Consider the following 98,596-nt stretch of genomic DNA (forward strand, 5'->3'; position numbering starts at 1 on the left):
TGTACTGACGTTTTTGCTTGACTACACGGGACGGCGTACGTCGCCTGACGCGAGCACGATGATCGATCAGACCTGCGAGGCGATGGCCCGGGGCGGCATGTACGACCAGCTCGCCGGTGGGTTTGCCCGCTACAGCGTCGACGCGACCTGGACCGTGCCGCATTTCGAGAAGATGCTCTATGACAATGCGCTTCTCACGCGGATCTACACGCATTGGTACCGCGCCACCGGTAGCGCGTTGGGTCGGCGGATCGCGATGGAGTCGGCGGACTTCATGCTGCGTGACCTGGGTACGGCGCAAGGAGGGCTGGCTTCGGCGCTCGATGCTGACACCGAGGGCGAAGAGGGCCTGACCTATGTCTGGACACCGCAGCAGATCGTCGACGTACTTGGCGACCCGGCCGCGTGCGCGACGTTTGGTGTCACTGAGGAGGGCACGTTCGAGCGCGGGATGTCGGTGCTTCAGCTGCCTCACGATCCCGCCGACCTCGACCAGTACGCCGAGGCGAAGCAAGCTCTTCTTGCGGCGCGAAACAAACGACCGCAACCGACGAGGGACGACAAGGTTGTCGCGGCGTGGAATGGCATGGCCATTACCGCGCTGTGCGAGCTCGGCCGGCAGATCGGTGAGGACAGGTACGTCGACGCGGCGCAGCGAATCGGTGATCTGTTGCTTGAGGTGCATATCGTCGATGGGCGGGTACGCCGGGTCTCCCGCGACGGCAAGGCGGGCGAAGCGACCGGCGTACTGGAGGACTATGCCTGGATCAGTACGGCGTTTCTGCAGCTGCATACGGCGACCGGCGAGCGCCGTTGGCTGGACGCCGCGACCGAGCTGATCGACGTCACGATGGAGCACTTCGCGGGCGCCGGTCCGGCCGAGTTCTTTGACACCGCAGACGATGCGCCTGCGCTGATCGTCCGCCCGGCAGAGGCCGTTGACGGGCCGACACCGTCCGGTATCGCTACGTTTGCCGGCACGCTCGTCCTCGCGGCCGCTCTCACCGGCAACGATGCATACCGCAGCACGGCCGAGCTGATATGTGCCCGACTCACGCCGTTGGTGCAGGGTGCGCCGCGCGCCGCGGGCTGGATCGCGAGTGTCAATGAGGCGCTGCTTGCCGGACCCGTGCAGATCGCGGTTACGGGCCCCGCGGGCGCCGATCGCGATCGACTCGCCGACCTGGCGCTCGGCTATCGGGGCGCCGGGGCCGTCGTGATGGTCGGTACGCCGAACGCCAACTCACCGCTGCTGGATGAGCGAGCGAGCGGTACGCCAACCGCCTATGTGTGCCGCGGGTTCGTCTGCGAGCTGCCGGCGACGTCAGAGGAGCAACTGCGCGGTCAGCTCGCCGCACTGACCCACTAGGCTGGCAATATGCGAGCCGCGAGATATGAAGGTCCAGGCAATATCCGAGTCGCGGACGTTGTGCCGCCGAAGATCGAAGACGACACCGACGTGCTGGTGCGTGTGACGAACGCCGCGGTCGGCGTGCCCGACATGTGGGCCTATCGCGGTTTCGGCGGTTACGAGCCGGGCGCGGGCATCGGGCAGGAGTTCGTCGGCGTCGTACACGAGGTCGGCAAGGACGTGCGCCGAGTACGGGTGGGCGACTTGGTTGTCTCGCCGAGCACGTGGTCGTGCGGACGGTGCGACTATTGCCGCGCCGGATTGCAAACTTCCTGCGGCGAGGGCGGTTACTACGGCGAGCCGGGCAGTTACGGCGCGCAAGGAGAGTTTGTCCGGGTGCCGTTGGCCGACGGCACGCTGGTGGTGGCGCCCAACTCGATGCTCGGTGACGAGATGAGGCTGCTGCCGCTCGCTGCGGCCCTGCCGGCAGGACATCATGCTGCACTCGCCGCGAAGGTTGCCCACGCGCGCACCGTCACGATCGTCGGAGACGGTGCCTATGGGCTCAGCGCCGTACTCATGGCACGTCGACTCGGCGCCACCGATGTCCTCGTGGTGGGGCACCACGAGGATCGCCTGGAGGTCGCGTCGGAGTTCGGCGCGTCGGCGGTTGTGCTGTCGCGTGATATCGGCGAGGCGTCCGAAAAGGTCATGTCGCTCACGGGCGGCGTTGACAGCGTGATCGAGGCGGTCGGGGAGCAAAGTGCGCTCGATCTTGCGCTCGCGGTGGTTAAGGACGGCGGAGCGATCGGCTACGTCGGCGTACCGCATGCCGTAGACGGTCTTGACCTCGGTGTTCTGTATGGCCATAACGTCAGTCTTGCCGGCGGCATCGCTCCGGCCCGCGCGTATCTGCCGATGCTGCTGCAGGAAGTAGTCGACGGCAAGCTCGACGCCGACGCGATCCTAGATCTGACGGTCGGTATCGAGGAGGTCGCGGACGGCTACGCGATGATGGACGACCGACTCGCGATCAAGGCACACGTTCAGTTCTAGCCGGCGAACCGTCCTGTCGGGCACGGCTCGTCTGAGAATTTCGCGCATCGATCGTACATATGTGTCATTTGGCAGCAAGATTTCGCCCGCCGTGCTGCGGAACGACACATGTGTGGGCGGCTGCGGCATCGTAGGGAACAACGAAGCGGGACTCGCCTCTCGTTCACTTCCCGCGGATCACGGGCTTACTTCCCGCGGATCACGGGCCCAGTTCCCGCGGATCGTCTAGCCGGCAAACGGCGAGTTATAGACCACGAAGAAGATCGCGATGTAATGGCTGATCGCGGCCAGGATCGTGAACGCGTGGAAGACCTCGTGGTAGCCGAAGTAACCGGCTTTGATGTTGGGCCAGTGGGTGGCGTAGAAGACCGCGCCCACGCTGTACAGCAGACCACCGAAGAGCATCAGGACGAGCGCGGCAACACCACCGTTGACCGATATCGGCTGTACGACGAAGATCGCGGTCCAGCCCACCGCGATGTAGATGGGTACGCCGACCCACCGCGGCGAGGTCGGCCAGGCCAACTTCAGTGCTATTCCGGCGAAACACCCGCTCCACGCGACGCCGAGAACCCACCACCGGGTTGCACCGCTTAGCGCAAGCAGGCCGAACGGAGTGTAGGTACCGGCGATGAAGAGGAAGATCATGCAGTGATCCATCCGCTTCATGACCTTCCAGCCACGTGTCGTCCATCGGCGCCGGTGATAGAGGGCAGACGTACCGAACATCGCGCACATGAACAGGCAGTAGACCGAGGTTGCGAGTGCCGCGCGTCCGCTTTCGACAGCCGCCAGAGGGATCAATACCGCAGCCTGTAGGACCGCCGAGATGAATGCGGCCAAATGTAGGTAGCCGCGCAGCCGTGGCCGGGTGTCAAGTGGCTCGTAGTCCGGATCGTCGGCGGCGAGACTGAGCTCGGCGTCGATGATCTGTGCGAAGCGTGCTTCTTCCGTGAGCGCGTCAACCGTGCCCTGGTGGCCCGGGACTTCTGCTGTGTCGGTCATCGCATCCCCCTCTCGCGGTTAGTGCCGGTCTGTCTCGAGTCGGCCCACTGCGGTGGCTCTTGCCAGGTGCGGATTGCGGTCAAGTGTCGCTCATTTCAGTGAGAGCATGCTGAGAACAGTCTGTGGACGGGATGCTGGACCGCACGTTGGTATGGGCACTGCGTTAACGAGCGCGGGTTGCCACTCGTTCCATGGGCGCCTTGCTAAAGTCCGGGACGTGGGTAAAGCAAGCGCGACCGGGCGGCGGCTGATGACTAAGGGCCGCAAGCAACTCAAGCGCATGCTGACACCGGCCCTGTATACGGCGTACGAGAGCCGCGTGCTGGCCGACCTCGCGGAGGCGAGCAAACCGCGACACGTCGGAGTCATCATCGACGGGAATCGACGCTGGGCTCGTGAGATGGGCTTCGAAACCGTGCGCGGACATCGCGCGGGCGGCGAGAAGCTTGACGACCTGATCCGCTGGAGCGACGAGCTCGGCGTAGAGGTCGTCACGATCTGGCTGCTGTCAACGGACAACCTCACGTCGCGCGCGCCAGAGGAGCTCACCCCGCTGCTCGACATCATCGTCGGGGTCGCGCGCAGCCTGAGCGCCCCGGACCGCGATTGGCAGGTGCACCTCATGGGCGCGCTGGACCTACTTCCGGTGGACATTGCGTCGGCATTACGGCGTTCCCAGGAGCAGACCGTCGACAAGACCGGCATCACCGTCAACATCGCGGTCGGGTACGGCGGACGCCACGAGATCGTCGAGGCCGTCCGGTCCGCGCTGCGCGAGGCCGATCAGCTGGGCCGGTCGCTGACCGAAGTCGCCGCGCAGATCAACCTCGAGGACATCGCCAATCACCTCTATACCAAGGGCCAGCCCGATCCGGACCTGATCATCCGCACCTCGGGCGAACAGCGGCTCGGCGGATTCCTACTGTGGCAGACCGCCAACGCCGAGTTCTACTTTTCAGACGTCTACTGGCCGGACTTTCGTCGCGTCGACTTCTTACGCGCGATTCGCGAATACGCGCAACGTAACCGGCGGTTCGGCGCCTAGCGCGATATATCCTGCCCGCATGAGCCAGCCGCCGGACATGACCGCCAACAGCGAAGAAGTGCTGCCTACCCACTGGCCGTCGGCATGGTCGAGTCTTCGCGGGCGGATCGCTGTCTCGGCGGTGTTTCCGGTGGTGACGTGTGCGGTTGCCGTGGTCATCATGGTGTTCACCGGCGTACTCGTGGAGGTCTGGTGGATCGCCGCGCTGCCGCTGCTGCTGCTGATCGGTCCACTGACCTTGCCCGCCCGCACTCGGGCGGCAATGCAGTCGGCGTACGAAAAGCACGAGCTTCAGGTCACGACGGCCCAGGTCGGTCTCGTCGTGCGCACTCCCCGCAAACGTCGCGGAGTGCGCCCGGACGCAACAGTGGTGCCGGGTCGCGACGGGGGATACGCGGTCACTTATTACCTGAACTGAGTGTCATGCGCGTTGTACTATTTGGGTACGCCGGGCACCCGGTGTACGACGTAGCGACCCGGATCACTTGATTGAGTGACCCCTGGCTTTGACGTCACATGCGCACGACCGGTAGAGTTGACGATTGTGCTTACGCCGAACGGCGCATGTACGCAGACCTAATGCGCTCGCCGTCCTTCGGTGCGCCCACGGCCTCCGCCCACTACCCCAGTAGTAAGCGAGTCCGTCGGCCGCAACTCTCACCTTTCGTGAAACGCGGTTGTACGGTCTGCGACACGCCCGGGTGCGGGGGTCGACCGACGCGTCGGCCGCTCACCACGCGCGGCCAGGTGCAGCCAGAGTTTCACACATCAGCAAATAAACAGAGCAACTGCGCAGGACAACAATGCCGGCGTGATGCGAGTTTGAGGGAGACGAAGAGGTCGTATGCCTACGATCCAGCAGCTGGTCCGCAAGGGCCGCCAGGACAAGATCGAGAAGTCAAATACGCCAGCGCTAAAGGCAAGCCCGCAGCGCCGTGGCGTGTGCACTCGCGTGTACACCACGACCCCTAAGAAGCCCAACTCCGCGCTGCGCAAGGTCGCCCGCGTAAAGCTCTCTAGTGGCATTGAGGTCACTGCGTACATCCCCGGCGTCGGCCACAACCTGCAGGAGCACTCGATCGTGCTCGTGCGCGGTGGTCGAGTGAAGGACCTTCCGGGCGTGCGTTACAAGATCATTCGCGGTTCGCTCGACACGCAGGGTGTCCGCGGCCGCAAGCAGGCTCGTTCGAAGTACGGCGCCAAGAAGGAGAAGAGCTAATGCCTCGTAAAGGCCCAGCACCTCGCCGCCCGGTCATCAATGATCCGGTCTACGGCTCACCGGTTGTCACCTCGTTGATCAACAAGGTGCTTATGTCCGGTAAGCGCTCTACTGCCGAGCGCATCGTGTACGGCGCCCTCGAAGGTGCGCGTGAGAAGAGCGATGGCAACGATCCAGTCATCACCCTGAAGCGCGCGCTGGACAACGTCAAGCCGGCCCTTGAGGTCAAGAGCCGCCGCGTCGGCGGTGCGACGTACCAGGTGCCGATCGAGGTTAAGCCCGGCCGTGCGAGCACGTTGGCACTTCGCTGGCTGATCATGTACAGCCGTCAGCGTCGCGAGAAGACGATGACCGAGCGCCTGACCAACGAGATCCTGGACGCGTCCAATGGCCTTGGTGCCAGCGTGAAGCGTCGCGAAGACATGCACAAGATGGCCGAGAGCAACAAGGCGTTCGCGCACTACCGCTGGTAGTCCGCACGACGCCTGGGTGAGTGCGCCCGGCTTGTTTACGAACCAGAGACGATTGAGAGAGAAGACGCCAAGTGGCCAGCAATGACCTATCGAAGGTCCGCAACATCGGCATCATGGCCCACATCGACGCCGGCAAGACCACGACGACCGAGCGCATCCTTTTCTACACCGGTATCACTTACAAGATCGGTGAGGTCCATGAGGGTGCTGCCACCATGGACTGGATGGAGCAGGAGCAAGAGCGTGGAATTACCATCACGTCGGCTGCTACCAAATGCCACTGGCACGATCACACCATCCAGATCATCGACACGCCCGGCCACGTCGACTTCACCGTTGAGGTAGAGCGCTCACTGCGCGTCCTCGACGGCGCGATCGCCGTGTACGACGGTGTCGCCGGTGTCGAGTCGCAGACCGAAAACGTCTGGCGGCAGGCGGACAAGTACCACGTGCCGCGGATGTGTTTCGTCAACAAGCTCGATCGCACGGGTGCGGACTTCTTCCGCTGCGTCCAGATGATGATCGACCGGCTCGGTGCGACACCCCTCGTGCTGCAGTTGCCGATCGGCGCCGAAGCCGACTTCATCGGCGTTGTCGACCTCATTCAGATGAAGGCCCTCACCTGGCGTGGCGAGACCACGATCGGCGAGGACTACACGATCGAGGACATCCCCGCGGACATGGTCGACCAGGCCAACGAATACCGCGAGAAGCTCATCGAGACGCTGGGCGAAAATGACGACCTCGTCATGGAGAAGTACATCGGCGGCGAAGAGATCAGCAACGACGAGCTCAAGGCCGGCATCCGCCGCGCGACGCTCGCCAGCAAGCTCAACCCCGTGCAGTGTGGGACGGCGTTCAAGAACAAGGGCATCCAGCCGTTGCTCGACAACGTCATCGCCTACCTGCCGAGCCCGCTCGACGTCGGCGCCGTACACGGCACCCTCACCGATGGTGAGACTCCGGCGACGCGTGAACCCGCGGAAAGCGAGCCGTTCGCCGGCCTCGCGTTCAAGGTGCAGACCGATACACACCTGGGCAAGCTGACTTACGTGCGCATCTACTCGGGCGTCGTCAACGCCGGCTCCCAGGTCGTCAACTCGACCAAGGACCGCAAAGAGCGCATCGGCAAGATCTACCAGATGCACGCCAACAAGCGCGAAGAGCGCGCGTCGGCGGGTGCTGGCGAGATCATCGCGGTCGCGGGTCTGAAGCAGACAACGACTGGCGAGACGCTGTGCGATCCGGCCAACCCGATCGTGCTCGAAGCGATGACCTTCCCGGACACCGTTATCTCGGTTGCGATCGAGCCCAAGACGAAGTCCGACCAGGAGAAGCTGGGCGTGGCGATCCAGAAGCTCGCCGAGGAAGACCCGACATTCAAGGTCGAGCTCGACGAAGAGTCCGGCCAGACGATCATCTCCGGCATGGGCGAGCTGCACCTCGAGGTGCTAGTCGACCGGATGCGTCGGGAGTTCAACGTCGAGGCCAACGTCGGCAAGCCACAGGTCGCCTACCGTGAAGCGATCAAGAAGGTCGTCGAGCGACTGGACTACACGCACAAGAAGCAGACCGGTGGTTCGGGTCAGTTCGCGAAGATCCAGCTGCGTGTCGAGCCGTTGCCCCGCAGCGACGACGCCGCGACCTACGAATTCGCCAACGAGGTCACCGGTGGCCGCGTGCCGAAGGAATACATTCCCTCGGTCGATGCCGGTGCTCAGGCGGCGGTGCAGTACGGCGTACTGGCCGGCTTCCCGGTTGTCGGTGTCAAGGTGACGCTGGTCGATGGTCAGTACCACGACGTCGACTCATCCGAAATGGCGTTCAAGATCGCCGGCACCATGGCGATGCGCGAAGCGCTGCGCCAGGCCGGTGCGGTTATCCTTGAGCCGATCATGGCCGTCGAAGTCGTCACGCCTGAAGACTTCATGGGTGATGTCATCGGTGACATCAACTCGCGTCGCGGTGTCATCCAGGCTATGGACGAGCGCAGTGGTTCGCGCGTCGTGCGCGGCCAGGTTCCGCTGTCGGAGATGTTCGGATACGTCGGGGACTTGCGTTCCCGCACGCAGGGCCGAGCAAGTTACAGCATGGTTTTCGACTCGTACGCCGAAGTTCCGGCGAACGTGGCGAAGGAAATTATCGCGAAGGCGACAGGCGAGTAGTTTCCACACGGTCCGGTGCGCCAGAAGCGCACCAGATCAGCAATACTTAGCAAGTTCCAAAGAAATCGGCACGTCAGAACGGCGTACCTTACGTCCTGAGGAGGACACCAGTGGCGAAGGCCAAGTTCGAGCGGACTAAGCCGCACGTAAACATCGGCACCATCGGTCACGTCGACCATGGCAAGACGACGCTCACCGCAGCTATTACGCGGGTTCTGGCGGAAAAGTACCCCGACCTCAACTCGGCAGCGGCGTTCGACGAGATCGACAATGCTCCTGAAGAGAAGCAGCGCGGTATCACGATCAACGTGTCGCACCAGGAGTACCAGACCGAGAAGCGTCACTACGCACACGTCGATGCTCCCGGCCACGCCGACTACATCAAGAACATGATCACTGGCGCGGCTCAGATGGACGGCGCGATCCTCGTGGTCTCCGGCACCGATGGCCCGATGCCGCAGACCAAGGAGCACGTCCTCCTCGCGCGTCAGGTTGGTGTTCCGTACATCGTTGTCGCTCTCAACAAGTGCGACTCGCCCGACGTTGACGACGAGATCCTTGAGCTTGTCGAGCTCGAGGTCCGCGAACTGCTGTCGCAGTACGAGTTCCCGGGCGACGACGCGCCGGTCATCAAGGTCTCGGGTCTCAAGGCACTCGAGGGCGATCCCGAGTGGAGCGCCAAGGTGCTCGAGCTCATGGACGCCGTCGACGAGTTCGTTCCGGACCCGGTCCGCGACACCGACAAGCCGTTCCTGATGCCGATCGAGGACGTCTTCACGATCACCGGTCGTGGCACCGTCGTCACCGGTCGTATCGAGCGCGGCAAGATCAACGTCAACGAGGAAATCGAGCTCGTTGGTATCCGCGAGAAGTCGCAGAAGACCACCGTCACCGGTGTCGAGATGTTCCGCAAGCTTCTTGACTACGGCGAGGCTGGCGACAACGTCGGCCTGCTTCTTCGTGGCACCAAGCGCGAAGATGTAGAGCGCGGCATGGTTGTCTGCAAGCCGGGTTCGATCACCCCGCACACGGACTTCGAAGCCAATGTCTACATCCTGTCGAAGGACGAGGGTGGCCGTCACACGCCGTTCTTCAACAACTACCGCCCGCAGTTCTACTTCCGCACCACGGACGTGACCGGCGTCGTTACCCTTCCTGAGGGCACCGAAATGGTCATGCCTGGCGACAACACTGAGATGAGCGTCAAGCTCATCCAGCCGATCGCTATGGAAGAGGGCCTGCGCATGGCTATCCGCGAGGGTGGCCGCACGGTTGGCGCTGGCCGCGTCACCAAGATCATCGCCTAGTCTTTCGCTAGGTCTGACAGAAGGCCCCGTTCCCGTTCACCGGGAGCGGGGCCTTCTGCTTGTCATTTCAACGCCGCAGGTACGCCGCGGTGTCTTCGTCTGCGGGGAAGAACGACTCGATCGCGAGCTCGGACAGCGTGATGTCCACCGCCGTACCGAACGTCGCGATAATTGCTAGGAACGACAGCTGTCGATCGTCGACGCGCAGGATGAACGGTACGTGGATGCCGCCCGGCACGCCGGGTCCGTCGCACGGGTCGTCGCACGGGTAGTCGCGCAGTTCGTCGTACAGTGCCAGCATCTCAAGGTCCGCTCGTGCCTCGGCGCTGCGACGCAGCCCGCCCAGCACGTGCGCCCGCCATTGACCGTGGTTGACGATATGCGGCGCCAAGCCGTCCGGATGCAATGTCAGTCGCAGCGCGTTGATCTGTCCTTCGAGCAGATGCGGCGACGCGACCCGTGTCAGTAAATCGACGCTGGCGTTGACGTCGACGACGTTCCACATCCGATCGACCGCAAGAGCAGGGTACGGCTCATGTGCCTGGAGCACTTCACGGACCGCACCGCGGGCAGCAGCCATCTCCGGAGCGTCGAGGGCGTGTTCGGCGTACGCCGGGGCGTAGCCGCCAGCCAGCAGCAGATGGTTGCGGTCGCGTAGCGGCACGCCCAGGAACTCGGACAGCTTCAAGATCATCTCGCTACTCGGTTTCGATCGGCCGGTCTCGACGAAGCTCAGGTGTCGGGTCGAGATGCCGGACTCGATGGATAGGTCGAGCTGGCTGATCCGCCGACGTTGCCGCCATTCCTTGATCAGCGCCCCGACGGGCTTGGGGCCATCCAGGAGGTCTGTCGTCACACTGTGCTCGATTGATTGGGGTTCCATTGATTGGGCACTTCCGTCCGATCGTGCGGCAGCAGCTGAACCAGTACGACGAGCGCTGCGTTGACCGCAACTAGAAAGTACAGCGCCGCACCGAAACCGTCACCGATCCGCGCTGAATGTCCGGCGCCGGCCGGCACGCCGTAGAAGAGAATGCCGACGATCGCGACACCTACCGCGCCACCGACCTGCATGACGGTGGTGAGCATCCCCGACGCGGCGCCGGCGTGCGCCGGGGACACGCGCGCGAGTACGACGGTGGCTAATGGCGAGATGACGAGCCCCATCCCCGCGCCAACTGCCGCTAGCGCTGGCGAAAGTGCCCACAGCGACCGCACATCGCCGTACGTCATCAGCAGCGTCAGATGCCCAACGACGAGGAGCGCGCCTCCGAGTGCCACGGTCTGCCGCCCGAGAACCCCGGCGATACGGCCGGCCAGCGACGAGGTGAGGAGATAACCGATACCGATCGCGCTGAACAGCATGCCGGACTCGAGCGCGGTGAAACCATGCCCGTCCTGCACGAACAGCGCAAAAACGAAGAAGAACGAGGCGAGGCCGCAGTTGAACGCGAGCTGTGCGCTCAGTCCCACGCTGAGGGAACGGACCCGAAACATCGCCGGATCGAGTAGTGGGTGACCGCCGCGGCGCGCAAGACGTCTTTCGTACCAGACGAACTCGGCGATCAACGCTACCGCCGCCGCGAAGCTTAACCACGTCCACGTCGGCCAGGCCTGCGATTGGCCCTGGACCAGCGGGAGGACGATCGCAAACAGCGCCGCACTGGACAGTACGACGCCGACAATGTCGAGCCGGGACTGACCGGTGCGCGGTGCGTCAGGTACGTGCCGGCGGAGCTGGACAAGGGCCATCGCGCCGATCGGCACGTTGATCAGGAAGCATGCCCGCCAACCGAGTCCGACCAGATCGGCCTGAATAAGCAGGCCGCCGATCAGTTGGCCGAAGACGGCGGCGATGCCCATCGTGAGCCCGTACGCGGTGAACCCGCGGACCCGGGCATTTCCCGTGAACGAGGCTTGGATGATGACGAGCACCTGCGGCATCATCAGCGCTGCTCCCGCGCCCTGTACGACGCGTCCAGCGACCAGGAGGCCGGCCGTGGGCGCCAGTCCGCAGGCCGCAGAGGCAAGAGTGAAGACTGCCAGCCCGATCCCGTACGCACGCCGACGACCGACCAGGTCACCAAGCCGGCCGCCGGTGATGACCAGCGAGGCAATCGCCAGCGCAAATCCGGCTACAATCCATTGGATTGTAGCCGCGTTGGTGTGCAGATCCCGCTGCACAGAAGGGATCGCCACGTTGATGATGAAGAAGTCAAGGATGCTCATGAACGTTCCCGCGAGCACGACAAGCAGAGTGCCCCATCGCGCGCGCCCGGAAGGGAGCTGTTCTACGGGGTCGTTAGCGGTCTGACTCAGTCCCGAGATGGGAGTAGCGGTAGTCACGGCGGTCTCCTTCTGGCCTTGCGTGTGTCACAAGACTTTCCGTTAGGAATTGAGCCGTGTCGATTACGTCAGAGGTAATCGACAGGCCGCTAACGGCAGGGGAGTCTCGTTGCTACGCCCCGCCGTACGGTCGGCGGGATCGCCGCTAAAGGAGCAGCAACATGAGCAATATCCAGGATCTCGTCGACGACTACATCGCGATGTGGAACGAGACCGACCCGACTGCCCGGGCGCGTCTGGCCGAGCAGGTGTGGGAGCCAGAAGCGTCGTACGTCGACCCGATGGCCGAGGCGAATGGCCGCGAGACGATCGACGCGACAATCGGCGCTGTGCAGGGACAGTTCCCTGGAATGTCCTTCGCACTGGCCGGTGAGGTCGACGCGCATCACAACCTCGCCCGGTTTAACTGGCAACTGGGTACCGCGCAAGTGCCCGACATGGTCGTCGGTTTTGACGTCGCGGTCATTTCGGACGGCGGCAAGCTACAGGCAGTGCACGGGTTCTTGGACAAGGTGCCCGCCGAGCTTGGCTAGTCACGTGCCGTGCGTCTGCATCATCACCCGGGGTTCTCCTTGTGCCACCTGCACGGAGGCACAAGGAGAAACCGTTGTTGACTAGAACCGCGCGCGGTCGTTCGCGACGCGACGAAGGAAAATCCCGAGCACTATCAGCAGGATCCCTTCGATAATCGTGAAGGTGGCCAGCAGCCACAGAAGGCTGAGGAGTCCGGCCCCCGGCACGAACACCATGATGAGCCCGAAGACTACGGTGATGATTCCGCAAATGAGCCAGAGATACCAGTGCTTCATGGTCTTCTTGGCCCGCATGGCGAGAGCGATCTGGGAGGCTCCGAGCAAGATCGCCCAGAAGCCGATCAAAAACACCATCGCAAGGGCAGTCGGGCCGGGCCAGATGATCGCGACGAGGCCCGCGAGGATGGATATCACCGCGCTGACGATTCCCCAGGTCGAACGCTCGACCCTGTCGGTGAACCAGTGCGCCACACCGATGATGCCGTCGATCAACGCGAAGATGCCGAACAGCCACACGATCACGAGAACCGTCGACTTGGGCCAAACCGCGACCATGACGCCGAAGATGATGGCGAGGACGCCGCGGATGATCATCATCCATGACACGCGGCTGGTCGCCTTCGCGATGAGTGTTTCGGACATCCGGAGCCCCCCGTGTGATTAAGTGTTCTTGCAGCCTATCGGGTCTTTTCGGATTGGGATACTAGAGAAGCTCCGCGCGCAGTTGCGCGGCCGACCGCGGTGACAATAAGCCCGGCGGTACGTCGAAGACGGTCTTGGCGCCATACTGACCCTGCGCGCCCATCCGATGCACCGCTCGCGCGTAGGCCACCAGGACGCTGGCGGTGAACTCAGGGTTGCTGCCGAGCTGTAAGCCGAACTCGATCGTCTGGCGTTTGCCGTGCGAGGTCGATCCGCTCCGAATGACGGTTCCGCCGTGCGGCATATCGGCGTGATCGCGGCGTAGCTCGTCGTCGGAAATGAAGCTAACGGTCGTGTTGTAGTCGGCGAAATAGTGCGGCATCGTTACGATCGCGGCGCGCACCGCATCGGCGTCGGCACCATCTTGCAGTACGACGTAGCACTCACGAGTGTGCTTCTGCTGGGTGGTGAGGGGCGGGCGCAGCCCGCTGCGCACGCTGTCGATCGCCTCGTCGGAAGGGATTGTGTATTGCACTCCGCCGGCGACACCGGGCACTCGCCGGATCGCGTCGGAGTGACCTTGGCTCAGGCCGCGGCCCCAGAATGTATAGGTGTCTCCTTCGGGCAGGAGGGATTCGCCCATCACGCGGTTAATCGAGAACAACCCGGGATCCCATCCGGTGGAGATCAGCGCGGTCGTGCTGGCCTCGTGCGCGGCGCCATCCACGGCCGCGAAGTACTCCGGGATGCGCGCGTGGGTATCGAAGCTGTCGACGATATTGAACCGGGCCGCGAGTTCCGGACCCTGCTGGGGAAGGTCTTCTTTCGAGCCGCCGCACAACACAAGTACGTCGATTGAATCGTGATGCTCAGTTAGTGCGTCGTATGCGAACACGGTCGTGTCGGCTCGCGCGGGGTTGAGTTCGGCGGGGTTACGCCGAGTAAATACGCCCATGAGCGCCATATCGGCGTTGTGGGAGACGGCGGCCTCCACTCCACGCCCGAGATTTCCGTAGCCGACGATGCCGATCCTGATTGGCGTACCCATGAGGTGCGATCCATTCTTCGTTGTGTAGGAATCGCCCATCCTAGGCGGTGCGCAAGTCAGTTGACCGGTCGCGGCCCGTCCGCGTACGTTGCGACGTAGGGCAACTTCGCCCTCGCGGCGGGCGATACCGGGGTCCATCGTCGTACTGTCGCTAGACGGAGGATTAACTTATGGATTACGCAGGTAAGTATGAGCACATGTTGTTCGAGCTGCATGACGACGGCGTCCTTCTGATCACGCTGAACCGGCCCGAGCGCTACAACGCAACAAACGAGGCGTTGCATCGAGATCTCGGGCTGATCTGGCGTGACATCGACGACGACCCGGACGTGCGAGTCGCGGTGGTCACCGGCGCCGGCAAGGCGTTCTCGGCCGGCGGCGACATGGAAATGCTTGAGCGGATGACCGTGGACCCCGAGAAACTCGCGATACAACTCGACGAGGCGTCCGCGATCGTCTACAACATGATCAACTGCAACAAGCCGATCATCTCGGCGATCAACGGGGTCGCTGTGGGCGCCGGGCTCACCGTCGCTCTCATGGCTGACATCAGCATTATTGCCGAGGAAGCCCGCCTTACCGATGGACATCTTCGGCTCGGTGTCGGTGCAGGCGACCACGCGGTCATTATCTGGCCGCTGCTGTGCGGGATGGCGAAGGCGAAGTACTACCTGCTGACGGCCGATTTCATCGACGGCCCGGAAGCTGAGCGGATCGGGTTGGTCAGTCGCTGCGTTCCGGGTGCAGTGCTCATGGATACCGCGATGGAAGTCGCGCAAAAACTCGCCAAGGGCCCGCAGCACGCGACGCGTTGGACGAAGCGCACGCTCAACAACTGGTTACGCACGGCCGGCCCGGCGTTCGATGCCTCGGTGGCACTGGAGATGCTTGCGTTCCTAGGGGAGGATGCAAAGGAAGGCGTCAATGCCCTACAGGAGAAGCGCTCGCCGACCTTTCCCAGCGCCGCAGGCTGAGTCAGCGGCCGCCGGCGACTCGTAGCACGGCTCCGGTCGTGTACGACGCTTCGTCGGACATCAGCCAGGCCACGGCATTGGCGATTTCTTCGGGCTGCCCGGCGCGGCCGAGGGGTGTACCGGACCCGACCCGCTCCGCCTTGTCCGGCTGCCCGCCGGCGGCGTGAATATCTGTATAGACCGCGCCAGGGGCGACCGCGTTGACCCGGATGCCTTCCTGGCCGAGCTCTTTGGACAGGCCCACTGTGGCGGCATCAACGGCCGCCTTGGAGGCAGCGTAGTGCACATACTCGTTCGGACCGCCGATCGTCGCGGCACCGGAGGAGATATTGACGATGTTGCCACCGTTGCCGCCAAGCGAGATCGACATCTCGCGGGCGGCGTACTTGCAGCAGAGAAACAGACCGACGCAGTTCACATCGAATACCGCTTGGATGTCCTCGGACTTCTGGTCGGTGATCTTGCCGAGCCAGCCGGTGATCCCCGCATTGTTGACCAGCCCGGTTACCCTGCCGAACTGCTTCTTAGCGGCTTCGAAGGCGGCGACGATGTCTGCCTCGACCGCCATGTCGGCCTGGAGGGCGAGGCATTCCTGCCCTGCCTTTCGCACGTCATTACTGACCTCGGCGGCCGCGACGGTATTGCTTTGGTATGTGATCACGATGTTGTGTCCGGCTTTCGCTAGCTTACGAGCGATCGCGGCACCGATGCCGCGGCTCCCGCCCGTGATGATCGTGACTGGGACAGATTCTACGGAGTTCATACCGCAAGCATTTCACAGTCTTGCTGGCAGACATCGCGGCACTCATCGCCTTTCTATTACATCGAATATATACATGCGATATGGGTGTTAAGAGCGGACCGAATACAATGTTGTGTCCGGCCGTCACGAGGATTAACGTGGGAGTAGCCCGTCGGTTTTTGCGGCACGAAGAGACAGAACTCTAAGGATTTAGCCGCCGCAGGGCCGACTACCTGGGTGAAGAGCGTATTTGGCCCATAGGAGTTGCCCGTGATCGGTCTTGAGCGATTGTATTGACCTTGTGTAGCAATTCGATTCTATGGCGAGTAGTAATAGAAGTACGTCGTATTCGCCGGGCTGCCATTCTTGAGCCCGACTTAAAGAATACGTAAATTCAATTCCATAAGATATCGAAGCGGCACATGCCGCTGGATGTAGCGGGGAGGGCGCATGGAGTCGGACGTCTACCCGCCAGTATCTGCACCAGATAACCTGCGCCGATCGGCGATCGTGAGTGCCGTGCTCGGCGTTGTTGGCGTGGTGCTGTTGTCATTCGCTGGGCATCCGGTTATGGGGGTATTCGGAGTTCTTGGATTGGCGCTGGGTGCTGCCAACAACTGGCTACTTCAGCGCTCCGTGGCCGCCTACGCGGCCGAGGGGGTTAGCAAGAAGCGGTTTCGTGGTGGGGTGATGGTCCGTCTCGGTGGCATCACGCTCGTCGCGTTTGCGATCGGTCTACTCATCCGGCCAGATGGCCTGAGTATCTTTGTCGGCCTTGCGGTCTTCCAACTCGTCATGCTCATCGGTGCCGCCGTGCCGGTCTTTCGCAGTCTGCGCCCCCCGCCATGAATGGCGCCGGTATTGCGCACGTAGAGGCGATCAACGTCGAGGTTGGTCAGCACATCGTCTGGCATGTCTTCGGCGTGGCGCTCAACGTCGACACCATCCTGGGCACTTTGGTTGCCGGACTCGTTATCGTCTTGTTCGGTGTGCTTCTGCGGCTCAGGTTAAGCGTCCGGAAGCCGTCCGGGGTCCAACTGTTCTTCGAGACGGTCACGAGTCAGATCGAGAACCAGGTCGAGAGCACTCTGGGCATCCGTACGGCGCCCTTTGTGGTGCCGCTCGCCGCGGCGTTGTTCCTGTTCATCCTCATCGCCAACTGGCTGGCGATCATCCCGACGGGACATCATCCCGAGTACATGCCACCGCCGGCGTCCGACGTCAACCTCACCTACGCTTTAGCGCTGCTTGTGATTGTCTGGATGCATATCACCGGCGTACGAAGGCAAGGGTTCAAAGGCTACTACGGCCATTTGTTCAAGCCGTCCGTGGCGATGTTCCCGATTAACCTGGTCGAAGAGCTCGCCAAGCCGCTCACGTTGTCACTTCGATTGTTCGGCAACATCTTTTCCGGCGTAATCATGGTCTCCCTGATTGCCCTTTTCCCGGCGTATATTCTCTGGGCGCCGGAGCTCATCTGGAAGCTGTTCGACATGTTCATCGGCCTCATCCAGGCGTTCATCTTTGCATTGCTGACGATTATCTACTTCAGTTCGGTGCGGCCGGACCAGGAGAGTGCGCATTGATGACATCACACATCCGTTCACGCTCACGCATTCGTAGTTCGGACCTTCCGGAAAAGGGGAGACATGGCAATAGAAATCACCACTAAGTCGATTGAGCTGGCAGGTGGTCTCATCGGCGGGGGGCTCGCGCTTGGTGGCGGCGCGATCGGCGCCGCGATCGGTGACGGCCTTGCTGGTAGCGCGCTGGTATCGGGCGTGGCTCGGCAGCCCGAAGCGCAGAGCCGGCTGCAGACCCTCTTCTTCCTTACCGTCGGTTTGGTCGAGGCGATGTATTTCATCAATCTCGCCTTCGCGGTGCTGTTCGTCTTCGTCTTGGCGAAGTAGGGGTCTGTACTGCTATGCATCAGCATGTACTGGCCTCGAGCAACTTTCTGCTTCCCAACTGGACGTTCGTCGTCGAGCTTCTCGCCTTCCTGCTCATACTCCTGGTGCTGCATCGATACATCGTCCCGCCGGTCCAGAAGGCGATGCGTGAACGCCAGGAAATCATCCGCCAGCAGATGGAGGACAGCGACAAAGCGAAGGAGCTGCTGCAGTCTGCCGAAGACCAGTTCAAAAGTGCGCTCACCGATGCGCGCGCACAGGCCGAACGGATCAAGGTCGACGCGCGCGCTGAGGCCCTGCGTATCGCCGCCGATGTACGCGCTGAAGCGGAGGCGCAGTCCGACCGGATCATCGCACGCGGCGAGGAGTTCCTCGCTCGGCAGCGTGACATCGTCGAGCGCGAGCTACGGGACAAGATCGGTGCTCTCGCTGTGGAGCTTGCCGGGAAGATCATGGAGCAGCGTCTGACCGAAGACTCCCAGGTACGCGGGACGGTCGACACGTTCCTGGCCGATCTCGAACACAGCAACGCCTCGGTGCCGAGCTCGTGATGGATGGCGCGGCGGCATGAGTGTTTAGCCCAGATCGAGGAGCCGGGCCCGCTCGTCAACGGAGAGCGTCGTCCATGGTTGGTCGCCGAGCCGGGCATCGAGCCCGAGTGCAGCGTTGATAAGCGCCAGATGGCTGAAGGCCTGTGGGAAATTGCCGAGTTGCTCGCCGGTAAGACCGACTTCTTCGCCGTACAGGCCAAGGTGATTGGCGTATGTGAACATCTTCTCGAAGATCAGTCGTGCCTGCTCCAGCCTGCCGGAGCGAGTCAGCGCATCGACGTACCAGAACGTGCAGATGGAGAATGTCCCTTCGCTGCCGCGAAGGCCATCTGGTGACGCGGACGGGTCGTAGCGGTAGACGAGGCTATCGGAAACCAGCTCGGCACCGATCGCGTCCAAGGTGCTCAGCCAGGAGGGGTCGTGTGGGGAGATGAATCCTGACGACGGCATGAGCAGAAGCGATGCATCCAGAACTGTTGTGTTGTAATGCTGCACGAACGCGCAGCGGTCGGGACTCCAACCCCGGTCCATGATCTGGTGATAGACCGCGTCCCGTTCCCGGGTCCATCGGGTCACGTCGCCTGGCCAGCCGTGCCTGACTGCTATTCGAATGGCACGGTCGAACGCGACCCAGCACATGAGACGACTGTAGGTATGGTCTTGTGCGCCACCGCGAGTCTCCCAAATGCCCTCGTCGGGCTGATCCCAGTGATCGGCTAACCAATCGGCGATGCCCGTGATTCCGCTCCAGTCGGCGTTGGTGAGAGCGCCGCCAGCACGATCGGCGAGGGCGAGGCAGTCCAGTACTTCGCCGTAGATGTCCAGTTGCAACTGGTGCGCGGCGCCGTTGCCGAGACGGACGGGCCGAGAGTCTCGATAGCCCGCCAGGTGGTCGAGCTCCTCTTCGACGAGATCGGACGAGCCGTCCACGCGGTACATGATCTTCAGCGGCACCGGCCCGTCCTGTCCGCTGCGGACGCGGTCTGCGACCCAGCTGGCGAATGTCTGTGCTTCCTCCATATATCCAAGCCCGAGCAGCGCCCGCACGGAAAGCGAGGCGTCTCGGATCCAGGTGTAGCGGTAGTCCCAATTGCGCTCGCCACCAAGCTGCTCGGGAAGTCCCGCGGTTGGCGCGGCGACCAGGCCACCTGTCGGCGCGTAGGTCATTAGCTTGAGCGTTATCGCGGATCTGCTGACCTGTTCTCGCCATCGGCCCCGATAGCTGGACTTGTTTACCCAGGAACGCCAGAACGCTCCGGTGGTCTCCAGCGACTCGGCGACATAGCGTGGGTCGAGTGGGCGTGGACGTCCGCCCGAGGCTGACTCGAGGATCATGCCGCGTGGCTCGCCGACGTCCATGTCGCACTCGCACCGCACCCCGCCCCCGTGGCGGTTCAGCGGGAGGCCGGTGTGCAGGGTCAGCGATAGCTCGCCGGAGCGGAAAACGGCGCCCGTCGCACCGAGTTCGACGTCGTGACTAAGTCGGTCGAAGTCGAAGCGGGGCTGGCAGTCGAAGACGAAGCGCATGTGCCCGCGGACGACTCGAACGACCCGCACCAGTTGGTGGTTGGCGCTGACGCGATTCGGGTTCGAGATTGGCATGAAGTCGATGACCTCGCCGACGCCGTCCGCAGACATGAACCGGGTGAGCAGAATTGCGGTATCGGGCAGGTACAGCTGCTTGGCGACGTAGTTGTCGTTCGCGGGGGCTATGCGGAAGTAGCCACCGCGATCGCGATCAAGGAGGGAAGCGAAAACGCTCGGCGAGTCAAAGCGCGGACAGCAGTACCAGTCGATCTCGCCGTTGGTCGAGACGAGAGCCGCCGTCTGGAGATCACCGATCAACCCGTGATCGGCTATTGGTGGAAAATGGGACATCAGCCGACGCTTGTCACCGGCGCGGGTGGCTCCTTCTCTGGCGAGGGTGCCGGGTTTTGCGGAAGGGTCTCGGTACCGCTTCCTTCGATATCGATGTGTGGCGTTATCCGGTCCAGCCAACGCGGCATCCACCAGGCCCACTTACCGAGCAGCGCCATGACCGCCGGAACGAGGATCATCCGGATGATGCTGGCATCGATTAGGACCGCCGCGGCCATACCGACCGCGAGCATCTTCACCGTCGGGTCGGTGCTGAGCACGAAGCTGAGGAATACCACAACCATGATGGCGGCGGCGGTGGTGATGACACGCGCCGTGCTGCCGATTCCGATAGCCACGCTTCGGTGTGCATCTTTGCTTTGCATCCACGCCTCATGCACCCGCGACATGAGAAAGACTTCGTAGTCCATGGACAAGCCGAACACGATTGCGAACATCAGCATCGGCACGAATGCGGGTATCGGCAGACTCTCGTGGATACCGATCAGCTCGGATCCCCACTGCCACTGGAAAATGGCGACTACAACGCCGTACGCGGCGCCAACTGAGATCAGGTTTAGTAGTCCGGCCTTGGTCGCGATCACCACAGAGCGGAACGCGACTGTGAGTAGGACGAAGGCAAGTAGTACGACGGCGAGGATCAGCCACACCATGCGTTTCGAGGTTTGCTCGGTGAAGTCCACGTAGCCGGCGGTGGTACCAACCACGTAGGTCCTGGCATGAAATGAGGGTAATACCGAGTCGCGCAGATTATCGACCAGCGCCGAAGTCGCGGCATCCTGCGGGGAGGTGGTTGGGACGACGTTCAGCACCGCCGTCGTACCGGCGTCGTTGACCGACGGCGGGGTGACTGATGCGACACCGGATGTTTTGGCGAGCGAGGACTGGACATTCGTAAGCAGCGTCTGATTGTCCTGCTGGGACTGCGAGGGTAGTGAGACGACCACGGTGAGCGGTCCGTTAGCGCCTGGCCCGAACCCCTCGGAGACTAGGTCGTAGGCCCGCCGGGAGCTCTGTGTAGTCGGGTTTGTGCCTGCGTCGAGTTGCCCCAGTCGCATCGCGAATAAGGGGATCGCGAGGATGCAGAGCACAATCGCGGCAGCGATCGCCCAGGGCCACGGCCGTCCACTGACCATCTTGCCCCATCGCGCGAAGGCGCTGTGCTCGTGCGCGGCCTCGTCGGCCGACCGGGCGCGTCGGCGCTTGCCGAGGGCGCGGACGTTTCCTTTGGTCACGCCCATGAAGGCGGGGGTGAGGGTCAACGCGGCGAGGATGGTGACGGCGACGACGATGGCTGCGGCGAGTCCCATCGCGCCGATGAACGGCACGCCGGAGACGTACAACCCCAGGATCGCGACGACAACGGTTCCGCCGGCAACGACGACGGCCCCACCGGAGGTACTGGTTGCGTTGCCGGCCGAGTCGTTCACGTCCATGCCGTGGTCGACATTCTCCCGGTGCCGCGCGACCAGGAATAGGCCGTAGTCGATCGCGACCCCCAAGCCGAGCAGCGTCGCGACTGTAGGTGCGGTGGTGGGAAAGTTGGTGGCCGCCGCGAGAAGGCCGACCAGCGACAACCCGGCCAGGACGCTGAAGACTGCGGAGATCAGCGGGATGAGCGCCGCGGCGATGGACCAGAACATGAAGAACAGCAACAACAGAGCGCAGACCAATCCGATGATCTCGGACTTTGTGTCGTCCGTCTGTTGCCCGATCTGTCCGGCGCCGGCGCCGTATTCCACCTGGAGCCCGGCAGCACGCGCGGGGGCGATTGCTGTGTCGAGCTTTTTGAGGTAGTCCTTTTCGAGCGACGCGGGCGCGACGTTCCAGGACACCGCGCCGCTGGCGATCGTGCCGTCTTGAGACACCCGGGGCGGGCTACTGGTGAGTGGGTTGGTCGCGGCGATCACGTCTGGCAACTTGGCCACGTTAGCCATCGCCGTGTCGATCGAGGCGGCCTGGTCCGCCAGAGAACCTGTCTTTGCATGGAACACGATTTGCCCGGCGTATCCGCCCTGCGTGGGGAAGTCTTTCTGAAGTAGGTCGAGACCTTGTGACGACTCGCTGCCTGGCACGGTGTAGTTGTTGTAAAACTCTCCGCCATAAGCGCTCCGCAACCCGACTAGCGCGCCCAGAATGATGAGCCAGGCGACGAACACGACCCAGTGGCGGCGGGCCGAGAAACGCCCCACTCGCTCCAGAAAATCGTGCATCGTGGACCCCCGTCCGTGAGCGTGCTCCCGCGGCTCAGCATGGTCGCTGGCCGAGAGAGTTGTCCCTAGGGGAAATCCCTAGTCCTCGCATGACGCGTCACGGATTCGGTTGCGATCGATTGTCGACGACGGATCGCAGCTGCCGGCGAGAAGTGATGCCGAGCTTAGGGAAGATGTTGCCGAGGTGGTACTCGACGCCTTTGACGCTGAGGTACAAGTCGGCGGCCACCTCCCGGTTTGTCGCGCCGTTGGCGACCAGGCGGGCCACGACCTGCTCGCGTGGAGTCAGCGCATCCAGCCGCGGCGCCGCATGCGGTACCCCGTCCGAGTCTGCTCCGCAGGTCCGGAGAGCGACGTCGCAGGCGTCTTGGAGTCGGGTCGCGCCCAGCAGATGCAGCTTCTCGCGGGCGGCCCGGAGAGGGGTGGCGGCTGCTGCGAACTGGCCAGTCTCGATGAGGAGTCGGCCGAAGTCCAGCGCAAGCAGCGCTTCAGCGAAGGTCGCGGGAGTGTCTTGCATATGCGCCATTTCCGCGGCGAACGCATCACGTGCCGCCGTCCTGTCGCCCCGGCGCTGCAAGGCGAGGGCGTACAGCCGCACGCGGTCGGCCCTATGAGCCCCGCCCCACGGTGCGCGCGGTGCCTGGTCGAGTAGCCCCAGCGCCTCGCCGACCTTGTCCTGGCCGATCCACGCTTCGGCGAGTCGATATCGCCAGAGCACGAGATTGGGATAGTCAGCGGCAGATTTGCCGATCGCCTCGTGCAACGGCCGCAGCGCCACGCTCACGGCCGGCCAGTCCCGCAGCGCCCACGCTCGGTGCGCCTCTGCTAGCGCGGCGTAGGCCAGGCCTTCCGCGACCGGCCCTGCACCGGCGGTTCGTCGCGCGGCGTCGGCGTGGACGGTGGCGTATCCGTCGGCGCCGCGTGCCGCGTACAAGTGCGCAGCGACCGAATGCGTGTACGACAGGTACCACCCGTAGTCGAGATCCTCGGCCAAGGACAGAGCGAGCTCGATGTGGGTTGCGGCCGCGTCCCAGGCCCCGGATCGAAACTCTGCCTCGGCGAGTGATGCGTAGACCAGCGAAATGTCGGTGACTGGATGACCGTTGCGGACCCACCCCTCGACCGCGTGAAGGTCCGCGAGCGCGCCCGGCAGGTCACCTGACCAGTTTCGGACCACGCCGCGTACGGCGCGCAACTCAGTCTCGAACGCCATCGGCCGCGCGTTCTCGGGCGCTAGATTCACCAGCATGGCCAGCGACTGACTGAATCGGCCGAGCCGCGCGTAGCTCCACGCAAGTGCCTGACGGGTCAGACTGTCCGCGATCATCGCGCGGTCGGGCACCGTCCGCGCACGCCGTGCCCATGCGATGGTCTGCTCGTCGTCGCCGAGCGTCGCGTAGAGATACGCGAGCGCCGATGCGGCGCGGGCGTAGAGGTCCGGATCCGCGTCCGGCGATGTTTGTTCGATCACCGCGCGCAGTTCGGTCACAGCCCAGTCAAGTCCGCCGTTTGGGGTGTTCAGCAGAGCGGTGACGTAGCGGCGGTACGCACTAGCCGGGCGGGCACGCACCTGTTCGGCGTACGCGTCCGCAGCGTGCACCTCGCCTGCGACTAGCAGTATTTCGACTGCTCGATACAGACACAGGTCCGCTGCCGTGGGATCCGGTTCGACCCGACAGGCGAGGGCGAGATATTTGGCGGCGCTCGACAGTGCGCCGTCCGCGAGTTCGTGCGCCGCCGCAGCGCGCAGTTGTGCGGCCAGTCGCGCATCCACACCGCCCGTCGCGGCGACTCGATGCCGAAACGAGGATGGGCTCTCGAATAGCCCGGCCGCCGCGCGATGCAGCGCTCGGCGCTGCGGCCCGGATAGGTTGTCGTAGGTCGCCACCCGCATCAGCGGGTGCACAAAGCCAATCTCGGTGCCGCTCGGCCCATCAGTGATGAGCAGCAAACCGGCCCCGGCCGCTTCCTCCGCCGCAGCGAGCGGATTATCGGCAGCGCAGATTAGCGCGGCTACGCGCAGCGGTGGCCGACCGCCGAGCACCGCGGCGGCGGCGACCAGTGACTGTGCTGACGGAGATAGCCGACCCACCCGGGTGAGCACGCTGGACGCGTACGAGCGCGGCGCCGGCAGTTCGAGGGCACCACTTTGCAACGCGCCGGCCGGCAACTCCGCTAGCAGCTCCGAGATATACAGGGGATTTCCGGCAGTATGGGCGCGCAGCCGTTCGCCGTCGTGTGGAACCAGCGCCTGTCCGTGGGCGGCGGCGAGCTCACCCACCTCGACGCTGTCGAGCCCGCCGACCTGGATCAACCGGGTAAGCTCGCCATCTGCCAGGGTCCGCCGCCAGCCATCGCCAAAGCGGCCAAGTGCGTCTGGACGTGCAGCCAGTACTACCAAAATCTCGTCGCGCCGCAGGCGCCGTACGGCAAACAGCAATGCCCGCGCCGAGGCCGCATCCGCCCAGTGCAGATCGTCGACCACGAGAACCACCGGTGCCTGCTGTTCGAGCATGCCAATCGTGGCGAGAAGGTCGGCACCGACGGCAAGGCTGTCAACTCCCGAGGCAGCGGTCCGTGTTTCGGTGACGGAGGGTGGCAGCGCCGCCCATAACTGCTCGATCACCCCGAACTCGAGCCCGATTTCGCCCTCGTCGCCACTGGCCCAGAGCGAGCGCACGTTGGTTGAGCCGCTGAGGAATCGTCGCACCAGAGCCGTCTTGCCGACCCCGGCGCTGCCCTCCACTAGGACGATGGCCGGCTGGCCGCGCCGTGCACGGTTCAGCGCGTCGTCTAGGACCCGCAACTCGCCCTGGCGACCGACGAAATCCGCTGTGCCAGTATCCCCCACTCGCCACCCCGCGTCGGCGTTAGTAATCGGAGCGTAACGGTCAACGCGTCAATGAGCCAGGTTCAAATACCGGTCGATCAGCCTGACAGTTGACGGGCGAGACGGTGCGCGATCAGGGCCGTCGAGAAATGCGTGGGCGCGCGGGGGATCGTCGGCATGCTCGAGGCGTCCATGACATAGACGCCGTCCACGCCGATCACCTGGCCACGCTGGTCAGTGACCGCCAGCGGGTCGCCAGGTGTTCCCATCCGAGCCGTGCCACAGGCATGGAAGAACCCGTCGAGATGTCGAGCGACCCATGCCTGGCGCGCACTTGGATCGCGCAACGCGGCGATCTGCTCGGCGTCGGTTGGCCGAGCGGCCGAGGCAAAACCCGGATCATCAAGGACCTGAAGCGCTAGGTCGACCGCATCGTTGAAGCCAGCGGCGTCTGCGGGGTCGCTCAGCAGGTTGGCATCGGCGTGGATCGCGGACGGCTCGGCTGCCGAGCCAAACGTCAGCCGACCGATCGACTCGCAGGTCATCAGCGCGACCATGAGGAAGGTCGTGGCCGCTCCCGGGCCGCGGGCCGGACGGTGGAACGGAATCAGCCCGATATCGGCGTACCCGCCTGCCGACGATGCGCGCCACGCCGACGCCATCCAGTACGCCGAGTCGCCGGGCGCGGTGAGCTTGAGCGGTACAGAGATCGCCGCGTGGTCGCGGAGGTTCATGCCGAGTCCCGCTCGGCGGACTCCGGACCGGAGCAGGATCGCCGGGGTCTCAAAGGTTCCGGCGCACAGCACGACCCGGCGCGCCGTGAGGGTTTCACCGTCTGCGAGCAGGACCTCTACTCCCGCGCGGCGGCCGGTGTCGATGCGCACGACCGACGCGCGGGTCCGAAGCCGGAGATTGTCGCGGTCGAGTGCAGGTTGTAGAAATCGTTCGATGCTCGATCGACGGACGCCATGCCGGGCCGCGAGCGGAAGCCGCCCGGCGCCCTCGGCATACTTCGCGAGATCGACCGGCTGGGCGAATCCGAATCGTCCGGCCGCCGACATCAATGCGCGATCGAGCGGGCCGGTCATCTCTGGAGGTACGACGGGAAATGCCATCCGTAACTCATCCACGTCCGCGCCGATGACGTCGGCGGCCCAGTCCGTGCAGCCGAACTCGGCGTTCCACCGCTCGTAGTCCGCGGGCAGCCCGGCCAGCGCGAGCATGCCGTTGACGCGGGCAGATCCGCCGACGCCGTTGCCGGAGAGGTACGACGTGATCGGCGCCTGCGGGGTGCGCCGTACCGTCCGGTGCGGGATGAAGTTAGTTGAGTCGCCAAGCCCGGAAAACCAGTCAGGGCTGCGATCTGCGGTATCCGGCCCTGCTTCGAGCAGCAGCACTCGGCGTCGACGATCTGCACTGAGCTCGTTAGCGACAACACATCCCGCCGTACCCGAGCCGACCACGATGACGTCGTACGGCGGGGTCATCGGCGTACCTTCGCGATCCATCCGCGCACCCGGCTGGGGAGGACTATCCGTGGCAGTATGACGGACGGCCGGCGGTGTCTGCGTGCGCCCGCGATCACGCCGGCGCCGTACGCCGCTCGGTCGAGGGCCTGCATCGCGAGGTACGTCGGCGCGTTCACGACCCCCGTGCCTCGCCGCCGCAGGTCGAGGTACGCCGGAAGCATCCATGCGGCGACTGCGGCATATCGGCCACCGCGTTGCCGCCACCCGAATCCCATCAGTATCGGGATGGCGGCCGGCGCGAACTGCTGCAGCCAACGCGTCACGCCGGACACGCTTTGTACGACGCCGCGGCCGCTGTCGCGCAACGCATCATTGGTCGGTAGATCCCGCGCGACGAGCTGCCGTCGGTAGAGCGCAAAGCTCAACACCGCCGCGACGCCAGCCGGAATCGGACGTGCGATCAGTGCGAGTGTCGCCGCGGCGAGCGGGAGCGGCCGGAAGATCGCGGGGGACAACATCCCAGGATGCCGTACGTCGAGCGCCGCGGCAGAGGTCCCGTAGTCGAAACGGCGACGTAGCCAGGCGGTGGTCGTGGTTGGTTCACGGTGTGACACTTGCACCGCAGGCTCGTAGCGTACTGACCATCCGGCTGCCCGTAGTCGCCAGACCAGATCGACATCCTCGCCGTACCTCATCGACTCATCAAACCTGAAATCGACCGCACGTAGGAGAAGTACGGCGCTCGGCACGTATGAGACACGCCCTTGGGCGGTCACGTTGGCCGGCTCGGAGCCGAGGTCGAGCGGAGTGGCCTCGCGAGTGAACGATCCGACCGTGCCGTCGTTGGTGCCAGCGGCCGACCCGACTATGCGCGGCGCCACGGCAGCCACCAATGGGTCGTCAAAATGTGGCACAAGTGTGTCGAGCCAGCGCGCGCCGACCAGGCAGTCGCTGTCGACGAACGCCGCGATTGGTGTGGAAATCGCTTGCAGGCCGGCGTTGCGCGCGCCTGCCGGGCCACGATTGCGCTCGAGCCTGACTACGTCGGCGTCGTAACGGCCCGCGATCTGCGCGGTTCCCGTGGCATCGCTAGACGCATCGTCGACGACTACAATTGCCACATTGCTGCTGTATAAGCGAAGTGCCGCTAGGCATGCCGCTAGATCTTGCGGGCGATCGCGAACCGGTACGACGATCGTCACGACCTCGCGCGAAACTGAAATGGGCTGCACGACCGGATGCACCATTCCGGTCTCGAGAAGCTGACGGGCCAGGGTCCGCGCGCCCGCAGAGGAAGCGGGGCCTGACATGAGCTCGGACCAGGCATGCATAGCGGCGGGGTTTAGGCGCAGGGCGCGACGCGGGCTCCCGCCGATGAGGACGCCGTCGTAGGTGCGGGTGTCGTTGTCGCGGCGTACGACGAAGCCCTTAGGCACCATCGTCATTGCGGCCGGCCCGCCCGCCAGCGGTCGAAGTCGGCGACCAGCGATTCGTTCAGCTCGCGAAGCAGTCGCGCGCCGTCCTCGGCCGAAGCGGTGGTCGGGTCGCCAAGTACACCGTTGGGTGCCACGGCTCGAGTCCCGCCACGACGCATGTCGGAGATCAATTCCCGCAACGGCTTGGTGTTGCCGACTTCTGCGCGCGACATATCTACACCCTGCGGATGCAGCCGCAGCATCATCGAGGTCTCAGCGTGTCCGGCGTGCGCATCGCCGACGTACGACGTGGACCACGCGCGTACCCGCCGAGACTCGAGTCTCATCAACTCGCAGGCGCGCTCCAGCGGTTGCTGGTTGCCGCCGTGCCCGTTGACGATGAACACCCCGGAGAACGTCTCGGTCGCCGACCTGCAGAACTCGACCAGCACATGCTCCAACGCGCCTTGTCCGATGGACACGGTGCCGGCGAACCCGGCGTGTTCGCCGCTGGACCCATACGGCATCAATGGGGCGAGTACGACGTCGTCGCGGCGTTGTGCCGCCAACTCGCGAGCCAGATACTCGGCGATCAGCGCGTCAACCGACACCGGGAGGTGTGGACCGTGTTGTTCGGTAGAGCCGAGCGGCAGGACCAGGGTGGCGTCACGGTCGAGGTCGCCCGAGCCCAGCCAGCGCAGCTCGTTGGCTTTAACGTCCGGCGAAGTGGTCGCCATAACGACCGCTTCACCGGACGCAACAGCTTCGCTAGCGGTCACAGCGACGCACCCACTTCCGCGCCTTCAAAGATCGCCGCGTCGGCGCGCCGAGGTGCGACACAGTCACCGATTCGTCGTACCTCAAAGTCGGCCTCCGCAAGACTTTGCCACAGCTCGTCGGCTGGGCGTTGTTGTATGGCGCAGACTATCCAGTCGCACTGGAGGCGTTCGATAGTGTCCGTCGGATGGTGATGCAGCGTCAGTTCGAGTCCGCGCTCACGCGCGCTGACCGCGCTCGCGACGACATCGGTCCGCGTCGTGATTCCGAGGGCGTGCGCGCGGGCGTGCCACCGCGGAAGGTCAAGCGTCAGGCCGAGATCTTGACCGATCACCATCGCCGGTGTGACTACCTCGACCTGGCAACCGCGCTCGGCGAGTAGCTCAGCAACGGACGTTCCTTGGTGAAATCCCAGCTCGTCGACGACGACGACCCGTCCGCGCGGCTCGGCCGAGCGGTCAAGCACGTCGCGCACATCGACGACCCGCGCATTGCCGGCAGCCCAGGTGGGGGCTGCCGGACGCGCACCGGTCGCGACTACGACGACGTCCGGGTTGGCTCGTTGGATTGCGTCCGCATCGAGTCGGGTGCCGAGATCCAGTGAGATGCCGCGGCGGCGCACCTCGGACAGCAAGTTGTCCACGAGGGTGCCAAACTCGGCGCGGTGCGGCGCCTGTGCGGCAAGCCTGACCTGACCACCGGGTGAGAATGCGGCCTCGACGATGCGGACCCGATGACCGGCCGCCGATGCGCTTATCGCTGCCTGCAACCCGGCCGGACCGGCCCCGACGACCAGGACGTCTCGCGCTGCACGGGTTGGCCGCAGGGTGAGCGACTCCCGCCCGGCAGCGGGATTGACAACGCAACCGAGCGCCCGGTTCATGCCGACATTGCCGACACACTCCTGGTTGCAGGACAAACAGGTGCTTATGGTCGGGCCGGCACCATCGGTAGCGGCCGACTTGACGGCGAAGTCCGGATCGGCGATTTGACCGCGCACCACGCCGATCAGGTCGGCCTGCCCGGCGGCAAGCGCCTCTTCGGCATCCTTGGGGTCCTTGAATCGGCCCACACCGATGACCGGGATATCAACGGCAGCGCGGATGGCGGCCGGAATGTGTCGCGCATAGTCCGGTGGTACCCGCATGCTCGGGATGACCAGGTCGAGGGTCGACGTGGCGACGCCGACCGTCGTATTGATGACGTCGACCTGCCTGGTATCGGCCAGAATCTCGGCAAGCGCGACCGCCTCGTCGAGGGTCGTACCGTTATCGACCCGCTCTTCTCCGCTGATACGTACGCCGAGTGCCAGGCCCTCGCCGACCTCGCGGCGTACCGCGTCGATGATCTGCAACAGCAGTCTGGCGCGACCCCGCAGCGTCCCGCCGTACTCGTCGGTGCGCGTGTTGGTGGCCCGCGAAAGGAAGCACCGAAGGATGGAGGACTGGCTGCATTGCAGCTCAACGCCGTCGAACCCGCCGTCGGCGCAGTGCCGCGCTACCCTCGCGAACCCGTCGACAAGCTGCCGGATCTCGCGCGCCCCGACGGCGACGGGCACCTCGCGGAACATCGGGTCGGGTATCGCCGACGGGCCCCACACCGGCAGTCGTGAGTACATCCCCGATGCCTGTGGCCCGTTGTGATTGAGCTGCGCCATGATCTTCGCGTCGTACTCGTGCACGGCGCCGGTGATCTGTCGATAGCCGTCCACAACCTCCGGTCGGTAACCGCGGATCATCTTCTCGTAGGGCCAGTCGTTGGGATGAGTGGAGTGTTCTTCGGTGATGATCAGGCCGGCCCCGCCCCGCGCTCGCCGCGCGTAGTAGTCGACGTGCCGCGCGGTGGGCCGTCCGTCGACCGCGAAGTTGGTCAGGTGCGCGGCGAACACGATTCGATTGCGCAACGTGAGGGGACCAACCCGTAGCGGTGAGTGCAGGTTTGGGTAGCGGGGCGTTCCTTGTCGACCGAAACTCCTTGTCACGCCTGATGTGCCGTCCCAAGGGGGAGCTTGCCGTGACAAGGGACGAGCGGCCGGCGGCGGCGCCGGGGAGGCGGGCGCGATTGGGGAGGCGGGCGTGAGTGGGGAGGTGAGCGCGAGCGCCCAGCGCCGGCCGTCCAGGATCGCTTCATGCACGGTGCGTGGCGCGACACAGTCGCCGATCCGGTCGATGCCGGCCGCGCCACCCAGCGGGTCGGCGTAAAGCCGATCCTTCGGCAATCGGTGCCCGGCATCGACGAACGCCTGGCACGCAAGCATTTCGTGCGCCCCGGTGTAGATGTCCTCGACGAGTACGCCGCCCGCGGTCACGTCACGAATTGTGCTGCACAGGCGTCGTACGACGCCGGCCCGTTGAAGGCGCGCGTTGGCGTCGGGTAGGTCGCCGGTCGCGGCCAGCATGGTGCCAGCGACCGGATCGGGGCTGACGAGGGTGACGGCGTACCCCCGCGCCGCGAGCACCTCACCGAGCCGTACGCCGATGGGCCCACCGATCGGATCACCGACGACGATTGGGCCGTCGCCGCCGGACAACGCGTCGCCGGCCAGTACGGCGACCGGATCCAGCGCCCCGGACCAACGCGACGCGAACCGGCTTCCAGTTGCCAGTACGACGATGTCCCCGGCAGCGCGGCTTTCGCGGAGGCACTCCGCGTCGGCGACCGTGTTGAGCCGCAGGTCCACGCCCAGTCGTAGGCATTCGGTCATCAGCCAGTCGACAAGTGGAGCGAAAGTCGCGCCATTGCCGCTGGCATCCAACGACGTGCCGCCAAGAACTCCGCCGACGTGCGCGTCGCGTTCAAGCACGGTCACGGCGTACCCGCGCCGCGCGCAGACTCGTGCCGCCTCCAGACCCGCGACCCCGGCACCCACCACGACCACCCGACCCTTGGTAGGCGTGGCGACATGCACGTCGAGGTCGGTGCTCTCGTGGCCGCTTCGTGGATCGCCGACGCAGCTGGCGATCGGGTTACGCGAGTCCCGCACCTGGCACTTTTGGTTGCACAGCACGCACGGCCGCGGCGTACCCAGCTCGGGTGTCCGAAGTTTCGCGACCAGCTCGGCGTCCGCGATCTGCGCCCGGGTCATTTCGATCAAGTCGGCGGCGCCAGAGCACAGCAGATCCTCGGCCAACTCGGCCGTCGTGATGCTGCCTTGCGCGGCGACGGGGATGTCGACCGCCGCACGGATCTGGGCAGTGAGCTCCCGGTTGAACCCTGCCGGAGTGTGCGCGTCGGGCCGGTAGTGGCCGGTGGAGTAGACGCCTCCGCGTACGACGGTGAGCAGGTCGGCGTACGCCGCGACCTCGATAGCCTGGGCGGTGGCGACCGCGGGGGTGATGCCGGCCCACGGGGTCCGTTCGTCGCAGCACAGGCGTACGGCGAGCACGCGGTCTGGCCCGAGTTCGCGCCGTACGGCGGTTAACACCGAACGGGTGAGCAGCATCGGGTCGGCGCCGTACTCGTCATCGCGGGTATTGGTGAGGCTGGACTGGAACTGCCGCAGCAGTGAGCGTGGACCGATGTCGACCTCGACGCCGGCCAATCCTGACCGCCGGGCAAGCGCCGCAGCATCGGCGAATCCGCTCACCAGCTTGGCGATCTGTGCGGTGCCTATCCGCAGGGGCTGTTCGCGGGTCACCGGGTCGGCGAACCGGGACGGTCCCCACAGCACGCCGCGGGAGTACGCCGTGGAGCCTTGCAGCCCGGTGTGTCCGAGGCTCGCCAGCACCCGAGTGTCGTACGGCGTGCACGCGGCCGCTATGTCCTGCCAGCCCGGACCGCAGTCGGTCGCCAGCGGCGCACGTTCGTAGGGCCAGTCGCCCGGGTGCACCGACGCGGTCTCGATGATGATCGCGCCGACCCCGGCTGCGGCGCGGCGTTGGTAGTACGCGACATGGCGCGCGGACAGCGCGCGATTGTCACCGAGGTTGGTAACGTGCGGACCGAATATGACGCGGTTGCTGAAGCGGGTCTCGCCTAGGGAAACCGGTTGCAGCAGGCGCATCGCCTACTGCTGATCGGGGGTGAATCCCGCCAGCGGGCTCTCTGCGCAGGCCCGGTCGGGCACGCTGACGCCGGGCGCCGCCACGGCATCCGGTGGCCGGCGGGTCAGCGTGATCGGCACCGGACCCGACGTGCGCGGACGCGGGGACGTGCGGTGCGAGTGGTCCAGCGACGACTTCGGTGCGTCGCCGCGTGAGGCGTTCGCGAGCGCTTCCTCGCCGTACCCCTTGACGCACTCGGGGTCCGGGCCATCGAGCGGCAGGCCGGTGAAGAACTTCGCGGCCATGCAGCCACCGCGGCAGGCGTCGTACGCCGAACAGCTGGTGCACGCGCCGCCGGTCTGCGGGCTGCGCAGCTCGGTGAACAGCTCCGACTCGCGCCACACGGTGGCGAATCCACCCTCGGAGCGGACGTTGCCGGCCAGGAAGTTGTCGTGGATTGCGAACGGGCATGCGTAGACGTCGCCGACCGGATCGATCAGGCAGACCACCCGTCCCGCGCCGCAGAGGTTGAGGCCAGGCAGCGACTCGCCGTACGCCGCGAGGTGGAAGAAGGAGTCGCCGGTCAGCACGTTTTCACCGTGCAGGACGAGCCAGTCGTAGAGCTGGCGCTGTTGTGGCTGGGTCATGTGCAACTCGTCCCAGACGTCGGCGCCGCGACCGGACGGACGAAGCCGGGTGAGGCGCAGCTGGGCGCCGTACTTGTCGGCGATGGCCTTGAAGTCGTCGAGCTGGTCGACGTTCTGGCGGGTCATCACGACCGAGATCTTGAAGTCCTTGAACCCCGCCTCGCTGAGGTTGGACAGCGCCCGGATCGCGGTGTCGTAGGAGCCCGGGCCACGCACATGGTCGTTGATCTCGGCGGTCGCGCCGTCGAGCGAGATCTGGACGTCGACGTAGTCGCTCGCCGCGAGTCGCTGGGCGACCTCGGGAGTGATCTTGATGCCGTTGGTGGAGAACTTGACGCCGACCTGGTGATCGGTGGCGTAGTCGAGCAACTCCCAGAAGTCCGGCCGCACGGTCGGCTCGCCGCCGCCAATATTGACGTAGAAGACCTGCATGCGCTGCAGCTCGTCGATGACTCGCTTGCACTCATCGGTAGTCAGCTCATTGGGGTCACGCCGTCCGGAGCTGGACAGGCAGTGCACGCAAGAAAGGTTGCACGCGTAGGTGAGCTCCCAGGTCAGACAGATGGGAGAGTTGAGCCCGTACTGGAACTGGTCGACGAGTGGAAGTGTGCTGGGCGGGGAGGTGTCGAGAGCGGTCACGGGTCTACTTTCCGGTCTGGACGATCATGTCGGAGGTTGCAAGGGTGTTCAGCGCCGCGCGGTAGGTGTCGTACTGCGCCGCGGGTACGTCGGCGGCGACGAGCGCCGCGCGGGCGGTGGGCTGCTCGCCGAGGGACTGGACGATCTTCAGCAGCGTGGGGTTCTTGAGGAACGACAGCTTGCGAGTGTTGAAGTGGTAGAGCAGCGCGCCAAACCGTTCGGGACGCAGCGCGACCCGGGGATGGACCTGCCACTGCTGGTCAAGGTCGAACACGATGGTTACGAGGTGCTTAGCGGTGTGCGATGTCTAGTAGACGCCGCACATGCCGTCGATCGAGACCTCTTCGACGAGTACGTCGTCGGCCTGTACCGCCTCGGCCGGGGTGGTCGCGTCGTCGGCAACTTCCACATCGGTGGTTTCGGTGATGCTCATGAGAATTCCCTTCGCATATGCAGATCGCGATCGCCGGCCACTGCGGCCGACTGTACTGACGCTATCCGCGCGTGATCACGCTAACAAGCCCCCACGCCCGAATGAACTGCGGTCACCGTATGAGCTCGCGGACAACTGACGGAATGGTCGCGAATGACTCGGGCGCGGCCCACTTGGCGTTGCAGCGCGCCGCGAATGCCGCGGCCTCGTCGTGATCGTCGTACGGCGCGATGATGCGCAGATTCTCGATCTGCCCCGCGACCCGGTCGGCGTCGTTGTCGTCGGTCGCGCGGCAGTCGGACATCAGCAGCACGACTTTGCGGGTCGCGCGTGCCCGGCTCAACTCGGCGTGTGCCGCTGCCAGTGCGTCACGCAGTCCGGTGATGCCGTGGCCGCGCAAGGACAGCACCCGGTCGATCACCGTTTCGTTAGACGACGACGAGGTGATCCGACGCAGGAACGCCGGGTTCTTCGCGAACGCGATCACTGCGTGTTCTTGCGGTGCCCGCAGGCAGACGGCCGAGGCCAGCAACGACGCCGCGGCCAGCCGGGCACCGTTCATCGAACCCGACGCGTCGATGACCAGACAGACCGCGAGCGGCGGCTTGGCCCATGCCCTCGAGCGTAGATCTTCGATGTTGGGCGAATGCCCTTGTGCCTTTGCCTCGATGATTGCCTCGAGGCTGTCGTCCACATCGATATCGAACTCTGCTTTGGACGGCAGTAGCCGCGCGACGCCGGTGCCGTCGGCCTTGTTTTCGCGGCTCAACTGCAGCAACAGCGACGCAGCGAGCCGCTTCGCCTGCTCACGCAGGCGCTCGTCGGTCGCGTGCACCATGTTGGCCACGAGTTCCAGAGTGCCTTCGGTGTCCGAGTCCAGCGCCTGACTCAGTGCATCCAGGTCCAGAGTGCCGACTTCGGGGGAGATCTCCGCGAATGACGGGTTCTTCGACAGCTGGCTGCGCCCGACTGTGGAAGGGCGCGGTCCGGTCTTCGACGGCGGCTTCTTCTGACCGCCCTCATTGCTGGGCTTCGGGTCGCCCGCTACTGGCGGGCTAGGGTTTCCCCCGAGGCATCACCGGCACTCGAGTTCTGGTTGTCCTCGTCCTTGCGGCCGAAGATTTCGGTGTAGATCTCGGTAATTACCTGCTCGGCGGACCGGGCCGATGACTCGTAGAGGCGGATCCGGCCGGACAGCGAGACCAGGGCAGCGTCGAGTCCGACGTTCCAGTCGTCAACGGTGCCGCCACGGATGTCGGCCAGCGACATCGCCATCCGGGTGAAGTCGATCGCGCCGCGCACCGACGAGCCGACCATGATGTCACCGTGGTTGCGCGTGCGTCGTACCATCTCGACGGCTTTAGCCCGCCACGGTTTGGGCGCATTCGGAGCGTGCAGCCCGACGATGTCCGTCTCGACCTCGCCGCTCTGGTAGTTCACCACAATCCGGCACGTGCGGTCATAGAGCGCGGATGAAAGCCGCGCAACACCGACACCGTCGAACGGGTTCATTGCCGCAACGATCGCGAAGCCTGGTTCGGCAAGAATCCGGCCGTAGCGTGGCACGGTGATCTCGCCTTCGCTCATGACGGTGAGCATGACGTTGAGCGTTTCCTCAGGGATCCGGTTGATTTCCTCGAGGTAGAGCAGCCCGCCGCTGGTGAGCGCGTCGATCAGGGGACCGGGGATGAAGATTTCTGGGATATAGCCGCGTTCGAGGATCTGGGAAGGGTCAAAGTGCCCGATCAGCCGGGCCGGGGTCAGCTCGGCGTTGCCTTCCACGAAAGTGAACGGCACCTTTTGTACGGCCGCGACCGACCGCAGCAGGGTGCTTTTGCCGGTGCCGGGAGGTCCTTCGAGGAGCGTGTGGGTGCCGCTGCGCAGCGCGGCCTGGATGAGCTCCAACTCGCGGTCGCGTCCCAGGATCTTCACGGTCCGTTGCATCTGTTTCGTGCTCCTCACGATCGGCGCAACGTCATACGTTCTGGCCGCGGCTGGCGACCAGAACGTATGACGTTGCGCAAGCGACTCTAGTGTTCGTGGACGAGGACGCCGCGGATGTTCTTGCCCGCCTGCAGGTCGTCGTACCCTTCGTTGATCTCTTCGAGCTTGTAAGTCTTAGTGATCAGCTCGTCGAGCTTGAGGTCGCCGCTTTGGTAGAGACCCAGAATCTTCGGAATGTCGGTGGTGGGGTTGCAGTCACCGAACAGGCTGCCCTTGATGTTCTTGCGGAACAGCGTGAGCACCGAACCAGACAGCTGAATCGTCTTCTCCTCGATACTGTTCAACCCGGTGATCACCACCGAGCCGCCCTTGCCGATCAGGTTGAAACCTTCCTCTACGACTTCGGCCTCCATCTTGCCGACGGTCAGGATCGCCGAGTCGGCCATCTGCCCGCGGGTCATGTCGGTGACCGCGTCCATCGCCTCGGCAGCGGTCGCGAACGCGTGAGTGGCGCCGAGCTCGAGCGCCTTCTCGCGCTTGTTCTCTAGCGGGTCGATGGCGATGACGTTTTTAGCGCCGGCGTACCGGGCGCCCTGTACGGCGTTGATCCCGATCCCGCCGACGCCGATCACGACCGCGGTGTCGCCGGGTTTGACGTCGGCGGTGTTGACCGCTGAGCCCCATCCGGTGGGTACGCCGCAGCCGACGAGGACGGCCTTGTCGAGTGGCAGGTCGTCGTCGACCTTGACGACGGAGTTCTGGTGGATGGTGCCGTACTGGCTGAATGTGCCCAGCATGCACATGGCGCCATAGTCACCACGCGAGCCCGTGATCGGGAAGCGCGGCCCGGGCAGGTAGCCCTCGAGGATGGTCGCGCCCATGTCGCAGATCGACTGCTGACCGTTGGCGCAATAGCGGCAGACGCCGCAGTTGGGGATGAAGGAGCAGACCACGTGGTCTCCGGCCGCGACGCGGGTGACTCCGGGCCCGACCTCCTCGATGATCCCGGCGCCTTCGTGCCCGATGACCATCGGCAGTCGCGCCTCTAGGTCTCCGTGCATGATGTGCAGGTCCGAGTGGCACAGTCCGGCGTACGTGTATCGGATGAGAACCTCGCCGGCCTTCGGTCCATCCAGATCCAGCTCTTCGATCTCGATCGGTTTGCCTGGCTCGTAGACGACTGCCGCTTTCGTTTTCATGAGCGCTCCTTTGACGATGCTCGAACTGAGGCGAATGCCTCCAACCTAACGCGCTGTGATCGAGACCACCAGGCGCAATCTAGTGTTCGTGTACGACGACGCCGCGGATGTTCTTGCCCGCCTGCAAATCGTCGTACCCCTGGTTGATCTCTTCGAGCTTGTAGGTCTTGGTGATCAGCTCGTCGAGTTTGAGGTCGCCACTTTGGTAGAGGCTCAGGATCTTCGGGATGTCGGTGGTGGGGTTGCAGTCACCGAACAGGCTGCCCTTGATGTTCTTGCGGAACAGTGTCAGCAACGAACCCGACAGCTGAATCGTCTTCTCCTCGACGCTGTTGATGCCCGTGACCACGACCGAGCCGCCCTTGCCGATCAGGTCGAAGCCCTGCTCCACGACCTCGGCGTTCATCAACCCGACGGTCAGGATCGCCGAGTCGGCCATCTGCCCGCGGGTCATGTCGGTGACCGCGTCCATCGCCTCAGCAGCGGTGGCAAATGCGTGGGTGGCGCCGAGTTCGAGTGCTTTTTCGCGTTTGTTTTCCAGCGGGTCGATGGCGATGACGTTTTTGGCGCCGGCGTACCGCGCACCTTGTACGGCGTTGATCCCGATGCCGCCGACGCCGATGACGACGGCGGTGTCGCCGGGTTTGATGTCGGCGGTGTTGACCGCTGAGCCCCAGCCGGTGGGTACGCCGCAGCCGACGAGGACGGCCTTGTCGAGTGGCAGGTCGTCGTCGACCTTGACGACGGAGTTCTGATGGACCGTGCCGTACTGGCTGAATGTGCCCAATATGCACATTGCGCCGTACTCGCCCTTCGGCCCGGTGATCGGGAAGCGCGGCCCGGGCAGGTTGCCCTGGAGTGTCTTGGCGCCCATGTCGCAGATCGACTGCTGACCGTTGGCGCAATAGCGGCAGACGCCGCAGTTGGGGATGAATGAGCAGACCACGTGGTCTCCGGCCGCAACCCGGGTAACGCCAGGGCCTACCTCCTCGATGATCCCGGCGCCTTCGTGGCCGAGGACCATCGGCATGCGTACGGCGAGGTCGCCGAGCATGACGTGCAGGTCCGAGTGACACAGCCCGGCGTACGTGTAGCGGATGAGGACCTCGCCGTCCTTGGGTCCGTCAAGATCGAGCTCCTCGATCTCTAACGGCGCGCCGGGCTGATAGATCACTGCGGCTTTGGTCTTCATGGACGCTCCTTCGCGATACCTGAAATGTGGCGGGTCTAGGTCAACCTAACGCGCGACACCCGAGACCACCAGGAGCATTGACGTCGGCGAACCACCGATAGGGTGTTCCTATGGCCGGCGAATTCCGTACCTTCACTGTGTCAGGCGGTGACCTTTGCGTACCCGAGTCGTGGCTCTACATCTGGGCCTCGCAGGAGTCCGGACAGGTTGTGTACGTCGGCGCGACCCGGCTTGACCCGGAGGTGCGCACCTGGATGCACCTCAACGACGAGTCTTCTCAGGGCGGCAAGATCCGAGACCGCTACCCGCAGGTTGCGACCGAGCCGATGGAAGTCATGGCCTTCGCGGTCCCCGATGACGTGGACCGCGCCGCCGCCAAAGAACTGTTGGTACGGCGTTTTCTCAGCGCCGGTGTGCTGGCCGGTAACCACATTTGTGACGACCCGATCGACGCGATCGTCACGCCGCAGGTAGAGAAGTTCGTGCGCTCGGTGCTGGCCGAACTGCGCGCCAACTAACGCGGTCCGTCACAAAATCCCTGCCGATCCGTCACAAAATCCCTGCCGATCCGTCACAAAGTCTGGCGCATCCGTCACCAACCGAGCTCACGCAGCCGGTGATCGCCGATGCCGAAGTGGTGTCCGACCTCGTGCACGACGGTCCGGCGTACCTGCTCGATCACTTGCTCTTCGGTGTGGCAGATCGCGCAAATCGCGAGCCTGTAGATCGTGATGCGGTCCGGCATCGCCCACGCGTAGTTGTTGGTGCGCCGAGTGAGTGGCACGCCTTCGTAGAGCCCGAGGAGACCGGGCCGGCCACCGTCGAGATCGACCGTGACGGCGACGTTGCGCATGATCTTGCCGAGTTCGGGCGGCAACCCGTCGAGCGCCGTCGTCACCATCTGTTCGAACCGTTCGGGTTCCACCTCGATCATGAAGCCAGTATCCGTGGCTTGCCTTCGCTGGCGGCGTACGGTCTGAGCGATGAACGACGACGAGCGACGCAGGCGGTTTGCCGACGCGCGGGTCGCCCGGTTGGCGACGGTTACCGCTGATGGCCGGCCGCGGATCGTCCCAGTCGTGTTTGCGCTCGTCGGCGATGCGGCGTACTCCGCCGTCGACCACAAGCCGAAGTCAACGCGGAAGCTCGGGCGGCTGGCGAATGTTCGTGCCACGGGTGTTGCGAGCATCCTCGTCGATCGGTACGACGAGGACTGGACCTCGCTCTGGTGGGTCCGCGTCGACGGTGTTGCTCGGGTACTCGACGCCGATTCCGTCGACGGTAGCCGGGGGATCGACGCCCTGGTGGGGAAGTACCCGCAGTACGCCGATGCCCGCCCGCTCGGACCGGTGATCAGGGTCGACGTACGACGTTGGTCTGCCTGGGACGGCTCAATACCCGAATAAGTCATACGTCCCGGTCGCGACTGCGGCCGGGACATATGACGTCCGAGGGTCCTACTTGACTTCGCGACGGAGGGCGCGGACGGTGCCGATCACCGCTGGAATGACCACCCAGACAAGGACGGCGGTCAGCGTCTGGTCGAGGTGCGCCGTCGGGTCGCCGCCCGAGAGTCGTTCGACCGCCGAGAACACGTTGAACCACGGATCGGCAGACTTCAGTACTGCCATCCCCAGCAGGCTGAATGCTGTCGGCGCGATGAAGTAGACGGCGATCGCGATGGCGGTTTGCGGGATCAGCGTACCGATAGCTGCGGCCAGCACGGACATCATCGCTGCGGTCAGGACGAAGCCGCGGATCGTGTCACCCACGCCGGCGTACGACACCGCCTCACCGGAGAATGCGCCGGCTAACGCGGCGCCTGCAAGCGAGATCAGGATCGCTGCGGCGATGGTCGCGATGGTGAGCGCGATCGCCGACAACGGTTTTGCCAGCAGTACGGAGAGGCGTCGTGGCGCGAGCGTGAAAGTTGTCAGCGCCGTGCGTTGAGTGAATTCCGAGGTCATCGCCATCAGTCCGATGACGGGGGCGAGCATGGCCGCGATCTGTACCGGACCCATCATGAAGTTCGATGCCGTGAAACTGCCGTCGCCGACGGTGAATATCTGCCAGACGGCGACAACCAACGCGAGCGCGACAATTGCGGCGAGCACACCGCGGCCTCCGCGGGTGTCGGTCATCTTGCGAGTTTCGACGCGTAGCAGCGTGCCAAAACCGATGGGTTTGACCGGTGGCAGCGAGGCCGCGAGGGTGGGGCTGGTCATAACTTCTCCTTGGAGTTCAGATACTGCGAGTTAGTTGGTACGACGGGATTCAGCGAGCTGTGCGACTGATGTCGCGGCCCCGCGGTCGGACGCGCTGGTCAGCTCGAAGAAAAGGTCCTCGAGTCCGGCGCCGTCGCTATCGCGCAGTTCGGTGAGTACCTCACCGGCGAGCGCTGCGGCGCGACCGACCTGTTCGGCTGTTCCGTCGACTCGGTAACCGCCGTCCGGCTGTACGTCGACCGCCAAACCGGCACCCTCAAGCGCGCGCCGCAGTCCGCTCGGGTCAAGACCGCGTACGACGACGCCCTGTCGCTGTAGTAGTTCGGCGAGGCTGCCTTGTGCGACGACCTGGCCGCCGCCGATGACGACCAGTCGATCGACCGTGGCCTGGACCTCGCCCAGCAGGTGACTCGATAACAGCACCGTGCCGCCGCGATGCGCGAAGTCGCGCAGCAGGCCGCGCATCCACCGGATGCCCTCCGGGTCCATCCCGTTGGCCGGCTCGTCGAGGATGAGCAGCTGCGGATCGCCCATAAGGGTCGCGCCGATGCCGAGTCGTTGCCGCATTCCGAGGGAGTAGTTGCCGACTCGTCGCTTGGCCGCGTCCGCGATGCCGACCCGTTCGAGCATCTCGTCGGCGCGGCGCCCCGGGAGGCCCATCAACGCGGCGGACAAGCGCAGTGTCTCCAACCCGGTGCGGCCGGGATGTTGTGCTGCGGCGTCGAGCATCACGCCGACGACGCGCCCGGGGTTGGGTAGCTCGGCGTACCCGATTCCGCCGATCGTGGTTCGACCCGCGGTTGGCGAGGTGAGGCCGGTGATCATCCGAAGTGTGGTGGACTTGCCGGCGCCATTGGGACCGAGGAAGCCTGTGATCGTGCCCGGTTCACAGGTAAAGGTGACGTCGTCAACGGCGGTGAATGCGCTATAGCGCTTGGTGAGGTTCTCGACTGAAATCATGCCGTTAACTCTGTCGAGTACGGCGCTGCAGCACATCTGCCAGATGGCTGGAACTAGACCCTACGAAAGTAGCGGTTTCACCTGATCTGCCAGCGACGATCGTCCTGTGTCGGGGCGCGCGCGTACGCCGTACGGTAGTGAAGTGCAGATCCGCGAACGGCTGAACGAGCAGCGGGCGGCGGCGGCATCCCTGTGGGGGCGTGTCGGCCCCCGGACTAGAGACGTCATCTTCATCCTTGTCGCGCTGGTGACCAGTATCAACCAGATCGTCATGCCTCAGCTCGATGAGGGTCTCATCCACAACACGCTGGCATTGGTGTTCGCCGTCGTCATCGGGACAGCAAGCCTGTGGTGGCGTCGTGCTCACCCGGTCGCCCTCGTGGTGATCGGGATCGTGATCATCGGCCTCACGGCCATCTATATGTTCGCCTTGATCGGGTTGTTCAGCCTGGCGATACGTCGACGAGACCGGACCCTCGTTATCTTGGCGATGATCGGAATCGTCGTCTCAATTCTCGGTTCTACTCGGCCTGACAGGTTCTCCGCCGGCAACACCGTCGCCACGATCGCCGTCATTCTGATGTCCGTTCTTGCTGGCGCATATATCGGCGTACGGCGCGACCTGTTGGTGTCGCTGCGAGATCAAGTGACTCAGGCCGAGGCCGAACGCGACCTCCGCGCGGCGCAGGCCCGAATCGCGGAGCGTTCGCGGATCGCCCGGGAGATGCACGACGTGCTCGCGCACAAGGTCTCACTCATCGCACTGCACGCCGGCGGGCTCGAGGTCAACTCCTACGCCGAACCGCGCGCGATCGAACAGGCTGCTCACCTCATCGGACTGACAGCGCGGCAGGCGCTTGCTGACCTGCGTGGGGTCCTCGGCGTCCTGCGTGCCGACGAGTCGCCGGAAGGCTCCGACCTGGCCCCGCAGCCGTCGATCGGTGACCTGCCTGCCCTCATCGAATCGTCGAGCCAGGCGGGCGTACGCGTCGAGTTGTCGATCTCTGACGGCCTCGATGTGCCGGAGGTCGTGGGGCGTACGGCGTACCGCATCGTGCAGGAGGCGCTCACGAACGTGCACAAACACGCCAGGCGGGCGGCCACCCAGGTGAGCGTCTCCGGCGTTCAAGGTACGGCGGTTACCGTCGAGGTCCGCAATGCCTTGCCGGTCAGTGTCGACACGTTGTTGCCCGGCGCCGGGGCAGGCTTGATCGGCCTGCGCGAGCGGGTGGAGTTGCTCGGTGGCCAGTTCGTGTCCGGGGAAACACCCGAAGGGGGATGGCTGGTGAAGGCTTCTATTCCATGGCCAAAGGGTTCATTGTCGGTCGATGGACGGGTCGTGTCGTGATCCGGGTGCTGATCGTCGACGATGAGTCGCTCGTGCGGGCTGGGTTGCGGATGATTTTGCAGTCCGCCGACGACATCGAGGTTGTCGGCGAGGCCGAGGACGGCAGCGCCGTGCCGGAGGCAGTCGCGAGGCACCGGCCCGACGTCGTACTCATGGACATCCGAATGCCGCGTCTTGACGGGCTGGCGGCGACTCGAGCGCTGGCCTCGACCGACGATTCACCACGGGTGGTCGTGCTGACGACGTTCGACCTCGATGACTACGTGTTTCGGGCGCTCGAGGCCGGCGCGGCCGGGTTTCTTCTGAAGGACACGCCGCCGCGCGACCTGCTGCACGCGGTCCGGGTGGTGGCCGCCGGTGAAGCGATGCTGTCGCCGAAGGTCACCCGCACGCTGATCGGGCATTTCGCCTCCGACTCGCGCAGGCAACGCGAGCGGGCGGCACGCGAACGGATCGGCGTACTGACTGACCGCGAGACGGAAGTGTTTCGGGCGGTCGGTGCGGGCCTGTCCAACGCGGAAATCGGCCGGTCGCTGTTCATGAGCGAGGCGACGGTCAAGGCGCATGTGTCACGGCTTCTCACTAAGCTCGGCGTCGGCAACCGGGTGCAGGTCGCCATCCTCGCGCACGACAGCGGTCACCTCGACTAGAACATCTGATCCACTTTGATCTAGCACAATTGTTCGACTGAATGCTAGTTTCAGGGGTATGAGCGCTGCACTTCAAGAATCGTTACTCGACGTCATTGACGACACGGCCGTGCTTCCGTTGGCTGGGGCGGTACGGCGCACCGAACTGTCGCGCGGAGCTTGGATCGACATTCGACGGGGCTGGGTGAGTGGCTCTGGGCCGCTATTTGAGCGGCTCGAAGCCGAGGTTCCGTGGTACGCCGAAAAGCGCGCGATGTGGGACAAGATTCTCGACGTACCCCGGTTGCTGGCGTTCTATGGCGAGCACGCTCCGCTGCCCGATCCGGCGCTCGAGGAGGCAAAAGAGTGCCTGGACCGCTACTACGGCACCGAGTTGGGGGAGCAGTTTGCAACCGCGGGGCTGTGTCTCTACCGCGACGGGCGAGACAGCGTGGCGTGGCATGGCGACACGGTCGGCCGTGGCAAGACCGAAGACACGATGGTCGCGATTCTGTCGTTGGGTGCCCCGCGCACGCTGATGCTGCGCCCCCGCGGCGGCGGGACGGCGCTGAAGCACTCACTTGGTCACGGGGACCTGATCGTGATGGGTGGTTCGTGTCAGCGGACCTGGGAGCACGCGGTGCCGAAAACGTCCAGGCCGGTGGGCCCGCGGATCAGCGTGCAGTTTCGACCTCGGGGAGTGCGCTAGTCGCCCGGGCCGGCCCACGCGATGGCGCGGGTGCCGTCCGCGTCGCACTCGAGTTCTGCCATGATTCCCGCGTCCGCGGCGGGTGTCCGGACGCCAGCGACCGATGTGAGAGACGGTACGGCGGACCCTACCGCGGCCGGAGTGCTCATGATGAGCACCGTTTCGCCGCGGTAGCGGTCGCCGATCTCATCGACGACATCGCTCCATCGACGAGACACATCGGCGGCATTCTCTGCGGCGTCCTTTGCCTCGAGCTCGGTTTCAGTGCGCATTGCGCAGCCGAGTGATGAGGCGAGCACGGCGGCGCTCTGCTCCGGTTCGCCGCCCGGCGGCGCGAAGACCATCGCAATCCGGCGCCCGGTAAGAGCGTCGATGAGTCGTGAACGTGTCGTGGCCCCGGCCGCGGCGATGACGATGGTGGCGGGGCAGTGCAAATCGCCCATACTTGGACTCTAGCCCGAAACTAGATCGTGACGGGGAGTTGTTCTAGGCCGCGGATGACGAACTCCGGGTTGTGCTGCGGCACGTCGACGAGCGCGATGTGCGGAAATCTATCGATAAGTGTCGATAAAGACGTCTGGATCTCGACCCGGGCAAGCGGTGCGCCGAGGCAGAAATGGATGCCCACGCCGAATCCCAAGTGCGGGTTCGGGTCGCGCAGTACGTTCATGACCTCGGGTTTATCGAAAACGTCCGGATCGTGATTGGCGGCCCCGAGTAGTGCCGCAACCTTCTGACCGGCGCCGATCTCTACCCCGTGGATTGTCGTATCGACCGTGGCGGTCCGCTCGAACAACTGCAACGGTCCATCGAAGCGCACCAATTCTTCCGAGGCGAGCGCGATGACGGCTGGGTCGGAGATCCCGTTCTGCACTGCGGCTAGCTGCTCTGGGCGTTGTAGGAGCGCCGAGAGGCCATTGCCCGTGACGTTGACGGTCGCCTCGTGTCCGGCGTTGAGCAGCAGGATGCCCGTTGCCACGAGTTCGTCGTCGGTGATCTTGCTGCCGTCTTCGTCCTGTACGCGAAGCAGGTCGGAGATCAGGTCGTCGCCGCGGTTACGCCGCCGCGCGGTCGCGAGCTCTCGCAGGTACGCCGCGAACTCGCTCGCCGCGGACTCGGCGGCTTGCTCGGTAGCCGGGCTCCGTCCGTACTCATACATCTTCACGATCGCGTTGGACCATGGCCGTAGCAAATGCCAGTCAGAGACCGGCACCCCGAGTAGCGAGCCGATCACCGCAATCGGCAGCGGTTCGGCATAGATCGGAAGGAGGTCTACCGGCGAGCCATCTGAGCCGGCGTCCGCTACGGCGTTCGCCAGCTCAGCGGCGAAGGCGACCACCCTCGGCCGCAGCCGCTCGACGTGACCGCGCGCAAAGGCCGACGCCACCAGGCGTCGCAGCCGAGTGTGTTCGGGCGGCTCCATCTCGAGCAGCGCGTGTCGGTGGATGAGGTTGAGTGCCGGATACGCAGCGGCCGGCAGGAAATCCTCCCAGATCCGGCCAAGAGATCGGTGCCGCAGAACCGCCCCCGCAGACGCGTGGGAGAGTGCGATGAACATCTGCAGGTCGTCGTCCCACTGGAGCGGGGCCTGTGCGCGCATGGTGGCGAACGTCGGGTACGGGTGGGCGATGAACTCGGGGTCGTCGAGACGCATCTGACCAGTATGAGCGAGCAATACGCAAACGTCCGGCATCACTCTCGTGATGGGCTTCACCAAATGAGTCTCGTACCCCGTTTGTGTTCGACGGACGGGGTAGGGCATACTTGACGGGTTGCCTTTCGCGCGGCTGCACCATCCCGTGGACACAAATTACGTGGACATTTGGAAACATGGACAGCGTGGGCCGAGGGCGACAGCACGACCCGAGCACCGTGCTCCACGCGAGCGCATCTGGTTCACCACCATCCGGTACGACGAATCCTGTCGCGCTGGCATGTGCGGAAGCGGCGACACGCCCGACCGCGTGGACCGGAGGACCCGGACACCTGAACAGTGGCAGCGGAACCTACCGCACGCAACGCACGCGCCCAGTCTGGCGCAGCCATGCATGCTGCTGACTCCTGGCCGAGTGGCTCACCGCACGAAGCTCGATAGAACGAACAGCACGAACCACCAGCACGAACAGCAACACGAAGACAGACAGCACCCGAGACAGCGCGCGACGAACTCACGCGTCGCAGCTATGAAAAGGACGGCAAAGCGTGGCCGGACAGAAGATCCGCATCAGGCTCAAGGCCTACGACCACGAAGCGATTGACGCTTCGGCGCGCAAGATCGTTGAGACGGTCACCCGCACCGGCGCTCGCGTCGTCGGGCCAGTGCCGCTGCCCACTGAAAAGAACGTGTACTGCGTCATCCGTTCGCCGCACAAGTACAAAGACTCGCGCGAACATTTCGAGATGCGCACGCACAAGCGTCTCATCGACATTCTTGAGCCGACACCAAAGACTGTCGATGCCCTCATGCGCATCGACCTTCCCGCGAGCGTCGACGTAAACATCCAGTAGCAGCTCGGGCCGTACGCCGCGCACGAGAGTGCGCGCCGCGCCGGCCCGGCACCGCGAACTAAGCAATAGCAACCTGAAGTCAGTAGGGACAGCAGCAGATGACCAGCAAGTTCAGCCGCACGCAGCGCGGCGTCTTGGGTACGAAACTGGGGATGACCCAGGTCTTCGACGAGAACAACCGGATCATCCCGGTCACCGTCGTCAAGGCCGGCCCCTGTGTCGTCACTCAGGTACGCAAGCCTGACATCGACGGTTACTCGGCAATTCAGATCGGCTACGGCGAGATTGACCCGCGCAAGGTCAACCAGCCGGACAAGGGCCACTTCGCGAAAGCGGGAGTCACGCCTCGTCGGCACATCGCCGAGATCCGCACCGAAGACGCAGAGTCCTACGAGATCGGCCAGGAAATCACCTTGGAGATCTTCGAAGAGGGCCAGATCGTCGACGTCACCGGCACGAGCAAGGGCAAGGGCTACGCCGGCGTCATGAAGCGTCACGGCTTCCACGGCGTGGGTGCCTCGCACGGTGCGCACCGCAACCACCGCAAGCCCGGTTCGATCGGTGGCTGTGCCACTCCAGGTCGTGTCTTCAAGGGCATGCGGATGGCTGGTCGGATGGGTAGCGACCGCGTCACGACGATGGGTCTTAAGGTCCACCGCGTCGACACCGAGAAGGGCCTGCTGCTGATCAAGGGCGCGATTCCAGGCAACGCCAAGGGCGTTGTATATGTACGCAACTCGGTCAAGACCGAGATGTCGCCGAAGGCCAGTGGCGCGGCAACGAAGGGTGGTGCGGGCAAGTGAGTAACTTGACCGTCGACGTCCTCGACACCGAGGGCAAGAAGGCAAAGTCCATCGATTTGCCTGCGGAGATTTTCGACGCGCAGGCCAACGTTTCGCTGTTGCACCAGGTCGTCGTCGCGCAGCTTGCGGCGAAGCGCCAGGGTACGGCGAAGGCGAAGACTCGCGGCGAGGTCTCCGGCGGCGGCGCGAAGCCATACCGCCAGAAGGGCACCGGCCGCGCCCGTCAGGGTTCGACCCGTGCGCCGCAGTTCGCAGGTGGCGGCATCGTCCACGGTCCGCAGCCGCGCAACTACGCGCAGAAGACCCCCAAGAAGATGAAGGCTGCCGCCCTGCGCGGCGCGCTCTCGGACCGCGCCCGCGCGGACCTGCTCTTCGTGGTTTCCCAGATCGCCACCGGCGACACGGTCAAGACCAAGGACGCGCTTGCGGTACTGCGCGCCGCGGTTCCGTTCGTGGACACGCTCAAGAAGCGCATCCTCGTCGTGCTCGGTCGCGATGACCTGGCCGGCTGGGTGTCGCTGCGCAACGTGCCCAACGTGCACTTGCTCGTTGCCGACCAGCTCAACACTCACGACGTACTCGTCTCCGACGCGGTGGTCTTCACCGAGACGGCGCTCGAAGAGTTCCTCAGCGGCTCGCGCGAGCGCGGCGTCGAGGTCGAGGTTCTCGTCGACGAGGTAGCCCAAGAAGAGGGTGACAAGTAATGAAGTCCAACCCACGCGACGTCGTGCTCGCTCCGGTCATCTCGGAGAAGAGCTATGGCCTGCTTGAGGAAAACAAGTACACCTTCCTCATTCGGCCGGACGCCAACAAGACCCAGATCAAGATCGCTGTGCAAGAGATCTTCGGCGTGAAGGTTCTCGCCGTCAACACAGCAAACCGCCAGGGCAAGACGAAACGCACTCGCTACGGAATCGGTAAGCGCAAGGACACCAAGCGCGCAATCGTGACCGTCGCCGAGGGCGATCGCATCGAAATCTTTGGCGGACCGGTCAGCTAAGGCTGAGCGGAACTAACGAACTAAGAAGCGAGATAGGTAACCACAATGGCAATCCGCAAGTACAAGCCGACGACACCGGGTCGTCGCGGGTCGAGCGTCTCTGATTTTGCAGAGGTCACCCGCAGCACCCCGGAGAAGTCGCTGGTGCGTCCCCTGCACAACAAGGGTGGACGTAACGCTCACGGACGTGTCACCACTCGGCACCAGGGTGGCGGACACAAGCGCGCTTACCGACTGATCGACTTCCGCCGCGCGGATAAAGACGGCGTACCAGCCAAGGTCGCACACATCGAGTACGACCCCAACCGCACCGCTCGTATCGCGCTGCTGCACTACGCAGACGGCGAGAAGCGCTACATCATTGCGCCGGTCAAGCTGGGTCAGGGAGCCAAGGTCGAGTCGGGTCCGGGCGCGGACATCAAGCCGGGCAATAACCTGCCCCTGCGCAACATCCCGACCGGTACGGTCGTGCACGCGATCGAGCTTCGCCCCGGCGGCGGCGCGAAGATCGCCCGTTCCGCGGGCGCGTCGGTCCAGCTGGTTGCTAAGGACGGCCCATACGCCCAGCTGCGCATGCCGTCCGGCGAGATCCGCAACGTCGACGCGCGCTGCCGCGCGACCGTCGGCGAGGTCGGCAACGCCGAGCAGTCCAACATCAACTGGGGCAAGGCCGGCCGCATGCGCTGGAAGGGCAAGCGCCCCAGCGTCCGCGGTGTCGCCATGAACCCGGTCGACCACCCGCACGGTGGTGGCGAGGGCAAGACCTCCGGTGGTCGTCACCCGGTCAACCCCGCAGGTAAGCCAGAGGGCCGCACGCGCAAGCGCAAGCCCAGTGACCAGCTCATTGTTCGTCGGCGCCGTACCGGCAAGAAGCGTTAAGGATAGATAGACATGCCACGCAGCGTTAAAAAGGGCTACTTCGTCGATGATCATCTTCTGAAGAAGGTCGATGACCAGAACGAGAAGAACACCAAGACGGTCATCAAGACCTGGTCGCGTCGTTCGACGATCATCCCGGACATGCTCGGACACACCTTCGCCGTCCACGACGGTCGCAAGCACGTTCCGGTCTTCGTCTCGGAATCGATGGTCGGGCACAAGCTCGGCGAGTTCGCACCGACCCGCACCTTCCGGGGTCACATCAAGGACGACCGCAAGTCGCGTCGCGGCTAGTACGTCGACCACCGTCAGTAACAAGCAGAGTTTGATCAGAAATTAAGCAAGGGGAAAGCGAATGAACGCAGGGCCTGCCACCGCGGCCGACGACCTTCAGGTCGTGCGTGCCCGGGCTAAGCACGTCCGCGTCACGCCGATGAAGGCGCGTCGTGTCATCGACCTGATCCGGGATCTGCCGACCGCAGAGGCACTCATCGTGCTGCAGTTTGCTCCTCAGTCGGCCAGTGAACCGGTCGCGAAGGTACTCGCAAGCGCGGTTGCCAACGCCGAGGAAAACCATCGTCTCGACGCCGACACGCTCGTCGTGCACCGTGCGTACGTCGACGAAGGTCCGACCATGAAGCGGTTCCGGCCGCGTGCGCAAGGACGGGCCTACCGCATCCGCAAGCGCACCAGCCACATCACGATCGAGGTCGCCAGCGTCGCACCCTCGAAGTCCGCTAAGAAATCCAAGAAGTCCAGCGCGAAGGGGAGTGCCCGCTAGTGGGTCAGAAAGTCAACCCGCACGGTTTCCGGCTCGGTATCACCACCGAGTGGAAGTCCCGTTGGTTCGCAGATAAGCAGTACGCCGACTATGTCAAGGAAGACGTTGCCATTCGTCGCCTGATGACGACGGGCATGGAGCGCGCAGGCATCTCCAGTGTCGAGATCGAACGCACCCGGGATCGGGTCCGCGTCGACATCCACACCGCGCGCCCTGGCATCGTCATCGGTCGCCGCGGCGCCGAAGCCGAGCGTTTGCGCGGCGAGCTCGAGAAGCTCACCAGCAAGCAAGTCCAGCTCAACATCCTCGAGGTCAAGAACCCCGAGGCGGACGCTCAGCTGGTCGCGCAGGGCATCGCCGAGCAGCTGTCCAGCCGCGTGGCGTTCCGTCGCGCAATGAAGAAGGCTCAGCAGTCGGCCATGCGCGCTCAGGGTGTCAAGGGCATCCGGATCCAGTGTGGCGGACGTCTGGGCGGCGCGGAAATGTCGCGCTCAGAGTTCTACCGCGAAGGTCGGGTGCCGCTGCACACGCTGCGCGCGAACATCGACTACGGCACCTATGAGGCCCGCACGACCTTCGGTCGGATCGGCGTCAAGGTGTGGATCTACAAGGGCGATGTCACCCAGAGCAAGGCCGAGCGCGAGGCCGCTGAGACCGCGTTGCGCGAGCATCGTCGTCAGCGTCCCGAGCGTCGTCCGCGCCGTTCCGGTTCGTCCGGTACGACGGGCACCAGCACCGAAGCCGGGCGCGCAGCAGCGCAGGCCAGCGTGGCGCCGGCTCCCGAGGAAGCGGACACGACCTCGACCGAAGCAATCGCAACCGAAGTAGCCGAGGCGATCGTAGAAGCTCCTGCCGCCGCCCCGGCCGAGACGACCGAAGCCGGCAGCGGCACCGAGTCGGAGAAGGACGCCTAACCATGCTTATCCCACGCAGGGTCAAGCACCGCAAGCAGCACCACCCGTCCCGGACCGGTGCTGCCAAAGGTGGAACCCGAGTAACTTTCGGCGACTACGGCATCCAGGCGCTCGAGCCGGCGTACGTCACCAACCGTCAGATTGAGTCCGCGCGTATCGCTATCAACCGGCACATCCGTCGTGGCGGCAAGGTCTGGATCAACATCTTCCCGGACCGCCCCCTGACGAAGAAGCCGGCCGAAACCCGCATGGGTTCCGGTAAGGGTTCGCCCGAGTGGTGGATCGCCAATATCAAGCCGGGTCGTGTCCTGTTCGAAATGACCTACCCCAATGACCAGATCGCTCGCGAGGCACTTCGCCGTGCGATCCACAAGCTCCCGATGAAGTGCCGCATCGTGACCCGGGATAGTGAGTTCTAATGGCAGTCGGTACCTCCCCGTCGGACCTGCGCGAGCTCGAGAACGATGAACTCGAGACGCGCCTGCACGAATCGAAGGAAGAACTTTTCAACCTTCGGTTCCAGGTCGCTACCGGGCAACTAGAAAACAACATGCGGCTCAAGGCCGTCCGCAGTGACATCGCGCGGATCTACACGATCCTGCGCGAGCGCGAGCTGGGCCTTGCCGTTGCACCGAGCGAAAGCAGTGAAGGCTGATTATGGCTGAGGAAATCAAAGATTCGGACGTCGGTCACGGCGGCGGCCGCAACTACCGCAAGGTACGCAGCGGCATCGTCGTGAGTGACAAGATGGACAAGACCGTCGTTGTTCAGATCGAAGAGCGTTTCAAGCACGCTCTTTATGGCAAGGTGCTGCGTCGCAGCAGCAAGCTCAAGGTCCACGACGAGAACAACGAAGCCGGTATCGGCGACCGCGTCCGTCTGATGGAGACCCGCCCGGTCAGCGCGACGAAGCGCTGGCGTCTGGTCGAGGTCATTGAAAAGGCTCGTTAGTTCCTCGCGGAATCGGCGAACAGCAATATCCAATACGTTCGGCCAGGCTCTTGGTAACACGAGAGAACCGGCAGACAACTGGGAGAAACCACAGTGATTCAGCAGGAGTCGCGACTTAGAGTCGCCGACAACACCGGGGCTAAAGAAGTCCTGTGCATCCGGGTGCTCGGTGGCTCAGGTCGGCGTTATGCCGGCATCGGCGACCTCATCGTTTGCACCGTCAAGGACGCCATTCCCGGCGCCGGTGTGAAGAAGGGTGACGTCGTTAAGGCTGTCATCGTTCGCACCGTCAAGGAGCGCCGCCGCCCCGACGGCTCATACATCAAGTTCGACGAAAACGCCGCCGTACTGATCAAGACCGACGGCGAACCTCGTGGGACGCGCATCTTCGGCCCAGTTGGCCGTGAGCTGCGGGACAAGAAGTTCATGAAGATTATCTCGCTCGCGCCGGAGGTGCTGTAGCCAATGAAGGTCAAAAAGGGCGACACGGTACTGGTGATCTCGGGCAAGGACAAGGGCGCGAAGGGCAAGGTCATCGAGGCCTACCCAGAGCGTGACCGTGTTCTCGTCGAGGGCGTTAACCGCATCAAGCGGCACACCAAGATCCAGGCCTCGGGCCGCGGCTCGCAAGAGGGCGGCATCATTACCAAGGAAGCCGCGATCCACGTAAGCAACGTCATGGTCGTTGACAAAGACGGCAAGGCGACCCGCGTGGGCTACCGCAAGGACGAGGACGGCCGCAACGTGCGCGTCTCCAAGCGGTCGACCGGCAAGGACAAGGATCTCTAAATCATGTCTGCAACTACTGTTTCAGCGCCGCGGCTGAAGACTCGGTACGCCGAGGAAATCGCCCCCGCGCTCAACGAGAAGTTCTCGTACGCCAATGTCATGCAGATCCCGCGCGTGGTCAAGGTCGTCGTCAACATGGGTGTTGGCGAAGCGGCTCGCGACGCGAAGATCATCGATGGGGCACTGCGTGACCTGACCGCGATCACCGGCCAGAAGCCGTTGGTACGCCGGGCGACCAAATCCGTCGCGCAGTTCAAGTTGCGTGAGGGCCAGCCGATTGGCGCGAAGGTCACGCTGCGCGGCACCCGGATGTGGGAGTTCTTGGACCGCACGCTGACCCTGGCGCTGCCGCGTATCCGCGACTTCCGTGGTCTGTCGGATCGTCAGTTCGATGGCAACGGCAACTACACGTTCGGTCTCAACGAGCAGTCGATGTTCCACGAGATCAACATCGACAACGTCGACCGTGTCCGCGGTATGGACATCACGGTCGTGACGACAGCCAAGACCGACGATGAGGGACGGGCACTGCTTCGCGCGCTCGGCTTCCCGTTCAAGGAGAACTAAGCGCATGGCAAAGAAAGCTCTCGTCAACAAGGCGGCCGGCAAGCAGAAGTTCGCCGTCCGCGCCTACACCCGCTGCAACAGGTGTGGTCGTCCGCATTCGGTCTACCGCAAGTTCGGCCTCTGCCGCATCTGCTTCCGCGAGATGGCGCATGCAGGCGAACTTCCGGGTGTCACGAAATCCAGCTGGTAACACTAACTTTCATCTTCGCCGAAGGCCCACCCGTCAAGGGAGTCCGGGAACCGCGGTGAGAAGGGTAAGACAAACGTCATGACAATGACAGATCCAATCGCGGACATGCTCACGCGTGTGCGTAACGCCAACTCGGCGTTCCACGACTCCGTGTCCATGCCGCACTCGAAACTCAAGGCGCACATCGCACAGATCCTCAAGGAGCAGGGCTACATCGCGTCGTACGACGTCGCCGACGGTGAGAAGGGCAAGGTGCTCAACGTCGAGTTGAAGTACGGCCCCAACCGTGAGCGGTCGATCGCCGGCGTACGCCGCATCTCCAAGCCCGGCCTGCGCGTGTACGCCCGTTCCACGGGCCTGCCGCGAGTGCTCGGTGGGCTCGGGATCGCCATCATCTCTACCTCGTCCGGATTGCTCACCGACCGACAGGCCACCCAGCGTGGCGTCGGCGGCGAAGTACTCGCGTACGTCTGGTAAGGGGAAGACAACATGTCACGAATTGGAAGACTTCCCGTCACTGTCCCGAGCGGAGTCGAGGTAGACATCGCCGGTCAGGACGTCACCGTCAAAGGCCCCAAGGGCACGCTGAGCCACACCGTCGTCTCGCCGATCACGATCGCCAAGGACGCCGATGGCGCGCTTGTCGTCACCCGTCCGAACGACGAACGCGAAAGCCGTTCGCGGCACGGGCTGTCTCGCACCCTGGTCAACAACATGGTCTTGGGCGTCACCGAGGGTTACAGCAAGGGCCTGGAGATCGTTGGTGTCGGTTACCGCGTCACGGCCAAGGGTTCGAGCCTTGAGTTCGCGCTTGGTTTCTCGCACCCGGTCATCATCGATCCGCCCGAGGGCATCACATTCAAGGTCGAGTCGCCTACCAAGTTCTCCGTCGAGGGAATCGACAAGCAGCTGGTCGGCGAGGTCGCAGCAAATATCCGCAAGATCCGTAAGCCTGAGCCTTACAAGGGCAAGGGTGTGCGGTACGCCGGCGAGGTCGTTCGCCGCAAGGTCGGAAAGCAAGGTAAGTAAGTCATGGCAGGTTTCGCGAATGTGCGCACCGGTGGCAAAGATGCCGCCAGCAAGCGACGTAACTCCAAAGCGCGCCGCCATTTCCGGCTGCGCAAGAAGATCACCGGTACGCCGAGCCGTCCGCGGCTCGTCGTGACCCGGTCGACCCGGCACATCAGCGTGCAGGTCGTCGACGACACGGTCGGCAAGACCCTCGTGTTCGCCTCGACCACCGAGGCCGAGCTGCGTGCGACCGACGGCGACAAGACCGCGCTGTCGAAGAAGGTCGGCGAGCTGGTCGCCAAGCGCGCGAAGGAGGCCGGCATCGAGTCGGTTGTCTTCGACCGTGGCGGCAACAAGTATCACGGCCGCATCGCGGCGCTGGCCGACGCCGCCCGCGAAGGGGGCCTCGACTTCTAATGAATATTGAGACGCACGTGTTCGCAATTGAGGAGAGCATCTAATGCCAGGACAACAGCGCCGTGGCGGCGGAGCAGGTGGCGAGCGCCGGGACCGTCGTGACGGCGGCCGCGGTGGCAACCAGGCCGAAAAGTCGAACCATCTCGAAAAAGTCATCAAGGTCAACCGGGTAGCCAAGGTCGTCAAGGGTGGTCGTCGCTTCAGCTTCACCGCTCTGGTCGTCGTCGGTGACGGTGACGGCACCGTGGGCGTCGGCTACGGCAAGGCCAAAGAGGTCCCCGCCGCGATCGCCAAGGGTGTCGAGGAAGCTAAGAAGAACTTCTTCAAGGTTCCGCGGATCGCCACCACGATCCCGCACCAGATCCAGGGCGAGAAGGCTGCCGGCGTTGTCATGCTGAAGCCGGCCAGCCCCGGTACCGGTGTTATCGCCGGCGGCCCGGTGCGCGCCGTACTCGAGTGCGCCGGAATCGGCGACATCCTGTCCAAGAGCCTCGGCTCAGACAACCCGATCAACATCGTGCACGCGACTGTTGCTGCCCTCAAGGGCCTCGTCCGGCCGGAAGAAGTGGCTGCGCGCCGCGGACTTCCGCTCGAAGACGTCGCACCGGCCGGCATGCTGCGGGCGCGGGCCGGTCAAGGAGCGTAGCTGCGATGTCGAACTTGAAGGTCACGCAGATCCGCTCTGCTATCGGCACCAAGCCGAACCAGCGTCAGACGTTGCGTTCGCTGGGCCTAAAGCGGCTGCACGACGTTGTCGTCAAAGAAGACCGCCCGGAGATCCGCGGCATGGTTGCGACGGTTCCGCACCTGGTATCCGTCGAGGAAGTTGAGTAACTGATGGCTACCGAAAAATCGGCAACCCCGATCAAGCTGCATCACCTGCGCCCCGCACCCGGCGCGCACAAGGCCAAGACGCGCGTCGGTCGCGGCGAGGGCTCCAAGGGTAAGACCGCAGGTCGCGGCACCAAGGGCACCCACGCCCGCAACACCGTGCGGCTGGGCTTCGAGGGTGGCCAGACGCCGCTCCAGCAGCGCCTGCCCAAGTTGAAGGGGTTCAAGAACCGCTTCGGCACCACGTTCCAGGTCGTCAACCTTGATCGCCTTGCGGCACTGTTCCCGGACGGCGGCTCGATCGGTGTCGATGACATCGTGGCCGCCGGCGGCGTACGCAAGAACCAGCTCGTGAAGGTCCTCGGGACCGGTGAGCTCGGAGGCGTCAAGCTCGACGTCACCGCGCATGCCTTCTCAGACTCGGCGAAGGAAAAGATCGCCGCAGCCGGTGGGTCGACCTCGGTTCTGTGAACTATCGGCAGTAAACATGCTGTGCCCGCCATGCCGTGACCGGCTGGCGGGCACCATGCGTTAAAGTCGAGTGCTGCAGGTTGGCTTGCGACGTGGCGGACGCTCCGTTGTACGTCGGCCCCTCGGCACTTAATAAACAGCTCGAGAGACGCCACGATGGTCTCGAGTAACTGATTTGAACTCATAGGTGCGCCCGCGTAGGCGGGCAGCCGCCTACAGCGCAGGAGGAACCTTAGTGCTCAAGGCGTTCGGGACAGCGTTTAAGACGCCCGATCTCCGCAAGAAGATCCTCTTCTCGCTGGCGATCATCGCCCTCTACCGGCTAGGTGCCCACATCCCGGCGCCCGGCGTACTGCTGAAAAACATCAACGAGTGCCTCGACCCGAGTCGGCTCTCGCAGAGTCAGGCGGACGTCTACTCACTGGTCAACCTCTTCTCCGGCGGCGCGCTGCTTCAGCTGTCCGTCTTCGCGCTCGGCATCATGCCGTACATCACCGCGAGCATCATCATCCAGCTGCTGGTCGTGGTGATCCCGCGGTTTGAGATGCTCAAAAAAGAGGGGCAGAGCGGGCAGAACAAGCTCACGCAGTACACCCGTTACCTGACGATCGGCCTCGCCGTACTGCAGGCCACCGGCATCATTGCGCTGGCCCGGTCCGGTCAGCTGTTCCCGGGCTGCGATCCCGCCAAGTTCCCGATCCTGGCGAACAAGGACTCGATCTTCTCGTACGTCATCCTGGTGCTGACGATGACGGCCGGTGCCACGGTGATCATGTGGTTTGGCGAGTTGCTCACCGAAAAGGGCATCGGCAACGGCATGTCCCTGCTCATGGCCGCCTCGATCGCGGCCCGTATCCCGACCGAAGGCGCCTCGATCGCCAGCCGCGGTTCGACCATCCTGATCATGATGATTCTGCTGGCGTTGGTGGTCATCGTCGTGGTCGTCTATATCGAGCAAGCGCAGCGGCGTATCCCCGTGCAGTACGCCAAACGAATGATCGGCCGGAAGATGTACGGCGGGACGTCGACGTACCTGCCGCTCAAGGTCAACCAGTCCGGCGTTATCCCGGTCATCTTCGCTTCGTCGCTCTTGTATATCCCGCAGCTGATCACCCAGCTTCAGGACCAGTCCAAGGCGCCCGGCACGATACGCCGGTTCTTCGAGAACTACGTGATCAACCAGGGCAGCTGGGTGCACATCCTGCTCTATCTGCTCCTGATCGTGTTCTTCGCCTACTTCTACGTGGCGATCACCTTCAACCCTGAAGAGCGCGCCGACGACATGAAGCGGTACGGCGGGTTCATCCCAGGCATCCGCCCTGGACGACCGACGGCCGAATACCTCAACTACGTCCTTAACCGGATCACGCTGCCTGGCTCGCTGTACCTGGGCGTCGTGGCCATCCTGCCTAACCTTCTGCTGACCCTGACCGGACCGAGCGGCGCACAGAACTTCCCGTTCGGCGGCACCGCGGTGCTCATTCTCGTTGGTGTGGCCCTGGAGACGGTGAAGCAGATCGAAAGCCAGCTACAGCAACGCAGTTATGAAGGGTTCTTACGCTAATGAGAGTCGTGCTGTTGGGCCCGCCGGGAGCGGGCAAGGGAACCCAGGCCAAACTGTTAGCCGAACGCCTCGGCGTACCCCAGATCTCAACCGGCGACATCTTCCGCGCCAACGTCGGGCAGGGTACCGAACTCGGCGTACTGGCCAAGAAATACATGGACTCAGGGGACCTGGTGCCCGACGAAGTCACCGTGGCGATGGTGAAGGATCGGCTTGGTCAAGACGACGTCTCGCACGGCTACCTGCTCGACGGGTTCCCGCGGACCGTCGTACAAGCCGAGGGCCTAGATCAGTTCTTGACCGAAGTTGGTAAGCCGCTGGACGGCGTACTGGAGATCCAGGTTCCCAACGATGAGATCGTTCATCGGCTGTCGGGCCGGCGTACCTGTGCCGACTGCGGTCACATCTTCGCGCTCGGTGGCGAGATCACCGAGGACAGTGCGTGCCCCGACTGCGGCGGCAAGCTGCAGCAGCGTGACGACGACAAGCCAGAGACGGTACGCCGCAGGCTGGACGTCTACGCCAAGGAGACCGCGCCGCTGGTCGAGTTCTACACGCCGCGTGGCCTGGTGCACCCCATCAACGGCACCGGCGAGGTCAGTGACGTAACCCAGCGTGCACTCGACGCCCTGGCGGGCGTACCGCCGCGCGACTGACGGCCTACCGTCCGTTGAACGACCATGTGGCAACCCTCATTTGTGAAGAAGGCTCGCAGGCAGATGATCCAGCTTAAGTCTGACGAGCAGATTTTCAAGATGCGTGAAGCCGGTCTTGTCGTGGCCGCAGCTCTGGCCGCTACCCGTGATGCCGTACGTCCGGGAGTGTCGACACTTGAGCTCGATACGATCGCCGAGGATGTGATCCGGTCGTCCGGTGCCATCCCATCATTCCTCGGCTACCTGGGTTTCACCGGCTCAATCTGCGCGTCGATCAACGACGAAGTAGTGCACGGGATCCCGCGGCCGGACAAGGTCCTCGCCGAGGGCGACCTGATATCGATCGACTGCGGTGCGATCGTCGATGGCTGGCATGGCGACTCCGCGATCACCATCGGCGTCGGCGAGATCACCACCGAGCAGCAGCGGCTGTTGGAGGTCACCGAAGCCTCGATGTGGGCCGGGTTCGCCGCAGCCCGGATCGGTGGCCGGCTCACCGACATTTCGCACGCCGTCGAGCGCTGCATTATGGACTTCGAGGCCGCCCACGATCATGAGTACGGCATCGTGGAGATGTACGGCGGCCATGGCATCGGTACCGAGATGCATCAGGATCCGCACGTGCTCAACTATGGCAAACCTGGCCGCGGACCGAAGCTGGTCAAGGGGATGGCGCTCGCGATTGAGCCTATGGTGACTCTGGGCTCTGCGGACACCCGTGAACTTGCCGACGGCTGGACAGTGGAAACGGTCGACGGTTCGTGGGCGGCGCACTTCGAGCATTCTTTCGCGCTCACCGATACCGGCCCGTGGGTGCTGACCGCCGAAGACGGAGGGGCAGCCAAGCTCGGTGCCCTCGGCATTCAGCTGTCCGACCTCGGACGCTAAGTCTTCGCGACGTTACGCAGACTACGTAGCGGAAGTTCCGGGTTTTCCCTGATGCACCGACGGTTGCCTGCGCCCACGATTGGTTGACGCGGGCGTACACAAACCGGTCAAGCGCCCGGGACAGATCCGGAAAGGATCAGCCATGTCTCAGCTTCCGTCGCAGTACCCGTCCCCGAACGCGATGCCACCGGCCTTTCCCACGCCGCCGCAGCAACCCCCGAATCAGGGCGGCTGGCAGGGCGGCCCGACCACGATTCCTCCACGGCCCAACGGATCAAAGAAGTTTCTGATCGGCGCGGTGGTGGGGGCGCTTGTGCTGGTTGGTGGCGGTGTAGGCCTGTATTTCGCGGTATCGGGCGGTAGCAGTCACCCGGCCACGCCCAAGCCAACGGTCGCGTCGGGCTCCGTTGCTCCGAAGTCCCAGGTGGCTGCCGCGCCACCGGCCGCCGCAACCGCGCCACCGGCCGATGCGCAATCTGGCAGTTCGCAAGATGCAAATATTGCCTCGACCGATAGCTACTCGGTTGCCCTCCCGTCCGGCTACTCGGCCAAGACCTCCGGCACCGAGATGGACTTGACGGCGGCGGACCCTTCGGTCGGCATTACGATTTCTGCAGCGGGCACGCCGACCTCGACCGCTGGTGAGCCTCTCCAAACGGTTGCCGGTCAGGTCGCAAGCAACCTGGTGAACAAACTAAACCTTCAAGTAGTCGCCGGCAGCGAGTCGGACCTCAAGGCCGGGACCGCCCAGGATCCAGGCAAACTGTTCAAGCTCGCCAACGCTGCCGAATCCGATATCGTCGTTGTTTTCCAGCATGGACAGCAGTTCTGGTCGATTGTGCTCTACGGGCCGCCGACGAGCATTGATGTCGCGAACGGGGATCCGGTGGCCGCGTTGTCGCTGGTGACGACATCGATGTCGCTTACGTCCTGACGCGATACCGCACCTGGTCCGGGTCCCTATCGGTACGAAAGGATCGGCATGCTCGAAATCCCATGTGGCGATGAGGTGATCCGCGGCATGTATCGCTCGCTGGAGCTGCGAGACATGTCGCGGGTCGGGCTGGCGCTTGCGGAGGATGTCCGCTGGCTCAACCCCAAGGCGACCCTGGCGCCGGATTTCGTCATCGCGTGCCCGGACCGGCTAGAGGGCCGAAATCATGTGTTGCTCTTCTTGACAGGTCTCATCGAACAGACGGGCGGCAGTTACTCGGTGAGGTTACAGAGTCTATTTGTCCATTCAAATGACCGGAGCATCGCATTTCATGAAGTAACGACAGGCGAAAAATGGTGTGCGACTGGATGCGTACTTTACGAGCTTGGCGGCGGTGTCATCCAACGAGTCGTCGCGATGTCACCCGCTCGTAGCACCAGCGTCGTTGGCGAGTCGCGCGTGCGGTGAGGCCACTGCGCCTGTGATGTCCTCGACCAGACGGCTCACGCGGGTCAGCCCAAGTCTTTTGCCGTCGACCCGGGACTTCTCCAGCAATGTCGCGGCGTCGGCCCTGTCAGTCGGGGAACCGCGACCAAGCAGATGGCGGGCGTGCTCGATGTGGGTGTGGGCCGCGAGTGCACGGCCGCCCACCCTGTCCGCGAGGTCGGTCGCCGCCGCAAACGCATCCGCGGCCCTCTGCCAATGCATCGGGCCCGCGGCCGAAAGTAGCAATCCGCGGAAGTGATCTGCTGCACCGAGTACCAGTGCACCCGCGCCGGCAACGAGCAACTGCCCAGAGTACGGCGCTAGCAGTCCGGCCAACGACTGGCAGGCCATCGGTCCGAAGCAGTCGCGCACGACGGGTGCGAGATATCCGAGCGTCGCCGGACGCAACCAGTCTTCGCCCACGGCATCAAATCCGTCCGCGACTATCGACGCGACGAGTGCTCGGCCACCTTCGAGGTCGCCCGCTTCGGTGTGTAGGCCGGCGCACAGAGCCCGCACCACGAGTAGGTGCGGATGCTCGGCAAGAGTCCCATCGGCCAGGGGGACGAACTCGCCCGCGCGGTCCTGTTCGACGCGGATAGCGGCGAGCTGTGCTAACCAACCCAGAAGAAAATTGGGGTCATCGGCAGCAAGGGCGACCGTCGCATTCGCCAGACTCTCGGCCCGGTCCAGGTCGCCATCGAGCAGCGCCCCGAGCGTGCTCCATTCGGCTGAAAGACTCCGAATGAACACCGAGCCACGGGCGTTGCCAACTTGGGACAGGCTGACGCCGTCTGCCTCGAAACCGCCGCGGTCGCCGCCCGCGAGCGCCAAGACCGCGCGGAATCGGCGGCCGTCGCGCTCCGGGGCGAGGTCCATTTTGGGTAGTCCTAGCGTCGTCAGTTCCTCGGCCACCTCCATCTGGGCGCCAAGGTCGGGACCGCCGAGTCGCGCGGCCGCGAGGGCATAGAGACCGGCGATAACGCCGTCCGGATCGCGCAACGTGCGGGCATCGCGTACGGCCTGCCGCGCTTGGTCGGCCGCGCGCCAGCCGTGGCCTCCGATCGTGCGTTGATAGGAAGCGCTCGCCAGCAACCGGGTGCGCAGCGGGCTCGGATGCTCCCCAAGTGCGTCTATCGCTTCTAGCTTGACCGCGAGCAACTCCTCGTCGATCGATCCCATCGCGGGCAGCACCGTGTGCCGGTCGAGCGTGCGGGCCAGCGCGACCGGGTCGCCGATACGGCGGGCAACCTCGATCGCGTCGAACATCGCACGCTGGTGCGCTACTAGGTCCATTCGCGTAGCGCTCGCGTCGACCTCGATCAGAAGTAGATCGAGCCGGAGGCGGTCTTGCCCCGAGTCTTTAGGCAAGTCGGCTAGTCCCAGCGCCGCGAGTCTCAGCGCATCTTCGGGCGCGAGGGACTCGATTGCCTGACGTGCCGCGGCCGCTGCATACTCGGCGGCGAGCAGACCGTCACCAAGCGGTACGGCGGCGTGGAAATGTGCGGCCAACGCGATCAAATGCTCGGATATGTCGGTCGAGTGCAGCTTCAATACAGCGTGTCCGGCCAACTGGTGGAGTCTCGCATTACTGAGCGCGCTGAGCTGCTCGATGAATGCCTCGCGCACGAGCTCATGGACGAACCGGAACCGCCCAGGCGCCTCGGGCAGCTCGGTGATGAACCGTGCGGTGCCGGCGTTTTCGAGGTCCTCGATCGTTAGCGTCACCGCCGCGCGTTCTTCCGCCGCGCTCATGATTTCAAGCAGCAGGTGAATATCAAACTCGCTACCGAGCACCGCAGCGGTTTCCAACAGGTGTAGCGCAGAAGGCCCGAGCCGGGTCGCGCGATCGATGACGACTTCCTTTACGCTGGCGGGAACGCCCGTCGGCGCGGCACCGGTCGACCCCTGACGCAGAAGCTGCCGGATAAAGAACGGGTTGCCTCCGGTGCGACTATGAAGCTGGGTGAGACCGGACGGCGATGCGGCGCTCGTCGCACGACCGACTAGCTCGGCGGTCTCCTCGGCCGAAAGACCATTGAGGTCAATTCGCCGTACGGAGGGCTGGCGCCACATATTGGCGAGCAGCCCGGGCAGCGGATGTTCCCGGGCCAGCTCGGTGTTGCGAAATGTGCCAACCAGCGCGAGCGTGCCGACTGCCGCGCTTTCGACGATGTGCCTAACTACCCCTAATGTCGCGTGGTCCGCGCAGTGCATGTCCTCAATGATCAACAACACCGGTCCGGCATCGCACGCCGAGGCGATAGTGGCGACGATCGCATCGACCAGCTGCCGGCGAGCGGTCGCCGGATCCTCGACGGTGTACGGCTCCGGAAGACGATCGGCCAGATCCGGGAGAATTGATGCGAGCGAGCCAGCGGTCGGCCCGGCGATCTCGCGTAGGTCAAGGCGAGGGTCCGACAGGTAGTGCCGTAGGGCGTCCGTGACCGGGCGGAACGGCGCTCGAAAGTCGGACTCGCAGCGCCCGGCGAGCACCCGAACCGCTTGGCTCGAGGCTTCGGCCGCGACTTGAGCAACGAGGGCGGATTTGCCGACACCAGGTTCCCCGCCGATCATCAACGTCGACGGGTGCCCGCCGCGGGCACGGCGAATCGCGTCACGGCACAACTCGAGCTCTGGCTGACGGCCGACGAAGTCCGAGGGAGCAACCAGCTCGGCCGGCATACGATATGTTGCCGCCGCCGGTCCCGGTTGGTTTTCGGACGGCGTCAGAGCGTGAAGAAGTGCGACCAGCTCTGCACGGTTGCGCAACCCGAGCTTGCGATAGATCGTGCCGAGATGCGTCTCCACCGTGCGGACACTGACCACGAGTCGCTCGGCGATAATGCGCGTCGACGCGCCGGAACGCGCGATCTCGGCCACCGCACGTTCGCGCGGCGTCAGCTGTTCTAACGACATGGTTGTTGCCCCCGCACACAAGATAGCGGATCCAGATGTGATTGCGGTTACAAATGGCTCACCCGGTAGACTTCCGGCCGATGGATGCGAATACCGAAGCGATTGTCTGTCTGGCCTGGGCCCGGATGCTAGGTCTCAAGGACGACGCGCTCGCCGGCGCGACCGACCGCCGGGTTGAGCATGTCGTGCCCGATAGCGATTCGCTGTCGTTGGTCTCGCTGTTCGGTCGATCGGTGCTCGTTGGGCCCGAGTGGGCTCTCGAAGGAGCCGAGAAGTATCCCGACGAGGAGCTTGCGGCCGCCCGCACCCTGATGCAGATCGCTCGTGACCATCGACCGCGGCTGATTGGCGCGGCAACGCTGGCATTTACCGACACCTATATCAAGGACGCGGCGCTGGAGAGCGCCGTCGTCACCGACGATCCGGCCGCGGTCGAGCGGTTGGAGAAGGGCTGCCCACCGGACGACGTCGCCGAGGTCGGGCTTAGGGACCTAGCGGCGAAGTTCGTCCTGCTTGGAGAGCAAGACGAGGTCGTTGCGGCAGCCGGATACCAACCATGGCAGGGGATCTTGGCGCACGTCGGCGTTCTGACCTCGCTCAGTCACCGGCGCCGGGGCCATGCGCGGGTCGTGTCGGCCGTCACCTTGAACGATGCGCTAGACGAGGGCATGATCCCGCTGTGGCGTGCTCGTTCAGATAACGACCGAGCGCGGCGCCTGGCCGATGCCCTCGGGTTCATCGAGGCAGGTACCGAGACCATCGTCGGATTTGGCTAACCGGCCGGAGTGCATTTTTCCGCGTAACCAGCGTCCTTGAGGGCGGCGTACGTCGAGCCATCGGGCTGTACCGCGCGCGAGGCGATGTCGGTGCCCGCATACGTGCTCTTCTGATGCGGCAGCTCGGTGGGGTTGCCGCTGGCTGATGACAACCTGGTCAGGTCGAACAAACCCGTGCCGGAGTCTGTTGTCAGCGCCCCGGTGAGCGTCCACAGCAGGCCTTGCAGGACGAGGGGGTTCTTGGCCTTCGACGTTGCCTTGGCGACAACCTTCGACATCACGACGCCGCCCCACTTCGCGCGCTGGTCGGGACCATCGCTGGTCGGGACCCACGCGCCGTTAATGAGCTCTTCGGCAGTCCTCGAGCGCACCAGTGCTAGCGCGGTCTGTCCGTCGAGATGGACCTCGCCCGCCTTCGGCACGTCGAGCCCGGTTATCGGATCACGGATCGGGTGCGGGAGGTTGACGTCGATCCCGCCGAGATCGTCCACGACCGCTACGAATCCGCCGAAGTCGATCTGCACGAAATGATCGGCTGGAATCCTGAGCGTCGTACAGAGGCCGTCAATGAGTCCCTGAGGACCCTTCTGCATAGCCAACGTCGCGCGCACCGGTGCCTTGTCGACTATGAGGACGAGGTCCCGGGGGATGGATACGACCCTGGTCGTCCCGTCGTCATAACGGCTCACCATCAGGATGATGTCGGCGCGGGCCCCTGGTACGTCACCCGTGGTGCCGAACTGTTCGCTGCTTGCGCCCGCTGGCAGGTCGGCCCGACTGTCCGAACCGACAACGATCCACGTGTCGATCGAGTCGGTGGCTTTGGGGAAGGCCACTGTTACCTCGCGGATTCGAGATGACAGGACGATGAGGTCGACCGCGACGGCAAGCAACAGTACGGCGACAACGCTGAGCGCGATGATCACGCCACGGCGCCGCAACAGCGGGGTGCCGGTGGTCATTCAGGCTGCCGATGCACAGGTGAGCAGATACCAATCATGGGACAACAGAAAGGGTGGTGTGGCACAAACTGTGCCACACCACCCTTCTCGAGCGGTTTGTGCCGGGCCTACTAGTCGTCGTGCTTGCGACGGCCGGCAAACAGCGCGACCCCGCCAAGCGCGAGCATGCCCGCCGCGGCCGGCAGCAGCGCGGTTGCGTCGGTACCGGTCGCCGCGAGTTCCTTGGTCGGCGTCGTTGGCGTTCCGGCGTTCACCGTGCTGCCGTTGCCTGTGTTGGCGGCCGGTGTCGTCGTGCCACCGGCGGCGGCGACGGTGATCTTCGCATTCGGATAGGAGGTCTGCGCCGAGTAGGTGTCGCAACGTGCGGTGATCGTGTAAACGCCCGCCGCATCGGTGGCCGTCAGTGTGGTCGACCATGCGCCATTCGCGTCGGCGGGAATCGTCTCGGTGTAGGTAGAGCCGTCCGGGTTGTTGATGCCGAGGAGCACCTCGGCGAGGGCAGTGCCCTGGTTCGGATCGAGGCAGCCGGTACCGGACACGGTCACCGCGGCTTTGGGGGCGACCGGATTGGGGTTAACCGCTGGGGCGGCCAGATTGGTCGGAGGTGCGGCGAGAGCGGCGCCGGCGCCAAGCACCGAGATGCCACCGACGAACGCTGTCACCGCGACGGATTTGGAGAGTTTAGACAGTTTGGACACGCGTAAAGGCCTTCGTTTAGTCATGCTGCACTCGCTTACCGGGGGCCGATCGCAAGGAGTGCGCGGAATGATAGTGGCTGCAATCCGAATATGAATCGCTCCGCCGAGTTTACGTGAAATTGGCGTGTACGCAAGCCGATTTGAGCCTGCCACCTGCCGTTTTCTTCGAATTCACCTCGGCCGGGACGCCGGTTGTGGCTGGGGTCATAGCGGTCGAACCAGCTTCCGAGCCCAATTCTCTACGCAGCGTAGAACAATAAGTTCTACGCAACGTAGTATTCGCGTGCATCGAACGTTCGAACCTACGACGTCGACAATTCGCCCTGAACGGAGTTTCGCCGGTGAGCGCAGAGACCATCGCCAGATGGCAGTTCGGCATCACGACCGTCTATCACTTCCTCTTCGTGCCGCTGACGATCGGGCTCGCACCGCTCGTCGCCGGTTTGCAGACCGCGCACCACCGGACCGGCAAGTTGCAGTACCTTCGCGCGTCGAAGTTCTTCGGCAAGCTGCTGCTGATCAACTTCGCGATAGGGGTGGTCACGGGACTCGTGCAGGAGTTTCAGTTCGGCATGAACTGGTCGAACTACTCACGGTTTGTCGGCGACGTCTTCGGCGCACCACTCGCGATGGAGGGACTCATCGCATTCTTCTTGGAGTCGACGTTCCTTGGGCTGTGGATCTTTGGTTGGGGGCGTCTGAGCCCGCGGCTCCATCAATGGACAATCTGGCTAGTCGCGATCGGCACCGCGTTTTCGGCGTACTTCATCCTCGCCGCGAACTCCTGGATGCAGCATCCGGTTGGCTACCACATCGGTTCCGATGGACGTCCGAAGCTCACGTCGATATCTGCCGTGCTATTCAATCCCGTGCAGCTAGTGACGTTCCCGCACGTGATGGCCGGTGCCGCGATGACCGGCGGCGGGGTGATGGCTTGCGTCAGTGCGTGGTATCTGGTCCACCGACGCGACGACGCTGTCTTCCGTCCGACGCTCAAGCTCGGTTCGTGGATGGTGCTCGGCGGCGGGGTGGCCACCCTCATCTCCGGCGATATTCAAGCCCGGGTGATGACCGCCGTACAGCCAATGAAGATGGCCGCGGCGGAGGCGCTTTACCACACGACGTCGGGGGCATCGTTCTCTATTTTCACCTGGGGCAGTCTCGACGGTACGAAGGAACTGTTTAGCTTGCGCATCCCGGACCTGCTGTCGTTCATGGCCACGGGCTCGTTCACCGGGCAGGTCGAAGGCATCAATAACCTTCAGCAGGAGTACGTCGCACAGTACGGACCAGGCAACTACCTGCCGATGGTCCCGGTGACCTACTGGGGATTCCGACTGATGATCGGGTTCGGCATGCTCGCCGCATTGATCGCTTTCGTTGTCCTGTGGCTCATGCGCTCCGGGAGGACACCGCGCAGCAGGTGGGTGCTCGGCGCGATGGTCGTCGCGCTGGTCTCGCCGTTCCTCGCCAACTCGTTCGGTTGGATCTTCACCGAAGTTGGTCGCCAACCGTGGACCGTCTTTGGGCTACTGAAGACTGCCGACAGCGCATCGCCGACCGTATCGGCGGGGACGGTACTCACCTCCCTGATCGTCTTTACCCTCCTGTACGGCGTACTGGCCGTGGTGGACTTGAAACTGATGGTCAAGTACGCGCGGACGGGTCCTCCGACCGAAGAAGAAACCCTTGCATCACTGGAAAAGAAGCCGTTGCTGCCCGCCGGCGAATCTGACGATGACGACGAGGACGCCGACCGCCCTATGTCGTTCGCGTACTGACCGGAGCTGATGATGACACTCGTAGATTTCTGGTTCTATCTGATCGCGGTCCTGTGGATCGGCTACTTCTTCCTCGAAGGGTTTGACTTCGGGGTGGGGATGCTGCTGCCCGTTCTCTCGCGCAGCGAGCGTGAGCGGCGCCAGCTGATCAACACGATTGGCCCGGTTTGGGACGGCAACGAGGTCTGGCTCGTCGTGGCGGCCGGGGCGACCTTCGCGGCGTTTCCGCATTGGTACGCCACGCTGTTCAGCGGCTTCTATCTGCCGTTACTGGTGATTTTGGTCGGCCTGATTGTGCGTGGCGTCGCGTTTGAATATCGAGGTAAGGGGCCGAAGGCCGACTCCCGGTGGAAACGGCGTTGGGACTGGTGTATTACAGCGGGATCGTGGTTCTCCGCGGTGCTCTGGGGTGTCGTGTTCGCCAACATCGTGCGTGGTGTTCCGCTAGACAAAAACTATGACTATGTAGGCGGTCTGGGCGACCTGTTCAGTCCTTACGCGCTACTTGGGGGCGCGGCGTTCGCCTCGGTATTTTTGCTGCACGGCGCGATTTTCCTGTCCCTCAAGACAAGCGGCGAGGTGCAGCGCCGGGCCGCGACCTTCGCGTGGCGCATCGGGGCCCTGACAATGGCGCTGGGCGGCGGTTTCATCGCTTGGACGCAGGTCGCATACGGCGACAGGTTGTCACTGGTTTTCTTCCTCGTCGACGCGATCGCCCTCACCCTCGCGCTGGCTGCTGTGAAAGCAAGACGGGACGGATGGGCGTTTGTTGCGATGGGGGTTGCAATCGCCTTCATGACGCTGGCAATCTTCGTCGCGCTCTATCCCAATGTGATGCCCTCAACCGATCCGCAGTTCAACCTGACGGCGGTGGCGGCAGCGTCCTCGCCGTACACGCTGCACGTGATGACGTGGGTCGCGGCCATCATGACTCCGGTGGTCATCGCCTATCAGGGCTGGACCTATTGGGTGTTCCGCAAACGCATCAGCATCAAGCACATCCCGGCCGACCCGGACCCGTCCGCGCCGGCGCCGAGCCGATGAGGCCGCTCGATCCACGGCTGCTGCGCTATGCCGGCGCCACTAGGGGACTGCTTGCCGGCGCGGCCGGAGTAGGACTGGCCGGTACGGCGGCCACGATCGGGTACGCCGTCGTGCTGGCCGGACTGGTCGCGCACGTGGTGCGCGGGGGGAGCGCTGCGACAATGACCGGCGGCGTGGTCGCGTTGCTGGTCATTGTTGTGGCGCGGGCCGCGATCGCCTGGTACGCCGAATACTTTCCGCGTCGGACGGCCGTGCGGATGACCAGTCAGATACGACGTGCGCTGCTCACCCGCGTGACGACGGAGGACCGTGCAGCGATGGTGGACCGCAGCCCGGCGCGGTTGATCAACTTGGCCACGACCGGGGTTGCCGGCCTCGAGACGTACGCCGCCCGCTACCTGCCGCAGCTGGTACTCGCGACGATGGTGCCGCTGGGCATTGTCGTCTATCTCGGGTTTCAGGACGTCGAGTCTGCGATCGTGATCGCAGTGACGATCCCGCTCATCCCGATGTTCATGGCGCTGGTCGGATGGCATACGCAGAAGACCGCGCACCGGCAGTACCGGTTGCTTGACGTCCTTGCCCACCGGTTTACCGATGTCGTCACCGGATTGACGACGCTGAAGGCGTTTGGCCGTTCGCGCGCGCAAGCCGAGCTGATCCGGCGTACCGACGCAGAGCACAAGTCGGCAACGATGAAGACGCTACGGATCGCATTTTTGTCGGCACTGGTCCTGGAGTTGCTGGCGACACTGTCTGTAGCTCTGGTCGCGGTGTCCATCGGGCTGCGACTGGTGTCCGGCAGCCTCGACCTGCACACTGGCCTGACCGTCCTGCTAGTCGCGCCGGAGGCCTACCTGGCGCTGCGTGCGGTGGGCACACATTTTCACGCCAGCGTCGATGGTTTAACTGCGGCAGAGGCGATCTTCGCGATACTCGACCAGCCGGTATGCCATTCGGGGCACGCGGCTGTGCCGAGTCGATGGACGACGATCACGCTGAGAGATATAGCGGTGCAGTACGCCGGTGCACGTGCCCCGGTGCGTCTTCCGGATTTCACCTGCCGTGCCGGCGACACAACCTTGCTGGCCGGTCCGAGTGGCGTCGGTAAAAGCACCGCGCTCAACCTGATTGCCGGCGTGCTGCAATCGACATCGGGAGAGGTGCTCATCGATGCGACGCCCCTGGACCTGCTCGAAAGGGCGGCTTGGTCTGCGCAGACCGGATACGTTGCGCAGTCACCATATATACCCGCTGGTACCGTCGCCGACAATATCCGGATGTTGAGCTCGGGCAGCGCTGAGCGCGTCGACCATGCCTTGTACGTCGCCGGACTCGCCGAGTTCGTTATGCAGCTGCCCCGAGGCGCGGACACCATGCTGCGCGAGGGCGCGCCAGAGTGGTCGCAGGGCCAGCGCCAGCGGCTTGCAATCGCGCGCGCCGTCGCCGCTCGCCCTCAGTTACTCCTGCTCGACGAGGCGACGTCGGCGCTGGACCATCGCACCGAATATCTTGTGCTGCAGCGGATCCGGCAGGAGTTCGCGGGTCGGACGATCGTGATCGCGGGGCATCGTGACGCGACGCGGGACGTCGCTGATCAGGTCATCGACCTGGGCGCGGTGGCGCGAGTATGACGACGTACGTGCCGCAATTGCTGCGCCTTGTGCGTCCGGCATGGGGCCGGCTGCTGATCGCGATTCTCGTGGCAACCCTCGCCAGCGGGTCCGCGATCGCGTTGCTAGCCGTCTCTGCTTGGCTGATTGTGCGGGCGTCGTCTCACCCTCCGGTGCTGCAGTTGATGGTGGCCGTGGTCGCGGTCCGCTTCTTCGGCATCAGCAGGGGAGTGTTCCGCTACGTCGAACGACTCGGCGCGCACGAGGCGGCATTTGAGGCGCTCGGCGTGGTCCGGCTGCGCCTGTACGACCACCTTGAGCGACTCGCTCCGAGCGGCCAACTGTGGCGCCGTGGCGACTTGCTGACTCGGCTGATCGGCGATGTCGACTCGCTCGCGAGCCTGATCACTAGATCGCTGGTGCCGTTGGCATCCACCGCGCTCGTCTTTGCTGCGGCAATTACGACGACCGCAGTGATCCTGCCTTCTGCCGGGTTGTTGCTGCTCGTCGTCGTTGCCGTGTTCGCGGTCGTCGTCCCGGCGCTCACGGGAGCCGGCGATCGTCGCGATGAAGCCGCGCTTGTCGCATTGAGGGCAGAACGCGGCTCGATCCTGACCGAGTCGATTCTTGCCGCCGCGGACCCCGGACTGCGGCCGGCCGCCGGCCGCTGGCTTGACGGCGTCGCCGTGGCTGATGCCAATGAGGAACGCCTGGCGTCCCGGATGGCCCGTCGGGCGGGTATGGCCTCGGCCGTGACGATGGTGTGTATCGCAGGCGTCGTAGCCGGCATCTGGTCATTGAGCGCATCGGCGCTGGCAGTGGGAACGATCGCGCCGGAGAACGCCGGTTTGGTTACGCTGCTGCCGCTCGGCCTGTTAGAACTCGCACAGCTGGTCCAGCCCGCGCTCGCCCAGATACAGAGCTCGCGGGCGAGCGCGGAGCGGATCTTCGACGTACTCAGTGCTCCCGAACCGGTGACCGAGCCAGATCGTGTCACCGCGCTACCCGCCGACGCGATAGGCATATCTATGAGCAACGTGAGTGTTCGCTGGCCGGACGCGGAAGGCCCTGCGGTAGAAGGATTCAGCGTCGACTTGAGGCCGGGCCGCAAGATCGCGCTCGTCGGACCCAGCGGGTGCGGCAAGTCTACGATCGTGGCCTGTTTGCTGGGGTTCGTCGACGCGAATGCCGGCAGTTTCGAAGTGGGTGGCATTGACCGGCGCACACTGTCGGGATCCCAACTTCGGTCGCTTTCGGCGTGGGGAGACCAGCAGGCGCACCTATTTGACACCACCGTCGCCGAGAACGTCCGGCTCGGTGACCCGCGCGCGAGCGACGGTCAGGTCCGCGACGTACTGCGCCGGGCGCAGCTCGGCGACTGGATCGATCTGCTCCCAAAGGGGATGGGCACTCGGGTTGGTCAGTTCGGAAGCATGGTGTCCGGCGGACAGCGGCAGCGCATCGCGCTTGCCCGAATGCTGCTCGCGGACCGGCCGATCATGCTGCTCGACGAGCCGACTGCCGGCATCGACCGGCCGACCGCCGCAGCGCTGATGGACGACATCATTGCCAGTGCGGAGGGAAAGGCGTTGCTGGTGGCCACGCACGACCTCGAGTACTTGGACAAGTTCGACCAGGTGATCGACCTGTCCGGTCAGCTCGTCTCGAACCATCCTTGATACTGCTTCCGCAGCTTGTATTTCAGGACCTTTCCGCCAACGGTCTCGGGGAGGTCCTGGGCGAAGATCACCGACTTTGGGGATTCGAAGGCAGCAAGCCGGTCCCGGCAGAACGCGATAATAGACCGCTCGTCGGCGTATCCCGATTCGTTCGGTACGACGACGGCCGTCACTGCCTCACCCCACCGCGGGTGCGGCACGCCGATCACCGCGGCCCGCTGGACGGCCGGATGTTGTACAAGTACTGATTCCACCCGGATTGTCGAGACGTTTTCGCCGCCGGACTTCACAATGTCCTTAAACCGGTCGACCATGATTCGGTGGCCGTCCTCGCCGTAGACGCAGCTGTCGCCGGAGTGGAACCAGCCGTCCCGGAAGGCGTCCTTGGTGGCCTCTTCGTCGCGGTAGTAGCCGGCGGTGATAGCCGGAGAACGGTAGACGGCCTCTCCTGGTACGCCGGGCTCGTCGATCGGTACGCCGGCCGGGTCGACGAGCATTGACGCGAGTAGTGGGCTCGGAATTCCGACGTAGTTGTGCTCCGGCGCGGTTCGGCGGTAGAGATCGTCCCATTTGTCCGGCCAGAAGCGATGGCAGCTGATTGACTCGGTCTGGCCGAAGATCTCGACCACCACCAGTTCGTTACCGCATAGGACTTTAAGGACGTCAAGGGTCGTTGGGGACAGTGCTGCCCAGCCGTAGACGACGACCCGCAGACTGCTCACGTCGAAGGCTGCGGGACTACTGGTTATCGTCTCCGCCAGTGCATTGACCATCGCCGGCGACCCGGCCCATAACGCGGTAACCCGCTCGGCGCTGATCGCGGCGGCAATTGCATCTGCGGCCGGCCGACGACCGATCACCAGCGTGCCGCCCGCGAGGAACGCCGGAAATGTGAAGATCTGGTCACCGATGTGATAAATGATCGGCAGGAACGTTGCGAGCCTTACATCCGATTCGATGTGTACGCCGCGGGTAAGCGTGAGTGAGAAACCGTACGCCGCAAACATAGTGCTGGAGTGCGAGATCATCACCCCTTTGGGCAGTGCGGTCGTGCCGGAGGTGAAGAGGATCTGCCAGATGTCGTCGCCGTGGATGGTGACCTCCGGTTCGGCGGTTGATCCACCGGCAGTGAATTCGGCAAACGAGACACTTCCCGGCGCCGGTTCGCCGCCGATCGTGATCGTCACGTCCGGCCGGAGATCCGTTGCGCCAAAGGACTTTTCGGCGCGTGGCCACAGCTCGGCGTCGACAATCGTGAACTTTGGCTCGGTTTTTTCAATGAGATGCGTGACTACGTCGTCCGCGAGGGAAGGGTTGATCGGTACGGCCACCATGCCCGCCTTGGCGATGCCGATCTTCGCGAGGTAGGCCTCAACTGAGTTTTCGCAGAAGAGCGCGACGCGGTCGCCTTGAACGAGACCGCCCGCCCGCAGCCCGTTCGCGACCTGGTTGGCGACGTCGTCGGACTGCCGGTAAGTGAGCCTGGCAAATCGATCATCACCGTACGCGCCTTCCCAGCCAACGATCGCCTCCGTGTCGGGCTGGCTCCAGGTGACTCGCTCGAGAATGTCGCCCACGCTGGTGCGTTCCCAGCGGTTTGTCGCTCGCCGACCGACCAGGTTGGTGACATCAACATCGATGCTCATAAGGTGACCCCGTCCAGTGGAGTAAATATCGGTTCACTAGAGACTAGGGCGTTTGGCCCGTGTTGTGAAGTGGCTCATATCCGAACCAGGAATCATGCGACACTTGCCAGATTAAGTTAATCGATATTTACTAAGGCCATCGAAGAGAGGTGACCGCGTGCCGGTATTGAAATCTGTCCTGGACCCGTCGGACGAGACGTTCGAGAGCAATCGCGAAGCGCAGCTGCGAGTGATAGCCGACCTCGACGCGCAGTTGGATCTGGTGCGCGCTGGCGGCGGCGAGCGGTACGCCGAGCGGCACCGCAAGCGCGGCCGGCTCCTGGTGCGCGAGCGGGTCGAGCTTCTCGTCGACCGCGACTCGCCGTTTCTTGAACTATCGGCGCTGGCTGCGTGGGGAACCGAATTCACGGTCGGCGCGAGCATCTTGACCGGGATCGGCGTCGTCAGTGGCGTCGAGTGCGTCATCATCGGTCACGACCCGACGGTGCGCGGTGGAGCGATGAATCCGTACACGCTGCGTAAGACGCTTCGCGCGCTGGAGATCGCCCGCACCAACAGACTCCCGGTGATCAACCTCGTCGAGTCCGGTGGTGCCGATCTACCGACCCAGTCGGAGCTGTTCGTGCGGGCCGGCAAGATCTTTCATGACTTGACTGAGCTATCCGCTATGGGAGTGCCGACGCTCGCGCTGGTTTTCGGCAACTCGACCGCCGGTGGAGCTTATGTGCCTGGGATGTGTGACTACGCCGTACTCGTCGACGGACACGCCAAGGTATTTCTTGGTGGACCGCCGCTGGTGAAGATGGCCACCGGTGAGGAAGCAGACGACGAGGCGCTCGGCGGCGCCGACATGCATTCGCGAGTGTCCGGACTGTCTGATCACTTTGCCGTCGACGAGATCGACTGCATCCGGATCGGCCGCCAGATCGTCTCGGAGTTCAACTGGCGCAAGCTCGGCCCCGGCCCGACGCAACCGGCCGACCCTCCACTTTACGATCCGGCCGAGCTGCTCGGGATCGCTCCGCCGGACTTCCGGGTCCCCGTCGACCCGCACGAGGTGCTCGCACGCGTGGTGGACGGCTCGCGGTTCGGCGAATACAAACCGCTCTACGGGACGAGTCTGGTGACCGGATGGGCCTCTATACACGGGTTCCCGGTCGGAGTGCTCGCTAATGCGCGAGGCGTGCTGTTCAGCGAGGAAGCGAAGAAGGCCAGCGAGTTCATCCTGCTGGCCAACCAGACCAACACGCCACTGATCTTCTTGCAGAACACCACCGGCTACATGGTCGGCACGACCTACGAGCAGGGCGGGATCATCAAGGACGGCGCCAAGATGATCAACGCGGTGACCAACAGCAAGGTCCCGCACATCACGATCAACATCGGTGCGTCGTTCGGCGCCGGCAACTACGGCATGTCCGGCCGGGCCTACGATCCACGGTTCATGTTTGCGTGGGCAAACGCCAAGCTCGCGGTCATGGGCGCTCAGCAGCTCGCCGGCGTGATGTCGATCGTTGGCCGGCAGTCGGCGGAGTCATCGGGTCGCGACTTCGACGCCGATGCCGACGCGGCTCGCACAAAGCAGATCGAGGAGCAGATCGAGCGCGAGTCGCACGCATTCTTTGTGACAGCGCGCCTGTACGACGACGGTGTCATCGATCCACGCGATACCCGCACCATCCTCGGGATGTCGCTGTCGGCGGCTCATTCACAAGTAGTCGAAGGGCGCCGTGGTTTCGGCGTCTTCCGGATGTAGGGGCCGCGCCATGACGAAGATTCGCAGACTACTTATTGCCAACCGCGGTGAGATCGCCGCGCGTATCATCCGCAGCGCACGCGAGATGGACATCCTGACCGTTGCCGTCTACTCCGACGCCGACTTAGGTGCGTCCTACGTGCAGCAGGCCGATCGTGCCGTCCGGCTGCCCGGCAACAGCGCGGCCGAGACGTACTTGCGGGCGGACAAGATCATCGAGGCGGCACGGCGCACCGGATGCGACGCGGTGCATCCGGGCTACGGGTTCCTCTCCGAGAACGCCGACTTCGCGACCGCCTGCGCCGATGCTGGCCTGGTGTTCGTCGGACCGCCGGCACAGGCGATCGCGGCGATGGGATCGAAGATCGCGGCAAAGGAGTTGATGGCGGCGGCGGGCGTCCCGGTGCTGCCGGGCGTGACCGTCGGGAACGACGCGGCTCTTCAGCCCAACCTGGCCGAACGCACCGAGGCCGAAGTCGGCTATCCCGTGCTGGTCAAGGCGGCGTACGGCGGCGGCGGGCGCGGGATGCGCGTCGTACATGACGTCTCGGAGCTGTTGGAGGCCGTCAATGGCGCTCGGCGTGAAGCGAAGTCGGCGTTCGGTGATGGCACGGTGTTCCTGGAGCATTACGTCGAGTCGCCACGTCACATCGAGGTCCAGATCTTCGGGGACGAACACGGCAACGTCGTGCACCTGTTTGAGCGCGAGTGTTCAATCCAACGCCGATATCAGAAGATCATCGAAGAGGCGCCCTCGTCCGCGGTGTCCGAGTCGTTACGTGCAGAACTGTGCGACGCCGCGGTCGCGGCTGCAAAAGCTATCGGATACGTCGGGGCCGGCACGGTCGAGTTCGTTATGGGAGCCGACGGGCGATTCTTCTTCCTTGAGGTCAACACCCGATTGCAGGTCGAGCACCCGGTCACCGAGATGATCACCGGGCTGGACCTCGTGCGCCTTCAGCTACAGGTCGCCGAAGGGGAGCGCTTGCCGGACGAGGTGAGCGCGGCGTCCATCAACGGGCACGCGATCGAAGTTCGACTCTATGCCGAGGATGTAGCCGCCGGATTCCTGCCAGCGACGGGCACGGTGCGGCGATTCGATGTGCCTCAACTACCGGGGCTGCGCGTCGACACGGGCATCGCGGCCGGCTCCGAGATCGGTCTGCATTACGACCCCATGCTGGCCAAGGTGATCGCGCATGGAGCCAGCCGTGACGACGCGCGCCGTACCTTGGCACGCGCGTTGAACGACACCCGGCTCCACGGGGTCGAGAGCAACCGCGAACTACTCATCGGGATCCTGCGCGAGGACGAGTTCGCCGCCGGCGACATCGACACCGGCTATCTCACCCGCCACGCCCCGGCGCAGTTAGCTGCCTCCGTACGCGATCCGCAGCTGATTGAGCTGCACTGTATCGCGGTTGCGCTGGCCGGCCAGGCGGGCCGACGCGAGCAGGCTGCGGTGCTTGGCACGCTACCGTCGGGTTGGCGCAACGTGCCGAGCGCACCCCAACGCGTGGTGCTGTCCACGGACGGTCGCGACGTGGACGTGTCCTACCGCTTTGATGGTGCCGAATTACGCGCCGAGGTGGATGGACAAGCGCTCGACAGTCTCCGCTTGCACGCGGCGCGTCCCGATCGCGTCGACCTCGAAGTCGACGGAATCCGACATGTCATTGACATCGACGCCACCGCTGACGTGGTTTACGTCCATAGCGGGTTGGGATGCAGCGTGGTGACTGAGGTCCCTCGCTTCCCTGAACCGGGATCTAACGACGCTCCGGGTTCGTTGCTGGCCCCAATGCCAGGCACGGTCGTCCGGGTCGCGGTCGAGCCTGGAGCGTCGGTAAGCGCGGGGACCGTGATCGTCGTGCTCGAGGCAATGAAGATGGAGCACACACTGAAGGCCCCACATGCCGGAATAGTCAGTGAAGTGCACGCCGAAACCGGTAAGACAGTAGATATCGGTCAGGTGCTTGCCGTCATCGAGGAGCAAAGCGTGATCGAGGAGCAACTATGAGCGACGCAACGACGTACGAGCTTGAGGGACCCGTCGCCTGGCTGACGATCAATCGGCCCGATTCGCGCAACGCGCTGAGCAAGGACGTGCGCGACGGACTGTGGGACGGCGTACGCCGGTTCAACGACGACGATGCCGCCCGCGTTCTCGTGGTGACCGGTTCCGGTGACAAGGCCTTCTGTGCCGGCGGTGATCTGAAAGAGATGGCGCAGACCTCGCTCGAGGTGCCGCCGCCGGACTTCATGCCCCAGTTCGGTCGCAACATCGACGTACCAAAGCTGACGATCGCGGCGGTCAATGGTGTCGCGTACGCCGGGGGTTTCGCCTTGGCCCAGTTCTGCGATCTCTGTGTAGCGGCCGACACTGCCCGCTTTGCTGTCACGGAAGTAAAAGTAGGGCGCGGTTCGCCGTGGGCCACCCCGCTATCGTGGATGCTTCCGTCGCGGATCGCGATGCAGATCCTCGTTACCGGTGATCCGATCGACGCGCGGCGTGCGCACGAGCTCGGGCTGGTCAACGAGGTGGTGCCGGCCGCCGAGCTCCATTCGGCGACGCAGCGACTGGCCGAGCGGGTTGCCACCAACGCGCCGCTGTCGGTGATGGCCTCTAAGAAGACGGTGCAGCTGACTGCCGAGCTGCCGCTCGGTGCGGCCTACGACGAAGCCGAGCGGATCTGGGAGCCTGTCTACAAAAGCGCGGACGCCCAAGAGGGGCCGGCCGCGTTTCGGGACAAACGAGCTCCCCAATGGAAAGGACGCTAAGCGGTCGCCGAAGGCTGACCCGCCGCGACACACGACAAACCAGCCGACCACTTTGATAAGGAAGATGAATGGCAGTCGACATGCACGCCCTGCTCACCGATCTGGGCGCCGAGACCGGGGTCATCAACGACATGGTGGGCGATATTGCGCCCGCAGACTGGGACCGGCCAACGCCCGCTGACGGATGGTCGATCCGGGACCAGGTCAGCCACCTGGCCTTCTTCGACGCGGCCGCCGCGCTGGCCGCGACCGACGCCGACGAGTTCCACAAGCAGACCGCGGAGCTGCGCGCCAAGGGTGGCGACACATTCACCGAGGAGATCGCGAACCGCTACCGCTCCATGCCGGGCACCGAGCTGCTGCAGTGGTTCCAAAAGGAGCGACGCAACCTGATCGAGACGTTCACCGACATCGACCCCAAGGCCCGGCTGCCGTGGTACGGACCGGACATGAGCGCGGCATCCTCGGTCACCGCGCGGATGATGGAGACCTGGGCACACGGTCAGGACATCGCCGACGCACTCGGGGTAACTCGCGAACCGACGCTGCGACTGCGCAACATCGCGCACCTGGGAGTGAGCACCTACGGGTTCGCCTACGGGTTGCGTGGGCTCGACGTCCCCGAGGTTCCGGTGCGTGTCGAGCTGTCGGCAGCGGACGGGTCAACGTGGACATGGGGACCGGAAGACGCCGCGGACCGGGTAACCGGGACCGCGCTGGACTTCTGCCTGGTTGTCACCCAACGACGCAACATCGCCGATACCCAGCTACACACAGAAGGTGCCACCGCCGCGGAGTGGATGTCCATCGCCCAAGCGTTTGCCGGAGTTCCCGGTCCCGGTCGCAAACCAGGACAGTTTCCCGTCAACTAAAGGAATTATCGTCATGAGTCAGAAACGTGCCATTCGCATCGCCAACTGTTCGGGCTTTTACGGGGACCGGATCGAGGCGGCGAAGGAGATGGTCGAGGGCGGGCCGATCGACGTACTCACCGGGGACTACCTAGCCGAGCTCACCATGCTCATCCTGTGGAAGGCGAAGCAAAAGGACCCGGCAGCCGGCTATGCAAAGACGTTTCTGAAGCAGATGGAGCACGTGCTCGGCACGTGTCTCGATCGCGGCATTCGCATCGTCACCAACGCCGGCGGACTCAACCCGGCCGGGCTCGCCGAAGACCTCACCGGGCTTGCCGAGAAACTCGGACTGGCGCCGAAGGTCGTCTACCTGGACGGTGACGATCTCGTCGGCCGGATCGACGAGCTGACCTCGGCCGGGTTCGACCTGGCCAACCTCGACACGGGTGAATCCCTAGCGAGCGCTGGATTCAAGCCGGTCACGGCTAATGCCTACCTCGGCGGTTGGGGGATCGCCGAGGCGCTCGGTGCGGACGCCGACATCGTGGTCTGCCCGCGCGTCACGGACGCCTCACTCGTGGTGGGTCCGGCCGCCTGGTGGCACGACTGGAAACGTAACGACTACGACGCGATCGCCGGCGCGATCGTTGCCGGGCACGTCATCGAGTGTGGCCCGCAGGCCACCGGCGGCAACTACTCGTGGATCGACGAGATCACCGACCGGCGCTACCCGGGGTTCCCGATAGCCGAGGTCGAAGCAGACGGCGGCAGTGTCATCACCAAACACGACGACACCGGTGGGCTTGTGTCGACCGGCACCGTCACCGCCCAGTTGCTCTACGAAATCGCCCAGCCGGCGTACGCGAACCCCGACGCGGTCGCGCATTTCGACACCGTGCATCTGAGCCAGGAAGGTGAGCACCGGGTGCGGATCAGCGGCACTCGCGGCAGCCCGCCGCCGGACACCGCCAAGGTCGCGATCAATTACATCGGCGGTTACCGCAACACCATGACGCTCGTCCTGACCGGACTCGACATCGACAAAAAGGCCGCGTGGGCCGAGCAGGAGCTGTTCGAGGTCCTCGGTGGCAAGGACCGCTTCGCCGAGGTCGACGTACAGCTCGTCCGGTTCGACAAGCCCGACTCACCCAGCAACGTCCTTGCGACCGCGCACCTGCGGATCACCGTCAAAGACCCGGATCCGCGCAAGGTAGGACGCGCGTTCTCCAACGCCACGATGGAGCTCGCGCTCGGTGGTTACGCCGGGTTCCACACCACGACACCGCCGAGCGCCGAGAGCGAGTACGGCGTCTACTGGCCGACGTTGGTCCCAGTGTCGTCCTTGGAACAGCGCGTCGTCGCGTCCGACGGGACGGTGACGACCATCGCGGCGACGCCGGGGGAGTCGACACCGACGACGATATCGCCTACTCCCGCGCCGGAGGTCAAGATCCCTTCCCTGTCGGGCAAAACCCGGTCGGCGCCGTTGGGCAGCCTCTGCGCCGCCCGCTCAGGTGATAAGGGCGGCAACGCCAACGTCGGCCTGTGGGCTCGCGACGCGGCGGCGTACTCCTGGCTGCGGGACACGGTCACGGTCGACCGACTGCGCGACCTGCTTCCAGAGGCGACCGACCTGGACATCAAGCGCTACGAGCTGCCCAACGTGCTGGCACTGAACTTCGTGATCGTCGGGCTGCTCGGTGCGGGGGTGGCCTCGTCGTCGCGTCCGGATCCGCAGGCCAAGGGTCTTGGGGAGTTTGTGCGCTCCCGCTTCCTCGACATACCAGTAGAGTTCCTCGACCAGGAGCACTGATGACTACGCTGGACGCCGCAGCCTCGTCGATCACGGTCAACAGTGTCTTCCAAAACGCGTTTCGGATCTACTCAGGCCGCGTGGCGGTAACCTCCGAAGACGGCAGCCAGACCTATAGCGAGATAGGCGAGCGGTCGGCGCGACTGGCCGCGGCGCTCACCGAGCTCGGCGTACGCAAGGGCGACCGCGTCGCCGTGCTTTCCGAGACCCGCCCGGAGTACGTCGAGACGTACGCCGCGCTCGCATCGCTTGGCGTGACCGCGTTGACTCTGAACATTCGGCTGCACGCTCAGGAGATCGAATACTGCATCGCCACCGGCAAACCCGTCGCGATCATCGTGTCCGAGCCGTTGCTGCATTTGGTGGATGCCTTGCGGTCAAGGGAATGTTCCATCAGCGACTGGATCTGTCTCGAACCCGGGATAGATGGATACGTGTCGTATGAGGAGCTGCTGGCGGGGGCCGGCGGACCGCCGCCTGTCGTCGAGATATCCGGAGACGACATCCACAACGTGCTCTACACCAGCGGGACGACCGGTCGGCCCAAAGGCGCGATGATCAGCCAGTCCGCGGCCGCGGTGCGTGCACTGCGTCTCGCGCAATGGTTTGCGCTCACCCCCGAGGACGGGTTCATCGGTTGGCTGCCGCTGTTTCACTGCGGCGGCGACGAATCGCTCTACGCGACCATGCTCACCGGCGGGCGGTTCGCGGCGCTGCGCAAGGCCGACCCGGAGACGATGTTCCGCGTGATCGAGCGAGACCGGTTGAGCTGGTCGCTGCTGCTGCCCGGCGTACTCACCGACTTCCTTTACCACCCGCGGCGTACCGACTACGACCTGACCAGCCTGCGGTTCGCAATCGGTTACGCCAACATGATGCCGCTCGTCGTGCAGGAGTTGACCCGCGAATGCGATATCGACTTCTACGATGCGTTCGGGCAGACCGAGGCAAGTTATGTCCTGGCGCACGGTATGTCCGGGCCCGGCGAGATGCCGTCTCTGCACAAGACCCCGACCCCGCTGATGGAAGTCCGGATCACCGACGCCGAGATGAATGAGGCGCCGGTAGGTGTACCGGGGGAATGCGTCGTACGCGGGCCAAGCGTGATGTCCGGCTATCTCGACGATCCGGAGGCTACCGAAGAGGTCTTCCGTGGCGGCTGGCTGCACACCGGCGACATCCTGGTCCGGCACGAGGATGGCACGGTGTCCTACGTCGATCGCGAGAAGTTTCTTGTCAAAACCGGTGGCGAAAACGTGTATCCGGCCGAGGTGGAGAAAGTCATCGCGCAGATGGACGCCGTGCAGGAAGTCTGCGTCTTCGGCGTACCGGACGAGCGTTGGGGAGAGACGGTCAAGGCGGTCGTCGTACTGCGACCCGGTGCCAGCGCGACCGCGGCGGAGGTCGCCGAGCACTGCCGCGCCCAGCTCGCCGGTTACAAGCGGCCACGATATGTCCAGTTCATGTCCGAGGACCAGTTGCCGCGCAGTGCGACGGGCAAGCTGCAACGGCACGTACTGGCCACGAACCCGGTCACGGATGGCGAGTCCGTATGAGCGACATCAAGATCAGCGATCACGGCCCGGTCCGCGTGCTCACCATCAACCGACCGGAACGGCGCAACGCACTGGCCGCGACAACGGCCGAGGAACTGCGCACCGCGGTCGAGGACGCGGCCCGGGCCTCGGGTGTCGGAGCGTTAGTGCTCACCGGAGCCGGTGGGCACTTCTCGGCAGGCGGGGATGCCGAGGCTATCCTCGGCGTCATCGGTGATAACGCCGACGCCGCACCGGTACGCCTGATGCGGACGTTCCACCGGCTGGTGCAAGCTATCTGGGATAGCGAACTGCCTGTGGTTGCGGCGGTCTCCGGCGTTGCGTATGGCGGTGCGTTTAACCTCGCGCTCAGCTGTGACTTGATCTATTGCTCGGAAGATGCCCGATTCTGCCAAGTGTTCATGAAGCGCGGCATCGTGCCCGATGTCGGTGGCGCCTACCTGTTGCCGAGGGCCGCGGGCATTCACAAGGCAAAGGAACTCATGCTGCTGGCCGGCGAGATCGATGCCCAACGGGCAAGCGATCTCGGCCTTGTCAACGGCGTCTTGCCCGATGCCGAGGCGGTGCTCGCGCGGGCGATCGAGATCGCTACCCAGATCGCCGAGAGTCCCGATTTCGCCGTATCGCTGACCAAGCGGCTCATCAACTCAAGCACCACCGGCACGCTGCAGTCCGCGCTCGAGCTTGAGGCGATCACGCAGGCCACCATCTTGCGCTCGCCGTCCGCGCAGCGCGGATTCCAGGAGTTTCTTAACCGTGGCAGCCGTACGCCGGATACCCCGTCACGCACCGACTGAGGAGTCAAACCGACTATGGACTTCGCACCAAATCCCGACCACATAGCGCTTCGTGCCGCGGTTGGCGCTATTGCTGACAAGTACGGCGGCGGCTACTACGCGCGGCACGCCGAGGCGCGCGAACCGACCACCGAGTTGTGGCGCGACCTGGGCGAGCACGGTTTCATCGGGATCAACCTGCCCGAGGAGTACGGCGGGGGCGGCGCCAACCTCGCCGAACTGAAGGTAGTCTGCGAGGAGACCGCGGCGCACGGTACGCCGCTGCTGCTGTTGTTGGTGTCCAGTGCGATCACTGGTGAGGTGATCGCGAAGTACGGTTCGCCGCAGCAGAAGCGGACCTGGCTTCCGCGGCTCGCGACCGGCGAAGCGAAGATCGTGTTCGCCATCACCGAGCCCAATGCCGGTTCCAACACGCACCGGCTCACAACGACCGCCACCCGGGACGGTGACGGTTATGTGCTGCGCGGCGAGAAGTACTTCATCTCCGGCGTCGACGAAGCAGACGCGATACTGGTAGTCGCCAAGACCGGAGGCGACCGGGACCGCGCGGAGCTGTCGCTGTTCATCGTCGACGCCGATGCCGCCGGCCTGGAGAAGCAGCCACTGCCGGTGTCTGTGACCCTCCCAGAGCGGCAGTTCACTCTGCACTTCGACGACGTGCACGTCGATGCTGACCGGCTCATCGGTACCGAGGGTGACGGGTTCACGCAGGTGTTCCAGGGACTCAACCCGGAGCGCATCACCGGCGCCGCACTGTGCGTAGGGATCGGTCGCTACATGCTCGACAAGGCGGCGGCGTACGCCGGTTCTCGGATCGTGTGGGACAAGCCGATCGGCACTCACCAGGGCGTGTCGCACGCCCTGGCAAAAGCGAAGATCGAGGTGGAGCTCGCGGCACTGATGACCGCACAGGCGGCATGGTTGCACGACCGCGGCGAGCCGGCCGGCGAGGCCTCCAACATGGCGAAATACGCCGCGGCCGAGGCGGCGCTCGCCGCGGCCGACGCGGCTATCCAGTGTCACGGTGGCAACGGCGTCACGACCGAGTTCGGCCTATTGCCGTATTGGGGCCTGGCGCGACTACTGCGCATCGCTCCGGTCAACCGCGAGATGATCCTCAACTTTGTCGCCCAGCACTCGCTGGGCCTGCCGCGGTCCTACTAGCGCAGCCACCCCGGGGAGGAACTCCATGACCACGTCCGCACTCGCACTCAACCTGATCCATCGGGTCAACGTCGGCGACAGCTTGACGCGAAGCTCGGCCCGTTATCCCGACCGGCTAGCGGTCGTCGACGGTGCGCGACGCTTTAGCTATGCCGAACTCAACGCGTGGGTAAATCGGGTCGCACATGGCCTGGTAGGCAAGGGATACGCGCGCGGTGACGCGCTCGCGCTCGCCTCGGGCAACAGCGTCGAGTTCCTGGTTACCTATTACGCGTGCGCGAAGCTCGGCGTCGTCTGCGTGCCGATCAACCTCGGCTGGCGCGGCGAGGAGGTCGCCTACGTGCTTAGCCACTCCGAGGCGCGAGGCATCGTCGTGGAGTCGCAGCTGGTTGAGACGATGAGTGAGCCCATCACGAATTCCGACAAGGTCCGCGACGTCATTGTCGCGCCGGGGACCGCGGACGCGACCGGTGTGACAATCGCGGACCGCGACGTCGTCACGTTCGACCTACTCTCCGATGGGACATCCGATCTGGAGCCGGAGCAGTTCGTTGCCGACCGTGACCCGATCAGCTACCTCTACACAAGCGGTACGACGTCGTTCCCCAAGGGTGTCGTCGGCAACCATACGGCTATATACCTCGAGTCGATGACGATGGCGCTGGAGGCCGGGTTTACTGCTGATGACCGGTTCGTGGCCATGATGCCGATGTTTCACACCGCTCAGATCAACTGCCACTGCACGTCCGCGGTGATGGTGGGGGCCGCGATCTACATTGAGCGCGGCTTCGACGCGGCCCGACTGCTGGGGCTAATCGAGTCCGAGCAGATCACGCAGATCTTCGGACTGCCCATGATGTACGGCGCGATGCTTGAGCATCCGGATATATCCGCCCGTGACCTCTCCAGCCTGCGCCGCGCACTCTACGCAATGGCACCGATGCCCGAAGCTCAATTGCGCAAATGCATCGAGGTCTTCGACTGCGACTTCTATTTGTTGTTCGGACAGACGGAGATGAGCCCGACCGCCACCATTTTCCGTCCGGAGCACCAGCTGACCCACAACGGCGCGGTCGGCACGCCGGTCGCCAACGTGCAGGTCGCGATCATGGACGCCGATGGAACGCTTCTACCGCAGGGAAGCCAGGGCGAGATCGTCTACCGCGGCCCGCACACGATGAGCGAGTACCTCAAGAACGAGGAAGCCACCGACGCCGCGTTTGCGCACGGCTGGTTCCACTCCGGCGATGTCGGCCATTTCGGTCCGGACGGGATCCTCTGGTTCAGCGACCGCAACAAGGACGTCATCAAGACAGGCGGCGAGAATGTCGCGTCCATCGAGGTCGAGAAGGCGGTGTACGCCGCCGACCCCAATGTCGCGGAGGCGGTCGTCGTGGGATTACCGCACAGCCACTGGACCGAGGCAATCACTGCGGTCGTCGTACCTCGACCAGGTACGACGATCGACGAGGCCGCGCTCATTGCCAAGATGAAGACGCTCGTCGACCCCTACAAGGCGCCGAAGGCGGTCATCGTCGTAGATGAACTGCCGCGCACATCAACGGGAAAGATCCAGAAGAACGTCGTACGCGATCAGCACCACGCACACTATGAAAGCTAGTGAGGTCGCGGTGACCGCGCCGTCGCCCGGCGGGCGCGTCCGTGATCCGGACCGCAAGGAGAAGATTCTCGGTGCGGCAGCAGATCTGATCGCTCGCAACGGCTATCACTCAGTGTCGATGTCCGATATCGGGACTGAAGCGGGCATCACCGGATCGGGTATATATAGACACTTTGCCGGGAAATCTGCGATCCTCGTGGCGCTCTTCGAGCGAATCATCGATGACCTGCTGCGCGACGAACACGAGATCGTGGTGACTGTTGCCGACCTCGGTGACGCGATGGACCAGCTCATCGATGGCCAGGTCGAATTCGTGGTGGGAGACCGGGAGCTGGCGCGGGTCTATCACAACGAGATTCGCAACCTACCCGAACCGGACCAGGTGAGGCTGCGCCGCAAACAGCGCCTATACGTCGAGGAATGGGTGCACGTGCTGCGGGAACTGCGCAACGATCTCGACGACGCCGCGGCGCGCACTGTCGTACACGCGGCGATCGGCGCGATCCAGTCGACGCTCTTTCATAATGTGGGATTGCCCGAAGACCGGCTGCGGCTGAGTCTGGCTGAGTCCGCGCGGGCGGTCCTCGGCGTACGACGGTGACTTTCCCGGACGAGCGGAGCGCCGGACGCGGCCCGTTGTAGCACCACTGGATGCAAACTTGACGGACGGTGAGATACGAACTATCTGGCGATGGTGGAATGGCGTGACGCGCCAGCCACATCTGAGTTGGGCGGTCGCCGTACCCGCGCATGGATCGCGAACTATTATGGGTGGCAGCGCGCGACGAGGCGCGCGGCTCAACGCGAGAAACGTACAGATGGCAGAGGTAGTGCGCGTGGCGAAGTCCCTTGGCGAACTTGAACGTTCTGTAATGGACGTGCTTTGGGACGCTGATTCGGCGATGACAGCAACCGCCATCATCGCGTGCCTGCCCAACCCCGAACTCAAGGCCAACACCATCCTCACCGTACTCAGCAGGCTCGAGGGCAAGGGATTCGTGCGCCGCGTCAAGGACGGCCGGGCGGCCGTGTTCAGCCCGACCGCGTCGCGTCAGGACCACGTCGCCGGGATGCTCCGCCAGGTCCTCGACGACTCGGGCGATCCATCGGCCGCGCTTGCGCATTTCGCATCTTCGGTGTCGCCGGAGCAGGCGGACATCCTCCGCGGTGCGCTTGGCGGCCGCCGCGAGCGCAACCCGTAACGAGCGTCGCCCACCGTGGTCGTTACGGCCGTCGCGCTTGCCGTCATGTCGGTCCTTCTTGCCGACCCGATTCCACGGTGGCTCAGCAAGGCCCGTTGGACCTGGCATGACCCGGTAGGCGGCCTGGTCCTCTGGCAGTCGATAGGGCTCGCCGCGGGTCTTTCGTTGTGCGGTTGTTTCCTGGTCCTGGGTTTCGGCAATCTTGGGCCGTCCTTACCCGAGGCGCTGATCGCGTTTTGGCGGGACACGGCGGACGGCGTGCCGTTCAGAGGGATCGGCGCCGCGGATGCGGCTTGCCTTCTCATAGCCGCGGGCCTGGCGTTGCGGCTGTTCTGGACGCTGTTGCGGAGCGTACGGCGGGTCCTCGCGGTACGCCGGACCCAGCGTGACGCGCTCGACGTACTTGCTACTCCGTGGCCAAACGACGCCGGTGTGCTTGTGCTAGATCACCCGAGTGCGGTCGCGTATTGCCTGCCGGGAAACAAGTCGCGCCTGGTGATCTCCTCGGGTGCGACCGAGCGACTGAGTCGCGACCAGCTCAACGCGGTGCTGACGCACGAGCGGGCGCACCTGAGCCACCGGCACGACCTGGTGGTGTTGCCGTTCGTCGCGTGGGGCGCGGCATTGCCGTTCTCGGTCGGCGTACGCCGAGCCCAAGCTAATGTCGCGTTGTTAGTAGAGATGATGGCCGACGACGCCGCCGTACAGGCCGGGCAGGCAGATGCGCTTATCGCGGCGCTGAATCGGATGCGGCCGGCGTCGGTGCGCAATCTTGGCGGGGTCGATCAGGACATCGCCAGCGAGGTACGCCGCCACCGCCTGCAGAATCCATCGCGCGGCACGACCCGGTTGCGATCGGCGAGTCTCGCCGCGAGTGCGCTACTACTGCTGGTGCCCACTCTCGTGATCGTCGTACCCGCGTTGATCTAGCGTTCGGGCCGCGAGGAGGACGACGCCGGCCAGTACGACGATGTCCGCGCCGAGCACGATTCGTTGGGTCATTGCTACCGGCAATATGATCGAGATGGCGTCAAAGATGCCTAGCTGGCTGAGCTTTTCGGCAAGGTAGCTCAGGCCGAAGAACGCCAGGCACGTGATGGCTATCCGCAGCAGGCGGGTCAGTGGCAGGCGACTAAGGGCAAGTACGCCAGACCGTCGCGCTTCGCGTATGACACCGATCATCGAGGCCGGCAGCGCCGTAAATGCCAGGGCGCAGGAGTACTGATGGATGGCGCCGCTGGTGAGGTCGGGATGTTCGCCGTACGCCGCGGGAAACATGACCGCGGCGGTCAGCCCGGAGCCCCACGCCCCGAATAGTGCCTTGGTCCCGATGCCGACTTTGAGCCCCGCCGAGTGCAATGACAGTGGGATGAGTACGGCGCACACCGCGAGAGATAGGACGCTGATCGCGAATAGGACGGAGTCCAGGGGACTGAACGCGTAGCTCGACAGCGCGTCTCCGAAGAAGCTGCGCGTACTGGTGACATGCATCAGCACGATCGCGACGATTCCGAGTGTCATGACCCATTCGGTGCCGGTAATCCAGCGGCGATCCGAAGCCTGCTTCGACGGGTGAGAATCGTGAAGGACGGGCCGTGTCGTCAAGGCAACCGAATGCATAGTTCGAGTCTTGAGGTAATCGCCGATTAAGTCGCTAGTGCTGGGTGCCGACCTTTGGTGGTCCTAGGTCCCGTACCGCGGCGGGTGTTTACTGTTGTTCGCACAGTGAACGACGCGATAGGAGCACCCACTGATGCCCGATGAGCCCAAGCACCCGTCCAGCCAGTTCGTGCAGTCGTTTGCGAAAGGGCTCTCGGTGATCCGGACCTTTGGCCCGGGTGCCGGTTCGATGACGCTGAGTCAGGTGGCCGAGCGAAGTGGCCTGCCACGGGCGGGGGCGCGCCGACTGTTGCTGACGCTCCAGGAGCTCGGTTACGTCGTATTCGACGGTAAGAACTTCTCGCTGACGCCGAAGATTATGGACCTTGGATACTCCTATCTGTCATCGATGGAACTGTGGGACCTGGCCGAGCCGTTCCTCGCGGGCGTTTCGGAGCGGCTGGACGAGACCACTTCCGCGGCCGTATTGGATGGACCGGACATCGTGTACGTCGTACGCGTGCCGACCCACCGGCTGATCAGTAATGCGCTGAGCATCGGAACGCGGCTTCCTGCGCATGCGACGTCCCTGGGGCGCGTGCTTCTTGGGGCGCTGAGCGACGACGAGCTGGATCGATACCTGCGTACCACGAAGCTGGAGCAGTTCACGCAGAAGACGACCACCGATCCGGATGAGCTGCGCGCAGCGGTCCGCGCGGATCACAGCAAGGGCTGGTCATGGGTCGCTGACCAGCTCGAAGACGGGCTGTGCGGGGTCGCCGTACCGATCCGTCGCCGCGATAGCGCCGTCATCGCGGCGATCAATATCAGCACCCGCCCGGTCCGGGGGAGCATGGCGGCGGTCCGCAAGCGACTGCTGCCGGAGCTGCGCGTCGTGGCCGAGCAGATAGAGGCGGCGCTCAAGCTCAGGGCCTAGCTCACCTATCCACCGGGACGACAGATCCCAGGCCGTCTTGCGGTGACACTGCGTCGTGTGTCAGTGTGTTCACACAGCGATCTGGTCGTTCACTAGGTGAACAGTTAGGAATACGCTCATGGCACAAGGGCATGAAACGCAGGAGTTCGAAACTGACTTCTGGAAAGACGCCAAGAACCGCAAGTCGTGGGACGAGATCGTTCCTGGCGAACCCCGCAAGACAGTTCCATACGAGTTGACGCTTGAGGCGATCCAGCTCTACTGCCGGTCCGTCGGCGACGTGCATCCGCTCTACTTCGACGAGGAGTACGCGCGGGCTAGTCGGTACGGCGGGCTGATCGCGCCGCCGTCGATCCACATCATGCTGATGTTCGCGTGTACGCCGACCACCGACTTCATGCGCAGTCCCGGCACCATCAACGCCGGCCAGTCGTGGAGCTACAACATCCCGGCGCGGCCCGGCGACACGATCACGATGCAGGCCCGCGCCCTCGACAAGTTCATCAAGAAGGAGCGGCTGTTCGTCGTACACGACAACGTCTTCTTCAACCAACGCGACGAGGTCATTTGCTCCGGTCGCGGCCAGACGATCCGCCCGATGTGAGGACAGCCGATGACCGAATTCTTTGAGACCCTGAATGTCGCCGACGTAATCGACGGCGTCCCGTTTTCCGTTACCCGGGAAACGATCCGTGAGTTCTGCGATGGCTCACTCGACTACAACCCGCTGCACCTCGACGACAACTACATGGAGGGCAGCTTCGGCAAGACCAAGTTCGGCGGCATCATCATGCACGGGATGACCAACTTCGGGCTCATCACGCGGATGCTCACCGACTGGGCGTACGCAGCGGACGGCGAGCACCGGCGTCTGGAGACCCGCTGGAAGTCACCGGTCAAACCGGGCGACACCATCACCCCGTCCGGCGTCGTGAAGTCCAAGCAGGTCACGGACAAGTCGCAGTGGGTCGTCATCGACATCGCGGTCAAGAACCAGCGCGACGAGACCGTGGCGACGGGTGAGGCGATGGTCGAGTTCCCGCCCCGTGTGCCCGCCACGACATGAGCGCCGGGACATGAGCATCGTGATCGCCGGTGGCGGGATCGGCGGCCTGACCGCGGCGTTGAGCCTGCACGCGGCGGGCATCACCGACGTGTCGGTCGCCGAGGCCGCGCTGGAGGTCCAGCCGATCGGTGTCGGCATCAACTTGCCGCCGCACGCGGTCCGGGAGCTGACCGAGCTCGGCCTCGGTGACGGGCTCGCCTCGCTCGGCGCACAGTCGACGGAGCTTGCTTACTACGACCCGATGGGGGAGCTGATCTGGTCGGAGCCACGTGGTCTTGCTGCCGACTACCGCTGGCCGCAGTACTCCGTGCACAGAGGGAAACTGCAGCAACTGCTAGCCGAGGCGGTCGTAGCCCGGTTTGGTCCAGACGCGGTGCAGTCCGGGATGCGCATCACCGGATTCCACCAGCACGACGGCGGCGTGACCTGCGAGTTCCAAAACCGTCGTTCCGACACCACGGCGTCTACGACCGCGTCGCTGCTTATCGGCGCCGATGGGATCCGGTCGTCCGTACGCCGGGTGCTTCGCCCGGATGAAGGGCCGCTGTCCTGGAGCGGCTGGCTCATGTGGCGCGGCGTCACGTGGGCGCCGTCGTTCCTCAGCGGTACGTCGATGGTGATTGTCGGAGATGAGGTGCAGCGCGTCGTCGCCTACCCGATCTCCGGGCCACGTGCGGACGGGCTGGTCCTGGTCAACTGGATCCTGTCGCGGCGTACCGACGAGACGGCGACCGAGAGCGAGCGCGGCAACTGGACGCAGCCCGCGGACAAGCGCGACCTCGTGCAGTACGTCGACTCGATGCGATTCGACTGGCTCGACATCGCCTCGCTGATCGGCAATGCGGAGGCGGCGTACGAATATCCGAAGGTTGACCTCGAACCGCTTGACCGGTGGACCGACGGTCGCGTGACGCTTCTCGGTGATGCCGCGCACGCGATGTATCCATTCGGCTCGAACGGCGCGTCGCAGGCGATCATCGACGCCCGCGTGCTCGCTTTGGAGCTGGCAACGCATGACGACGAGATCGAGGCGCTCGCGTCGTATGAGGAGGCTCGACGGCCGGTGACGACCCAGGTGCAGCTGGCAAACCGGCGGCAGGATGGCGAAGTGATGACGCGAGTCAGCGAGCTCGCTCGCGGAAGCGCGGTTGGCGATGCCGCCGACGAACTGAAGTCGGTCGAGGTGCAATACAAACGTCTCGCGGGTTTTGAGGCCGAGACGCTGAACACCCGACCGTCGCTCAGCGTCCCCGGACGCGAGAAATAAGCCGAAAAGTCAGACAGGAGTAGGAATGCCAGGCGCGTTGTCACATATCAAGGTGCTCGATCTGTCCAGGGTGCTCGCCGGTCCGTGGTGCACCCAGAACCTCGCGGACCTCGGTGCAGAGGTGATCAAGGTCGAACGGCCGCGCGTGGGTGACGACACCCGCAAGTGGGGACCGCCGTGGTTACACGAGCCGGATGGCAGCGACGGCCCGGATTCGACGTACTACGCGGCCGCCAACCGCGGCAAGAAGTCGATCACCCTGGACATCTCGACGCCCGAGGGCCAAGACGTGGTGCGTGAACTGGCGAGGGAATGCGACGTCGTCATAGAGAACTACAAGGTCGGCGACCTCAAGCGGTACGGATTGGACTACGCGTCGCTCAAGGAGGTCAATCCGGCACTCGTCTACTGCTCGATCACCGGCTATGGCCAGGACGGGCCGGATGCGCACAAGCCCGGCTACGACTTTGTGTTCCAAGGCATCGGTGGCCTGATGAGCATCACCGGTGAGCGCGACGACCGGCCCGGCGGCGGGCCGCAGAAGGTCGGGATCGCTGCCGCCGACGTCTTTACCGGGATGTACTCCAGTGTCGCGATCCTCGCCGCGCTCAACCACCGAGCTGTTAGCGGTCAAGGGCAGTACATCGACATGGCGCTGCTTGACTGCATCATCGCGATCGGCGGCAATCAGGGCGTGGGCTACCTGACCACCGGCAAGTCGCCCGGTCGCTACGGCAACGAGCACGCGAGCCTCGTGCCGTACCAGGTGTTTTCCACCTCAGACAGCGAGATCGTCGTCGCGGTAGGTAACGACACTCAATGGGCGCGTTTTTGCGACACGATCGGGCGCAATGACCTCGCGACCGATGAGCACTACCGAGCGGTGCCCGGACGGGTAAATAACCGCAGCACGCTGATCCCAGAACTGTGCACGACCATGCTCGAGCGACCGACCGCCGAATGGGTACAGATGCTTGAAGCGGTCGGCGTGCCGTGCGGTTCGATCAACAACTACCAGCAGGTCTTCGAGTTGCCCCAGGTGAAGCACCGCGGGCTGCGCGTCGACGTACCGACGGCCTCGGGCGGATCGGTCCCGTTGATTGCGAGTCCGCTTCGCCTCACGGGTACGCCGGTGGAATACAACCAGGCGCCGCCGACCCTCGGCGAGCACACAGATTCGGTACTTGCGGACGTGTTAGGCAAAACGCCCGAGCAGATCGAGGCGCTGCGCGAGCAGGGGATCATCTAGCATCGCGCGCTATACGGGGAAGGATCCGCGTGACGATGAACGATCCAATCGCAGCCCTAGTCTCGCGAGACGGCTATCGATCCGACCTGGTGGTTTCGGCTGCCGATCTCCTCGATCATCCGAGCCGGAATCGCGTGTACGTCGATGTCCGGCTCGGCGAGCCGGCCGACGACTATCTTGACTTCTGCAAGTGCCACATTCACGATGCGGTTCATGCGCAAATACGAGACGTGTTTGCGTCCACGCCCACTGCGTCAACGGGAAACCTCCCACTGCCAGACGTCGCTGAGCTTGAACGGCGGCTAGCGGATTGGGGCGTCGACAACGAGACCGAGCTAATCGTCTATGGCAGGTCGCCGGCGATCGCCGCGCGGGGATGGTGGACGCTGGCTTGGGCCGGGCTTGAACACGTTCGATTGCTGGACGGCGGTCTCCGCGCCTGGAAGGAGGCCGGTGGACCGGTCGCCGAGGGCGAGCAGCGGCGGCTTGCGAGAAATAGCGCACCGCTCGTGTTGCGGGGCGGACGCCTACCGGATGTGTCAACAAAGCAGATTGGCGATCTCGGCGGGTCGGTGGTCCTGGTAGACGCGCGCGACGAAGGCGCCTACGAGCTCGGCCACATCCCAGGCGCGATCAACCTTCCTGCCGCAGATCAGTGGAATCCGCGAACGCTACTGCGGACAGCGAACGAGATCACTGATATCTACACAGGCGCGGGAATCGACGCTGACAGTGAGGTTGTTGTGTACTGCGGCGGCGGCGTGTTGTCTGCTCTCGAGGTCCTCACTTTGAAGTCCGTTGGGATAGAAGCCCAGCTATACGTGGGATCGTGGTCCGAATGGGTCCGCGACCCGGAGCGCCGTGCCCTATCGGTCGTGGATAAACCACTCGGTGAGGGGACGCGGATATGACTAGCGACTATGTCGAGACCGACGTCATCATCTGCGGAGGGGGACCCGCTGGCCTGGCACTCGCGTACCTCCTCGGTCGTGCGGGCGTCGACGTTCGTCTGTTTGAGAAGCGGTCAACCACGACTCAGTTGCCGAAAGGACAGTACGTGCACGCATCGACCGGCGAGTTGTATCGGCAGTGGGGCGTATGGGACCTGCTCAAGGGCCGCGGCTGGGAAATCGCCCGATCCAATGGCCAAGGGTTCTACGTCACGATAAACGGTGGCCCGGTCTACGAGGTTCGTCAGTCATCAGGAACGTTCGAGGAGTACGTCGCCAAGTGGCACAACCTCGCGCCCGTCTATCCCCGCAAGGTAGCGGCCTCGGATTACGAAGCGGCCCTTCTCGAGCGTGCAAGGTCTTTTCCGTCGACGCATATCGCGTTCGGCAACCGCGTAGTCGACATCGCCGAGGTCGGCCACCAGCGCTACGAGGTACGCGTCGTCGACGCCGACTCGGGAACCGCGACTGCCGTCTGTGCCCGTTACGTCGTCGCTTGCGACGGCGCTCACAGCTTCGTGCGTAACCGGCTAGGCCAAGGGCAGGACCATGGCCCGGCTTTCGAGAATCAAGTGCTGGTCGAGTTCGACGCACCGCTTGAGGACACGGTCGGCAAAGGTGGTTTTTTCCATTCGTTTGTGCTGCACCCGCGCTATTCGGGGTGGTTCGGAAGTCAGAATCCCGACACTGGACTCTGGCGCTACAGCTTCCACCACGACGAGGACGAGGTTCCTCCGAACTCCGTTCTGGTCGAGCGGATCCGAGGTGCGTTGGGCGATCCCGATTGCCCGGTCGATATCCGCGATGTGCTCCGTTTCGATTACACGACCGGCCTGCTGCGATCGTGGCGCGAGGGCAACGTTTTCTTCGCCGGCGACGCCGCCCACTGGCACTCTCCGTGGGGTGGGTACGGAGCCAACTCCGGCGTGCAAGATGCGAACAATCTTGCGTGGAAGCTGGCGCTCGTGCTCAAGGGCGGTGCGGACGACTCACTCCTCGACACCTATGAGGTGGAGCGAAAGTCCAAGGCGCGGGAGGTCGTCAAGGCCGCGACCTACAACTCGCTCAATTTTCAGGCGATCACGGCGTCGGTCATGGTGGGAGAGCATGAGGCGATGCGTACCGGCGAGCTCAGCGACGCAGGTCGCACTTTTCTCGCCGAACATGCTGCGGCGCAGGGGACTAACGCGGTCTTGCATACCGGCTTCCAGCTGGGCACGTTCTATCAATCGGATGCGGTGCTTAACGACGGGTACGACGCTCCGCAGCACACCTTAGGGACGTACATCGAGACGATCACTCCTGGTGTCCGTGCGCCACATGCATGGTTGCGCGATAGCACCGGAGAGCAGGTTTCGACAAGTGACCTTTGGGGCGGTGCGTTCACCGTGATCACGTCGACCGACGGGCCGACTTGGACTGACGCCGTACAACAGGTCGGGTCGGCTCTTGATATCGATCTCGCCTGCGTTGATGTGGGCGCGACAGGTGACTACAGCCCGTCCGACGCGAAGTTCGGACACATCTACACGACGCCTGTGCTCGTGCGGCCGGATGGATTCATCGCCTGCCAGCTTGGCGCAAGCTCGACCGACGAGGCCAGTAGACGCCTCGATTCAGTAATGCGTCATATCCTTAGGCGTGGTGCGGCGGAAGTCCGCCAGGGCAGTGTTTCGGGTCTGGCGAGCGCACCAACGTAACTGGACTCGATTTCAATATGAACGACGCGACCGACGGGCTTCGGTTGGCCGTAATCTGACAACCGCACGCCCAATTGGCCGATAGCGGGCAACTGTCATCGAAGTCCTGACACGGAACCGTCACCTGTCTTGAGCGTCATCACGCCGATATGCGACAACCCAACACCCGCCGCAGATGTCCCGCGCCCGAGACGCTCAGAGACTCCCACTGACCTCTAGACAAATGTCGTCGCGATCATCTATAATCGAACGTACGTACTAATGAATGAAGTGACTGATAGATGGAGTGAGGTGAGTTGGTCGTGAGCGTGGCCTACCTCCCCGTACCCGAACGCCTCAGCACCGTCCAGCACGCGTTCACTGAGGCCGCGCGGGAGTTGATCGATACCGCCGACCGGGCGAGCTTGTCTGGGCTCGGGCCGGCCGGGTTGTTGCAGTTCGCCAGTGACCTCGAACAAGCCCGTAACGCGTTAGCCGCGCTCGACCACGCGGTCATCGGCGCGCTGGAGGACACCAGCGCCGCGCAGGTAGCGTCGAAACGGACCATCGCGATCCTGCTCGCAGACGCCCTGCACGTGACGCATACCGATGCGCGGCACCGGGTCGAGGCCGCCGCCGGCCTCGGCGCGCGGGTCACGTTCACCGGCCAGCCGCAGCCACCACGGTGGGAGTACCTCGCGGCGCGGCAACGCGCCGGACGCCTCACCCCGGCCCAAGCCCGCGTGATCACGACCTGCCTGGGCCACCTCGCCCACCGGCCCGACGTCTCCGACGCCGACCGCGGCGAGGCAGAAACCATCCTGACCAGTCACGCGACCACCCTCGGGCCGAAAGACCTCACCCGGCTCGCGGCCGAGATCATCGCGCGCCTAGACCCCGACGGTGACGAACCCCGCGATGAGCAACGCGCCCGGCAACGCGCCCTGCACCTGCACGACAGTGGCGCCGTGACCGGGCAGGTGACCGCGGAACTGCTCGCGAAACTACGCGCCGTCCTCGACCCGCTCGCCGCGCCGCGACCGGCCGATGTGTCTGGGCGGGACGCGCGCACCGGTGGGCAGCGCGTGCACGACGCGTTACTCGCGGCGGTCAACCGACTCCTCGACACCAACGGCACCGGCAGCAGCAGCAGCGATGGTGGTAGTGGTGCTGGCACCGGCAACGCTGGCAGCAACGGCAACGGCGGCGGCGATGGTGCTGGCACCGGCAACGCTGGTAGCAACGGCACCGGCGGCAGCAACGGAAACGACAGCACCAGCAACGGCGGCGGTGGTGGCGTGCCGAGTGGCCGCGGCGGGATCCGCGGGACCGTGATCACCACGATCCGCCTCGAGGACCTCAAGGCCGGCTGCGGATACGCCACCAGCACCCACGGCGTCCGCGTCCCGGTGCGGGACCTGCTCGCCGAAGCCGCGCACCTGAAGTTCCTGCCCGCCGTCCTAGACAGCAACGGCGTCATCCTGCACCTGGGCCACGCCGTGCGGCTGGCCTCAGACCGGCAGTACGCGGCCCTGGTCGCGCGGGACGGTGGCTGCACGTTCCCGGGCTGCGACGTGCCGCCGGAATGGTGCCAAATCCACGAGCGCCGTGAGGCGCTGATCGATCGAGTGGAGGTGAGAGACCACCACCATTGCCCTGTCGTAGCAGGGTGATTGAAGCTAAGGGGCAG

The 98,596-nt window shown here is 64.4% G+C and carries 100 protein-coding genes (1 of these 100 cut by a window edge); 70 read left to right on the forward strand and 30 right to left on the reverse strand.

The features are described from left to right. Window positions 1-1,369: the 3' portion of a thioredoxin domain-containing protein gene (locus tag CLV47_RS10225; protein ID WP_106349039.1), read on the forward strand. The gene continues 623 nt to the left of window position 1, outside the view; the window shows 1,369 of its 1,992 coding nt (coding positions 624-1,992); its start codon lies off the left edge, out of view; it ends in the stop codon at window positions 1,367-1,369. A gap of 9 nt (window positions 1,370-1,378) precedes the next feature. Further along, window positions 1,379-2,407: a zinc-binding dehydrogenase gene (locus tag CLV47_RS10230; RefSeq protein WP_106348926.1), complete on the forward strand. Its 1,029-nt coding sequence runs from the start codon at window positions 1,379-1,381 to the stop codon at window positions 2,405-2,407. Window positions 2,408-2,632: 225 nt separating this feature from the next. Here the strand turns inward: CLV47_RS10230 and trhA are convergent, their stop codons facing one another. Beyond that, on the reverse strand, window positions 2,633-3,412 hold the full coding sequence (trhA, locus tag CLV47_RS10235; RefSeq protein WP_106348927.1) for a PAQR family membrane homeostasis protein TrhA: 780 nt from the start codon (window positions 3,410-3,412) through the stop codon (window positions 2,633-2,635). Between the two features lie 217 nt (window positions 3,413-3,629). Here trhA and CLV47_RS10240 point away from each other — a divergent pair, with 217 nt between their 5' ends. The 6 genes from CLV47_RS10240 (at window position 3,630) to tuf (ending at window position 9,621) form a co-directional block, all read left to right on the forward strand. Next, window positions 3,630-4,457: an isoprenyl transferase gene (locus CLV47_RS10240; RefSeq protein ID WP_238145312.1), complete on the forward strand. Its 828-nt coding sequence runs from the start codon at window positions 3,630-3,632 to the stop codon at window positions 4,455-4,457. Window positions 4,458-4,476: 19 nt separating this feature from the next. Beyond that, entirely contained in the window at window positions 4,477-4,875 is a 399-nt protein-coding gene (locus CLV47_RS10245; RefSeq protein ID WP_106348928.1) for a hypothetical protein, read from the forward strand. A 426-nt stretch (window positions 4,876-5,301) separates the two neighbouring features. Beyond that, window positions 5,302-5,676, forward strand: coding sequence for a 30S ribosomal protein S12 (rpsL, locus tag CLV47_RS10250; protein WP_106348929.1), 375 nt, complete (start codon window positions 5,302-5,304; stop codon window positions 5,674-5,676). Beyond that, on the forward strand, window positions 5,676-6,149 hold the full coding sequence (rpsG, locus tag CLV47_RS10255; protein WP_106348930.1) for a 30S ribosomal protein S7: 474 nt from the start codon (window positions 5,676-5,678) through the stop codon (window positions 6,147-6,149). The genes rpsL and rpsG overlap by 1 nt, the downstream gene beginning before the upstream one ends. Before the next feature lie 71 nt (window positions 6,150-6,220). Continuing rightward, complete coding sequence (gene fusA / locus CLV47_RS10260; protein ID WP_106348931.1) at window positions 6,221-8,314, forward strand: elongation factor G; 2,094 nt, start codon at window positions 6,221-6,223, stop codon at window positions 8,312-8,314. A gap of 110 nt (window positions 8,315-8,424) precedes the next feature. Beyond that, entirely contained in the window at window positions 8,425-9,621 is a 1,197-nt protein-coding gene (gene tuf / locus CLV47_RS10265; protein ID WP_106348932.1) for an elongation factor Tu, read from the forward strand. Between the two features lie 67 nt (window positions 9,622-9,688). Here tuf and CLV47_RS10270 read toward each other — a convergent pair whose 3' ends face one another. After that, entirely contained in the window at window positions 9,689-10,477 is a 789-nt protein-coding gene (locus tag CLV47_RS10270) for a helix-turn-helix domain-containing protein (protein ID WP_238145313.1), read from the reverse strand. Beyond that, complete coding sequence (locus tag CLV47_RS10275; protein WP_202862502.1) at window positions 10,474-11,967, reverse strand: MFS transporter; 1,494 nt, start codon at window positions 11,965-11,967, stop codon at window positions 10,474-10,476. The genes CLV47_RS10270 and CLV47_RS10275 overlap by 4 nt, the downstream gene beginning before the upstream one ends. 161 nt (window positions 11,968-12,128) lie before the next feature. Between CLV47_RS10275 and CLV47_RS10280 the strand changes: the two genes are divergently transcribed. Further along, on the forward strand, window positions 12,129-12,500 hold the full coding sequence (locus CLV47_RS10280; protein WP_106348935.1) for a nuclear transport factor 2 family protein: 372 nt from the start codon (window positions 12,129-12,131) through the stop codon (window positions 12,498-12,500). An 81-nt stretch (window positions 12,501-12,581) separates the two neighbouring features. Here the strand turns inward: CLV47_RS10280 and CLV47_RS10285 are convergent, their stop codons facing one another. Beyond that, window positions 12,582-13,142 carry an HdeD family acid-resistance protein gene (locus CLV47_RS10285; RefSeq protein ID WP_202862503.1) on the reverse strand — a complete coding sequence of 187 codons (561 nt, stop codon included), beginning with the start codon at window positions 13,140-13,142 and terminating at the stop codon, window positions 12,582-12,584. 61 nt (window positions 13,143-13,203) lie between these two features. Next, entirely contained in the window at window positions 13,204-14,190 is a 987-nt protein-coding gene (locus CLV47_RS10290) for a diaminopimelate dehydrogenase (protein ID WP_106348936.1), read from the reverse strand. Window positions 14,191-14,360: 170 nt separating this feature from the next. Here CLV47_RS10290 and CLV47_RS10295 point away from each other — a divergent pair, with 170 nt between their 5' ends. Beyond that, window positions 14,361-15,164 (forward strand): enoyl-CoA hydratase/isomerase family protein, encoded by an 804-nt coding sequence (locus CLV47_RS10295; protein WP_106348937.1) that lies wholly within the window; start codon window positions 14,361-14,363, stop codon window positions 15,162-15,164. 1 nt (window position 15,165) lies between these two features. Here CLV47_RS10295 and CLV47_RS10300 read toward each other — a convergent pair whose 3' ends face one another. After that, window positions 15,166-15,927, reverse strand: a complete 762-nt coding sequence (locus CLV47_RS10300) for an SDR family oxidoreductase (protein ID WP_106348938.1) — start codon at window positions 15,925-15,927, stop codon at window positions 15,166-15,168. A gap of 429 nt (window positions 15,928-16,356) precedes the next feature. On the opposite strand from CLV47_RS10300, the gene CLV47_RS10305 reads away from it, so the two are divergent. The 4 genes from CLV47_RS10305 to atpF all read left to right on the forward strand — a co-directional run bounded on the left by CLV47_RS10305 (window position 16,357) and on the right by atpF (window position 18,367). Then, a complete protein-coding gene (locus CLV47_RS10305; RefSeq protein WP_106348939.1) occupies window positions 16,357-16,755 on the forward strand; it encodes an ATP synthase subunit I in 399 nt (132 codons plus the stop codon). After that, window positions 16,752-17,492 (forward strand): F0F1 ATP synthase subunit A, encoded by a 741-nt coding sequence (atpB, locus tag CLV47_RS10310; RefSeq protein ID WP_106348940.1) that lies wholly within the window; start codon window positions 16,752-16,754, stop codon window positions 17,490-17,492. The genes CLV47_RS10305 and atpB overlap by 4 nt, the downstream gene beginning before the upstream one ends. Before the next feature lie 63 nt (window positions 17,493-17,555). Continuing rightward, on the forward strand, window positions 17,556-17,816 hold the full coding sequence (locus CLV47_RS10315; RefSeq protein ID WP_106348941.1) for a F0F1 ATP synthase subunit C: 261 nt from the start codon (window positions 17,556-17,558) through the stop codon (window positions 17,814-17,816). A gap of 14 nt (window positions 17,817-17,830) precedes the next feature. Further along, window positions 17,831-18,367: a F0F1 ATP synthase subunit B gene (gene atpF, locus CLV47_RS10320; RefSeq protein WP_106348942.1), complete on the forward strand. Its 537-nt coding sequence runs from the start codon at window positions 17,831-17,833 to the stop codon at window positions 18,365-18,367. 24 nt (window positions 18,368-18,391) lie between these two features. Here atpF and CLV47_RS10325 read toward each other — a convergent pair whose 3' ends face one another. The 14 genes from CLV47_RS10325 to CLV47_RS10390 form a co-directional block, all read right to left on the reverse strand. Further along, complete coding sequence (locus tag CLV47_RS10325) at window positions 18,392-20,245, reverse strand: glycoside hydrolase family 15 protein (protein WP_106348943.1); 1,854 nt, start codon at window positions 20,243-20,245, stop codon at window positions 18,392-18,394. Beyond that, window positions 20,245-22,458: an MMPL family transporter gene (locus CLV47_RS10330; RefSeq protein WP_106348944.1), complete on the reverse strand. Its 2,214-nt coding sequence runs from the start codon at window positions 22,456-22,458 to the stop codon at window positions 20,245-20,247. The genes CLV47_RS10325 and CLV47_RS10330 overlap by 1 nt, the downstream gene beginning before the upstream one ends. A 97-nt stretch (window positions 22,459-22,555) precedes the next feature. After that, window positions 22,556-25,309, reverse strand: coding sequence for an ATP-binding protein (locus tag CLV47_RS10335; protein WP_106348945.1), 2,754 nt, complete (start codon window positions 25,307-25,309; stop codon window positions 22,556-22,558). Between the two features lie 77 nt (window positions 25,310-25,386). Next, window positions 25,387-26,775 (reverse strand): GMC family oxidoreductase, encoded by a 1,389-nt coding sequence (locus tag CLV47_RS10340; RefSeq protein WP_170111029.1) that lies wholly within the window; start codon window positions 26,773-26,775, stop codon window positions 25,387-25,389. Further along, complete coding sequence (gene mftF / locus CLV47_RS10345; RefSeq protein WP_106348947.1) at window positions 26,772-28,202, reverse strand: mycofactocin biosynthesis glycosyltransferase MftF; 1,431 nt, start codon at window positions 28,200-28,202, stop codon at window positions 26,772-26,774. Before mftF ends, CLV47_RS10340 begins: the two co-directional genes overlap by 4 nt. Continuing rightward, window positions 28,199-28,951, reverse strand: coding sequence for a mycofactocin biosynthesis peptidyl-dipeptidase MftE (mftE, locus tag CLV47_RS10350; RefSeq protein WP_238145315.1), 753 nt, complete (start codon window positions 28,949-28,951; stop codon window positions 28,199-28,201). Before mftE ends, mftF begins: the two co-directional genes overlap by 4 nt. Next, on the reverse strand, window positions 28,948-32,952 hold the full coding sequence (locus CLV47_RS22495) for a mycofactocin system FadH/OYE family oxidoreductase 2 (RefSeq protein ID WP_106348948.1): 4,005 nt from the start codon (window positions 32,950-32,952) through the stop codon (window positions 28,948-28,950). The genes mftE and CLV47_RS22495 overlap by 4 nt, the downstream gene beginning before the upstream one ends. Before the next feature lie 3 nt (window positions 32,953-32,955). Then, entirely contained in the window at window positions 32,956-34,218 is a 1,263-nt protein-coding gene (gene mftC, locus CLV47_RS10360; RefSeq protein ID WP_106348949.1) for a mycofactocin radical SAM maturase, read from the reverse strand. A gap of 4 nt (window positions 34,219-34,222) precedes the next feature. Beyond that, window positions 34,223-34,492 carry a mycofactocin biosynthesis chaperone MftB gene (gene mftB / locus CLV47_RS10365; protein WP_238145316.1) on the reverse strand — a complete coding sequence of 90 codons (270 nt, stop codon included), beginning with the start codon at window positions 34,490-34,492 and terminating at the stop codon, window positions 34,223-34,225. Between the two features lie 33 nt (window positions 34,493-34,525). Further along, window positions 34,526-34,651, reverse strand: a complete 126-nt coding sequence (gene mftA, locus CLV47_RS10370) for a mycofactocin precursor MftA (RefSeq protein ID WP_106348951.1) — start codon at window positions 34,649-34,651, stop codon at window positions 34,526-34,528. A 112-nt stretch (window positions 34,652-34,763) separates the two neighbouring features. After that, window positions 34,764-35,489: a VWA domain-containing protein gene (locus CLV47_RS10375; protein ID WP_238145320.1), complete on the reverse strand. Its 726-nt coding sequence runs from the start codon at window positions 35,487-35,489 to the stop codon at window positions 34,764-34,766. 206 nt (window positions 35,490-35,695) lie between these two features. Continuing rightward, the gene (locus CLV47_RS10380) at window positions 35,696-36,595 is read right to left on the reverse strand and encodes an AAA family ATPase (protein WP_106348953.1); all 900 of its coding nucleotides are present in this window, start codon (window positions 36,593-36,595) and stop codon (window positions 35,696-35,698) included. Between the two features lie 86 nt (window positions 36,596-36,681). Beyond that, window positions 36,682-37,794 carry an NDMA-dependent alcohol dehydrogenase gene (locus CLV47_RS10385; protein WP_106348954.1) on the reverse strand — a complete coding sequence of 371 codons (1,113 nt, stop codon included), beginning with the start codon at window positions 37,792-37,794 and terminating at the stop codon, window positions 36,682-36,684. A 79-nt stretch (window positions 37,795-37,873) separates the two neighbouring features. After that, the gene (locus tag CLV47_RS10390; protein ID WP_106348955.1) at window positions 37,874-38,986 is read right to left on the reverse strand and encodes an NDMA-dependent alcohol dehydrogenase; all 1,113 of its coding nucleotides are present in this window, start codon (window positions 38,984-38,986) and stop codon (window positions 37,874-37,876) included. Between the two features lie 110 nt (window positions 38,987-39,096). Here CLV47_RS10390 and CLV47_RS10395 point away from each other — a divergent pair, with 110 nt between their 5' ends. Then, the gene (locus CLV47_RS10395; RefSeq protein WP_106348956.1) at window positions 39,097-39,504 is read left to right on the forward strand and encodes a hypothetical protein; all 408 of its coding nucleotides are present in this window, start codon (window positions 39,097-39,099) and stop codon (window positions 39,502-39,504) included. A 74-nt stretch (window positions 39,505-39,578) separates the two neighbouring features. Here the strand turns inward: CLV47_RS10395 and CLV47_RS10400 are convergent, their stop codons facing one another. After that, a complete protein-coding gene (locus CLV47_RS10400; protein ID WP_106348957.1) occupies window positions 39,579-39,920 on the reverse strand; it encodes a metallopeptidase family protein in 342 nt (113 codons plus the stop codon). Between the two features lie 49 nt (window positions 39,921-39,969). Here CLV47_RS10400 and CLV47_RS10405 point away from each other — a divergent pair, with 49 nt between their 5' ends. Next, complete coding sequence (locus tag CLV47_RS10405) at window positions 39,970-40,392, forward strand: TIGR03668 family PPOX class F420-dependent oxidoreductase (RefSeq protein WP_106348958.1); 423 nt, start codon at window positions 39,970-39,972, stop codon at window positions 40,390-40,392. Window positions 40,393-40,443: 51 nt separating this feature from the next. On the opposite strand, the gene CLV47_RS10410 is transcribed toward CLV47_RS10405, so the two are convergent. Further along, complete coding sequence (locus CLV47_RS10410; protein ID WP_106348959.1) at window positions 40,444-41,211, reverse strand: ABC transporter permease; 768 nt, start codon at window positions 41,209-41,211, stop codon at window positions 40,444-40,446. Window positions 41,212-41,241: 30 nt separating this feature from the next. After that, on the reverse strand, window positions 41,242-42,171 hold the full coding sequence (locus tag CLV47_RS10415) for an ABC transporter ATP-binding protein (protein ID WP_106348960.1): 930 nt from the start codon (window positions 42,169-42,171) through the stop codon (window positions 41,242-41,244). Between the two features lie 142 nt (window positions 42,172-42,313). On the opposite strand from CLV47_RS10415, the gene CLV47_RS10420 reads away from it, so the two are divergent. The 3 genes from CLV47_RS10420 to CLV47_RS10430 are packed head-to-tail and all read left to right on the forward strand — an operon-like array spanning window position 42,314 to window position 44,857. After that, on the forward strand, window positions 42,314-43,519 hold the full coding sequence (locus CLV47_RS10420; RefSeq protein WP_202862504.1) for a sensor histidine kinase: 1,206 nt from the start codon (window positions 42,314-42,316) through the stop codon (window positions 43,517-43,519). Then, complete coding sequence (locus CLV47_RS10425) at window positions 43,474-44,169, forward strand: response regulator transcription factor (protein WP_202862505.1); 696 nt, start codon at window positions 43,474-43,476, stop codon at window positions 44,167-44,169. The genes CLV47_RS10420 and CLV47_RS10425 overlap by 46 nt, the downstream gene beginning before the upstream one ends. A 58-nt stretch (window positions 44,170-44,227) precedes the next feature. Continuing rightward, entirely contained in the window at window positions 44,228-44,857 is a 630-nt protein-coding gene (locus tag CLV47_RS10430) for an alpha-ketoglutarate-dependent dioxygenase AlkB (RefSeq protein ID WP_106348962.1), read from the forward strand. On the opposite strand, the gene CLV47_RS10435 is transcribed toward CLV47_RS10430, so the two are convergent. Further along, complete coding sequence (locus CLV47_RS10435; protein ID WP_106348963.1) at window positions 44,854-45,300, reverse strand: hypothetical protein; 447 nt, start codon at window positions 45,298-45,300, stop codon at window positions 44,854-44,856. The genes CLV47_RS10430 and CLV47_RS10435 overlap by 4 nt on opposite strands. 20 nt (window positions 45,301-45,320) lie before the next feature. Next, window positions 45,321-46,511 (reverse strand): cytochrome P450, encoded by a 1,191-nt coding sequence (locus tag CLV47_RS10440; protein WP_106348964.1) that lies wholly within the window; start codon window positions 46,509-46,511, stop codon window positions 45,321-45,323. 548 nt (window positions 46,512-47,059) lie between these two features. Here CLV47_RS10440 and rpsJ point away from each other — a divergent pair. The 26 genes from rpsJ (at window position 47,060) to CLV47_RS10570 (ending at window position 61,479) form a co-directional block, all read left to right on the forward strand. Beyond that, entirely contained in the window at window positions 47,060-47,365 is a 306-nt protein-coding gene (gene rpsJ, locus CLV47_RS10445) for a 30S ribosomal protein S10 (protein WP_009948626.1), read from the forward strand. 98 nt (window positions 47,366-47,463) lie between these two features. Then, the gene (rplC, locus tag CLV47_RS10450; RefSeq protein WP_106348965.1) at window positions 47,464-48,168 is read left to right on the forward strand and encodes a 50S ribosomal protein L3; all 705 of its coding nucleotides are present in this window, start codon (window positions 47,464-47,466) and stop codon (window positions 48,166-48,168) included. After that, window positions 48,165-48,872, forward strand: a complete 708-nt coding sequence (rplD, locus tag CLV47_RS10455) for a 50S ribosomal protein L4 (RefSeq protein ID WP_106348966.1) — start codon at window positions 48,165-48,167, stop codon at window positions 48,870-48,872. The genes rplC and rplD overlap by 4 nt, the downstream gene beginning before the upstream one ends. Then, on the forward strand, window positions 48,872-49,168 hold the full coding sequence (rplW, locus tag CLV47_RS10460; protein WP_106348967.1) for a 50S ribosomal protein L23: 297 nt from the start codon (window positions 48,872-48,874) through the stop codon (window positions 49,166-49,168). Before rplD ends, rplW begins: the two co-directional genes overlap by 1 nt. A gap of 45 nt (window positions 49,169-49,213) precedes the next feature. Beyond that, window positions 49,214-50,047, forward strand: coding sequence for a 50S ribosomal protein L2 (rplB, locus tag CLV47_RS10465; RefSeq protein WP_106348968.1), 834 nt, complete (start codon window positions 49,214-49,216; stop codon window positions 50,045-50,047). 12 nt (window positions 50,048-50,059) lie between these two features. Then, entirely contained in the window at window positions 50,060-50,341 is a 282-nt protein-coding gene (rpsS, locus tag CLV47_RS10470; protein WP_106348969.1) for a 30S ribosomal protein S19, read from the forward strand. Window positions 50,342-50,402: 61 nt separating this feature from the next. Then, window positions 50,403-50,828 (forward strand): 50S ribosomal protein L22, encoded by a 426-nt coding sequence (rplV, locus tag CLV47_RS10475; protein ID WP_106348970.1) that lies wholly within the window; start codon window positions 50,403-50,405, stop codon window positions 50,826-50,828. Further along, window positions 50,828-51,742, forward strand: coding sequence for a 30S ribosomal protein S3 (gene rpsC / locus CLV47_RS10480; protein ID WP_106348971.1), 915 nt, complete (start codon window positions 50,828-50,830; stop codon window positions 51,740-51,742). Before rplV ends, rpsC begins: the two co-directional genes overlap by 1 nt. A gap of 2 nt (window positions 51,743-51,744) precedes the next feature. Then, on the forward strand, window positions 51,745-52,161 hold the full coding sequence (gene rplP / locus CLV47_RS10485; protein ID WP_106348972.1) for a 50S ribosomal protein L16: 417 nt from the start codon (window positions 51,745-51,747) through the stop codon (window positions 52,159-52,161). Beyond that, window positions 52,161-52,397, forward strand: coding sequence for a 50S ribosomal protein L29 (rpmC, locus tag CLV47_RS10490; RefSeq protein ID WP_106348973.1), 237 nt, complete (start codon window positions 52,161-52,163; stop codon window positions 52,395-52,397). The genes rplP and rpmC overlap by 1 nt, the downstream gene beginning before the upstream one ends. Window positions 52,398-52,399: 2 nt before the next feature. Then, window positions 52,400-52,693, forward strand: a complete 294-nt coding sequence (rpsQ, locus tag CLV47_RS10495; RefSeq protein ID WP_106348974.1) for a 30S ribosomal protein S17 — start codon at window positions 52,400-52,402, stop codon at window positions 52,691-52,693. Window positions 52,694-52,786: 93 nt separating this feature from the next. After that, window positions 52,787-53,155: a 50S ribosomal protein L14 gene (gene rplN, locus CLV47_RS10500; protein WP_106348975.1), complete on the forward strand. Its 369-nt coding sequence runs from the start codon at window positions 52,787-52,789 to the stop codon at window positions 53,153-53,155. Between the two features lie 3 nt (window positions 53,156-53,158). Beyond that, window positions 53,159-53,482 (forward strand): 50S ribosomal protein L24, encoded by a 324-nt coding sequence (gene rplX / locus CLV47_RS10505; RefSeq protein WP_106348976.1) that lies wholly within the window; start codon window positions 53,159-53,161, stop codon window positions 53,480-53,482. A 3-nt stretch (window positions 53,483-53,485) separates the two neighbouring features. Further along, window positions 53,486-54,049, forward strand: a complete 564-nt coding sequence (gene rplE / locus CLV47_RS10510) for a 50S ribosomal protein L5 (RefSeq protein WP_106348977.1) — start codon at window positions 53,486-53,488, stop codon at window positions 54,047-54,049. A 4-nt stretch (window positions 54,050-54,053) separates the two neighbouring features. Then, window positions 54,054-54,239, forward strand: coding sequence for a type Z 30S ribosomal protein S14 (locus CLV47_RS10515; protein ID WP_106348978.1), 186 nt, complete (start codon window positions 54,054-54,056; stop codon window positions 54,237-54,239). Between the two features lie 84 nt (window positions 54,240-54,323). Further along, window positions 54,324-54,716, forward strand: coding sequence for a 30S ribosomal protein S8 (gene rpsH, locus CLV47_RS10520; protein WP_474863133.1), 393 nt, complete (start codon window positions 54,324-54,326; stop codon window positions 54,714-54,716). Between the two features lie 12 nt (window positions 54,717-54,728). Continuing rightward, window positions 54,729-55,268 (forward strand): 50S ribosomal protein L6, encoded by a 540-nt coding sequence (gene rplF, locus CLV47_RS10525; protein ID WP_106348980.1) that lies wholly within the window; start codon window positions 54,729-54,731, stop codon window positions 55,266-55,268. Between the two features lie 3 nt (window positions 55,269-55,271). Next, window positions 55,272-55,667 (forward strand): 50S ribosomal protein L18, encoded by a 396-nt coding sequence (rplR, locus tag CLV47_RS10530; RefSeq protein WP_106348981.1) that lies wholly within the window; start codon window positions 55,272-55,274, stop codon window positions 55,665-55,667. Window positions 55,668-55,710: 43 nt separating this feature from the next. Next, window positions 55,711-56,313 carry a 30S ribosomal protein S5 gene (gene rpsE / locus CLV47_RS10535; RefSeq protein ID WP_106348982.1) on the forward strand — a complete coding sequence of 201 codons (603 nt, stop codon included), beginning with the start codon at window positions 55,711-55,713 and terminating at the stop codon, window positions 56,311-56,313. A gap of 5 nt (window positions 56,314-56,318) precedes the next feature. Further along, window positions 56,319-56,501: a 50S ribosomal protein L30 gene (rpmD, locus tag CLV47_RS10540; protein WP_106348983.1), complete on the forward strand. Its 183-nt coding sequence runs from the start codon at window positions 56,319-56,321 to the stop codon at window positions 56,499-56,501. A gap of 3 nt (window positions 56,502-56,504) precedes the next feature. Beyond that, complete coding sequence (rplO, locus tag CLV47_RS10545) at window positions 56,505-56,969, forward strand: 50S ribosomal protein L15 (protein WP_106348984.1); 465 nt, start codon at window positions 56,505-56,507, stop codon at window positions 56,967-56,969. Window positions 56,970-57,204: 235 nt separating this feature from the next. Then, the gene (gene secY / locus CLV47_RS10550) at window positions 57,205-58,533 is read left to right on the forward strand and encodes a preprotein translocase subunit SecY (protein ID WP_106348985.1); all 1,329 of its coding nucleotides are present in this window, start codon (window positions 57,205-57,207) and stop codon (window positions 58,531-58,533) included. Beyond that, window positions 58,533-59,189: an adenylate kinase gene (locus CLV47_RS10555; protein ID WP_106348986.1), complete on the forward strand. Its 657-nt coding sequence runs from the start codon at window positions 58,533-58,535 to the stop codon at window positions 59,187-59,189. The genes secY and CLV47_RS10555 overlap by 1 nt, the downstream gene beginning before the upstream one ends. Window positions 59,190-59,213: 24 nt before the next feature. Then, on the forward strand, window positions 59,214-60,077 hold the full coding sequence (gene map, locus CLV47_RS10560; RefSeq protein ID WP_238145317.1) for a type I methionyl aminopeptidase: 864 nt from the start codon (window positions 59,214-59,216) through the stop codon (window positions 60,075-60,077). A gap of 142 nt (window positions 60,078-60,219) precedes the next feature. After that, entirely contained in the window at window positions 60,220-61,011 is a 792-nt protein-coding gene (locus CLV47_RS10565) for a hypothetical protein (protein ID WP_146135354.1), read from the forward strand. A 48-nt stretch (window positions 61,012-61,059) separates the two neighbouring features. Then, complete coding sequence (locus CLV47_RS10570) at window positions 61,060-61,479, forward strand: nuclear transport factor 2-like protein (protein WP_106348988.1); 420 nt, start codon at window positions 61,060-61,062, stop codon at window positions 61,477-61,479. Here the strand turns inward: CLV47_RS10570 and CLV47_RS10575 are convergent. Then, a complete protein-coding gene (locus CLV47_RS10575; RefSeq protein ID WP_106348989.1) occupies window positions 61,432-64,416 on the reverse strand; it encodes an ATP-binding protein in 2,985 nt (994 codons plus the stop codon). The two genes, CLV47_RS10570 and CLV47_RS10575, sit on opposite strands and share 48 nt — an antisense overlap. 80 nt (window positions 64,417-64,496) lie before the next feature. Here CLV47_RS10575 and CLV47_RS10580 point away from each other — a divergent pair, with 80 nt between their 5' ends. Further along, the gene (locus tag CLV47_RS10580; RefSeq protein WP_170111030.1) at window positions 64,497-65,192 is read left to right on the forward strand and encodes a GNAT family N-acetyltransferase; all 696 of its coding nucleotides are present in this window, start codon (window positions 64,497-64,499) and stop codon (window positions 65,190-65,192) included. Here CLV47_RS10580 and CLV47_RS10585 read toward each other — a convergent pair. Further along, the gene (locus CLV47_RS10585; RefSeq protein WP_106348991.1) at window positions 65,189-66,154 is read right to left on the reverse strand and encodes an LCP family protein; all 966 of its coding nucleotides are present in this window, start codon (window positions 66,152-66,154) and stop codon (window positions 65,189-65,191) included. The two genes, CLV47_RS10580 and CLV47_RS10585, sit on opposite strands and share 4 nt — an antisense overlap. Before the next feature lie 110 nt (window positions 66,155-66,264). Then, complete coding sequence (locus CLV47_RS10590; RefSeq protein WP_170111031.1) at window positions 66,265-66,852, reverse strand: LPXTG cell wall anchor domain-containing protein; 588 nt, start codon at window positions 66,850-66,852, stop codon at window positions 66,265-66,267. 341 nt (window positions 66,853-67,193) lie between these two features. On the opposite strand from CLV47_RS10590, the gene CLV47_RS10595 reads away from it, so the two are divergent. Genes CLV47_RS10595 through cydC form a run of 4 tightly spaced genes read left to right on the forward strand, consistent with a single transcriptional unit; the run spans window position 67,194 to window position 72,969 of the window. Continuing rightward, window positions 67,194-68,633 (forward strand): cytochrome ubiquinol oxidase subunit I, encoded by a 1,440-nt coding sequence (locus CLV47_RS10595; RefSeq protein WP_106348993.1) that lies wholly within the window; start codon window positions 67,194-67,196, stop codon window positions 68,631-68,633. A 12-nt stretch (window positions 68,634-68,645) separates the two neighbouring features. Beyond that, entirely contained in the window at window positions 68,646-69,677 is a 1,032-nt protein-coding gene (gene cydB / locus CLV47_RS10600) for a cytochrome d ubiquinol oxidase subunit II (protein ID WP_106349045.1), read from the forward strand. Then, window positions 69,674-71,311: a thiol reductant ABC exporter subunit CydD gene (cydD, locus tag CLV47_RS10605; protein WP_106348994.1), complete on the forward strand. Its 1,638-nt coding sequence runs from the start codon at window positions 69,674-69,676 to the stop codon at window positions 71,309-71,311. The genes cydB and cydD overlap by 4 nt, the downstream gene beginning before the upstream one ends. Continuing rightward, window positions 71,308-72,969 (forward strand): thiol reductant ABC exporter subunit CydC, encoded by a 1,662-nt coding sequence (gene cydC / locus CLV47_RS10610; protein WP_106348995.1) that lies wholly within the window; start codon window positions 71,308-71,310, stop codon window positions 72,967-72,969. The genes cydD and cydC overlap by 4 nt, the downstream gene beginning before the upstream one ends. Here the strand turns inward: cydC and CLV47_RS10615 are convergent. Then, window positions 72,945-74,615 carry an AMP-binding protein gene (locus CLV47_RS10615; RefSeq protein WP_106348996.1) on the reverse strand — a complete coding sequence of 557 codons (1,671 nt, stop codon included), beginning with the start codon at window positions 74,613-74,615 and terminating at the stop codon, window positions 72,945-72,947. The two genes, cydC and CLV47_RS10615, sit on opposite strands and share 25 nt — an antisense overlap. 157 nt (window positions 74,616-74,772) lie before the next feature. Between CLV47_RS10615 and CLV47_RS10620 the strand changes: the two genes are divergently transcribed. The 12 genes from CLV47_RS10620 (at window position 74,773) to CLV47_RS10675 (ending at window position 89,089) form a co-directional block, all read left to right on the forward strand. Next, window positions 74,773-76,371, forward strand: coding sequence for an acyl-CoA carboxylase subunit beta (locus CLV47_RS10620; protein ID WP_106348997.1), 1,599 nt, complete (start codon window positions 74,773-74,775; stop codon window positions 76,369-76,371). 10 nt (window positions 76,372-76,381) lie between these two features. Beyond that, window positions 76,382-78,391, forward strand: a complete 2,010-nt coding sequence (locus CLV47_RS10625; protein ID WP_106348998.1) for an ATP-binding protein — start codon at window positions 76,382-76,384, stop codon at window positions 78,389-78,391. Next, window positions 78,388-79,152 carry an enoyl-CoA hydratase/isomerase family protein gene (locus CLV47_RS10630; RefSeq protein WP_106348999.1) on the forward strand — a complete coding sequence of 255 codons (765 nt, stop codon included), beginning with the start codon at window positions 78,388-78,390 and terminating at the stop codon, window positions 79,150-79,152. The genes CLV47_RS10625 and CLV47_RS10630 overlap by 4 nt, the downstream gene beginning before the upstream one ends. Before the next feature lie 68 nt (window positions 79,153-79,220). Beyond that, complete coding sequence (locus CLV47_RS10635) at window positions 79,221-80,024, forward strand: TIGR03084 family metal-binding protein (RefSeq protein ID WP_106349000.1); 804 nt, start codon at window positions 79,221-79,223, stop codon at window positions 80,022-80,024. 13 nt (window positions 80,025-80,037) lie between these two features. After that, window positions 80,038-81,819, forward strand: coding sequence for an acyclic terpene utilization AtuA family protein (locus CLV47_RS10640; protein ID WP_106349001.1), 1,782 nt, complete (start codon window positions 80,038-80,040; stop codon window positions 81,817-81,819). Continuing rightward, entirely contained in the window at window positions 81,819-83,375 is a 1,557-nt protein-coding gene (locus tag CLV47_RS10645; protein WP_106349002.1) for a class I adenylate-forming enzyme family protein, read from the forward strand. The genes CLV47_RS10640 and CLV47_RS10645 overlap by 1 nt, the downstream gene beginning before the upstream one ends. Further along, window positions 83,372-84,172: an enoyl-CoA hydratase/isomerase family protein gene (locus CLV47_RS10650; RefSeq protein WP_106349003.1), complete on the forward strand. Its 801-nt coding sequence runs from the start codon at window positions 83,372-83,374 to the stop codon at window positions 84,170-84,172. The genes CLV47_RS10645 and CLV47_RS10650 overlap by 4 nt, the downstream gene beginning before the upstream one ends. A gap of 15 nt (window positions 84,173-84,187) precedes the next feature. Next, a complete protein-coding gene (locus CLV47_RS10655) occupies window positions 84,188-85,336 on the forward strand; it encodes an acyl-CoA dehydrogenase family protein (RefSeq protein WP_106349004.1) in 1,149 nt (382 codons plus the stop codon). A gap of 25 nt (window positions 85,337-85,361) precedes the next feature. Beyond that, window positions 85,362-86,957 carry an AMP-binding protein gene (locus CLV47_RS10660; protein WP_106349005.1) on the forward strand — a complete coding sequence of 532 codons (1,596 nt, stop codon included), beginning with the start codon at window positions 85,362-85,364 and terminating at the stop codon, window positions 86,955-86,957. Further along, the gene (locus CLV47_RS10665) at window positions 86,947-87,558 is read left to right on the forward strand and encodes a TetR/AcrR family transcriptional regulator (protein WP_106349006.1); all 612 of its coding nucleotides are present in this window, start codon (window positions 86,947-86,949) and stop codon (window positions 87,556-87,558) included. The genes CLV47_RS10660 and CLV47_RS10665 overlap by 11 nt, the downstream gene beginning before the upstream one ends. A 217-nt stretch (window positions 87,559-87,775) precedes the next feature. Then, window positions 87,776-88,159 (forward strand): BlaI/MecI/CopY family transcriptional regulator, encoded by a 384-nt coding sequence (locus CLV47_RS10670; protein ID WP_106349046.1) that lies wholly within the window; start codon window positions 87,776-87,778, stop codon window positions 88,157-88,159. Between the two features lie 15 nt (window positions 88,160-88,174). Then, a complete protein-coding gene (locus CLV47_RS10675; protein ID WP_106349007.1) occupies window positions 88,175-89,089 on the forward strand; it encodes a M56 family metallopeptidase in 915 nt (304 codons plus the stop codon). On the opposite strand, the gene CLV47_RS10680 is transcribed toward CLV47_RS10675, so the two are convergent. Continuing rightward, window positions 89,042-89,779 carry a DUF998 domain-containing protein gene (locus CLV47_RS10680; RefSeq protein ID WP_106349008.1) on the reverse strand — a complete coding sequence of 246 codons (738 nt, stop codon included), beginning with the start codon at window positions 89,777-89,779 and terminating at the stop codon, window positions 89,042-89,044. The two genes, CLV47_RS10675 and CLV47_RS10680, sit on opposite strands and share 48 nt — an antisense overlap. Before the next feature lie 133 nt (window positions 89,780-89,912). Between CLV47_RS10680 and CLV47_RS10685 the strand changes: the two genes are divergently transcribed. The 8 genes from CLV47_RS10685 to CLV47_RS10720 all read left to right on the forward strand — a co-directional run bounded on the left by CLV47_RS10685 (window position 89,913) and on the right by CLV47_RS10720 (window position 98,579). Next, on the forward strand, window positions 89,913-90,695 hold the full coding sequence (locus CLV47_RS10685; protein WP_106349009.1) for an IclR family transcriptional regulator domain-containing protein: 783 nt from the start codon (window positions 89,913-89,915) through the stop codon (window positions 90,693-90,695). A gap of 118 nt (window positions 90,696-90,813) precedes the next feature. After that, entirely contained in the window at window positions 90,814-91,299 is a 486-nt protein-coding gene (locus CLV47_RS10690) for a MaoC family dehydratase (RefSeq protein WP_106349010.1), read from the forward strand. Between the two features lie 9 nt (window positions 91,300-91,308). Further along, window positions 91,309-91,761 carry a MaoC family dehydratase gene (locus CLV47_RS10695; protein ID WP_106349011.1) on the forward strand — a complete coding sequence of 151 codons (453 nt, stop codon included), beginning with the start codon at window positions 91,309-91,311 and terminating at the stop codon, window positions 91,759-91,761. Window positions 91,762-91,771: 10 nt separating this feature from the next. After that, a complete protein-coding gene (locus CLV47_RS10700) occupies window positions 91,772-93,028 on the forward strand; it encodes a flavin-dependent oxidoreductase (protein ID WP_106349012.1) in 1,257 nt (418 codons plus the stop codon). A gap of 25 nt (window positions 93,029-93,053) precedes the next feature. After that, entirely contained in the window at window positions 93,054-94,277 is a 1,224-nt protein-coding gene (locus CLV47_RS10705; protein ID WP_106349013.1) for a CaiB/BaiF CoA transferase family protein, read from the forward strand. Between the two features lie 134 nt (window positions 94,278-94,411). Further along, a complete protein-coding gene (locus tag CLV47_RS10710) occupies window positions 94,412-95,188 on the forward strand; it encodes a sulfurtransferase (RefSeq protein WP_238145323.1) in 777 nt (258 codons plus the stop codon). Further along, window positions 95,185-96,927 carry an FAD-dependent monooxygenase gene (locus tag CLV47_RS10715; protein WP_106349015.1) on the forward strand — a complete coding sequence of 581 codons (1,743 nt, stop codon included), beginning with the start codon at window positions 95,185-95,187 and terminating at the stop codon, window positions 96,925-96,927. Before CLV47_RS10710 ends, CLV47_RS10715 begins: the two co-directional genes overlap by 4 nt. 302 nt (window positions 96,928-97,229) lie before the next feature. Beyond that, window positions 97,230-98,579 (forward strand): DUF222 domain-containing protein, encoded by a 1,350-nt coding sequence (locus CLV47_RS10720; RefSeq protein ID WP_170111032.1) that lies wholly within the window; start codon window positions 97,230-97,232, stop codon window positions 98,577-98,579. Window positions 98,580-98,596: the final 17 nt, after the last annotated feature.

Origin of the sequence: Antricoccus suffuscus (genome assembly GCF_003003235.1) — a bacterium.
GTDB lineage: Bacteria > Actinomycetota > Actinomycetes > Mycobacteriales > Antricoccaceae > Antricoccus > Antricoccus suffuscus.

Excerpts from the sequence above, each read along its gene's own strand:
- CLV47_RS10230 (WP_106348926.1), top strand. The coding sequence starts at position 1,379 with ATGCGAGCCGCGAGATATGAAGGTCCAGGCAATATCCGAGTCGCGGAC.
- trhA (WP_106348927.1), bottom strand. The coding sequence starts at position 3,412 with ATGACCGACACAGCAGAAGTCCCGGGCCACCAGGGCACGGTTGACGCG.
- CLV47_RS10245 (WP_106348928.1), top strand. The coding sequence starts at position 4,477 with ATGAGCCAGCCGCCGGACATGACCGCCAACAGCGAAGAAGTGCTGCCT.
- rpsL (WP_106348929.1), top strand. The coding sequence starts at position 5,302 with ATGCCTACGATCCAGCAGCTGGTCCGCAAGGGCCGCCAGGACAAGATC.
- rpsG (WP_106348930.1), top strand. The coding sequence starts at position 5,676 with ATGCCTCGTAAAGGCCCAGCACCTCGCCGCCCGGTCATCAATGATCCG.
- CLV47_RS10280 (WP_106348935.1), top strand. The coding sequence starts at position 12,129 with ATGAGCAATATCCAGGATCTCGTCGACGACTACATCGCGATGTGGAAC.
- CLV47_RS10285 (WP_202862503.1), bottom strand. The coding sequence starts at position 13,142 with ATGTCCGAAACACTCATCGCGAAGGCGACCAGCCGCGTGTCATGGATG.
- CLV47_RS10290 (WP_106348936.1), bottom strand. The coding sequence starts at position 14,190 with ATGGGTACGCCAATCAGGATCGGCATCGTCGGCTACGGAAATCTCGGG.
- CLV47_RS10295 (WP_106348937.1), top strand. The coding sequence starts at position 14,361 with ATGGATTACGCAGGTAAGTATGAGCACATGTTGTTCGAGCTGCATGAC.
- CLV47_RS10300 (WP_106348938.1), bottom strand. The coding sequence starts at position 15,927 with ATGAACTCCGTAGAATCTGTCCCAGTCACGATCATCACGGGCGGGAGC.
- CLV47_RS10305 (WP_106348939.1), top strand. The coding sequence starts at position 16,357 with ATGGAGTCGGACGTCTACCCGCCAGTATCTGCACCAGATAACCTGCGC.
- atpB (WP_106348940.1), top strand. The coding sequence starts at position 16,752 with ATGAATGGCGCCGGTATTGCGCACGTAGAGGCGATCAACGTCGAGGTT.
- CLV47_RS10315 (WP_106348941.1), top strand. The coding sequence starts at position 17,556 with ATGGCAATAGAAATCACCACTAAGTCGATTGAGCTGGCAGGTGGTCTC.
- atpF (WP_106348942.1), top strand. The coding sequence starts at position 17,831 with ATGCATCAGCATGTACTGGCCTCGAGCAACTTTCTGCTTCCCAACTGG.
- CLV47_RS10325 (WP_106348943.1), bottom strand. The coding sequence starts at position 20,245 with ATGTCCCATTTTCCACCAATAGCCGATCACGGGTTGATCGGTGATCTC.
- CLV47_RS10330 (WP_106348944.1), bottom strand. The coding sequence starts at position 22,458 with ATGCACGATTTTCTGGAGCGAGTGGGGCGTTTCTCGGCCCGCCGCCAC.
- CLV47_RS10340 (WP_170111029.1), bottom strand. The coding sequence starts at position 26,775 with ATGACCCCGCCGTACGACGTCATCGTGGTCGGCTCGGGTACGGCGGGA.
- mftF (WP_106348947.1), bottom strand. The coding sequence starts at position 28,202 with ATGACGATGGTGCCTAAGGGCTTCGTCGTACGCCGCGACAACGACACC.
- CLV47_RS22495 (WP_106348948.1), bottom strand. The coding sequence starts at position 32,952 with ATGCGCCTGCTGCAACCGGTTTCCCTAGGCGAGACCCGCTTCAGCAAC.
- mftA (WP_106348951.1), bottom strand. The coding sequence starts at position 34,651 with ATGAGCATCACCGAAACCACCGATGTGGAAGTTGCCGACGACGCGACC.
- CLV47_RS10375 (WP_238145320.1), bottom strand. The coding sequence starts at position 35,489 with ATGGTGCACGCGACCGACGAGCGCCTGCGTGAGCAGGCGAAGCGGCTC.
- CLV47_RS10380 (WP_106348953.1), bottom strand. The coding sequence starts at position 36,595 with ATGCAACGGACCGTGAAGATCCTGGGACGCGACCGCGAGTTGGAGCTC.
- CLV47_RS10385 (WP_106348954.1), bottom strand. The coding sequence starts at position 37,794 with ATGAAAACGAAAGCGGCAGTCGTCTACGAGCCAGGCAAACCGATCGAG.
- CLV47_RS10390 (WP_106348955.1), bottom strand. The coding sequence starts at position 38,986 with ATGAAGACCAAAGCCGCAGTGATCTATCAGCCCGGCGCGCCGTTAGAG.
- CLV47_RS10395 (WP_106348956.1), top strand. The coding sequence starts at position 39,097 with ATGGCCGGCGAATTCCGTACCTTCACTGTGTCAGGCGGTGACCTTTGC.
- CLV47_RS10400 (WP_106348957.1), bottom strand. The coding sequence starts at position 39,920 with ATGATCGAGGTGGAACCCGAACGGTTCGAACAGATGGTGACGACGGCG.
- CLV47_RS10405 (WP_106348958.1), top strand. The coding sequence starts at position 39,970 with ATGAACGACGACGAGCGACGCAGGCGGTTTGCCGACGCGCGGGTCGCC.
- CLV47_RS10410 (WP_106348959.1), bottom strand. The coding sequence starts at position 41,211 with ATGACCAGCCCCACCCTCGCGGCCTCGCTGCCACCGGTCAAACCCATC.
- CLV47_RS10415 (WP_106348960.1), bottom strand. The coding sequence starts at position 42,171 with ATGATTTCAGTCGAGAACCTCACCAAGCGCTATAGCGCATTCACCGCC.
- CLV47_RS10425 (WP_202862505.1), top strand. The coding sequence starts at position 43,474 with ATGGCCAAAGGGTTCATTGTCGGTCGATGGACGGGTCGTGTCGTGATC.
- CLV47_RS10430 (WP_106348962.1), top strand. The coding sequence starts at position 44,228 with ATGAGCGCTGCACTTCAAGAATCGTTACTCGACGTCATTGACGACACG.
- CLV47_RS10435 (WP_106348963.1), bottom strand. The coding sequence starts at position 45,300 with ATGGGCGATTTGCACTGCCCCGCCACCATCGTCATCGCCGCGGCCGGG.
- CLV47_RS10440 (WP_106348964.1), bottom strand. The coding sequence starts at position 46,511 with ATGCGTCTCGACGACCCCGAGTTCATCGCCCACCCGTACCCGACGTTC.
- rplC (WP_106348965.1), top strand. The coding sequence starts at position 47,464 with ATGACCAGCAAGTTCAGCCGCACGCAGCGCGGCGTCTTGGGTACGAAA.
- rplW (WP_106348967.1), top strand. The coding sequence starts at position 48,872 with ATGAAGTCCAACCCACGCGACGTCGTGCTCGCTCCGGTCATCTCGGAG.
- rplB (WP_106348968.1), top strand. The coding sequence starts at position 49,214 with ATGGCAATCCGCAAGTACAAGCCGACGACACCGGGTCGTCGCGGGTCG.
- rpsS (WP_106348969.1), top strand. The coding sequence starts at position 50,060 with ATGCCACGCAGCGTTAAAAAGGGCTACTTCGTCGATGATCATCTTCTG.
- rplV (WP_106348970.1), top strand. The coding sequence starts at position 50,403 with ATGAACGCAGGGCCTGCCACCGCGGCCGACGACCTTCAGGTCGTGCGT.
- rplP (WP_106348972.1), top strand. The coding sequence starts at position 51,745 with ATGCTTATCCCACGCAGGGTCAAGCACCGCAAGCAGCACCACCCGTCC.
- rpmC (WP_106348973.1), top strand. The coding sequence starts at position 52,161 with ATGGCAGTCGGTACCTCCCCGTCGGACCTGCGCGAGCTCGAGAACGAT.
- rpsQ (WP_106348974.1), top strand. The coding sequence starts at position 52,400 with ATGGCTGAGGAAATCAAAGATTCGGACGTCGGTCACGGCGGCGGCCGC.
- rplX (WP_106348976.1), top strand. The coding sequence starts at position 53,159 with ATGAAGGTCAAAAAGGGCGACACGGTACTGGTGATCTCGGGCAAGGAC.
- rplE (WP_106348977.1), top strand. The coding sequence starts at position 53,486 with ATGTCTGCAACTACTGTTTCAGCGCCGCGGCTGAAGACTCGGTACGCC.
- CLV47_RS10515 (WP_106348978.1), top strand. The coding sequence starts at position 54,054 with ATGGCAAAGAAAGCTCTCGTCAACAAGGCGGCCGGCAAGCAGAAGTTC.
- rpsH (WP_474863133.1), top strand. The coding sequence starts at position 54,324 with ATGACAGATCCAATCGCGGACATGCTCACGCGTGTGCGTAACGCCAAC.
- rplF (WP_106348980.1), top strand. The coding sequence starts at position 54,729 with ATGTCACGAATTGGAAGACTTCCCGTCACTGTCCCGAGCGGAGTCGAG.
- rplR (WP_106348981.1), top strand. The coding sequence starts at position 55,272 with ATGGCAGGTTTCGCGAATGTGCGCACCGGTGGCAAAGATGCCGCCAGC.
- rpsE (WP_106348982.1), top strand. The coding sequence starts at position 55,711 with ATGCCAGGACAACAGCGCCGTGGCGGCGGAGCAGGTGGCGAGCGCCGG.
- rpmD (WP_106348983.1), top strand. The coding sequence starts at position 56,319 with ATGTCGAACTTGAAGGTCACGCAGATCCGCTCTGCTATCGGCACCAAG.
- rplO (WP_106348984.1), top strand. The coding sequence starts at position 56,505 with ATGGCTACCGAAAAATCGGCAACCCCGATCAAGCTGCATCACCTGCGC.
- CLV47_RS10555 (WP_106348986.1), top strand. The coding sequence starts at position 58,533 with ATGAGAGTCGTGCTGTTGGGCCCGCCGGGAGCGGGCAAGGGAACCCAG.
- map (WP_238145317.1), top strand. The coding sequence starts at position 59,214 with ATGTGGCAACCCTCATTTGTGAAGAAGGCTCGCAGGCAGATGATCCAG.
- CLV47_RS10565 (WP_146135354.1), top strand. The coding sequence starts at position 60,220 with ATGTCTCAGCTTCCGTCGCAGTACCCGTCCCCGAACGCGATGCCACCG.
- CLV47_RS10570 (WP_106348988.1), top strand. The coding sequence starts at position 61,060 with ATGCTCGAAATCCCATGTGGCGATGAGGTGATCCGCGGCATGTATCGC.
- CLV47_RS10575 (WP_106348989.1), bottom strand. The coding sequence starts at position 64,416 with ATGTCGTTAGAACAGCTGACGCCGCGCGAACGTGCGGTGGCCGAGATC.
- CLV47_RS10580 (WP_170111030.1), top strand. The coding sequence starts at position 64,497 with ATGGATGCGAATACCGAAGCGATTGTCTGTCTGGCCTGGGCCCGGATG.
- CLV47_RS10585 (WP_106348991.1), bottom strand. The coding sequence starts at position 66,154 with ATGACCACCGGCACCCCGCTGTTGCGGCGCCGTGGCGTGATCATCGCG.
- cydB (WP_106349045.1), top strand. The coding sequence starts at position 68,646 with ATGACACTCGTAGATTTCTGGTTCTATCTGATCGCGGTCCTGTGGATC.
- cydD (WP_106348994.1), top strand. The coding sequence starts at position 69,674 with ATGAGGCCGCTCGATCCACGGCTGCTGCGCTATGCCGGCGCCACTAGG.
- cydC (WP_106348995.1), top strand. The coding sequence starts at position 71,308 with ATGACGACGTACGTGCCGCAATTGCTGCGCCTTGTGCGTCCGGCATGG.
- CLV47_RS10615 (WP_106348996.1), bottom strand. The coding sequence starts at position 74,615 with ATGAGCATCGATGTTGATGTCACCAACCTGGTCGGTCGGCGAGCGACA.
- CLV47_RS10625 (WP_106348998.1), top strand. The coding sequence starts at position 76,382 with ATGACGAAGATTCGCAGACTACTTATTGCCAACCGCGGTGAGATCGCC.
- CLV47_RS10630 (WP_106348999.1), top strand. The coding sequence starts at position 78,388 with ATGAGCGACGCAACGACGTACGAGCTTGAGGGACCCGTCGCCTGGCTG.
- CLV47_RS10635 (WP_106349000.1), top strand. The coding sequence starts at position 79,221 with ATGGCAGTCGACATGCACGCCCTGCTCACCGATCTGGGCGCCGAGACC.
- CLV47_RS10640 (WP_106349001.1), top strand. The coding sequence starts at position 80,038 with ATGAGTCAGAAACGTGCCATTCGCATCGCCAACTGTTCGGGCTTTTAC.
- CLV47_RS10645 (WP_106349002.1), top strand. The coding sequence starts at position 81,819 with ATGACTACGCTGGACGCCGCAGCCTCGTCGATCACGGTCAACAGTGTC.
- CLV47_RS10650 (WP_106349003.1), top strand. The coding sequence starts at position 83,372 with ATGAGCGACATCAAGATCAGCGATCACGGCCCGGTCCGCGTGCTCACC.
- CLV47_RS10655 (WP_106349004.1), top strand. The coding sequence starts at position 84,188 with ATGGACTTCGCACCAAATCCCGACCACATAGCGCTTCGTGCCGCGGTT.
- CLV47_RS10660 (WP_106349005.1), top strand. The coding sequence starts at position 85,362 with ATGACCACGTCCGCACTCGCACTCAACCTGATCCATCGGGTCAACGTC.
- CLV47_RS10665 (WP_106349006.1), top strand. The coding sequence starts at position 86,947 with ATGAAAGCTAGTGAGGTCGCGGTGACCGCGCCGTCGCCCGGCGGGCGC.
- CLV47_RS10670 (WP_106349046.1), top strand. The coding sequence starts at position 87,776 with ATGGCAGAGGTAGTGCGCGTGGCGAAGTCCCTTGGCGAACTTGAACGT.
- CLV47_RS10680 (WP_106349008.1), bottom strand. The coding sequence starts at position 89,779 with ATGCATTCGGTTGCCTTGACGACACGGCCCGTCCTTCACGATTCTCAC.
- CLV47_RS10685 (WP_106349009.1), top strand. The coding sequence starts at position 89,913 with ATGCCCGATGAGCCCAAGCACCCGTCCAGCCAGTTCGTGCAGTCGTTT.
- CLV47_RS10690 (WP_106349010.1), top strand. The coding sequence starts at position 90,814 with ATGGCACAAGGGCATGAAACGCAGGAGTTCGAAACTGACTTCTGGAAA.
- CLV47_RS10695 (WP_106349011.1), top strand. The coding sequence starts at position 91,309 with ATGACCGAATTCTTTGAGACCCTGAATGTCGCCGACGTAATCGACGGC.
- CLV47_RS10700 (WP_106349012.1), top strand. The coding sequence starts at position 91,772 with ATGAGCATCGTGATCGCCGGTGGCGGGATCGGCGGCCTGACCGCGGCG.
- CLV47_RS10705 (WP_106349013.1), top strand. The coding sequence starts at position 93,054 with ATGCCAGGCGCGTTGTCACATATCAAGGTGCTCGATCTGTCCAGGGTG.
- CLV47_RS10715 (WP_106349015.1), top strand. The coding sequence starts at position 95,185 with ATGACTAGCGACTATGTCGAGACCGACGTCATCATCTGCGGAGGGGGA.